Source organism: Pseudomonas anguilliseptica (assembly GCF_900105355.1).
Lineage (GTDB): Bacteria > Pseudomonadota > Gammaproteobacteria > Pseudomonadales > Pseudomonadaceae > Aquipseudomonas > Aquipseudomonas anguilliseptica.
On the sequence record NZ_FNSC01000001.1, the window covers coordinates 3,681,104 to 3,791,182 of the forward strand.

A 110,079-nucleotide genomic window follows, 5' to 3' on the forward strand; every position below is an offset into this window, starting at 1 on the left:
AATCCTGATGTTCGCCGATCCAGTACAGCAGATGGCTGTCGCGCCACAGGCTGGGCGGCGGCTCCTGATACAACTGATAGTGGCGCAGCAGGCTCTGCGCGAGAAAATGCTGGGCCATATACAGGCACCAGGCTAGGTGCGAACGTGAGGGCTGGCGGCCTTGCAGGATTTGCAGGAGCAGGCGCTTGAAACCGATGGCCAGTTCACTGCACAGGTGCACGAACAACGCCGTGGGCGGATTCTCGCCTTGATAGGCCTTGCTGTAATGCCGGTATTGGTCGCTGAAGCTTTGCAGTGCGCGCTGCCTTTCAAGTAAGGTCATGGCGCTGCGGTTCAGCCTGAATAGCAGGCCGAGCGTTTGCTGCAAGGCCAGTTCTGGCGACTCAAGGCGGGCCTGAGTCAGTTGCTCGTTGAGGTCGGCCAGCGGCGCGACCTCGGTTTCGAGGATGTCTGGCACTTCCAGGCGCAAGGCATCTAATGTCATATCAACCTTATGGAATCAGGGAGCGAATGCATGGGAATGCGTTTCCAGGCGATCATTCGTGCTGTTGCGGGCGTAGGCATAGGTCTGATTCTGGCCGGTTGCGCTGAAGACATAGGCGTCGATCAATATGGACGAAAGGTAGCGGTTGAGCGCCTGGAAGGCCAGTGGTTAGTGATTAATTACTGGGCACAGTGGTGCACACCTTGTCGTACCGAGATTCCCGAACTTAATGCCCTGGAGCAACAGCTTAAGGAGCAATCCGTGCAGGTGCTCGGGGTGAATTTCGATGCGCTGCAAGGTGAGAAACTGAACCAGGCGGCGCAAGACATGGGTATTACCTTTACCGTGCTGGCGCAGGACCCGGCCGAGCGCTATCAGTTACCGCGTGCCGAAGTGCTACCGGTGACCTATATCGTCGACGATCAGGGGCGCATGCGTGAGCGCCTGCTGGGTGAGCAGACGGCGGCGGGTTTGCTTGCTCGTCTGGCCGCGCTCAAGGCGGAGGGTTAAGCCGTGGTGCGTATATGCAAACATGGTTATGTCAGTGGCCACGTCCAGGGCGTACATTTTCGTCAGGCGACTGCAAAGCAGGCCGAGCGACTGGAACTCGACGGCTGGGTACGCAACCTGGTGGATGGCCGGGTCGAGGTGCTGTTCGAAGGTGATCAAGCTGCTGTGGCTGAGCTGGCAAGCTGGTTGGAGCGGGGGCCGCCGGCTGCCGAGGTGACTGCGTTGGAACTGCAGGATCAGGCGTTGCAGGGAATTGCCGGGTTTATCGTGCGGCGCTGAATCGGTTCAGGGTTTGACATACCAGAAGTCATGCCAGAAACCGACGACTTTGGCCGAGTAGGTGTGTTTGCCCAGGCTGCCGTTATAGCGCGCCAGCGCGCGGTTCAGGTCGCCGTTTTCCTTGCGTAAATAGAAGCTGAGGATGGTGCAGCCATAACGCAGGTTGGTGGCGTTGTCGGTGAGGTTGTCTTGCGGGCGGCCCAGTTCGGCTTTCCAGAAGGGCATCGCCTGCATCATGCCCTGGGCGCCGACTGAGGAGATGGCGAAACGGTCGAAATGGCTTTCGGCATGAATCAGTGGTAAGCGCTCCATAAACCTCATCTACAAATGATCCGCAGGCCAGCCAATGCTGAGCTCCAATTTCTTTCTGGAGCCAGCCGTCATGATGCGCCCCGACGCCAAAGTCGAAAAAGTCTATCTATACCCCAAGCCGGTGGATTTCCGAAAATCCATCGATGGCCTGGCCGCCCTGGTCGAGCTGGATATCAAGGTGGCGGTGTTCGACCCGGTGCTGTTCGTCTTCCTCAACCGCGCGCGCAGCCGGGTGAAGATTTTGTATTGGGAGCGCAACGGCTTTTGCCTGTGGCTCAAGCGATTGGAGGCTGAACGCTTCAAGTCGCATCCGGAACCTGGCGAAGATGCGATCGTGCTGACGGCCCAGGAGTTGAACTGGTTGTTGGACGGTATCGACCTGTGGCGCAACCGGCCGCACCAGGTTTTGACCCCTAGGTTCGTCACCTGAGCCGGTATAATCCACGGCATGATTTCTGTGCCCGAAACCCTTCCTGATGACCCCGCCGCGCTCAAGCAATTGCTCGCTGAGGTGTTGTCGTCGGCGCAGGAATTGGCCAAGGACAAGGATGGGCAGATCGAGCGCCTGCGCGAACAAAACGCGCTGTTGATCCAGCGCCTGTTCGGCCGTAAATCCGAGCAGAGCAGCGACCCGGATTCACCGCAGCTAGAGATGTTCAACGAAGCGGAAAGCCTGGCCGAAGCGGCGGCTGAAGCTCCGGCCGCTGAGGTCGAGGAAGAAGTCGTTGCGCCGACCAAGCGCCGCGGCAAGCGCAAGCCGTTACCGGCCGAACTACCGCGTGTCGAGGTCATCCACGAACTGCCCGAACACGAACTGACCTGCGAATGCGGTTGCCGCAAGCAGGCCATCGGCGAAGAAACCAGCGAGCAGCTGGAAATCATCCCGATGCAGGTTCAGGTGATCCGCCACATTCGCAAGACCTATGCCTGCAAGGCCTGCGAAAGCGCGCCGGTCACCGCTGACAAACCGGCCCAACTGATCGAGAAAAGGCTGGCCAGCCCGAGCGTGCTGGCGATGCTGCTGACCAGCAAATACGCCGACGGCATCCCACTGTATCGCTTCGAAAAGATGCTCAGTCGCCATGGCATCGACATCCCCCGGCAGACCCTGGCGCGCTGGGTGATCCAGTGCGGCGAACTGCTACAACCGTTGCTCAACCTGATGCGCGACAGGCTGCTGGACAGTCCGGTGATCCACTGCGATGAAACCCGCGTGCAGGTGCTCAAGGAGCCTGGGCGCGATCCGAGCAGCCACTCCTGGATGTGGGTGCAGACCGGTGGCCCGCCTGGCAAACCGGTGATCCTCTTCGACTACACAACCAGCCGCGCGCAGGAGGTGCCGCTGCGCCTGCTCGACGGTTATCGCGGCTACCTGATGACCGACGATTACGCCGGCTACAACGCCGTGGCCGCACAACAAGGTGTTGAGCGCCTGGCCTGCTGGGCGCATGCGCGGCGCAAGTTCGTCGAAGCGCAAAAGGTGCAACCGAAGGGCAAAACCGGGCGTGCCGACATCGCGTTGGGGATGATCAACAAGCTCTACGGCATCGAGCGCGAACTTAAGGATGCCAGCGATGAACAGCGCTACCGGGGCCGCCAGCAGCACAGCCTACCGCTCCTCGATCAGCTCAAGACCTGGCTGGAGAAAACCCAGCCGCAGGTCACGGCGCAGAATGCCCTGGGCAAAGCAGTGAACTACCTGGCGAGCAACTGGAGCCGACTCGAACGCTACATCGAGGCTGGCCACCTGCCGATCGATAACAACGCTGCCGAGCGCGCGATCCGGCCCTTCGTCATAGGTCGCAAGAACTGGCTGTTCAGCGACACGCCGAAAGGCGCGACCGCCAGCGCCCAACTCTACAGCCTGGTGGAAACCGCCAAGACCAATGGCCAGGAGCCCTACGCCTGGCTGCGCCATGTCCTCGAACGCCTGCCGCTGGCCAACAGCGTTGAAGCCTACGAAGCGCTGCTGCCTTGGAACTGCCAACCAACGACGCCACTGTAAAACGCAAAACCTCTCCAGAGGGAGGTGGGGTCTATGGAGCGCTTACAATCAGTGCAATTACCAGATCGGGGCGCAAGCCGGCCTTGCTGGCTTCGCGATGCACCAAGCGCAGCAGGCTCAGGCGTTCCTCGGCATCCGGGATATAGCGACGCATGCGTGCGGACATATCCAGCAGCCAGACTTCTGCATCGAAGCGATCCTGAAAGCTGTCGGCCTGGGCCACAGTCTGTTGCAGCAGTGTGCGCAGCTCCGGTTCCGGCGCCTGGCGCCTGGCGCACTTGCGCATACGCCGCGCTGCAGAGCAGCAGGCAGAGTAGAGCGCAGGTCAGGCGCTGCCGCATGAGGTGTCAGTCGTTGCCAGGGTCGGCGACCAGGCGGCCGGCGTCTTTGGTCAGGGCTTGCAGGAAGATTTTTTGCAGCTCCGGATCGTTGCGCGTCAGTTCGATTAGGCTCTGTTCCAGCTCGCTGGCTTCCTCTTCCAGGCCCAGTTCTGACAGGCGTTTGACTCGGTGCACCCATTGGGCAACGTCATCGCCCTCAAGATCGTCATAAATCAAGTCGTGGGCTTCCTGCAGCTTGCCGCGCAAGGTGCGGCTGACCAGCAGTGAGGCATCTGCGCGCGCCGAGCCCTGGTCATCTTCAACTGTCAGCAGCAGCGTGCTGATAAGGGTGACATCTTCTTCGGCAAACGGGCTGTCGAGCAGGTTCAGTCGTAGGATGCCGTTACGGTCGGTGAGCAGTTCATGGTTCTGCTCGCCGGCTTTGACCCGCACCGGGCGTTCGGCCCACGGCAGGCTGGAATACTCCATGCGCGCATCCTGGCGGCGCTCTTCGAGGCTAGCGAGGTTCTGCTGTGAGCGGCCGTTCGATTCGACGTTCATCGCCGGGTTGAGCCCGGCAAAGCCATAACTGATCCAGTCCTTGGTGACGCTATCAGGCAGGCTGCCGAGCAGTACCACGTTGAGCACGTTGGCGCCGATGCCACCGACCACTGCCAGTGCTCCCAGCGGCACTTCATAGAGTTCGCGCCAGGGCTGGTAGGGGGTGTAGCGGTCGTAACGGCGTGTCACGTCAAACGCCGTGACCTCGAAGGTCTTCTGTTCATGCACGCGTACGCGGCGTTGCGGCAACTCCAGCACGCGTGGTTCACCCACATCTATCTGCAGGCTGTGATCGAGCAGTTTGCGCTCGACGCGCTCCTCATGCTCGCTGCGTTGCGGCAACTGGTTGGCGCAACCGCTGAGTAGCAGACAGCCACCCACAAGGGTGGCGATGAGGCAGAGGGTGTTTCGCTTGAACATGACGACTCTTGCTAAAAGGGGCTGAGATCAGTGGCTGATGCGGGCCTGGATAAAGCTCAGGATATCGGCGACAGGCACCGCCTGGGCTTCAGTTTCTTTGCGGCTCTTGTATTCCAGGTTGCCTTCGGCCAGGCCGCGATCACTGACTACGATGCGATGCGGGATGCCGATCAATTCCATATCCGCGAATTTGATGCCCGGGCTGGTCTTTTTGTCACGGTCATCGAGCAGTACTTCGAAACCGGCAGCAGTAAGCTCGGCATACAGCTTGTCGGTGGTTTCGCGCACGGCATCGGTTTCGTAACGCAGCGGCACTAGGGCTATATGGAAAGGTGCCAGGGCGTCGTTCCAGAGAATGCCGCGGTCGTCATTGTTCTGCTCGATGGCAGCCGCCACCACGCGGGAAACGCCGATGCCATAGCAGCCCATGGTCAGTGTTACCGGCTTGCCGTTTTCGCCGAGCACCTGGCAGTTCAGCGCTTCGCTGTACTTGGTGCCCAGCTGGAAGATATGCCCGACTTCGATGCCGCGCTTGATTTCCAGAGTGCCTTTGCCATCCGGACTCGGGTCGCCGGCCAGCACATTGCGCAGGTCCGCTACTTCCGGCAACGGCAGATCGCGTTCCCAGTTGACGCCGAAATAGTGCTTGTCGTCGATATTGGCGCCGGAGGCGAAGTCGCTCATCAGGGCAACCGAGCGATCGATGATGCAAGGGATAGGCAGGTTGATCGGCCCCAGTGAGCCAGGGCCTGCGCCGATGGCTGCGCGAATTTCGGCTTCGCTGGCAAACACCAGCGGGCTGGCAACCTGCTCCAGGTTGGCGGCCTTGATCTCGTTGAGTTCGTGGTCGCCACGTACGATCAAGGCCACCAAAGTGCCTTTTTTCGCGCCGTGTACCATCAGGGTCTTGATGGTTTTCTCGATGGCCAGACCAAAGCCCTGAACCAGCGCGTCGATGGTCTTGGTGTCCGGGGTTTCAACCATGCGCATGCTTTCAGTGGCTGCGCCACGGCTGCTTTCGCGCGGAACGGCTTCGGCTTTCTCGATATTCGCGGCGTAGTCGGAGCTGTCGCTGAAGGCGATATCGTCTTCGCCAGAGTCGGCGAGTACGTGGAATTCGTGGGAGCCAGTACCACCGATGGAGCCGGTATCCGCCTGCACGGGGCGGAAGTTCAGACCCAGGCGGGCGAATACGTTGCAGTAGGCCTGATGCATGCGGTCATAGGTTTCCTGCAGCGAAGCCTGGTCCACGTGGAAGGAGTAGGCGTCCTTCATGATGAATTCGCGGCCACGCATCAAGCCGAAGCGCGGACGGATTTCGTCGCGGAACTTGGTCTGGATCTGATAGAGGTTGATCGGCAGCTGCTTGTAGCTATTTAGCTCATTGCGCGCCAGATCGGTGATCACTTCTTCATGGGTCGGGCCGGCGCAGAAATCGCGGCCGTGACGGTCCTTCATGCGCAGCAATTCCGGGCCGTACTGCTCCCAGCGGCCGGATTCCTGCCACAGCTCTGCTGGCTGAATGCCAGGCATCAACACTTCCAGTGCGCCAGCGGCATTCATTTCCTCGCGCACGACCTTCTCAACCTTGCGCAGCACGCGCAGGCCCATGGGCAGCCAGGTATATAGGCCGGAAGCCAGCTTGCGGATCATGCCGGCACGCAGCATTAGCTGATGGCTTATCACCACGGCATCGGATGGGGTTTCTTTCAGAGTCGAGAGCAGGAACTGGCTGGTACGCATATTTGGCTGTTCTGTCGGTTGCAAGAGATTTTGAATGGCCCGCATTGTACGGTGCCTGTACAGATGCGTACAGGATGCTGGGGTGTGCTTATAAAAGGAGGGGGGTGTGTCGAAATTGACGGCGGAACAGGTGCAGGCGCTGATTCGGGCAGGACTGCCGATGGCGGAAGACATTAACTTGTGTATTGATCGGTTGGATAAAGAGGGGGCGCTGGCGCGGGTGCCATTTCACAGCAAATTGATTCGCCCCGGTGGCACTTTGTCCGGCCCGACCATTATGGCGTTGGCGGATGCGGCGATGTATGCGGTGGTGCTGGGGAGTCTCGGCCGAGTGGAAATGGCCGTGACGTCTAATTTGAATATCAACTTTCTGGTTAAACCCAAGCCAGTTGATCTGTTGGCTCAAGCGCGGATATTGCGGCTGAGCCGTCGCCAGGCTGTTTGCGAGGTTTCGGTTTATTCGCAGGGCAATGAAGGGGAGTTGGTGGCGCATGTGACGGGGACTTATGCGTTGCCACTGTAGGTTTTCTGCAGGCAAAAAAACCCGACCTAAGTCGGGCTTTCCTTGCCAGCTAAGCAGTCTGAATTACAGAATGCTCAGTGGGTATTCAACGATCAAGCGGAAATCGTTGATGTCGCCATCTAGCGAGTTATCGGCGCGGTAGAAGGCATTACGTACACGGAAGGACAGGTCTTTAGCAGCACCTTCCTGGATTACGTACTTGGCTTCGATATCCAGCTCGCGCTCTTCAGCATTGTTATCAGTGCCAACATCGATGTTGTCGCCAATGGTGTAGCGAGTCATGAAGCTCAGGCCTGGAACGCCATACTCAGCCATGCTGACGTCGTAGCGAACCTGCCAGGAGGTTTCATCTTTTTGGTTGAAGTCGGAGTATTGAACGGAGTTGGACAGCCAGATGGTGCCGTTACCGTCAATGTCGCCGTAGCGATAGCTGGTATCACCAGTAGAGCGCTGGTGGGCCACGGTGAACGTGTGTGCGCCCATCGAGTAAGCGGCTGCCAAGCTCCAGATGGTGTTATCCATTTCGCCCTGAAGCTCTTTGCCGTCACCGCTGGTTTTATAACCATTGAAGTCAAAGTTCAGAGCTTGAGACTCTGCCAGTGGCAGGTTGTAGTTCAAGTTGACATAAGTCTTCTTGAAGTTGTCTTCCGCGTCAGAGTGGTGGATAGCGCCAGAGAAGTCGTCGGTGAAGCTGTAGCTAGCACCAACAATGTTGATTTCTTTAAGGCCAAAGGTGTCGCGATCACTGCTCTTCTGGCTGCTTATGGCAGTAAAGCGGCCGGCAGTCAGTTCTAGGCCTCCGATTTCATTGCTGGTCAGCAAGGTACCAGTTGCAACTTCAGGCAAGATGCGGCTGTCGTCTGTGGAGAATACTGGGCTGCCAACCATCATGTTGCCGTGCTTCAGTACGGTGTCGGAGATGCGGAACTTGATGGCGCCGCCGACTTCAGTCTGGGTGTCATCATTGTGGCCGTTGCTGGTGGTGTCGAACAGGCCGTTACCCTTGTGGCCACGACCGCCATCAATCTTGATGCTGCTCAAGCTGTGCGCGTCTACACCAACACCCACGGTGCCTTGGGTAAAGCCGGATTCAGCCAGTACACGAATGCCGAGGCCTGTCTCTTCGCGGTAGCTCTGGGAGCTGCGCTGGGGGGCGCTAGAGCGGAAATCACGATTCTGATAGAGAATGCGATTGAATAGGTTGAGGGTGCTGTCCTCAAGGAAACCCTTGGATTCTGACTGGCTAGAAGCCATGGCCATTTGACTGCTGCCCGCTGCTACTGCGAGGGCGATTACGCCCCACTTCATCACTTGCATCGTGATTGCTCCTTTGGTTTAGAAAAGTTGCGCCGTCCGGCTGGTTGTTATATGGACGACTCTTTCTTTTTGTGTCGGCGGTAACTTATAGCACGCTGCCAATGTTGGCGATAGTTGCAATCTATTCATTACGATTTCTTCACGCCTGTGTCGCAAAAGCTTATGAAGCATGTCGCATTTTTGTAGATGCTGCTGGCGTGCTAGAAGTCAATGCTGACGGATTTTTGTGCCTGCTCGCTGGTTGCTTTTGGCAGCTAAACGGTGCAGTGCTCTTCATCATGGATTGCTTAGCAATAGTCGTGCACAAAATCTGGAAGGCCAGATTTTTATCCTGGATTTTGCTTGTCTGTCCATGGTTTTCGGGGTTTGCATTGGTTTTTTTATGGTTTTTTAGCGGTTATTCCTGATTTTATTGTCAGCTAAAGGTTTTTTGTTGGCGTCATCTGCTCTGTTTTTAGTCGCTTGCTGTCATGTGGTGGTCGTGTGGCATTTGGCTGCTGCGTGGGGATTACCGAAGGGAACAGTTTTGGTGCGCTTGTTTGAGGTGGTTCTGTTGTGTGCTGTCTATTGGTGCGTGGGGTGGGGTGGTCGAGGGTGCCGTGTTTTCAGCTTCGGCGTATCCTGCGCTGCCGGTGTTTACTGGCTTTGGTTTGGCTGCCAGTAGGTTGGTCAGGACTTAGGGACGGCCTGAAGTAGCCATGTATTTCTGGCTGACTTCAGCCCCCGCCGATTTTGAAAGCGGCAAATCGATCAAAAACGATCAGATTACCCATTCATTTCTGTGTTTTTAGCCGCCGCGAGTAGCTCGCGGCAGCCATTTCCCGCATTACAGGCGCACCTCTCCTGCATTGGTCAGTAAATGTCGGCGTGCCATCCACAGGTTCGACAGCGCGAACAGCGTCATCAGTTGCGCCGTGTTCTTGGCCAAGCCACGGAAGCGTGTCTTTACATAACTGAACTGACGCTTGATCACCCGGAACGGGTGCTCAACCTTGGTGCGCACCTGGGCCTTGGCCTTCTCGATCTTGCGTTTGGCTTTGTACAGCGGGCTGCTCTTACCCAGCTTCTTATAGGTGCTGCGGCGGGCAGCAACCTGCCAGATCACCTCGCGCCCATCATGTTCGGGGCGCTTTTCGACGCCGGTATAACCCGCATCGGCGCACACCACGTTTTCCTCGCCGTGCAGCAACTTGTCGACCTGAGTGACATCCGCCACGTTGGCCGCCGTGCCTACCACGCTGTGTACCAGCCCCGACTCGTCATCCACGCCAATGTGCGCCTTCATGCCGAAGTAGTATTGGTTGCCCTTCTTGGCCTGGTGCATCTCTGGGTCGCGTTTGCCGTCCTTGTTCTTGGTCGAACTCGGCGCATTGTTCAGCGTGGCATCGACGATGGTGCCTTGGCGCAACGACAGGCCACGGTCGCCAAGATAGCCATTGATGACGGCCAGGATGCCGGCAGCCAACTCATGTTTCTCCAGCAGACGACGGAAGTTGAGGATGGTGGTTTCGTCGGGGATACGTTCCAGACTCAGCCCGGCGAACTGCCGCAGGATAGTGGTCTCGTACAGCGCTTCTTCCATCGCCGGGTCGCTGTAGCCGAACCAGTTCTGCATCAGGTGCACACGTAGCATCGCCATCAGCGGATAGGCCGGCCGACCGCCTTCACCCTTGGGGTAATACGGTTCGATCAGTGCGATCAAACCCTTCCACGGCACCACCCGATCCATCTCGATCAGGAACAACTCTTTGCGGGTCTGCTTGCGTTTGCCGGCGTACTCGGCATCGGCGAAGGTCATTTGCTTCATCGGAAAACTCGGCGGGTGGCGTCCGGGCATTTTGCCAAAATCAGGAAGTCTTATTCAGAGTTTCCTTAGATGTCACCGCTTGATCTGTTCGATTTCAGCTAGAATTGAGGTGGTTGGTTTTTCTTAAAGGTAGATGGTTATGTTTGCTCTGGATTCGCGATTGCAGCAGGACACTGTTTGGTTGGGTGATTACCCGTTATGCAGTTTGCTGTTGATGAATGATGCGCAGTATCCCTGGTTTATTTTGGTGCCGCGTCGTGAAGATGTCAGTGAGTTGTTTCAGTTGGATGCGGCCGATCAGCTGCAGCTTTGGCGGGAAACCACTGCACTTGCCGAGGTGCTCAAAGATTGTTTTGCGGCAGACAAAATGAATGTTGCGACCCTAGGCAATATGGTCAGTCAGCTGCATATGCATGTCATCGTGCGGCGTTGCGAGGATGCGGCTTGGCCAGCGCCCGTTTGGGGTAAGCATCCGGCGCAGGCTTATACGCCTGAGCAATTGGCTGCGTTGAAAGCCCGTTTACGCCTGGTTTTGACCGGGGGTTTTTGTTTTGCTGAGAGTTGACTGGTGGAAATAGAAGAGCGCATCAACGATTTGCAAAGCCGGCTGGCTTTTCAGGACGACACTATTCAGGCGCTCAACGATGCGTTGGTGGCACAGCAGCGACTTTTGGAGCGCTTGCAGTTGCAAGTAGCAGCATTGATTAAGCGTCAGGATGAGGTGAGTTCGCAGTTCGGTATAGCTGAGGATGAGGCGCCACCGCCCCATTATTGATTGGTTATAAAACGCAAAAGGCCCGCGGTGTGCGGGCCTTTTGCGTTTGTGCGATTAGCGTCGCACGGGGAGTGCAGCGATGACGTCTTCGGCTTGTAAGCCTTTGTCGCGTTGCATCACGGCAAACTCTACTCGCTGGCCTTCGACCAGTACGCGATGGCCTTCGCCGCGAATGGCACGAAAGTGCACGAAAATATCGTCGCCCGAATCACGGGAGATAAAGCCGAACCCCTTCGAGGTGTTGAACCACTTGACGGTGCCTGTTTCGCGGTCGCCCAGGTCTTGCGAGCTTGAGGTGTTGCGCGATTTAAGGCGCAGGTTGGTCGCCAGGTGAACGGCTACGGCGGCAGCGATGATCAGCAGGCTGAACAGGCTGGCCGGTTGGTTGGCGATTACTGGGAGCGGGGCGAGCAGAATCAAGGCTTGTAGCAGGGGGCCGAGTACCAGTAAGGCGGAAACCAGGTTCTGCGCTTGATGGCGCAGGCCAGCGTGCCAGATGGGCAGTTGTGGGGCAAGCAGCAGATTCAACAGGCCGTACAGGGCAAGGCAGAGTGCGCTGGGTTGTTCTAAGAGTGGTTGTGGTGTGTCGCCAAAGTGTGGGGCAAAAGAAAGTAGCAGGGCGAGAGCGCCCGTCAGAAGGTGGACAATTTTCAACATGTTCGATGAGCTCGCTTGATTTAAAGAATCGACAGGAAGGGCTGGCTGCGCGTATTGGGTGCTGCAGGGGATGAGTAAAAGCGCGTGGTACCAGCCTATGCGCTGAGCCATGGGTACGGATCAGCGGCACGGGGCGTATTTAACAGCAAAGAGGTGGGGTTCTCAATCAAGCACTGAGGGCTGTTTCGCTTGGGGTAGGGCTTACTTGGTTGCGGCCATCGCGCTTGGCCTGGTAAAGCGCGTCGTCGGCGCGGGTGAGCAGGGTTTCTAGCGTATCGCCTTGCTCTGCAAGGGTGAAGCCGAAAGAGGCGGTAATGCTATCGAGTACTTCGTCGGTGCGGCGGACTTTGATGCGCAGTGACTGGATCTTCAGGCGTAGCTGTTCGGCAAAAGCGTAAGCCGTAGCGTTGTCAAGGCAATCGCGCAGGATGATGCAGAACTCTTCACTGCCATAGCGTGCGGCCATGGCGCGGACGGGCAGGAGGTCGCGCAGCAACTGGCCAACGTGCTGCAGTACACGATCACCCAAAGGGTGGCCGTATTGGTCGTTGAACTGTTTGAAGTGGTCGATATCCAGCATCACCAGAGCGACGCCGTCATGCTCAGTGCTCAGTGTTTGTTCCAGCAATCTACTAAGGATGGTCTGAAAAAGACTTCCTGATTTTGGCAAAATATCCGCACTCCACCCGCCGAGTTTTCCGATGAAGCAGATGACCTTCGCCGACGCCGAGTATGCCGGCAAGCGCAAGCAGACCCGCAAAGAATTGTTCCTGATCGAGATGGATCGGGTAGTGCCATGGAAAGGGTTGATCGCTTTGATCGAGCCGCATTATCCAAAGGGTGAAGGCGGCCGACCGTCCTATCCGCTGATGGCGATGCTGCGAGTGCATCTGATGCAAAACTGGTTCGGTTACAGCGATCCGGCGATGGAAGAGGCGCTGTACGAGACCACCATCCTACGCCAGTTTGCCGGGCTGACTCTGGAGCGCATTCCTGACGAAACCACCATCCTCAACTTCCGCCGCTTGCTGGAAACACACGAACTGGCTGCCGGCATCCTGGCCGTGATCAATGGCTACCTGGGTGACCGTGGTTTGTCGCTGCGCCAAGGCACCATCGTCGATGCCACGCTGATCAACGCGCCGAGTTCAACCAAGAACAAGAACGGTAAGCGTGACCCTGAGATGCACTCAACCAAGAAAGGCAATCAGTATTACTTCGGCATGAAGGCGCACATCGGGGTGGATGACGAGTCTGGCTTGGTGCACAGCGTGGTGGGTACTGCCGCCAACGTGGCGGATGTCACCCAGGTCGATAAGCTGCTGCACGGCGAGGAAAACATGGTGGGGGCCGATGCCGGATATACCGGTGTCGAGAAGCGCCCCGAGCATGAGGGCCGTCAAGTGATCTGGCAGGTTGCAGCACGGCGTAGCACTTACAAGAAACTCGGTAAGCGCAGCGCGCTGTACAAAGCCAAGCGCAAAATCGAGAAGGCCAAGGCCCAAGTGCGAGCCAAGGTCGAGCATCCGTTTCGGGTGATCAAGCGTCAGTTCGGTTATGTGAAGACGCGCTTCCGTGGCCTGGTCAAAAACACGGCGCAACTGGTGACTTTATTCGCGCTGTCAAATCTGTGGATGGCGCGCCGACATTTACTGACGAATGCAGGAGAGGTGCGCCCGTAATGCTGGAAATGGCTGCCGCGAGGTGCTCGCGGCGGCTAAAAACACAGAAATGAGCCGGTAATCTGATCGTTTTTGATCGATTTATCACTTTCGAAATCAGCAGAGGCTGACGTCAGCCAGAAATGCATGGCTACTTCAGAGGATCCCTAAGGAAACTCTGAATAAGTCTTCCTGATTTTGGCAAAATGCTCGGACGCCACCCACCGAGTTTTCCGATGAAGCAGATGACCTTCGCCGATGCCGAGTACGCCGGCAAGCGCAAGCAGACCCGCAAAGAGTTGTTCCTGATCGAGATGGATCGGGTGGTGCCGTGGAAGGGCTTGATTGCCCTGATCGATCCACATTACCCCAAGGGTGAAGGCGGTCGCCCGGCGTACCCGTTGATGGCGATGCTGCGTGTTCATCTGATGCAAAACTGGCTCGGTTACAGCGATCCTGCGATGGAAGAGGCGCTGTACGAAACGACCATTCTGCGGCAGTTCGCCGGGTTGAGCCTGGAGCGTATCCCTGACGAAACCACCATCCTCAACTTCCGTCGCGTACTGGAAAAAAAACGAACTGGCGGCTGGCATCTTGGCTGTGATCAACGGCTACCTGGGGGGGCGCGGCCTGTCCCTGCGCCAGGGCACCATCGTCGATGCGACGTTGATCAATGCGCCCAGCTCGACCAAAAACAAAGACGGTAAACGCGACCCGGAGATGCACCAGACCAAGAAGGGCAACCAGTACTACTTCGGCATGAAGGCCCACATCGGTGTGGATGACAAGTCTGGACTGGTGCACAGCGTGGTGGGCACGGCGGCCAACGTGGCGGACGTCACCCAGGTGGATAAGCTGCTGCATGGCGACGAGAACGTGGTTTGTACCGACGCAGGTTACACCGGTGTGGAAAAGCGTCCGGAGCATGAGGGTCGGAAGGTTATCTGGCAGGTGGCGGCACGCCGCAGCACCTACAAGAAACTCGATAAGCGCAGCGCGCTATACAAAGCCAAGCGCAAGATCGAGAAGGCCAAAGCCCAGGTGCGCGCCAAGGTCGAGCACCCGTTTCGGGTGATCAAGCGGCAGTTCGGCTATGTGAAGACGCGCTTCCGCGGCCTGGCCAAGAACACGGCGCAGTTGGTCACGCTGTTTGCGCTGTCGAACCTGTGGATGGCACGCAGACATTTACTGGCAACTGCAGGAGAGGTGCGCCCGTAATATGGGCAATAGCCGCCGCGAGGTGCTCGCGGCGGCTAAAAACACAAAAATAAGCGGATGATATGATCGTTTTTGATCGATTTTCCGCTTTCAAAATCAGCGGAGGCTGAAGTCGGCCTGAAACGCATGGCTACTTCAGAGGATCCCTAAAAGCGTTGCGGTTGAAAACCTGAGTCAGGCTGTCCAGTGTTGCGGCAACATGCGCGCGCTCTAGCTGGCTGCGCAGGCTCTTTATCTCTTGCTGTGCGGCATTCAAGCGATAAAGGAATTTGTCTTGCTGATCCTGCATCAGTTGGGTGCTTTGCTGCAGCTCGTTCAGAACATTCGGCAGGTCATCGATGATGGGTTCCTGTAATGCCGCTAGGCCCTGTTCCAGGCTGACCTGGTAGTTGCGGCTGCCAGTGATGCTGCGTGACACGTTGCCTTCAATGTCATCGATTAGTTCGATGACTTGTTGCTGGCCTGCACGGGCTTCTTCGAGCTCGCCATGAATGATGTAGTCGCGAAACAGCTTGGCCGCAGTTTCCGGCGGGAAGCTGTCAAAGTCGGTGACGGTTTTGTCCAGGCGGCGATTGAGCTCGGGTTCCAGGCCTTTGCTGTAGGTGTACCAGAGGGCGTAATGCACCGGGTTGGGCGGAATGTCGTGGCGCATCATCAGCGGTACCGCCTTCTTCAGAAGCGCCGCAGCGTCGCGGGTTTCCTCGGGGTACAGTTCCAGAATGCTGGGGGCTTTAGCGGGTTTGTTCATGCACGTCACTGTGGCCGAGTTGCAATTGACCAAAGCATAGAACAGCTGCTGGGCAAGCGCCTAGCAAAAGGCCCGTGGGTACGGGCCTTTTACGTGATTTGTCTATTTGCCTATATACCTAGGCTGCCAGGAGGCTGCGCAGCATCCAGGCGGTTTTTTCATGGACTTGCATGCGCTGGGTCAGCAGGTCCGCGGTGGGCTCGTCGCTGACTTTGTCCAGCAGGGGGAAGATGCCGCGAGCGGTGCGCACGACAGCTTCCTGGCCTTGAACCAGCTGCTTGATCATGTCTTGTGCGTTCGGCACGCCTTCCTCTTCCTTAATAGAGGACAGGCGGGCGTAGGCGGCGTAGGTGCCGGGTGCCGGGAAGCCCAGGGCGCGGATGCGTTCGGCAATCTGGTCGACAGCCAGCGACAGTTCGGTGTACTGGCCTTCAAACATCAGGTGCAGGGTGTTGAACATCGGGCCGGTGACGTTCCAGTGAAAGTTGTGGGTTTTCAGGTACAGGGTGTAGGTGTCGGCAAGCAGGCGCGACAGGCCTTCGGCGATGGCGGCGCGGTCTTGTTCGGCGATTCCGATGTTGATGTCCATACCATTTCTCCTCTCAGGTGGCTCGGGGCTTGGCTGCCCGCTAATGGGCAGAGACTACCATGGGCTTTACCGAGCTTTAACGTGGTTTATATCAATGAAAGTGATGGTTGGAGACTATTGCTTGGCGTGGGTTCAATTTTTCTACGGCTCAGCGATGCGCCAACTCTGGGTGTTGTTGCAGCGTCTGGTTGAACAGCTCAACCCAGTGTGCACTGAACTGCCGTCCGGCGAGGTTGTTAATTTCCAGGATGGCGCGTAGCAGCGGACGTTTGTTCAAGGTTTGGTGAGCGCGCTCATGGGTGCGGGCGTCAAATGTGTCGACGATGTTGATAATCAGGGCGCCGGGGCTGGTTTCAATTTCCTTGAGTCCTTTGGGGTAGCCGCTGCCGTCAGCGTGCTCCTGGTGTTGCAGAGTGATTTCAGCTGCTGCGTCCCAGCGCGGCATGCGTTTGAGTAGGTCGTAGGCCAGGCGCGGGTGTGACTGCATCTGCCGGCGTTCTTCGCGATTGAAGTGTGCCTCCTTGTGCAGCATATCCAGCGGTAGAAAGGCCATGCCCAGGTCGTGCAGGCAGATGGCTGCCGCCAATTGCTCGGGTTGCTCCGGATTACCGCCTAGCTGGTTGATCGCCAGGCCTAGGTCCAGCTGGCGCAGGCCGCGTCCTTGCCAGAAATGCGAGCGGCGCTCGCTGGCTTGCATCAGGTCGACAAAGAACAGCAGGTCAGCGTCGGGTTCGATGCCGTAGCGTCTGAGCAAATCGGCAGCTGCAGGTTCGTCGGCTGTAATGGCAGCAGGCGGCTTTGAGCTGGGGTCGAGTTGTTGCAGCAGTGCGCTGCGGATGCCGGTTTGTTGCGTCGCTGGTGCCAATGCCAGGGCGCTTAGAGCCTGGCTAAGCGCTCTGCTTTGGGCTGTATTGAGCTGTGCTGGCGGGCCGCCGAGTGCGTGTTGAATGAGTTCTTTCAGGTGGTCAAGAGTTAGCAGGAGGATATCGCCCAGCAGGCTATCGAAATGCAATTGGCTCTCTCGCAGGCACGACAGCACATCTTCCATGGCTTGCGGCACGCTCATCAGCGAATCCAGGCCGATATACCCCAGGTTGCCCTTGAGGGTATGCACCAGGCGAAACAGCTCGCGCAGGCGCTCGCGGTCGTCGGGGGCGTGCTCAAGCTCGATCAGCAATTGCTCGCAACGCTGGAATTGTTCGCTGGATTCCAGGCGAAAGTCGGCCAGCAAATCGCTGGGTATTTCAGCCAGGTTCGGCGTGGCCATAAGCCTCTCCACTTATCGACAGTCAAATAGCTGCATGGCTGAGTATAGGAAGGGCTGGCAAAAGCGCGTGGGGCGGCGGCTGCAAGTGGCGGCTTAACCATATATAATCCCGCGCTTTGCCGCGTTTTGTCGGGCGAATAGTGGGCTGCGTATGCGCCACTGATCGTTTCGCGCCCCTTAAAGGCAGCACAATTGCGGAAAATGGCGCCTGCGCCAGCCGGTTGTCCGGCCAACGAGCGTCGCAGTCACTGCGGCCCAACGAATTCAAGACTCAAGAGAAGCGAGCACCACCATGATGCGCAGCCATTATTGCGGCCAACTGAACGAGAGCCTGGACGGCCAGGAAGTCACCCTTTGCGGTTGGGTACATCGCCGCCGTGACCATGGCGGGGTGATTTTCCTCGACATCCGTGACCGTGAAGGTCTGGCCCAGGTGGTATTCGACCCGGATCGTGCCGAAACTTTCGCCACTGCCGACAAGGTGCGCAGTGAATACGTGGTCAAGATCACCGGTAAGGTGCGACTGCGTCCGGCTGGCGCTGGCAACGCCAACATGGCGTCCGGCGCCATCGAAGTGCTGGGCTATGAGCTTGAAGTGCTGAACGAAGCGGAAACCCCGCCGTTCCCGCTCAATGAATACACCGACGTCGGCGAAGAAACCCGCTTGCGTTATCGCTTTATCGACCTGCGTCGCCCGGAAATGGCGGCCAAGCTGAAACTGCGTTCGAGCATCACCAGCAGCATCCGTCGTTACCTGGATGACAACGGCTTCCTCGACGTGGAAACGCCGATCCTCACCCGTGCCACCCCTGAAGGCGCGCGTGATTATCTGGTGCCGAGCCGCACCCACGCCGGCAGCTTCTTCGCTCTGCCGCAGTCGCCACAGCTGTTTAAACAGCTGCTGATGGTGGCGGGCTTCGATCGCTACTACCAGATCGCCAAGTGCTTCCGTGACGAAGATCTGCGTGCTGACCGCCAGCCGGAATTCACTCAGATCGACATCGAGACCAGCTTCCTCGATGAGAAAGACATCATGGCCATCACCGAAACCATGGTGCGCAACCTGTTCAAGGAAGTGCTGGGCGTCGAGTTCGGTGAGCTGCCGCATATGACTCTGGCCGAAGCCATGCGTCGTTTCGGCTCCGACAAGCCGGACCTGCGTAACCCGCTGGAGTTGGTGGATGTTGCCGACCAGCTCAAGGATGTTGATTTCAAGGTCTTCGCCGGCCCAGCCAACGATCCGAAATGCCGCGTCACCGCGCTGCGCGTACCGGGTGGGGCGAGCATGCCGCGCAGCAAGATCGACGAGTACACCAAGTTCGTCGGCATCTACGGTGCCAAGGGTCTGGCCTATATCAAGGTCAACGAGCGCGCCAATGGCGTCGAAGGTCTGCAGTCGCCGATCGTCAAGAACATCCCGCTGGACAATATCAATGTGATCCTCGATCGCGTCGGTGCAGTGGATGGCGATATCGTGTTCTTCGGCGCCGACAAGGCCAAGATCGTCAGCGAGGCCCTGGGCGCGCTGCGCATCAAGCTCGGTCACGACCTCAACCTGCTGACCTGTGAATGGGCGCCGCTCTGGGTCGTCGATTTCCCGATGTTCGAAGAGAACGACGATGGCAGCCTGACCGCCATGCACCACCCGTTCACCGTGCCGAAGTGCACCCCGGCTGAGCTGGAGGCCAACCCGGCCGCTGCGCTGTCGCGTGCTTACGACATGGTGCTCAACGGCACCGAGCTGGGCGGTGGTTCGATCCGTATCCACGACAAGGCCATGCAGCAGACCGTGTTCCGCGTTCTGGGCATCAGCGAAGACGAGCAGCAGGAGAAGTTCGGCTTCCTTCTCGACGCTCTGAAGTTTGGTGCGCCGCCCCATGGTGGCCTGGCCTTCGGCCTGGATCGCCTGGTGATGCTGATGGCCGGTGCGCAGTCGATCCGCGAAGTGATTGCCTTCCCGAAAACCCAGAGTGCGGCCTGCGTCATGACTCAGGCGCCGGGTGAGGTGGACAACAAGTCGCTGCGTGAACTGCACATTCGTCTGCGCGAGCAGCCGAAAGCGGAATAAAGCGTCACAAGAAGCCTGGTTTACCAGGCTTCTTCTTTATAGCGGCCTGAGAGACTCGAACTCTCACGCCTCGAAATCGAATCTGAAACAACCGGAGTGAGTTATGGCTGGTCATTCCAAGTGGGCCAACATCAAGCATCGCAAAGGGCGTCAGGACGCCAAGCGCGGCAAGATCTTCACCAAGCTGATTCGTGAGCTGACGGTCGCCTCCAAGCATGGCGGTCCGATCCCGGCGGACAACCCACGCCTGCGCCTGGCGGTGGACAAGGCGCTGACCAACAACATGTCGCGCGATGTAATCGACCGCGCCATCGCCCGTGGTGCCGGTAATAACGAAGCCGACAACGTTGCCGAGCTGAGCTACGAAGGCTACGCACCGGGTGGTGTGGCGATTATCGTCGAGGCCATGACCGATAACCGCAATCGCACGGCCGCCGAAGTGCGGCATGCGTTCAGCAAATGTGGCGGCAACCTGGGTACTGATGGTTCGGTCGCTTATATGTTCGACCGCAAAGGGCAGATCAGCTTTGCTACGGGCGTGAGCGAAGATGCCTTGATGGAGGCCGCGCTGGAGTCTGGTGCCGATGACGTGGAAATGGCCGAGGATGGCTCGGCGCTGGTGTCCACCAGTTTTGCCGATTTCCATGGAGTCAACGAGGCGCTCAGTGTGGCTGGTTTCAAGGCTGCAGAGGCAGAAATCGCCATGATCCCGTCGATCAGTGCACCGATTACCGATCTGGAAACTGCGCAGAAGGTCATCAAGCTGATCGATATGCTGGAAGACCTCGACGATGTGCAGGAGGTCTATCACAACGCCGAAATTCCTGACGAGCTCATGGAACAGCTTGGCTGATTGTTTGCGGCTGTCCGAGCCGGAGGTATTCAGGTCATTGGCCTGAGCCCTCCGGTTTTTTTATGGGTGATTGTCCATGGCGCTAGGCGGTGTGCCGGTGCGGCCCTATATGAATGATGCACGGTCATTTTTATAACCTGTGCCTGGATGACGCGGGCGCAGGCGAGCTCTATACTTGCGAGCTGGATAAATAGACAGTGTGCTGGCTAAGTGGCTGGTGCCTTGAGTGGGCGGAAGGCATGACCTTGATCCTTGGCATCGACCCCGGTTCGCGCATCACCGGTTACGGTGTGGTACGTGATACCGGGCGCAACTGCGAATATGTTGCCTCTGGTTGCATTCGGACAGGCAGCGGTTCGATGCCGGAGCGTCTGCAAGTGGTATTTCGCGGGGTGCGTGAGGTCATCGAAACCTACGGGCCAGTGACCATGGGCATCGAGCAGGTGTTTATGGCACGCAACCCGGACTCCGCGCTCAAGCTCGGTCAGGCGCGCGGCGTGGCCATCGTCGCGGGGATCGAGGCGGGGCTGGATATTGCTGAATACACCGCCACCCAGGTCAAGCAGGCGATTGCCGGCACCGGCGGGGCGGATAAGGAGCAGGTGCAGCTGATGGTCATGCACTTGCTCAAGCTGGTGCAGAAGCCACAGATCGATGCTTCTGACGCCCTGGCAATTGCCCTGTGCCATGCCCACCACCGGCAGAGTCTGATTCCCCATGGTCTGGTCGGCGCCAAGCGGCGCGCCGGTCGCCTTCGTTTGTAATGTGATTTTTAAGGAAAGCAGCGGTGATCGGACGTTTGCGTGGCACCCTGGCGGAAAAGCAGCCGCCCCATGTAATTGTGGACATAAATGGTTTGGGTTATGAGCTGGAAGTGCCCATGACCACCCTGTACCGTTTGCCCTCGGTGGGTGAGCCGCTGACCCTGCACACCCATCTGGTGGTGCGCGAGGATGCGCATCTGCTCTATGGCTTTTTCGAGAAGCGTGAGCGCGAGCTGTTTCGTGAGTTGATCCGCCTTAACGGCGTTGGCCCGAAACTGGCGTTGGCCTTGATGTCCGGGTTGGAAGTTGATGAGTTGGTGCGTTGTGTGCAGGCGCAGGACACGTCGGTGCTGGTGAAGATTCCCGGGGTCGGCAAGAAAACCGCCGAACGCCTGCTGGTTGAACTAAAAGATCGCTTCAAGGCTTGGGAAGCCGTGCCGGGCATGTCGACCCTGGTGGTGGAACCTCGCGGTACTGGTGCAGTCACAAGCGCGGAGAATGATGCAGTCAGTGCACTTATTTCGCTCGGCTACAAACCCCAGGAAGCCAGTCGCGCCGTCTCAGCTATTAAGGAGGACGGTTTGAGTAGTGAAGATATGATTCGTCGAGCCCTGAAGGGAATGGTTTAAGTGCTAGAAGCTGATCGCCTGATTACCGCCACCAGTCGTGACCGCGACGAGCAGGTTGACCGTGCCATTCGCCCGCTGAAACTGGCCGAATACATCGGTCAGCCGAGTGTGCGCGAGCAGATGGAGCTGTTTATCCAGGCTGCTCGTGGCCGCAGTGAAGCGCTCGATCACACCCTGATCTTTGGTCCGCCCGGTCTGGGCAAGACCACCCTGGCCAATATCATCGCGCAGGAAATGAATGTTTCGATCAAGAGCACCTCGGGGCCCGTATTGGAGCGGCCGGGTGATCTGGCCGCCTTGCTGACCAATCTTGAACCGGGTGATGTGCTGTTTATCGATGAGATTCATCGCCTGTCGCCGATTGTCGAAGAAGTGCTGTACCCGGCCATGGAAGACTTTCAGCTCGACATCATGATCGGCGAAGGCCCGGCCGCGCGCTCGATCAAGCTTGATCTACCACCCTTTACCCTGGTCGGTGCGACCACTCGTGCTGGCATGCTGACCAACCCGCTGCGTGATCGCTTCGGTATTGTCCAGCGTCTGGAGTTCTATAACACCGAAGACTTGGCGACCATTGTCATGCGTTCGGCGGGGATTCTAGGTTTGCCCATCGAGCCCCACGGCGCCTTCGAGATTGCCCGTCGCGCACGCGGTACGCCGCGGATTGCCAATCGCCTACTGCGCCGCGTGCGTGACTTTGCCGAAGTGCGCGGGCAGGGCGACATTACCCGGCCGATTGCCGACCTGGCGCTGAATCTGCTGGATGTCGATGAGCGTGGCTTCGACCATCAGGATCGGCGTCTACTGCTGACCATTATTGAGAAGTTCGACGGTGGCCCGGTGGGGGTCGATAACCTGGCCGCTGCCATCAGTGAAGAGCGCCACACCATCGAAGACGTGCTCGAGCCCTATCTGATTCAGCAGGGCTATATCATGCGCACCCCACGCGGTCGAGTCGTCACCCGGCATGCGTATTTGCACTTTGGCCTGAATGTGCCCAAACGCATGGGCGAATTGCCCACGGCTGACTTGTTTGGGCGTGATGATGAGTAAGAAAAAATACTTGTCGAAGACGATTGGCAAGATCAGGAGCTGGCACTAGAGTATGCGCGCGCAAAACGGAGTTACGCCGTTCACCCATCGTTGTCGGGTTTATTTTGAAGACACCGATGCAGGCGGCATCGTCTACTACGTCAATTACCTCAAATTTATGGAACGGGCTCGCACCGAGCGCCTGCGTGATCTGGGTTTTCTCCAGTCAACGTTGGCCGAGGAGGGCCTGTTGTTCGTTGTGCATTCGGCTGAAGCGCGCTACCACGCGCCAGCTAAGCTCGACGACGAGTTGCTGGTAAGCGCTGAAGTTGTTGAATTAAACCGTGCCAGCCTACGTTTTCGTCAACAGGTCAGGCGGGCAACGGATGATGTGCTGCTGTGTGAAGGGCAGTTTATGGTGGCCTGTGTGCGCGCCGACAATTTGAAACCCCGGGCCATTCCCCAAACTCTGCAAGCGGCCTTTGCCGGGCAGGGCGGCGCGGGTACATCTAAAGCAGGAGAGTAAGCGTGGAAGCCAACGCCGTTGACCACATGTCGATGTGGAGTCTGATCAGCAACGCCAGCCTGGTGGTGCAACTGGTAATGCTGACGTTGGTGGCCGCATCGGTCACTTCGTGGGTCATGATTTTTCAGCGCACCGCATTGCTGCGTGCTGCCAAGCGTGCCCTGGATAATTTCGAAGAGCGCTTCTGGTCGGGTATCGACCTGTCCAAGCTGTACCGTCAGGCGGGCAGCAACCCGGACCCTGACTCCGGCCTGGAGCAGATTTTCCGCGCTGGTTTTAAAGAATTCTCACGTCTACGCCAGCAGGCCGGTGTTGATCCGGATGCGGTGATGGACGCGGTGGCGCGTGCCATGCGTGTGGCCATCTCGCGTGAAGAAGAGAAGCTTGAGCAGAGCCTGCCGTTCCTTGCCACCGTTGGCTCGACCAGCCCGTATATCGGTCTGTTCGGTACCGTGTGGGGCATCATGAACTCCTTCCGTGGCTTGGCTCAGGTGCAGCAAGCAACCCTGGCCACCGTAGCACCGGGTATTGCGGAGGCACTGATCGCCACCGCGATCGGTCTGTTCGCCGCGATTCCAGCGGTCATAGCCTATAACCGCTTTGCCGCCCGTGGCGAAATGCTGATCGGTCGTTACTACACCTTCGCCGATGAGTTCCAGGCGATTCTGCACCGCAAAGTCCACACCAGCGACGACTAAGCCTTAGGCATTCTCATTACAGGTTTTTCAAGCCGTGGCCAGAATTCGCAACAGACGCAAGCCCGTCGCCGAGATGAACGTGGTGCCTTACATCGACGTGATGTTGGTGCTGCTGGTGATCTTTATGGTGACCGCGCCCATGCTTAATCAAGGGGTCAAGGTCGATCTGCCGCAAGTCAGCAGTGAGGTCTTGCCGCAGGACAATAACGCCCAGGTGCTGACCATCTCGATCAAGGCCGACAAGACCTATTTCTGGAATATGGGCACCGAGGTTGATGTCGACACCGTGCAGGATAAGGCGCTGACCCTGGAAGAGATGACCCGCGCGGTAACGGCGATCATCAGCCAGAGCCGGGCAACCGGTAAGCAGGTGCAAGTGTTCGTGCGCGGCGACAAGAGCGTTGATTACGGCACCATCATGGCGGCCATGGGTGGCTTGCAGCAGGCTGACGTGGGTAACGTCGGGCTGATTACCGAGGCCCCCTGATGCACGACCAGCGCGAGCGTTCGCCCTCGGAAAGTCTATTCTGGCCGGTTGTCTGGGCTGTTGGGCTGCACGTCATCATGTTTGCCATGCTGTTCGTCAGCTTTGCCTTTGCCCCGGACCTGCCGCCGGCCAAGCCGGTGGTGCAAGCGACCCTGTACAAGCTGCAATCACAAAGCCAGGCCACCACGCAGACCAATCAGAAGATCGCGGGCGAAACCAAGAAGACCACCGCACCTGTGTACGAAACCGAACAGCTTGAACAGAAAAAAGCCGAGCAGGAAAAAGTAGCGGCCAAGGCAGCGGAACAAAAGAAAGCCCAAGAGGCTCAGAAGGCGGAGGCCGCGAAAAAGGCTGACGCCGATAAAAAAGCCGCCGAGCAGAAGAAGCTCGCGGATGTCGCCAAAAAGAAAGCGGCGGATGAGGCAGCCAAGAAAAAGGCTGCCGAAGATGCCAAGAAAAAAGCTGCTGAAGAGGCGAAGAAGAAAGCCGCTGCAGAAGCTGCGAAGAAGAAAAAGGCTGATGACGCCAAAAAGAAAGCGGCAGAAGCCGCCCAGCGTAAGGCGGTAGAAGACAAGAAGGCTGCCGCACTGGCTGAGCTGCTGTCCGAGGATGTCGGTCGCCAGCAGGCAATCGCCGATACTGTCGGTGATGAAGTCGCCGGAAGCCTAGATGATCTGATTGTTATGCTGGTCAGCCAGCAATGGCGACGCCCGCCATCGGCGCGTAATGGCATGAGCGTAGAAGTACTGATCGAAATGCTGCCCGATGGCACCATTACCAATGCCAGCGTGACGCGTTCCAGTGGTGACTCGCCATTTGATAACTCGGCCGTGCAAGCGGTACGCAACGTCGGTCGTATTGCCGAAATGCGGCAGCTGGACCGCGCCACTTTTGATCGCCTTTACCGGCAGCGTCGCGCTGTCTTCAAACCGGAGGATTTAGGTCTGTGAATACCCTGATGCGTATTGTTCTGCTCGGTCTGACCATGCTGGTCTGCACCGTTCAGGCCGCTGATCCGCTGCTTATCGACAAAGGTACCAACAGTGCTACCCCCATTGCCGTAGTACCTTTTGGTTGGCAGGGCGGCACCGTGCTGCCTGAGGATATGGCCGAGATTATTGGCAATGACCTGCGTAACTCTGGAGAGTTTGCGCCTATACCTCGGCAGAACATGATCAGCCTGCCGACTCAGGCGACTGAAGTGATCTACCGCGACTGGCAAGCTCTGGGCGCACAGTACGTCCTGGTCGGCAATATTGTGCCGAATGCCGGTCGTCTGCAGGTGCAGTTCGCCTTGTTCAACGTTACTACTCAGCAGCAGGTCATGACCGGCAGTGTGGGTGGCTGTGTCGATCAGTTACGTGACATGGCGCACCATATCGCCGATCAGTCCTTCGAGAAGCTCACCGGCGTTAAGGGTGCGTTCTCGACACGTATGCTGTATGTGACTGCCGAGCGTTTTGCGGTCAATAACACCCGTTACACCCTGCAGCGTTCCGACTATGACGGCGCCCGTGCAGTAACTCTGCTCCAGTCGCGTGAGCCGATCCTCTCGCCATCGTTCGCTCCGGATGGTCGTCGTATCGCTTACGTCTCGTTCGAGCAGAAGCGTCCGCGCATTTTCGTGCAGCATATCGATACCGGTCGCCGCGAGCAGATCACCAATTTTGAAGGCCTGAATGGCGCGCCAGCCTGGTCGCCGGACGGTAACCGCCTGGCGTTTGTGCTGTCGCGTGACGGTAACCCGGAAATCTATGTGATGGACATGGGCTCTCGCCAGCTGCGCCGCGTGACTAACCAGCCGTCGATTGATACCGAACCATTCTGGGGTAAGGACGGTCAGACCCTGTACTTCACCTCGGATCGTTCCGGTAAGCCGCAGATCTATAAAACCAACATCAATGGTGGCTCGGCAGAACGTGTGACCTTTATCGGTAACTACAACGCTAACCCGAAACTTTCCGCTGATGAAAAGACCCTGGTCATGATCCACCGCCAGGATGGTTACACCGTGTTCAAGGTGGCGGCACAAGACCTGCAGCGCGGCAATTTGCGGATACTTTCAGACACCAGTCTGGATGAGTCGCCCACTGTTGCGCCCAATGGCACCATGGTAATCTACGCCACCCGCCAGCAGGGTCGGGGAGTCTTGGTATTAGCGTCCACCAATGGACGTGTGAGGCTCCCTCTTCCTACCGCTCAAGGCGAAGTTCGAGAGCCTTCTTGGTCCCCTTACCTGAACTGATGTGGCGCTACACCGTTGTTGTTTGAAATACTGCTTAACACACTGGGGTTCATTAGGAGTTACATGATGGAAATGCTGAAATTTGGTAAGTTCGCCGCACTGAGCCTGGCTCTGGCCGTAGCCGTAGGTTGTTCCTCGAAAGGCGGCGACGCTGCTGGCGAAGGCGCTACCGACCCTAACGCTGGTTACGGTGCCAACACTGGCGCTGTTGATGGCAGCCTGAGCGAAGAAGCTGCTCTGCGCGCTATCACCACCTTCTACTTCGAATACGACAGCTCCGATCTGAAGCCAGAGGCCATGCGTGCTCTGGACGTGCACGCCAAAGACCTGCAAGGCAATGGCGCTCGCGTAGTTCTGGAAGGCCACGCTGACGAGCGCGGCACTCGTGAATACAACATGGCTCTGGGCGAGCGTCGCGCCAAGGCTGTGCAGCGTTACCTGGTACTGCAGGGCGTTTCCCCGGCTCAACTGGAACTGGTTTCCTACGGCGAAGAGCGCGCTATCGCTACCGGTAACGACGAGTCCTCCTGGGCTCAAAACCGTCGCGTCGAACTGCGTAAGTAATTCGATATGCGTACGTGCCGCCGTGCTTTAACCGTTTTGGCGCTCAGCCTGCCGCTTGCGGCGTGGGCTGAGGTTCCCGTGGTGGATAACAACGCCGGTTACGGCAGCAGTTACCCGCCTGCTGGTTACGGTACGTCCGGCACCTCCGTCGCGACAGGGGCTGCGGCCCCTGTCACGGCGCAGGGCATGCTGTTCAACCAGTTGCAGCAGATGCAGGAAGAGATCGCGCAGCTGCGCGGTACGCTGGAAGAACAACAGAATGAAATTCAGCGCCTGAAGCAAGAAAGCCTGGAGCGTTATCAGGATCTTGATCGGCGTGTAAGTGGTGGTGCGGCAGGTGCTGCAGCCAGCCAGAATTCTTCAGCTGCTGGCGTAATCAATGCCAGTGGTACACCTACTCCGCCAGCGGCGGGGCAGGCACAAGCTCCGGCTAGTAATGAACCGGCCGATCCGGCAAAGGAGAAGCTGTTTTACGAGGCTGCCTTTGACCTGATCAAGGTCAAGGATTTTGACAAGGCCAGCCAGGCTTTCGCAGCCTTCCTGCGTAAATACCCGAATAGCCAGTACGCGGGCAACGCGCAGTACTGGCTAGGCGAGGTAAATCTGGCCAAGGGTGACCTGCAGGGCGCCGGCCAGGCCTTTGCACGGGTAAGTCAGACTTACCCGAGCCATTCCAAGGTGCCGGACTCGCTGTTCAAACTGGCTGATGTTGAACAGCGTCTGGGTAATAGCGACAAGGCCAGGGGCATTCTGCAGCAGGTGATTGCGCAGTACCCGGGGAGTTCAGCGGCTCAGTTGGCGCAGCGCGATCTGCAGCGTTTACCTTAAGTGCTGAATGCCTGATCAAGAAACCCGCGCCTAGCGCGGGTTTTTTATTGGTGAATGTTCACTGCGTCCCTGGCGCGTCGTCATGCGGTGTGATGAGTCTTATGATCAGTCATCTTTGAGGTCCACCCTCCGGGCTGTCGCTGCGCGACGTTAAAAAATGCTCCCGGCAGTTTCTTATGGCCAACCATTCCTTGCGTCCAGCCTTCGGGTCGTAGCTGTGTGGCGTTAGGAATTTCCCCCGGAATCTATTTCGTATACAATCCGCGGCCCTTTTCCCGCAACGGAGGCGGACAGCCTGTTTAGCTGTCACGCCCGTGGCTGATATGCAAGATACCCTGCGCATTACCGAGATTTTCTACTCGCTGCAGGGCGAGACGCGCACCGCCGGCTTGCCGACTGTGTTCGTTCGCCTGACCGGCTGTCCTCTGCGTTGCCAATACTGCGACACCGCCTATGCCTTCAGTGGTGGCGAGATCATGTCGCTGGACGCCATTTTCGAGCAGGTTGCCGGCTACAAGCCGCGTTATATCTGCGTGACCGGTGGTGAACCATTGGCGCAACCCAACTGCATTGCTTTGCTCAAACGTCTGTGTGACGCTGGCTACGAAGTGTCACTGGAAACCAGTGGCGCGTTGGATGTGTCGGCGGTCGACCCGCGGGTAAGCAAGGTCCTTGACCTGAAAACCCCAGGCTCGGTGGAAGTTGCACGCAATCGCTACGAGAATATCGAGCTGCTGACGCCGAATGATCAGGTCAAGTTCGTGATCTGCTCCCGTGAGGACTATGACTGGGCGGTGAGCAAGCTGATTCAGTACCGCCTGGCTGAGCGGGTCAGCGAGGTGCTGATGTCGCCCAGTCATCATGAGCTGGATGCGCGCTCGCTGGCCGAGTGGATCATTGCCGACAACCTGCCAGTTCGCCTGCAGATGCAGCTGCACAAGATTCTCTGGAATGATGAGCCGGGACATTGATATGAGCGATAAGAAAGCGGTAATCCTGCTGTCAGGCGGCCTGGACTCGGCCACCGTGGTGGCGCTGGCCAAGGCCGATGGCTACAGCTGTTACACCATGAGTTTTGATTACGGCCAGCGCCATCGCTCCGAGTTGCAGGCGGCCGAGCAGGTGGCGCGGCAATTGGGTGTGGTCGAGCACAAGGTGATCGGCCTGAACCTCAATGGCATGGGTGGCTCGGCGCTGACTGATTCGAGCATCGAGGTGCCGGAAAGCCCGGTCGAGGGCATTCCGGTGACCTATGTGCCGGCGCGCAATACCGTGTTCCTGTCGCTTGCGCTGGGTTGGGCCGAGGTGTTGGGCGCTCGGGATATTTTTATCGGTGTGAACGCGGTGGATTATTCCGGTTACCCCGATTGCCGTCCTGAGTTTGTTGAGGCCTTCGAGCGCATGGCTAACCTGGCCACCAAGGCCGGTGTAGAAGGGCAGGGTTTCTGTATTCAGGCTCCGCTGCAGGTCATGAGTAAGGCCGAGATCGTCCAGGTTGGGGTTCAACATGGCGTCGACTACGCGCTGACCGTTTCCTGTTATCAGGCTGATGATCAGGGCCGCGCCTGCGGAAAATGCGACAGCTGCCGCCTACGTGCGGCGGGCTTTGCTACCGCCGGGCTGGTAGATCCAACTCGTTATTTCTAAAAATTTTTCGCGAAGTGTTGAATTTCTGAATTAAATCAGTATCATGCGCCTCGCGTCGGGTCGTTAGCTCAGTTGGTAGAGCAGTTGGCTTTTAACCAATTGGTCGTAGGTTCGAATCCCACACGACCCACCATATTTCCTTCCTCGGAAGGTCAAGAAGCCTGAAAGTTCTGTTAAAGGAATTTTCGGGCTTTTTTGTACCTGTAACTTTTACCGTCTTTGCGTGGATGCAAGCTGCCTGCTCCGTCGCTATCCAGGCGGGTATACTCGCCGCACTGAAAGCATATTCAGAGCCTGATGACATGACCCAGATTTCCGAACGCCTGCTGGTACAAGCCCATCTCGATGCCAAGCAGCCCAAGCCGCTGACGTCTGAGCAAGAGGCTTTTTACCATGCCGAGATTGCTGCCGAACTGAAAAAGCAGAACGCCGTGCTGGTGGCGCACTATTACTGCGACCCGATGTTGCAGGCGCTGGCCGAGGAGACCGGCGGCTGCGTTTCCGACTCGCTGGAAATGGCCCGCTTTGGCAATCAACATCCGGCGCAGACGGTGCTGGTAGCCGGCGTTAAATTCATGGGCGAAACGGCGAAGATCCTCAATCCAGAAAAACGTGTGCTGATGCCGACGCTTGAAGCGACCTGCTCGCTTGATCTGGGTTGTCCGGTAGAGGAGTTCTCGGCGTTCTGTGATCAGCATCCGCAGCGTACGGTGGTGGTGTATGCCAATACCTCGGCGGCGGTGAAAGCGCGGGCTGACTGGGTGGTGACCTCCAGTTGTGCGGTGGAGATCGTTGAGCACCTGATGGACAACGGCGAAAGCATCATCTGGGCGCCGGATCAGCATCTGGGCCGTTACATCCAGAACAAGACAGGCGCCGACATGCTGCTGTGGGACGGTGCGTGCATCGTTCACGAAGAGTTCAAGGCCAAGCAGCTGGCAGACATGAAGGCGTTGTATCCGGATGCCGCCGTGCTGGTTCACCCGGAGTCGCCGACGGCAGTGATCGATCTGGCCGATGCTGTGGGCTCTACCAGCCAGCTGATCGCTGCTGCGCAACGTTTGCCGAACAAGACCTTTATCGTCGCCACCGACGCCGGCATCTTCTACAAGATGCAGCAGTTGTGCCCGGACAAGGAGTTTGTCGCCGCCCCGACTGCCGGCAATGGTGCCGCCTGCCGCAGTTGTGCGCATTGTCCGTGGATGGCGATGAATACCCTGCAGCGCACCTTGGAATGCCTACGTGTGGGCAGCAACGAGATATTTGTCGATCCGGCATTGATCCCCAAAGCGATCAAGCCGCTCAAGCGTATGCTCGATTTCACCCAGGCCGCGCGGCTCAAGCTGAGCGGCAACGCTTAAGCGAGCGGTATAAAAAAAGCCAGGCATTGGCCTGGCTTTTTCGTTTCTGGGGCGGGCAGTACTAGCGAAGCATCTGCTCGATGATGCGCTGTTCTTCCATCAACTCGCGCTGTCTGGCGTCGATCCGTGAAGCCAGTTGGAAGTTATTGCTGGCGCGGCGTTTGGCGAAGTCGAGCTGTTCCAGGGCCTGCTTGTAGTCGCCGACCAGGGCGAAGAACTCCCCGCGAGCTTGATGCAGGCCGATGGTGTTACCACTCAGGCCGCGTACTTCGGCTACCTGGTACCAGACGTCCGGGTCCTTGCCGCGACTTTTCAGCATGTTGTCGAGGGCGCGTTCGGCTTCCTGAATGCGACCCTGCTTCATCAGCAGGTCGATATGTGCCTGATTGACCGGGTAGTTGTTCGGGTAGAGGGTCAGTAGTCGGGTAGTCCGGCTTTGCGCCTCGCCCAGGCGATTGGCGGCCATATCCAGTTCAATCTGGGCCAGATTGTAGGTCACATCATTGGGTGAACTCGCCAGTAGCGGTTGCAGGGACTCGCGGGCCTGCTTGTGTTGGCCGCTTTTTATCTGCGCAATCGTCAGCCCGTAGCGGGCGGCTTCCAGCTGTGGGTTTTCGTCAAGCATATTGCGAAAGCGTTTGGCGGCGACTCCTGGGGTTTCTTCATAGGTCAGTTGCACGCGGGCGCGCATCAGCTGGTAACGCACGCTGTCGGTGATCCCCGAAGCTTTGTACTGCTCGGCGCGGTTGCGGGTGTCGGCGATACGCGATTCCGACACCGGGTGAGTCAGGAGGAATTCTGGCGGTTTGCGGTCGTAGCGGTACTGGCGCATCAGACGCTCGAACATGCTGGGCATGGCGCGTGGGTCGAAGCCGGCTTTTTCCAGGTTGACCAGACCAATGCGGTCGGCTTCCTGCTCGTTCTGTCGAGAGAAGCGCCGCTGCTCTTGCATGGCTGCTGCCTGGGTCGAGGCAATGGCTGCGATGCCTAGATCTCCCGCGCCGGCGGCTGCTGCCACGATGCCGGCGAGCAGGCCGGCCATCACCGGGATCTGCATGCGCTGCTGCGCTTCCAGCCCTCGAGCGAAGTGGCGTTGTGATAAATGCGCCAGTTCGTGAGCCATAACCGAGGCGTACTCGGCTTCGGTCTGCGCATAGAGAAACAGGCCGCCGTTGACCCCGACAATCCCGCCTGGCGCGGCAAAGGCGTTGATCTGCGGGCTGTTGAGCAGAACGAACTCCAGGCGACGATCCTGCAGCTGGCTGGTTTCGCTCAAGCGGTACACGCTGGTTTCGACGAAGTCCTTGAGCTGCGGATCGTCGAGCTGGCTGACCTGGCCGCGTACCAGGCTCAACCAGGCGCGGCCCAGCTGGTGTTCTTGCTGCGGTGAGACGATGGCGGAACTGGCATCGCCAAGGGAGGGCAGATCACTGGCTATGGCGGGGGCTGCCAGCAGGCAGGCCAGCGTCAACAGGGTAGGGCGCAGAAGGCTCATGCACAAAGCTCGTGTCGAACAAAGGCGCTACTGTAGCTGGCTGGCTGCTGTGCTGGCCAGGGTTGTGCGGCCTTGGGTATCCTTGGGGCCCTCCTGGAGTAGCTCAATGACTGATATGCAATGGCGTGCCGAAGACTTCGACGCGCAACTGGACGCCTGTGGGTTGAACTGCCCGCTACCTTTACTCAAGGCCAAATTGGAGCTCAACCGCCTGGCCAGTGGCGCGGTGCTCAAGGTTGAGGCTACGGACGCGGGCTCACAGCGGGATTTTCGTGCCTTCGCCAGCCTGGCCGGGCATAGTCTGCTGCGTGAAGAGGTCGACAATGGCGTATACCGCTACTGGCTGCGCAAGGCCTAAGGGCTGGGGCGGAAACGTTGCTTGTAAGGCGGCATAAACACTGTGTTTTCCGGATGAGGCGTCACGATGTTCAAGGTGTTTCAGGATTGGCTACATCGCTATTTTTCCGATGAGCAAGCGGTGGTGCTTGCGGTATTGCTGGTGCTTGGTTTTGCCGCGATCCTGAATCTGGGTGGCATGCTGGCTCCGGTGCTGACGGGGTTGGTACTGGCGTTTCTGATGCAGGGGCTGGTGAATGCCTTTGAGCGTTTGCGCATCCCGCAGGTGGTGTCGGTATGGCTGGTCTTCACCCTCTTTATGAGCATGCTGGGGGTGTTTCTGTTGGTGCTGATGCCGTTGCTCTGGCGCCAGGTGATTACCCTGTTCAACGAGTTGCCGCGGATGCTGGGCGAGTGGCAGTCACTGTTTTTGTTGCTGCCGGAGCGCTACCCCACGCTGATTACCAATGAGCAGGTGTTGCAGCTGATTGAGGTCGTGCGGGGTGAGGCTGGAAGTGTCGGCCAGTCGGCGCTGTCGTTCTCACTGTCCAGTTTGCCGATGTTGGTCAGCATCATGATCTACGTGGTGTTGGTGCCGATTCTGGTGTTCTTCTTTCTCAAGGATCGGGAGTTGATCAGTGCATGGTTTCGCGGCTATCTGCCGCGCGAGCGGGCGCTGATTACTCAGGTGGCCGAGGAAATGAACAAGCAGATCGCCAACTATATCCGTGGCAAGGTGATCGAAATCATTATCTGCGGCGTGGTTACCTATATCGCCTTTGCTGCCCTGGGGCTTAACTATGCGGCGCTGCTGGCTTTGTTTGTCGGCCTGTCGGTGGTGGTGCCGTATATCGGTGCGGTGGTGGTGACTGTGCCGGTTGCGCTGATCGGGTTGTTCCAGTGGGGCTTTGGTGATCAGTTCATCTATCTGATGGTGGTCTACGGGATCATTCAGGCGCTGGACGGCAACGTTCTGGTGCCTTTGCTGTTTTCCGAAGCGGTTAACCTGCACCCGGTGGCGATCATCTGCGCTGTACTGTTGTTTGGCGGTATGTGGGGATTCTGGGGGGTGTTCTTCGCCATCCCGCTGGCCACGTTGTTCAAGGCGGTGATTGACGCCTGGCCGCGCAGTGAGCAGGTGGCGGCGCAATAGCTGCAGGCAATAAAAAGCCGGTCAATTGACCGGCTTTTTTACGCGTGACGTTCAGGCCTTATTCAGCGCCTGGGCTGCAGCCAATACCGCATCGACATGCCCTGGAACCTTTACGCCGCGCCATTCCTGGCGCAGTACGCCGTCTTTATCGATCAGGAAGGTGCTGCGGTCGACGCCCAGGTATTCCTTGCCGTAGAGCTTCTTCAGCTTGATCACATCGAACAGCTGGCAGACTGCTTCATCCTTGTCGGAGATCAGCTCGAAGGGGAACTCCTGCTTGCACTTGAAGTTCTCGTGGGATTTCAGGCTGTCACGCGAGACGCCAAAGATCAGCGTGTTGGCCGCCTGAAACGCCGGGTATTGATCACGAAAACCCTGAGCCTCGGTGGTGCAGCCTGGGGTGCTGTCCTTCGGGTAGAAGTAGATCACCACTTGTTGGCCCTTGAGTGCGGACAGCTGAACGGTCTGGCCGCTGGTGGCCTGTGCCTGGAAGTCTGCAACCGGGGTGTCGAGTGCTACGGCCATAAAATGCTGCTCCTTATGGGTTCTGTGGACGCCAAGGCTCAATTAGCGCATCCAGGTTCAACGCATCGGCAAAGTCGAGGAACTGATCACGCAACCAGCTGATCTGCGTACCGGCTGGCAGGGTCACTGTCATGGTGGCGTTGAGCATGGTGCCGCCGGTCTGTGGTGCCTGGTAGGTATCACAGGTGAGGTTTTCCAGCTCGACGTGGTGGTCGAGAAAGAACTGGCACAGCTCATTAAGGATGTCCGGGCGGTAGGCCGAGCTGACATACGCTACATAAGGTAGCGCCTGTGGGCGGCTTTCCGAGGCAGCGCTGCGAATCACATTGACCGAGAAACTGTGCTTTTTCGCCAGCGCCGGCAGGTTCGACTCCAGGCGCGCCAGGGCATCCCAGCTACCGGACACCTGCAGCACCAGCGCGCTGTATTCGCCATGCCGGCTAAGGCGGGTACTGACCACGGCGCAACGGTTCTCATGGCTGGTGCGGCAGAGCACATTGGTCAGCTCCATAGCATTGGGGCCAAGAGCGCTGATAAGCAGGAATTGTTCGCGAACTGGGGGGGGGACATGCAGCCTTCCTAAACGATAAGCGGTCGAGCTGCTGGCGCAGCGCCGATCAAAGCCGGAAGGGTAGCGAAAAGCACCGCTGAGGGGAATGCCGGTAGGGCTTGTCGATGAGTAATGTGCCGCGTTTGCCTGATAAAGATTGTATACGCGTTGCCTCGGTACTTCGCTTGTGCAAGGCAGGTGGCCCCAGTACCATTACGGCTCTCTTTTTCCGGCAGGAGCGGTTGCATGATTGCGGGCAGTATGGTGGCACTGGTTACGCCCATGGATGCACAAGGTGGTCTTGATTGGGACAGCCTGAGCAAACTGGTGGATTTCCACCTGCAGGAGGGCACCAATGCCATCGTCGCAGTCGGCACTACCGGCGAGTCGGCGACCCTTGAGGTGCCTGAACACATCGAAGTGATCAAACGTGTCGTTGATCAGGTCGCCGGGCGCATTCCGGTCATCGCTGGCACCGGTGGTAATTCCACCCGTGAGTCAGTCGAACTGACCCGTGCTGCCAAAGACGTCGGCGCCGATGCCTGCCTGCTGGTCACCCCGTATTACAACAAGCCGACTCAGGAAGGCCTGTACCTGCACTTCCGCCACATCGCCGAATCGGTGGCCATCCCGCAGATCCTCTACAACGTGCCAGGCCGCACCGTCTGCGACATGCTGCCGGAGACGGTTGAGCGCCTGGCCAAGATCGACAACATCATCGGTATCAAGGAAGCCACCGGCGACCTACAGCGCGGCCAGGAAGTACTGGATCGTGTGAGCAAGGACTTCCTGGTTTATTCCGGTGATGACGCCACCGCCGTCGAGCTGATGCTGATGGGCGGCAAGGGCAATATCTCGGTAACTGCCAACATCGCCCCGCGCGCCATGAGCGATCTGTGCGCCGCTGCCATGCGTGGTGAAGCCGCCATCGCACGCGCCATCAATGATCGTCTGATGCCGCTGCACAAAGCGCTGTTTATCGAATCCAACCCGATTCCGGTGAAATGGGCTCTGCATGAAATGGGTTTGATGCCAGACGGTATCCGTCTGCCACTGACCTGGCTCAGCCCACGTTGTCATGACCCGCTGCGTCAGGCCATGCGCCAGTCCGGCGTATTGGTTTAATTGAGGAATTACTACGCATGAAGCGACTCACCGGACTCTCCGCTCTGGCCCTGATCATCGCTGGTACCAGCGGTTGTGGCTGGATCTATGGCGAAAACGGCTATTTCCGTGACCGTGGCAGCGACTACCTCGAAGCCCGTCAGACAGCCACGATGCAACTCCCGCCAAACGTCGACGCCAAGCGCATCGACCCGCTGCTGCCTGTGCCGCAGCAGGTAGCGACCACCACCGATACCGGCGAATTTATCGTGCCGCGCCCACAAGCCCTGGCTGTAGCCGGTGATGCCAGCGAGTTCAGCCTGCAAAAGAGCGGCGACTCGCGCTGGGTTGTGGCGCAACGTGTACCGGCTGAAGTCTGGCCTGTAGCGCGTCAGTTCTTTGCTGACAACGGTTTTCAGATTGCAGAAGAGCGTCCGCAAACGGGTGAATTCAGCACCTCCTGGCAGCGTTTTGATGCGCTGTCCGAATCCATGGCGCGTCGTCTGAGCAGCCGCGTATCTGGCGTAAATCCAGATGCTGAAACCCGCGTGCGGGTGCGTATCGAGCCAGGCGTGCAGCGCAATACCAGCGAGATTTTCGTGGTCAGCGCCGAGCGTCCAGCCGGCAGCACTGCCGATGTCGCCTTCACCAACCGCAGCAGCAACCCAAGCCTGGATGCTGCGCTGCTCGATGAAATGCTCGTGACCCTGGCGCGCAGCGCCGAGCAGGGTGGTTCGGTATCCTTGCTGGCTGCTCGTGACTACGACGCACCGAACCGCGTTAGCTTGTCCGAAGATGGCAACGGCAACCCGGTGTTGAGCCTGGGGGCGGATTTCGACCGTGCCTGGTCCGGTGTCGGTCGCTCCCTGGAAATGGCTGATGTGCGCATTGACGATATCAACCGCAGCCTGGGTGTTTACTACATCAACCTCGCCGAACGCGCGCAGAAACCTGACGACAAGCCTGGCTTCTTTGGCAGCGTATTTGGCAGCGCCCCGAGCAAGGAAGAGATCGACGCTCGCGCCGAGCGCTACCAGGTACGCCTGACCGCCGTTGGCGATAGCGTGCAGGTCACCGTGGAAAAAGACCTCAACACCATTGCCCCTGCCGACGTGGCGCGCAAGGTGCTGGACCTGATCCAGGAAAACCTTGGCTGACAGCAGGTAACTGCTGCACCGGCACTACCAATAGGCGAAACCCGGCGGGTTTCGCCTGTTTTGTTTACCAAAGGCGGAAATTCCGACATGAGCACAGCCATCACCCTGAGCCTGAAGAAAATCTATTCGGGCAAAGTCCGTGATCTTTACGAGATCGACGACAAACGCATGCTGATGGTCGCCACCGACCGCCTTTCGGCATTCGACGTGATCCTCAACGAGCCAATCCCGGAAAAGGGCAAGATCCTCACCGCCATCTCCAACTTCTGGTTCGACAAGCTCAAGGACCTGGTGCCCAGCCACTTCACTGGCGATAAGGTTGAAGACATCGTCCCAGCCGCCGAACTGCCGTTGGTGGAAGGCCGCGCAGTGGTCGCCAAGCGCCTTAAGCCGGTCGCGGTGGAAGCCATCGTACGTGGTTATATCGTCGGCTCCGGCTGGAAGGAATACCAGAAGAGCGGCACCGTCTGTGGCATTCAACTGCCTGCTGGCCTCAAAGAAGCGGCCAAGCTGCCGCAGCCGATCTTCACCCCCTCGACCAAGGCTGCCGTGGGCGATCACGACGAGAACATCAGTTTCGAGCAGTGCGAAGCGATCATCGGCGCAGAGCTGGCCGCCAAAGTGCGCGACACCTCCATTGCCCTCTACAGCGCAGCGGTGGAATACGCAGCCACACGCGGCATTATCATCGCCGACACCAAGTTCGAATTCGGCCTGGACGAAGACGGCACCCTGACCCTGATGGATGAAGCGCTGACCCCAGATTCCAGCCGCTTCTGGCCGGCGGACAGTTATGTAGAAGGCAAGAATCCACCAAGCTTCGACAAGCAGTTCGTACGTGACTGGCTGGAGTCCACCGGCTGGAGCAAGGAACCGCCAGCTCCAGCAGTGCCCGCTGACGTCGCGCAGAAAACCGCTGACAAATACCGCGAGGCTCTGACGCGCCTGACCGTCTAAATCGCTGCAATACGCGTGTAAGTGCGATACAGAGGGGCGCTACGGCGCCCCTTTTTGTGGACGACTGTTTAGCCCCCTACCAGCCAGATTTGGCCGCTGTTCAACTCCTTTGATCGCAAGCATCTGAAAGTATGTGAAAAATTTCAAAACTGGGGTTCGCCAAACGCACTTCAGCTGTTATCATGCGCGCCGCCACGGGAAGATGCCGGAGTGGCCGAACGGGACGGATTCGAAATCCGTTGTATCAGCGATGGTACCTAGGGTTCAAATCCCTATCTTCCCGCCATATAGATCGTCTAAGCCCCTGAAATTTCTAGAGTTTCGGGGGTTTTTTCGTTTCAGGATGAGCAAGTGTCGAAGAAGTGTCGAAAGCTGGGTAGGGTTAGCTTTGGAGCGGAGGCCATATTCTGGCGACGTGCACCAGGGCAAGAATCCAGACACCGTCACTCTCGGTCTGATAGATCAGGCGGTAGTTCTCGTGGGGTATCAGCTCGCGGGTGCCGACAACCGTTCCCAGTCGCCCTCTTTGCGGAAAGTCAGCAAGGGTGGACGCAGCCGCGCTGAATAGTTCGTCCATGTGCACGGCAGCGGCGGGGTTATCAGCGGCGATGTATTCCCAGATATCCAGACGATCCTGCAGAGCCTCGGGTGTCCAAGTAACCTTCATTAGTTCCCTTGAGCCTTAGCACGGCGAGCGGCGAATTCTGCTTCTACATCATCATTCGATCGACCACGGCCAGCCTCGACCGATACCCTGGCTGCAGCAACCTTACGTTGCACGAATTCATCATGCTCTTTGGCTTGTTGCTGCTGGCGGATGAAATCGCGCATGAGGTCACGCATCACTTGAGAGGCCGGCAGGTGTGCGGCTTGAGCGGCTGCCATGAATCCTTCGCGTAGCTCGGGTTCCAACTTCAAATTGAAAACGGCTTCTTTGGCCATGGTGCGTCACCTCTAAGTCAATTCGTATCTACAACGTATATACGTTGTATGCATGCTAAACAATGCACGCCGCATAGGAAAGCGCAGACCATCGGTTATGGCTGAGGTGTGATGATGCTTAGAAAACGCTGATGATCACTAGCTGGGCCGAATTTGACGGCATCTTGCAGGTGGTCGGGTGCAAGGTGTGCATAGCGCATAGTCATGGCCAAGGTTGTATGGCCCAGGATCTTCTGCAGTGTGAGGATGTTGCCGCCGCTCATTACGAAGTGACTAGCAAACGTATGTCGCAGGACGTGGGATGACTGGCCAGCCGGAACCGGTAAGCGAGATTCAGCCAGAGCCTTATCAAAGCTGTTAAGGATGGTCTGAAGTAGCCATGTATTTCTGGCTGACTTCAGCCCCGCCGATTTTGAAAGCGGCAAATCGATCAAAAACGATCAGATTACCCATTCATTTCTGTGTTTTTAGCCGCCGCGAGTAGCTCGCGGCAGCCATTTCCCGCATTACAGGCGCACCTCTCCTGCATTGGTCAGTAAATGTCGGCGTGCCATCCACAGGTTCGACAGCGCGAACAGCGTCACCAGTTGCGCCGTGTTCTTGGCCAAGCCACGGAAGCGTGTCTTTACATAACTGAACTGACGCTTGATCACCCGGAACGGGTGCTCAACCTTGGCGCGCACCTGGGCCTTGGCCTTCTCGATCTTGCGTTTGGCTTTGTACAGCGGGCTGCTCTTACCCAGCTTCTTATAGGTGCTGCGGCGGGCAGCAACCTGCCAGATCACCTCGCGCCCATCATGTTCGGGGCGCTTTTCGACGCCGGTATAACCCGCATCGGCGCACACCACGTTTTCCTCGCCGTGCAGCAACTTGTCGACCTGAGTGACATCCGCCACGTTGGCCGCCGTGCCTACCACGCTGTGTACCAGCCCCGACTCGTCATCCACGCCAATGTGCGCCTTCATGCCGAAGTAGTATTGGTTGCCCTTCTTGGCCTGGTGCATCTCTGGGTCGCGTTTGCCGTCCTTGTTCTTGGTCGAACTCGGCGCATTGATCAGCGTGGCATCGACGATGGTGCCTTGGCGCAACGACAGGCCACGGTCGCCAAGATAGCCATTGATGACGGCCAGGATGCCGGCAGCCAACTCATGTTTCTCCAGCAGACGACGGAAGTTGAGGATGGTGGTTTCGTCGGGGATACGTTCCAGACTCAGCCCGGCGAACTGCCGCAGGATAGTGGTCTCGTACAGCGCTTCTTCCATCGCCGGGTCGCTGTAGCCGAACCAGTTCTGCATCAGGTGCACACGTAGCATCGCCATCAGCGGATAGGCCGGCCGACCGCCTTCACCCTTGGGGTAATACGGTTCGATCAGTGCGATCAAACCCTTCCACGGCACCACCCGATCCATCTCGATCAGGAACAACTCTTTGCGGGTCTGCTTGCGTTTGCCGGCGTACTCGGCATCGGCGAAGGTCATTTGCTTCATCGGAAAACTCGGCGGGTGGCGTCCGGGCATTTTGCCAAAATCAGGAAGTCTTATTCAGAGTTTCCTTTGCGGGTCTGCTTGCGCTTGCCGGCGTACTCGGCGTCGGCGAAGGTCATCTGCTTCATCGGAAAACTCGGCGGGTGGAGTGCGGATATTTTGCCAAAATCAGGAAGTCTTTTTCAGACCATCCTTAAGGCAGTTGCTGAACTGGCCGTGCTGTTTGAAGTGCCGGTGTATCTGCTGTTCCAACTCCAGGGCGACTGGGATCGAGCGGACGCGCTTACCTTTGGTGTTCACGAACGTAACCAGCTGGTTGCGCACCTTTTCAGGCGTCAGTGCCTGAGCTTCACCCCAGCGAGCACCAGTAGCCAAACAGATTGCCGCGATCATGGCGACGTGAGGTGTCCTGCAATAGCTGTGGATGGTGGCAAACAGTTTTCCGATCTGTTGATCGGTCAGGTAGGCCAGTTCCTTTTCCTGCAGTCGAAGAGGGCGAACACGCGCCAGCGGGTTTGGATAATCAATGTCGCTGAGCTGAAACAGCACGTTGAATACGGAGCGCAGGTAACCAAGGCGATTGTTTAAGGTCTTGGGGTTGGCACCAGCCTTGAGCGCGTTGGTTCTGTACTCGGCGTATTCATTGCCCGTCAGTTTGATAGCTATCGGATTGCCCAAGTCTTTTGCGAGCGTATCAAGCAAACGGCGGCGAGCCTCACCATCTGAAAGGGTATGCGCATGCAGTGTTGCCCATCGGTCGATCAGGTCAGTTAGGCGGCGTCTGTCCTTGGGTTTTGGTGACCAGGCAGGGGCGTCTATGACTTTGGCACGGCACGTTGCCTCAAAGCGTTGGGCTTCAGCTTTGGTCTTGAGCGTCTTACGAAAGCGTTTGCTCTTGATGGGCTCTACATCGACTTTCCAGCGTCCGTCTGGCTGTTGCTCGATGGCCATTAAACGGCACGCCCCCACCGAACGTTACGCTCTTCCAGCAGGTTTTTGATGTGTTTGTAGATGTCGTGCTCGCTCATGTCCTTGGCGGCGTAGTGATCACGAATTACCGGCCAGCATTCCCAGGTTTGCAGCCGATCAAACGCCTTTTTTGCGCCCACCCGTTCCCTTGCCAGCAGGCTTACGAAGTTACCCAGGAACAGTTCGACGTTCTTGCCCGAGAAGCCACGGGAGGTCTTGTAGTAGCGCTTGTATTCGGTGTCTTCGAGCAGGGAATCAACAGGTAGGTCCACGCGCACGTCCTCGCGAATGAGTGTCCAAATGGGGGAGAAATAGCCGGGGCGATCCATCAACTTGAACTGGCGCAGGCCATAGCGCCACAGGCCGTCCAGATGCCCGGCAAACGCTGCAAACGAACGGGTGTCGATGGCTTCACCGGTTTTCACGTCCAGGGAGCCACTGGCGAATTGCTGGATGATCGAGTGGTGATAACGCAGCTCGACACGCCAGACGGTTTGCTTGGGGTTGTAGTTATCCGGGTCGGCCGCATCGAAGCTGTCACGGCGCTTCCAGACGCTTTCCCAGTAGTCGAGCTTGTCGCAGGCCTTGGCCTGTTCGGTCTTGTTGTAGATACAAATCTGCACACCACTGGCAGAGCCGAACATCGAGGTTTCGCCACGTCCGTAGGTGCTGGATTTGGTCGCCCAGTTGATTTCACTGATGCCCGAGATATCGCGCTGTGTGCGGGCCTTGCAGTGCATGCGGGCCACCAGATCGGCCGGAGGTGTCCAGCCCTGGAGATCTAACGCGAGGTGGACGGCGCACTGGTTAATTTCCACATGGGTCATTAACTGGGCGGCGTAGAAGTCCAAACGCGCCTGCAGGCGTTCGGGTGACAGGCTGTCGATTGCATGGGGTGACACTTCGATTTTCAGGTGTGGGCCGATGCAGTCCAGTTTGGCGTTGAAGTTCTTCACCAACAGGATGATGCCCAGGTCTGCGTTCTGCAGCTTGTACTGATACCCGGAGTCACGGCCTACACGGCCGGAGTGCCAACGCTGGCCCGCGAAGTCAACCAAGGTGCCTGGGTTGTCAAATAGCGCCATGATTTCCGGGCGGATCAGCCCCTTGTACAACTGGCGCACCGTATCGACGCCACAGCGCAGCAAGCGCACTTTTGTCAGATCGGTGATCTTGGCGTTTTTCTGGTCGAAGAAGACGCGACCCGTTGCCGACTCTTTGAACTGACGGTCTACCCGAATTTGATCTTTTACGGTCATTTTCTACTGCTCCAAATAGTGACGAATTGAGACTGTTTAAACTTATTTATCTGACGTGTTACAGGGACGTCAGCGCGAGCCGCGCGCCGGGATCGCTCTGGACCTAGCCGCTCCCCGGCGCGCGGCCGCGCTAGTTGGAAAACGGCTTTTCATCACGCGACGTGTCCTCGATGACGGTCACGCGTACAGCGTTCTTTTCAAAGCGCTGCTGGGCGGTGAGCTGTTCTGGTTGTTGTGGTTGGGTGGCGGCCTGGGCTTCCTGTTGCGCAGGTGCAGTGCCTTTGCACATGGACACACCACTCCAGCCATCGCGGCGCAGTTCGACGTAGCACGGGGTTATCACGGTGATGCGGTAGCCGAGGGCGCGCAGGTCGTTGCCGGTCTGGCCGAAGTGAGAGCCGTCTTCACTGAGGACGTGGAACAACACCACCTCTTTGCCCCGTTCGTTCTGGTAGCCGGTCATGGCGGCTTTGACGACGAGGGTTTGCTTCCAGAACGGGTGCGATCCGGGTGCGTCGGTGGCTACGTAAGCTGGCTGATCAGTTTGGCGATCAGCCAGATCATCAGTAGCCACACCAGCAGGCGCAGCAGAAGCTTGCCCAGGAGTTTGAGCGGGGGCAGCAGCAGGCTTTTGAGGCTGGTGGTGAGTGAGCCCGTCAGTGAACAGAGATGCGGAGTCGCCAGCGAAAATAGAGTAGAGAAGAGCGGCAATAAAACCCAGGAGGCCCAGAACCTTAGGCGACAGTAGTAGGTTCTTACCCGCTGCTGTATCGCGGACGGTGCCGGTGGAGGTTGAGTCGTAGAGTTTGAAGGTGGCGGCGCTGATTTTCTTGAGTTCAACGATGGAGGATCCATCGCTATGGGGGCGGTTTTCCTGTGCATCGTGCATGGCCTCTTTATAGCGACCTTTCACCCCGATCAAGGCGAGGTTGGCATGCAGGTAAGCCTTCTCGCAGGTGAGGCGGATATCGTCGCGGATGTAGCGGATGTTGGGGGTGGTAAGGACAACGTCCCAGTTCCAATGCCGGTGGCGAGTCCAGCCGTCGAGCCAGCCAGTAGGCCGGTCGGCTTCTTTGGCTTTTTCGATGCCGCCGGGGAAGTCGAATTGCTCTAGGTCTTTGTCGCGCCAGGATTTGGGGAAAAGGATCTGGGTTTCATCGAAGATCAGAAACGCGCCCTTGGGTGCCCACATAAACCAGCGGCGCAGCTTTTCGAGATCCTCGGTGGATTCCATCGAGAGGTTGATGACCTCGGTGCTCTTCGGGCAGTCGGGGAAGACTTCATAGACCCGATCCAGGGTGAAGCCCCTGATGTTGGTGATGATGGTGCGCCCCTCTTTGATCGCGGGGACCGCATCATCCTGCAGGGCGCCGGAAGTCTTGTAGCTGCCATTGGGGCCGTGATGGATCTTGATCGACATATCAGCGGCCTATGAACGGGACGAACTTCATCGCCATCTTGGTCGGGATGGCGGAGAAGATGATGGTCAGGGCTTCGGGGATGCGGAAGAACGCCAGGGTGTTGCGCATCTCTTCGGGGATGGTCGAGTAGGCGGATTGGATCTGCTGGGTGATGCCAAGGCCCTGGACAATGTCCTGCACCACTTCATAAGCAATCTCGGCGGCGAAGATCATGCTGCTGAAGTAGGCGTAGATCATGGCCTTGGTCATCACGACCATGACCTCTTTGGTGAAGTCGTACAGGCCTTGGTAGATCCAGTGCCACATGTCCTGGATAAAGCCATTCATGCCGGTGAAGAAGTCGGTGATGAAGGAGAAGTCCATAGGAGATCCTCAGTCTTTGATGAAGATGATGTAGGCGGCAAACAAGGTGGCGAGGAAGAGGATCACCACGCCGATGCCAGACAGTTCATCGGCGAACTGGCTTAGGCATAGTTCGTAGGTCTTGCCCATGACGACGAAGGATTCGCAGTAGAGCTGACCACCTGAGCCGGAGAGGTTGGGGCTAACGATGCCCTCGAAGAGGTCGCCAAACTGGTTGGTGACGGTGGCAAATTCGAGCTTGGCCTCGGCAATCTTTTCGTCCCATTCATCGGCATCCAGCGAGCCACGTTCACCGGGGTTTTCCAGGCCATTGCTGGGGCCATCGGTGGTTTCGGTCAGGGCGTCTTTGATCGCTTCAAGCTTGTCGCCGAGGCCTTCCTGCAGGTCGCTGATGGCTTTGTTAGTCGCGGCCTTGTCGGAACCCTGGGCACCACCGCCAACAACGACTTGGCCTTGTTTCTGTTCGTCGTTGTTGGTGTTGCCATCGGCATTGCCACCGTTCTTTGGGTGGTCGGGGCTGTCGTAGGCGATCTTTTCACCGGTCTTCTGGTTGATGCACTCATAGGTGCCATCGACATAGCTGCACTTGCGCGCACCGTTGGGAAAGCAGATGTGCTGACCGTTGACCTCACCGCAGCTGTCACCCTCACCGAAGCAGAATGGGTTACCACCACGGGTGCCGCAGTTGGGCTGTTTGGGGTCGATGCAGGTTTCGTAAGCGCCGGTTTTGAAGCACGCCGGGTCGGTGTCGTTCTCATCCGGAATCTCGGCACTGTTGTCTTCGGGGATATCGTCGACGCCTTCGCCTGGGTTGAGGGCTTCACCGGTGGGTGAGAAGCGCGCGATGCAGTAGGTTGTTGGCGTGATTTCGCCACTTTCAGCCGTGTTTTCGGGCTTTTTGGCGGATTGCCGCCGTGGTCATTGGCGTGAACAGGCATAAAAAAACCGGCGCTAGGCCGGCTTCTTCTGCAGCAAGGCTTGATCAGCTATTGACCAGACTAAGGAACTCGCTGCGCGTGGCGGCGTTTTCGCGGAATTCGCCGAGCATCACCGAGGTAACCATCGAGGAGTTCTGCTTCTCCACGCCGCGCATCATCATGCACATGTGCTGCGCTTCGATCACCACGGCCACACCGAGGGCGCCGGTGACTTGCTGGATAGCTTCGGCGATCTGCCGGCTAAGGTTTTCCTGGATCTGCAGGCGGCGTGTATACATGTCGACGATGCGCGCAACCTTCGACAGGCCGAGCACCTTGCCGTTGGGGATGTAGGCGACATGGGCCTTGCCGATAAAGGGCAGCAGGTGGTGTTCACACAGCGAGTACAGCTCGATGTTCTTCACCAGCACCATTTCGCTGTTATCGGAGCTGAACAGCGCGCCATTGGTAACTTCTTCGAGGGTCTGCTGGTAGCCCTTGCACAGGTACTGCATGGCTTTGGCGGCGCGCTTGGGCGTGTCGAGCAGGCCTTCGCGGGATACGTCTTCGCCAAGTTGGCCAAGGATCGCGGTGTAGTTCTGTTCCAGGGACATGGACAATCTCGTAGGTCTTTCTAAAGGGCGGAGGTTAGGCCGCGAGGGTCGGGCTGGCAAGTGCGTAACCCGCCAGCGGCATGAGCTTATTCGTCGCGGCCATCCATCATGGTGCGCTTGAGCATCACGTACACCGCGCCGGTGCCACCGTGTTTGGCCAGGCAGGAGGTGAAACCGAGTACCTGCGGATGCTGGCGCAGCCAGGTGTTGACGTGGCTTTTGATCATCGGCTTGCGGCCGTCCATGCGCACCGCCTTGCCGTGGGTGATGCGCACGCAGCGCACCTCCAGCTTGTTGGCCTCGGCAATAAATTCCCACAGGGTGTCGCGGGCTTTTTCCACGTTCATGCCGTGCAGGTCGAGGCTGCCTTCAAAACTGATCTGACCCAGCTTGAGCTTGCGCATCTGGCCTTCCTGCACGCCGTTGGCGGACCAATACAGCGGGTCTTCAGCACCGACATCGATCACAAACTGGTCGGACAGGCCGTCGACCTTGACCGACTCCACACGTGCCGTGGCGGCCTGGCGTAGGGTGGCCAGTTGGGCACGGTTGGGTTTCGGTTTGCCGGTATCCGCGCGGTCATGTTTGATCGGTTTGACGCCGCGCAACTCGGCTTTGAATAAGGAAAAATCGTCGTCTTGCATTTAGGGTCTGTTACCGTTTTGTCGTGGCCGCGCCGGAGCCTGTTTTAGCGCGAGGCAAGGCACGAGACACGAAGTTTGTTCAGCACATCCATATGCTTGACCCCTTCGGGGCTGACGCGCAAAAACGCTCCCTGCGTTTTTGTGGTTGTTCCAAATGAGTGTCGAGAGACGCAGTATCGCGCGAAAACAGGCCCGGCCCTTCGGGTTGCGCGAAAAATCTTGCCATGCGGTGTTGGAGGACTTGGCAAGGGCGCGACCATTACCTGCGTCCTCCGCCTAGCCTGGCGAGATGTTACGCGGCAACGCGGCTCGCGACAAAACGGTAACAGCCCCTAGATATCCGCGAAGGCCGCTAGTGTAACCAAGCTGCCAGATCCGTGTTGCCTGGAAGCACTCAGTCGCGCTTTTTCATCAGATGCGGGGCCATGCTCAGGTCACTGGGGCGGCGCAGGCGGCGTCGGCAGCGGCGCCAGAGCAGCACGCCAAAGGTCAGCAACAGCAGCCCGATCACGACCAATACGCTGGCGGCGGCTGGCGATTCGTTCAGTGGGCCGAGCGCGGCAGGTTGGCCGAGCAGAGTGGCGACGCCTGCCATGCTCAGCAGTACGCCGAATGTGGCAAACAATGCGGCCAAGCCAGCGCCCAGACGCAGGCGCCAGTTGCTGGCATTGCGTGGGCGCAGGCGGCGTGCATCGAAACCATCGGAGTGTTTCATTCCGATTTCCTCATGCCAATTTCCTCGGTGGTTATCGGCGGTATGACCGGTGTGGGCTGGTGTGGTTCAACTGTTGCGGTCAGCCCATATCCAGGTTGCGAACTACTGCGCGGCTGGCGGTGGCTCAGATCAAGGCACTGGCGCGCGGTACCACGGCAGCAAAATTGTCGGCCAGGGCGATCATCTCGGCGCGGTGCATCTCGGCGGCGCTGATCACCTGACCGTCGAGCGTTGGCAGGTCGCGGGTGGCGCAAGCGGCATCCACCACGGTACAGCGATAACCATAGTCCTTGGTGGCGCGTACCGTGGTGCTGATACTCGAATGGGTCATAAAGCCGCAGACGATCAGGTCCAGGTGGCCCAGGGCCTGCAAGCGATCATGCAGCTCGGTGCCGTTGAAGGCGTTGGGCATGCGTTTTTCTACGATGATTTCGCCAGGCAGCGGCGCTGCTTCCGGCAGGTGTAGGCCGCGTGGGCCGCGTGGGTCGAGCAGGCCATCGGGGATGCCCAAGTGCTTGACGTGAACGATGGAGCTGCCCAAGTGGCGGGCGGCGGCCAGCAGTTTGGCGATTTCTTCCAGCGCGGCATCCAGCCCCGGTAATTGCAGTACGCCGCTGCGGTATTCCTCTTGCGCATCAATGATCAGCAAGGTCGCATTGCTCAGGCTGGCGGGCGCATGGCTGCGGCCAGTGAGGGCGAACATCGTTTTAGGGGTGGACATGGCAGGAACTCCAGGCTGGCATGGACAGTCCACCCATTGTCCGCCTGTGCTGCGCTGCTGTGAACCTTTGTGGCCGATGATCTTGCGTGTCGCCTATATGGCGAGCAGAATCGAGTGGCTGCCGAGGAACGGCGATTTCAAGCAAAGGAGCTGCAATATGAATCTGATTGCACTGTTTTCTGAGCATTTCTGGCTGTTGTTCGCCGTGGCGATTTCCATCGCTGTGCTGCGCGAACTGCACCTTAAACGAGACTAGCGGCGGCGTGGGTCACCATCGACAAGCGCCAGGGCATGCCCTGGCGTTTGCGTTTCAGTACAGGCCAAACAGTTCGAACTGCAGGTACCAGATACCTAGCGAACCGAAGAAATTGACCAGAATGGCCGGTAGAAACTTCAGGTGCACGGCGAAGCTGTAGGTCTTGTCCAACGACATCGCCATCACCCCGGCGGCTGAGCCGACCACCGTCAGCGAGCCGCCAATCCCCACCATCAGCGCATTCAGCGCCCACTGATTGAGCCCTAGCTGCGGGTTGGACATCAGCGCAGCCGCTTCCACGGGGACGTTGTCCATTACCCCGGACGCGACGCCGAGCACCATGTTGACCGCGGTGGGGTGCAGCACTTCGAACAGCCGCGAGATATACGACAGCCAGCCGACATGGTTGAGGCAGGCCACCGAGGTGATGATGCCGATAAAGAACAGCAGGGCGTTCCACTCGACCTTTTGCAGTTGATCCTGCCAGGGCAGCTCGATGCCGCGGTGCATCAGCAGCCAGGCATACAGGGCGACAATGCCCAGGCCGATGCCGATGGCAAACTCGATGCTGACTTTCAGCATGATGTTGCACAGCACTGCGCCAAATACCGCGAAGAAACCAACGATCGCCAGGCCCGCACCGCCGGGTTTGAGTGCAGATTCGGCCTGGTCGGCCACCTGAATCAGGCTCTGCCCATCGAGTTTGCGCAGGTAGAAGAAATGCAGCGTGGCGGCGAACAACAGCCAGCCGATCAATGCCGAGGGAATCAGCAACAGCAGGCCGGCGATGCTGATCTTGCCGGCCAGCACCACCATCAGGCTGGTCGAGGTGCCGAGAAACCACACCCCGGAGTTGGAGGCGACCACGATGTTGCACAGCGAGATATGGGTGTAGCGCTGATTGGTCGAGATGTTCTTCACCGTCTTGCCGAAGATCATCGCAGTGGTGATGTTGTTGAGAAACGGCGAGAGCAGCGCTGACAGTGCGCCGGTGGCCCAGAACATGCCGCGCGCGCCGAGCCCCTTGCGCATCAGGTAGCCATTGAGCGCGGTGAAGACGTTCCGTTCATTGAGCAGCTCGACCACCATCCACATAAACGCCATAAAGGCGATCAGGCCGAACAGCTCTTCCTTGATCTCGCTCTGCGCATGCAGGAAGAACTGAAAGCCATTGGGGTCGTAAAACGCGTAGTGGGCACCGATAACGATCAGACCGGACATCATGAACATCGCCGGCTTGAACTTATCCATCTCCAGTTGTGCTTCAAAAACGATTAGCGTCATGCCAATCAAAAATATCGCCAGCACGAGCAAGCCCGTGATCGAGAAGGGATCTATGACCATTTTTAGGGAAGTCTTGAGAAAGGGAGGGAAGGGTTAGAAATTGGTAACAAAATTATACTGATGCGCATGAGGCTTGGGCAGGCCTACTTTGTGACTGTGGCGGCCTTTGTGGTCAGTAATGCGTCGTGCCGCTAAACCAGCACTGCGCCCGGCGCGGGCAAGCACGGCAGGCTGTTAGAATGGCGCACTTTTTCTGCGGAGAGCTGCCGTGACTGACGCCACACATACCTACCCAACCCGCCTGCGCAGCGTGCGCGATTACATTCGCTGGGCGGTCAGTCGGTTTCATGGCGAGGAGCTGTTCTTCGGCCACGGCACTGACAACGCCTGGGATGAAGCTCGCCAGCTGGTACTTGGCGCCCTGCATCTGCCTTACGAAATTGCCGACAGCTACCTCGATTGCCGCCTGGAAGACGATGAGCATGCGCACCTGCATGCCTTGCTCGCACGACGCATCGACGAGCGCGTACCGACTGCTTACTTGTTGGGCGAGGCCTGGTTCTGTGGCATGCCGTTTATGGTCGATGAGCGTGTGCTGATTCCGCGCTCACCGATTGCCGAGCTGATCGAGCAGCACTTCGAACCCTGGCTGGCCATGGAACCGGCGCGGATTCTCGATCTGTGCACCGGCTCGGGCTGCATTGGTATCGCCTGCGCCTACGAGTTTCCCGAGGCCGAAGTGGTGCTCGGTGATCTGTCGTTTGAGGCGCTGGAAGTGGCCAATCAGAACATCGAGCGTCATGGCCTGGATGAGCGCGTGTACACCGTGCAGGGCGATGGTTTTGCCGGGCTGCCGGGGCAGCGCTTTGACCTGATCGTTTCCAACCCACCTTATGTGGATGCTGAGGATTTTGCCGATATGCCGGCCGAATACCAGCACGAGCCTGAGCTGGGTCTGGCCTGCGGCGACGATGGCTTGGACCTGGTGCGGCGCATGCTCGCGGAGGCGGCGGATCATTTGACCGAGAAAGGCATGCTGATTATCGAAGTCGGTAATAGCCAGGTGCACGTCGAAGCGCTTTACCCGGAAGTCGACTTCACCTGGCTGGAGTTCGAACGCGGCGGTCACGGCGTATTCCTGCTCGCGGCCGCGCAATGCCGCGAGCACCAGGCATTGTTCCGTCAGCGCCTTTAAGCAGGCGGTTACAAACTACCTGCGTTGTCATCGCTGCGTTAAAAACAGGCTCAAAGTGCTCATTTACAACTCGTAAACTCCGCTTTTTCGCCTGTTTTTGCCTTGCGCTGGTTGCCTCGCCAACGTTTTAACGGCCTGCTAACGCAGGACGAGATGGCGGCTCAACAGGGCGCGCAAAGCGGCCGGCTTGACCGGCTTACTCAGGTAATCGAGGCCGGCGGCATGTACCTGAGCGATCAGCTCGGGGCGGCCGTCGGCGCTGATCACCACACCCGGTAGCGGTTCACCCAAACGCGTGCGCAGCCAGGCCATCAGCTCGGTGCCGGTTTCGCCGTCATCCAGGTGATAGTCCACCAGTGCCAGCTGCGGGCGCACGTTTTCACTTAGCAGGTGATCGCACTCCAGGCGGTTGCGCGCCGTCCACACCTGACACCCCCAGCGTGACAGCAGGCTGTGCATGCCGGCGAGGATGCTGTCCTCGTTGTCGATGCATAGCACCTGGATGCCGACCAGCGCCTCGCCATGGTGCTCGGGTTGGCTGAGCAATACGGGTGGGTCGGCGTGCAAGGCCAGGGGAATGGTGACGCTGAATACGCTGCCTTTGCCCGGCCAGGAACGCACTTCCAGCTGGTGGCCGAGGACACGGCACAAACCATCGGCAATCGCCAGGCCCAGGCCTTTTTCGGCGCGGGTCTGGTGGCTGTCCAGGCGTTTGAATTCCTCGAAAATCACCTTGCGCTTGTCGTCGGGAATGCCCGGGCCGCGATCCCAGACTTCCAAGCGCAGCTGCTGACCCTTGCGGCGCACGCCGAGCAGCACACGGCCCTTGGCGTAGCGGAAGGCGTTGGTCAGGAAATTCTGCAGAATGCGCCGCAGTAGTTTGATGTCGCTGTCGACCCGCAGACGGCTGCCGCGCAGGCGAAAATCCATGCCGTGTTCGGCGGCCAGCACTCTGAACTCCGCCCCCAGGGTGTCGAACAAATTGTTCAGCACAAAGGCATGACGGTCCGGAGTGATACGGCCGTTTTCTAGGCGTGAGATATCCAGCAGGTCGCTGATCAGGTCTTCGGCTGAGCGCAACGAGCTGTCCAGGTGGCGCACCAGTTCGCGGACGTCGGCGGGCAGGGCATCGTCCTGGTGGGACAGGGCGGCGGAGAACAGCCGCGCGGCATTTAGCGGCTGCATCAGGTCATGACTGACGGCGGTGAGAAAGCGGGTTTTCGACTGGTTGGCGGCCTCGGCCACCCCCTTGGCTTCGGTCAGCGCCAGATTCAGTTGCGACAGCTCCTGGGTGCGCTCGCTGACCCGCTGTTCCAGGCCTTCATTGGCGTCCTTGAGCGCGCGCTCGGCTTCGCGGAACTCGGTGATGTCGGTGAAGCTCATGACGAAACCGCCGCCGGGCATGGGGTTGCCGATCAGCTCGATCACCCGGCCGTTGGGGAACAGCCGTTCGGAGGTGTGCGCCGTGCCCTGACGCATCCAGTACAGGCGTTTGCTGACGTGCTCCTCGATATTGCCGGCGCCGAGCAGGCCGCGTTCGGCGTTGAAGCGGATCAGCTCAGCTACCGGGCGGCCGACATACACCTGGCCCTCGGGGTAGTTGAACAGCTCAATGTAACGGTGGTTCCAGGCCACCAGGCGCAGCGATTGGTCGACCACGCTGATGCCCTGGGTGATGTTCTCGATCGCGCCTTGCAACAGTGCGCGGTTGAGCTGCAGCACTTCCGAGGCTTCGTCGACGATGCGAACCACATCCTCGACCTGCATTTCGCGGCCTTCGATGGCCGCCTTGACCACCGCGCGGGTCGATGAGGCACCGAGTACACCGGCCAGCAGCCGTTCGGTGTGGGCGATCCATTCACTGTTGGCGGTCTGGTTAGGGTCGAAGCCCTTGCCCTGGCGGTAGGCAAACCGCATAAAGCTCTGCCGCGCGCGGTCTTCACCGACAAAACGGTTGGCCAGCAGCAACAGGTCGCCGACCTGCACTGCGAGCATGCTGCGGTTGCTGGGTTTGTTGCCCAGGTCATGGCCGATAAAACGCCCAGCCTGCCAGTGCTCGGCCACCCGGGTGCGCGAGAAGTAGGAGACCCAGGCAAACAACAGGAAGTTGCCGGCCAGCGACAGCACCACCCCACGGGTCAGCGGGTCGACCTGAAAGCCGATTGGGCCGTACAGCAGGGTTTGCACGCCCGGCAAGGCATCCGCTGGCCAGCCCAGGCCGCGCGCCACCAGCGGCATAACCAGGGTGTAGAACCAGATCAGCGCACCAAAGAACAGCCCGGCGAATACGCCCTGGCGGTTTGCCTGCTTCCACACCAGTGCGCCGAACATCGCCGGAGCCAGCTGGCCGATGGCGGCGAACGACACCTGGCCGATGGTTGCCAGGCTGGCGTTGGAGCCCAGCAGGCGGTAGCAGACATAGGCCAACAGCAGGATGACCACAATGCTCACCCGTCGTGCGGTCAGCATCCAGTAGCGGAAGGCTTCAAAAGGCCGTTCGGTATTCTGCCGGCGCAGCAGCCAAGGCAGCAGCATGTCGTTGGAAATCATCGTCGACAGCGCTACTGACGCAACAATTACCATGCCGGTGGCCGCCGACGCGCCGCCGATAAAGGCCAGCATGGCCAGCGCGGGATGGGCTTCGGCCAGCGGCAGGCTGATTACGAAGGAGTCAGGGGTAACGCCGGCCGGCAGCAGCATCTGCCCGGCCAGGGCGATGGGCACCACAAACAGCGCGGCGAGTATCAGGTAGGCAGGGAACACCCAGCGTGCCAGGCGCAAATCCTTGGGCTCGATGTTCTCCACCACCGTCACATGAAACTGCCGCGGCAGGGCGATGATGGCGATCATCGCCAGGCCCGTCTGGGTCATCATCGCTGGCCAATTGACGGTTTGTTCCCAGAATTTCTCCAGCCCGGCGTTGGCTTTGGCCTGGTCGAACAGGTCGGCAAAACCGTTGTACAGGCCGTAGGTCACAAACGCGCCGACGGCGAGGAAGGCCAGCAGTTTGACCAGCGATTCGAAGGCAATTGCCAGAACCATACCGCGGTGGTGCTCGGTGACAACCAGGTTGCGTGTGCCGAACAATATTGTGAACAGTGCCAGCACCAGCGAGACGATCAGTGCGGTGTCCTGGGCACCGGTGCCGTTGGCGCCTGCGCCGGCACCGCTGAGCAGGTTGACCCCAAGCACGATGCCTTTGAGCTGCAGGGCGATATAGGGCAATACGCCGACCAGGCAGACCAGCGCTACTACCACCGCCAGCGCCTGGGATTTGCCATAGCGGGCGGCGATAAAGTCGGCAATCGAGGTGATGTTTTCCTGTTTGCTGATCATCACCATTTTCTGCAGCACCCAAGGTGTGAAGACCAGAATGATGATCGGCCCAAGGTAGATCGGCAGATATGACCAGAGCTGTTCGGCGGCCTGGCCTACCGCGCCGAAAAACGTCCAGCTGGTGCAGTACACCGCCAGTGAAAGGCTGTATACCCAGGCTCGAATTTTCGGCGGCATGGGCGCAGCTCGGCGGTCGCCGTAGAAGGCGATGGCGAACAGAGTGGCCATGTAAATCAGCGCAACCGCGGCGATCAGCCCGCTAGACAGGGTCATGCAAACTCCGAAAACAAACTGTAGGGGGCTGCCAGGGTCTTATCTGGCAGCGCAGCGGCTGCCAAAGAACCTGTCTCGGAACGCGCGAGCTAGTGCGAGACAAGGCAAGAGTGGCCGAGGAAGCGGAGTTTACTGCTGTAAATGAGCATTCCGAGGCCAGTCTTAACGCCGTATCGCCGAAGCGCAGCAGCTCCGAGACTGGTTCTGAGCCTACTGCATATGATTTGTCTTAGTCTCGCAGCAAAGTGACGGTGCGTCAGGCACGACCAAGGTCGCACTGGCGTAGAACTTGTTGCTGTTGCTGTTGCTGTTGCTGTTGTGGATTGTGCACACTTGCCGGCCCTGTTAGCGTGTCGCGCCTGCGACTCTGTCCGAGGAGGGACCCTATGTTCAAGCCGCAACTAATTACCCTGCAACGTGGCGGATTGCGTATCGAACCCATGGTCGATGCCGATATTCCCGCCTTGATCAGTCTGGCCGAAGCCAATCGCCAGGAGCTGATCTATATGAGTGGCAGCCAGCGTCTCGACTGGTATCGCCAGGGCTTGCTCGAGCAGCGTGAAGGGCGGGCCTTGCCCTTTGTTATTCGCCTGGGCGACCAGTTGGTGGGCACCACCCGTTTCGGCGACTTTATGAACACCTTGCCGGCAACGGAGATCGGCTGGACCTGGCTGGATCGCAGCCAGCATGGCACGGGCCTCAACACCATCATCAAATACCTGATGCTCAAGCACGCTTTCGAACACTGGGGGCTGGTACGTGTACAACTAAAAACCGCTGCCAGTAATCTGCGTTCGCAGCGCGCCATCGAAAAGCTTGGGGCGCTGCGTGAAGGCGTGCTGCGCAACCACCGCCGCCTGGCTGACGGGCGCCTGGACGACAGCGTGCTCTACAGCATCACCGACCATGACTGGCCGGCGATCAAGCTGCAGCTGGAGGCGCGTTTCAGCGGTTGAGGCATGGCGCAGGCAGGTACTGAGCAAACACGCTTTTGGCAATCACGTGAGTTGGACGGTGTGGAGTTGCTCCACGCACACTATATCGAGCAGCGCTTTTCGCCTCATGTGCACGAAGGCTTTGTTTTTGCCGTAATTGAGCAGGGTGCCCACCGTTTTCAGCATCGCGGCAGTGAGCATCTGGCTCCTGCCGGCAGCATGATCCTGATAAACCCGGACGAGCTGCACTCCTGCTCAAAGGCTCATGATCAGGGCTGGCAATACCGCGCTTTCTACCCCGAGATTGAGCAGGTTTGCGAGGTATTGGCTGAGCTGGAGCTGGAGCGCGGCGGCCTACCCAGTTTTGCCGGCAGCGTGTTGCATGATGCGCCGCTGGGTCGGACGTTTGCCGACTTGCATCGTCTGCTGGAGAGTCCGGCCAGTGCCTTGCAGCAGCAGAACGCCTGGCGTGAAGCGATTTTGCTGTTATTTCAACGTCATGGCCGCGTTCCTGCGGGCCTCACCCCTGGTCATGAGCCACAGGCTGTGGCGCTGGCCAAGGAGATGCTGGCCAGTCAGTTGGCGGCGCCACCGTCATTGGAAGAACTGGCGCAGGCGGTGGGCTTGTCGCCGTTTCATTTCGCCAGAGTGTTCCGCCGCGCCACCGGCTTGCCGCCACACAGCTGGCTGATGCAGCGCCGTCTGGAGCAGGCTCGGGCGTTATTAAGGAATGGTTGTGCGCCGCTGAGTGTGGCGATGCAGTTGGGTTTTGCCGACCAGAGCCATCTTAGTCGGCAGTTCAAACAGGCCTACGGCGTGGCGCCGGGGCAGTATCGCCAGGCTCGCGCCATTCGCTAGCGCGTAGCAATCCAGATCAGTAGCCCCGCCTGAAACACGCAGAACGCCACCAGGCAGGTGATGGTAAAGCGCAGACCGCCGTCTTCGCGTTTGAACACTTCGATGCGTTCTTCCAGTTTGCGCACTTTCACGTCCTGCTCGCGCAGGCTCTGGTCGGCCTGTTGCAGCATGCTGGCGGCGTCCAGTAATTCAACGATCTGCACCTTTTCCGTGTGCCAGTCGCCATGCAGCGAGCTGACCCGTGGCGCGCCGCATTGCGCCTTGATCTTTAGTGGGTCGAGGTATTCGACCACAAAGCCCTGGGCCTGAAGGCAGTGGTCACGGCGGGCGCGCGCTTCATCACTAAAGGCATCCTTGCTCGCCAGTTGGGTGTTTTCCACCTGGTAATGAGCGAAGTGCTGGCGTGCCCAGATAATCCCCTGAGCCAGCATAAAGCGCCCCAGGCCACGGTTTTCCGGTTGTACCAGCAGGCCAGTATCGGGGCCGAAGCGCACCGTGCGCTGCTCGTGATCGGCCCAGACTTCGAGAATGTTCTGTTCCTTGCGTACACGCTGACCGGGGAGCTGCAAGGTCAGACGCAGCAGGCTCTGCTGCTTGCCCAGGCGCTCGACGCGGCCTAACTGGATAAAACGCAAGGGCCGTGCGCCAGTGTGGCGGTCGGTAGGCAGAGCGGCCAGGCGCAATAGGCGAAAGTGTTCGGGCGGCAGATCGGCCCAGGGATGGGCTTGCTCGGCGACTTCCTGGGCGGCGGTGTCGGTAGCGGTTTGTGGTTGTGGGTTGTCAGTCATACACGGCGATCCTGTGCGCGACATCTTCAGGTGTCGCCTGATGCGCTTATTGGCTGCCGCCCGGCTAACTGGAGGCTGGCTTTTTGCCGCTGCGCTGGATGAACTGGGCGATCTGCTCGCCCAGTCCTTGTGCCAACGGTAGCCGAGGATTGTTGTAACTGGCCAGTTGCGTCGGTAAATCCAGCGCGCTGATGCGCAGCATATGGTTCATGCCGGGGATGATCAGCAGCTCGGCATCTGGCTTGGCGGCCTGCAAGGCGTGGGCATCGGCGACACTGACCTGAATATCGTGGCTGCCTTGTACGATCAGCGCAGGAATCTGCAAACGGGCAAAGGCCTGGCCTGGGTTCTGCCGCAACAGCGTGATCAGATAGGGCTGTACGCTCGGACGAAACAGCACTTGCAACTGCTTGGGTATCTTGGGGCTGAATTGCCCGGCCAGCAGGCGGTCGAGCACTTGGTTGCTTTGCGCCAGCAAATGCGGTGGTAGGCGGGATGCGAGTTGTTCACGTAAGAGTTGATCAATCGGCCGTGAGCTGCCGGCAATTGCCACCAGGGCATCGGCCTGCGCCGGTTCGGCAGCCAGGCTGGCAATCAGCGCACCTTCGCTGTGGCCGATCAGAATCAGCCGGTCAAATGCCGGATCAGCCCTGAGCAGCCGTGCCCAGTTCACCGCATCGCTGACATAACCCTCGACACTCAGGTCGCGTTCATCCGGGGTGGCCGCGCGGCTGGCGGCCACCCCGCGTTTGTCGTAACGCAGGCTGGCGATGCCCTGTCTGGCCAGGCTCTGCGCCAGGCGTTTGAGACTGTCGCTCTGGCCGCCTTCAGGGTTGTTGCCGTCACGGTCGGTGGGGCCGGAGCCGGCAATCAGCAGCGCCACGGCCACAGGTTTGGTGCTGCTGGGCTTGAGCAGCGTGCCATACAGCGTGCCCTGGTCGGTCTGCAGGCGCATGGGTTGCTGCAGGCTGCTATGCGCGGTGTTGCTCTGTGCGACGTCGGGGGCGGCTTGCAGCAGGGCGCTGCAGAGAAAAAGGGGCAACAGCAGAGCTCGGGTCATGGAAAGGAACTGCCAAGGATGAGCCTATTGGACGTTTATCCGCCCTGAAGGTTCGAGGATGATCTGGGCGAACGCCACGGGTATACTCGCCGCCTTTACTCAAATGGGGTTTTGCGCCGGCTGGCGTAGCCTCGGAGCTGATTTTCGCGGAGCGTTTTGCACATGTCCGGCAATACCTACGGCAAGCTGTTCACTGTCACCACCGCTGGCGAGAGCCATGGCCCGGCGTTGGTCGCCATTGTCGATGGTTGCCCCCCAGGCCTGGAAATCAGCCTGGAAGACCTGCAACGTGATCTTGATCGGCGCAAACCCGGCACCAGCCGCCACACTACACAGCGCCAGGAAGCCGATGAGGTGGAAATCCTTGCCGGGGTGTTCGAGGGCAAGACCACCGGTTGCTCGATCGGCCTGCTGATCCGCAATACCGACCAGAAGTCCAAGGACTACTCGGCGATCAAGGATTCCTTCCGCCCGGCCCACGCCGATTACACCTATCACCATAAGTACGGCGTGCGTGACTACCGCGGTGGTGGCCGCAGTTCGGCGCGCGAGACGGCCATGCGCGTGGCCGCTGGTGCCATCGCCAAGAAGTACTTGGCCACTCAGGGCATCGTGATTCGTGGCTATATGAGCCAGCTGGGGCCAATTGAAATCCCGTTCAAGACCTGGGACAGCGTCGAGCAGAATGCCTTCTTCAGCCCCGATCCGGACAAGGTGCCGGAGCTGGAAGCCTATATGGATCAGCTGCGCCGTGATCAGGATTCGGTCGGCGCAAAAATCACCGTGGTTGCTGAAGGTGTGATGCCGGGGCTGGGCGAGCCGATTTTCGACCGTCTGGACGCCGAACTGGCCCATGCGCTGATGAGCATCAACGCGGTCAAGGGTGTGGAAATCGGTGCGGGTTTCGCCAGTGTGGCGCAGCGCGGCACCGAGCACCGCGACGAGATGACCCCGGAAGGTTTTCTCTCCAACAACGCCGGTGGCATCCTCGGTGGCCTCTCCAGCGGTCAGCCGATTGTGGCGCACCTGGCCCTCAAACCGACGTCGAGCATCACCACTCCGGGGCGCTCGATCGATATCCACGGCAACCCGGTGGATATCATCACCAAGGGCCGTCACGACCCCTGTGTGGGCATCCGCGCCACGCCGATTGCCGAGGCGATGATGGCCATCGTGTTGATGGACCACCTGCTGCGCCATCGCGCGCAGAATGCCGATGTGCGGTTCAGCACGCCGGTGCTGCCACAGCTGTGACTGCCCGCGTAGGTTGGATTGAGCGCAGCGAAGCCCAACGGCGGTCGACTCGGCAGCGCAGAAAGATGATTTATCGAGTGTTGGGCTTCGTCGCTGGCTCCTCAACCCAACCTACGTCTGGGTAAACCATGCCTTCTGTGTTGCCCTATTGGCGTCTGTCCGGTTTCTACTTCTTCTATTTCTCGCTGCTCGGCGCCACCGCGCCGTTTCTCGCGCTGTATTTCGATCACCTGGGGTTTTCTGCTGCGCGAATTGGCGAGCTGATCGCCATTCCCATGCTCATGCGCTGCATCGCACCGAATATCTGGGGTTGGCTGGGTGATTACAGCGGGCAGCGGCTGGCTATCGTGCGTTTTGGTGCACTGTGCACGCTGCTGTGTTTTGCCGGCATCTTTATCAGCCAGAGCTACGCCTGGCTGGCGCTGATCATGGCGCTGCATGCGTTCTTCTGGCATGCGGTATTGCCGCAGTTTGAGGTGATCACTTTTGCCCATCTCAAGGAGCAAGCGGCGCGCTACAGCCAGATCCGCCTGTGGGGCAGCATCGGTTTTATTGTCGCGGTGGTCGGCCTGGGCAAGTTGTTCGAGCTGCTGAGCCTGGACGCCTATCCCTGGGCGCTGATTCTGATCATGAGCGGCATCGTCCTGAGCAGCTGGTGGGTGCCCAATGCGCAGCCGCAGATACGCCCCAACACTCTGGAGCAGGGCGGCTTTCTCCAGCAACTGCGGCGGCCGGGGATACTCGCTTTCTACCTTAGCGCCGGGCTGATGCAGTTGAGCAATGGCCCGTACTACACCTTCCTCAGTTTGCATCTGGAAGCACTCGGCTATTCGCGAGGGGTGATCGGCCAGCTGTGGGCGCTGGGTGTGCTGGCCGAGATCGTGCTGTTTATGTTTATGGCCCGCTTGCTGGCGCGCTATTCCCTGCGTACCGTGCTGCTGGCGAGTTTTCTGATTACCGCCGTGCGCTGGCTATTGCTGGGCAATCTGGCCGGGCATCTGCCGGTGCTGCTGTTTGCCCAGTTGATGCATGCCGCAACCTTTGGCAGTTTCCATGCGGCGGCCATGCATTTTGTTCAGCGCAGCTTCGCCGACCGCCAGCAAGGCCAGGGCCAGGCGCTGTATGCCGCGCTGGCGGGTGTCGGCGGGGCATTGGGAGCGTTGTATTCCGGCTACAGCTGGCACAGCCTCGGCGCGGCCTGGACCTTTGCCATCGCCAGCCTGATTGCCCTGGCGGCTGCGGTGATCACCGCGTGCTATCTGCGTGATGAGCGGCCCTAGACTTGATTATCTGAATTGAAACTGTACGAGAGCCTTGAGCATGAGCAGCCTGACCGTCTACCACCAGTCTTCGCCCGAGTACCCGAACAAGCTGCTGACTCACCTCGAGGACATTGCCAGCACTCTGGCTGCTGTTGGTGTGCAGTTCAGTCAGGTGCCGGTTCAACAGGCGGTCACGGCCGGTACAGCCAGTGATGAACTGCTGGCGGCCAGTCGTGTGCAGATCGACCAACTGATGACCGCGCATGGCTACACCAGTGCCGAGGTCCTTAGCCTGTGTGATGAGCGCGGTGAAGGCAGTGAGCTGGCCCGTAGCCTGCGCGCGGAGCAACGCTGTCAGCCGGCTCACCTGCATTACTACCTGGCCGGACGTGGCCTGCTGGCGCTGCACATCGGCGAGTACGTCTACAGCCTGTTGTGCGAGAAGGGCGACCTGGTGCGGTTACCCGCCGGCACTGCGCATAGGTTCGACGGCGGCGAGCATCCGCGCTTTGCCGTTTTGCGTCTGTTTGACAGCCCCCAGGTGGCGGTTTTTACCCCACTAACCGGTGATTTTGCTGCCGCCTTTGCGGGGCTGGATGACTGCTGATAGGTAAAGCGCCTGAACTCTTTTGCCCAGCGTCTATCCTACGTAAGCGATCCCTTCGCATAGGAGCGACACCATATGGGTTCAATGTTCAACGGCTTACTGGGTTTGGTCATTCTAGCGCTGGATATCTGGGCGATTCTGAGCGTGATCAAAAGCAACGCCGAAACGGGCATCAAGGTGCTGTGGATATTGTTGATCGTCTTGCTGCCGGTGATCGGTCTGATCATCTGGGCGCTGATGGGGCCGCGTGGCACGGTCAAGTTCTAGCAGGCCGTTGAAAAACTACCTACGTTGGCGATACGGCGCGTGGCTGTTGGTGCTGCATCTGCTGGGCGGCGCGGTTCAGGCCAGCCATAAGTCCGCCTGGACCGCGTTACGTGAAGGCCGCGCCGTGCTGCTGTTGCGCCATGCCACAGCGCCCGGCACGGGTGACCCGGCGAATTTTCAGCTAAGTGATTGCCGCACTCAGCGCAATCTCAATCAGCAAGGTCGTGAGCAGGCGCAGCGCTGGGGACAGTTGTTGCGTAGTCAGTGGATTGAACCACGTCTGCTTAGCAGCCGCTGGTGCCGCGCTCAGGACACGGCCCGCGAAATGGGTTTGGGCGCAGCAGAAACACTGCCAGCCCTGGACTCCTTCTTTCAAACACCCAATACCGCCCGTGAGCAGACCGCTGCGCTGATCGAACAGATCAATGCACAACCGCGTGGTGCGTCGCTGGTGCTGGTCTCCCATCAGGTCAATATCACCGCGCTGACCGGCATTTATCCGGCGTCTGGCGAAGGGTTGATTCTGGCGTTACCGCTAGAGGCTCCGGCGCGCGTGCTGGCGCGAGTTCAGCCCTAGGCTAAATGCTCAGCAACCGCTGTTCCGGCAGCTGCGCCCCTTCCAGTTTGAGCAACAGCGCTTTGCGCGGCAGGCCGCCGGCATAGCCTGTGAGGCTGCCGTCACGGCCAATTACCCGATGACAGGGAATGATGATGGCTATCGGGTTGGCGCCATTGGCCGCACCAACGGCGCGCACGGCCTTGGGCCGCGCGATCTCGGCGGCGAGGTCGCTGTAGCAACGGGTATGGCCAAACGGAATGGCCTGCAACGCTTGCCACACCGCCTGCTGAAACGCTGTGCCTTGCGGCGCCAGGCGTACTTCGAAGCGCCGCCGCCGCCCGGCGAAATACTCATCCAGTTGCCGGCACACTTCATCCAGTTCATCGGCAGCGCGGCTCCAGTGTTCGCCGATATCCCAGGGCTTGTCATCGATATCCATCAGCAGTTGCTGTAAGCCGGTTGCGTCAGCGACCAATAACAGACGGCCAATCGGACTGTCGTGGTAGCGGTAGAACATTGGTTCAGCCCTCTGAATAGTTGTGCCACAGATGCGCGGCGGCATAGGCGCGCCACGGCCTCCAGGCTTCGGCGCGAGCCTTGAGCTGTTTGGCGTCGATGCCTTCTGGTCCCCACACCGGTGCCTTGAGTAGCCCCAGATCACTGGCGGGAAAGGCATCGACCTCGCCGAAGGCGCGCAGCGCAATATATTCCGCCGTCCACGGGCCGATGCCGGGCAGGGCGCACAGCTGCTCGACAAAGGCGGTATAGCCCGCCTGCAAACCCAGACGTAGATCGCCACTGGCCACCTGCGCAGCGAAATGCTGCAAGGTCTGCACGCGCTTGCCGGGCATGCCGATGCCTTCCAGGTTGGCTTCGGCGATTGCAACGGGCGTAGGGAACAGCCGTTGAATATCGGGGGCATCGGCAAACTGCAGCGATTCGCCCAGTCGGGCAACCAGGCGGCCAGTGATGGTTACCGCTGCCTTTACCGTAACCTGCTGACCAACAATGGCGCGCACGGCCTGCTCGAAGGGCTCGAAAGCAGTCGGCAAACGCAAGCCGGGATGACGCGCAACCAGCGGGCCGAGCTGCGCATCATCGGCAAAGTGCGCACAGATCTGCTGCGGCTGGCAGTCCAGATCAAACATCTTGCGCACCCGCGCGGCAAGCGTTGCCAAACAGGGCTGCAGCGATTCGCTGTAGTGCAGTTGCAGCGCGGGTTGATCATTCAGTGCCTGCACACGGAACCAGCCGCGCAGGCCATCGAGGTGCACGCTGCGTGTGTAGCTGTGCGGCTGCAGGCTTTCCACCCCAGTCAGGGCGCGCATGGCAAAGTGCGCGTGGAATTGTTGCCACTGCCAGGGCGGCTGATAGCTCAGTAACAGGGTATTGGGCGTGTTAGTCATGGCCAAACAATAACCGCAGCCCGCCCGGCTGTCAGCGCAGAACTGACTTTCAAACTGTGGCGATAAGCTGTCGGTTAGGACGTTTTGCCCCTCACTGATGGGAGGGGCGTGGAGTGATTACGCGCGGGCAACCCGCTGATGCAACTGATGCGACAACTGTTCCAGTTGTTGGCCAAGTTGCACCAGCGACTCCTGAGCATTCAGCAGCTCGGAACTGGCGGCGCGCTGGCGTTGGCTGGCGTCGCGTTGTGCAGAACTGTTGTCGCGTGCGTGCAGCAGTTGCTGGTGCGCCTGGGTAAGGGCCTGACTGTGCTGCAGGATCGAGTTAGAGAGGTTGTCGGTAAGCCCGGCATTGCTGCTCAGGGCGCTGCTGACATCGCTGACCTGGGCAGCGCCGGTGTTGATGATCTGCTGCGACTGGTCCAACACGTTCTGCACCGTATCGGCGGTTTCGTTGCTGCGCTGTGAGAGGTTGCGCACCTCATCGGCCACCACGGCAAAGCCGCGGCCATGATCCCCCGCGCGGGCCGCTTCGATGGCTGCGTTAAGCGCCAGCAGGTTGGTTTGCTGGGCGATGGCGCTGATCATCTGCATGGATTCGGCGATGCGCTGGTTGCTCTGCTGGATGGCCTGCATGCTGGCCTGGGCGTCTTCCATGCGCTGTGCGCAGGCATTCACTTGGCTGCTGCTGTGCTGGGTGTCCTCGCTGAGTTGCTGCATATGACCGGTGCTGGCGGCGAGGCTGTCGAGCACTTTATGCAGGGCCAGATCCAGGTGATGCATGGCGTCGGCCTGCTGTTGCACATCGGTGTCGATGCTCTGGCAGCGCTGGCGAATGCCGCCAATGGTCTGTTGCAGCTGACCGGCCATCTGCAGCAGGTCGCTGGCGGTGCTGCGTACTTCATCGACGATGCCGCCGAGCTGCTCCTGATTACGTGCGGCGCGTTGACCGAACTCGCGCGATTCGCTCAGGGCCTGTTCGGCATCGGCTAGGGCCTGGTTACGCAGTTGCGCGCTGTACCACTGTGCCAGCCACACGGTCAGCGCCGGCAGGACGTAGCCCGAGTAGGTGTTCACCGCAGCATCGCGCGGGCTCAGTTCAAATACCGGCAGGCTGGCGCCGCTGCGCTCCAGGCGAATAAGCCAGAACACGAACAGCACTTGCACCAGGCTCCAGAGCATGGCGCTGCGGGTGCCGGCCAGCAGATAGGCGAATACGATGATCACCGCCGGCCAGTAAATATGCGCCGAATGCAGGCCGCCCAGCTGATAGATCAGCAGCATCGAGTAACTGGCCATGCAGGCCAGTGCCATGTTCGCGGCTACCGCCAGTGGCAGCACGGCGCTGCGCAGTACCAGCAGCATCAGCGGCATGCCCAACACCAGCAGCAACGAGCCATACATCAGTGCATCATTGCCCAGGCGTCCCCATTTGATGCAGCTGTACAGGCCGATGACCACGCTGCACAGGGCGCTGAAGGCCAGCGTACGGGCCAACAGAACGCTGGCCTGATCAGTCAAATCATGTGGCAGGAACTGCCCAAGAAAACCCTGTCGCATGAAAACTCCAGTCAATCGCTTGTTCAGCAGTATCGGCGTAAACGCCCGCCAGCTTGAAGGTGGAAACTGCCAATTTGGCGGATGAAATAGCAAAGTGCCATCTGTTCCGATGACCTGTCAGTCGCGCCTCAGTCCAATGTTTGTCGAAATTGCCCCGGCGTGAGGCCTTTCCAGCGTTTGAACGCATGCAGGAAGTTCGAAACCTCGCTGTAGCCCAGGCGTTCGGCAATCTCCTCCTGACTCAGGCTGGCGATGGCCAGCAGTTCTTCGGCCAGGGCCTGACGCACTTCTTCCTGCAGCTGGCGAAAGCTGCTGCCTTGCTCTTCCAAACGGCGACGCAGGGTGCGGCTGCTGATGTTCAGTTCGAGGGCGATCACTTCCATATCGGGTAGCCGGCCGGGTGTGTTCAACAGGCGATCACGAATCTGCCCGGCCAGGCCGCTGCGCACTTGTCGTTTGGCCAGCAGGGCCTGGTACTGCTGCTCACAGAGTTGAGCGCTGTGCGGATTGGCGCGGGGCAACGGCTGGTCGAGCAACTGACGCGGGAAGCTGATGCGGTTCGAGGCGCTGGCGAATTCCGGTAGCAGGCCAAACTGCTCGATAAAGCGCGCCGGGTCAGCCGGTGTCGGCATACTCAGCTGTACCCGGCTCAGCGGCACTTTGGCACCGGTCAATTCGCGCTGAATCACCATCACCGCCACGGCGTCGCGCAGCAGGAGAAAGTCGCGCACCTGATCCGGCAAATGGCTGCCGTCCAGCTGCAGATGGGCTTCGCTGGCGTCTTCGATCAAGTTGATGCGGTTAAAGGCAAAGGTCAGGTCCAGATAACGCAGGCCGAGGTCGGCGGCCTGACGGAAGCTCTGGCTGCTGAGCAGGGCGTAACCCCAGATGCCGTAGGTGGTCAGCTGATAGCGCAGGCCGGCCTGCAGGCCGAGATCATCCAGATCGGGCAGTGCGTCGATCAGGTTGCGAACAAGCTGCAGTTCCTGCGTGCCTTCGATTTCACTGTGCAGCTCGGCCAGTTGCAGGGGGCTGAGGCCGGTGTCGCGCAGGCACTGCTCGACGCTCAGGCCATGGTCGAGGCCTAACTGGGTCAGCAGTTGCGCACTGGTAATGCTGCGCCTGGGGAGGGTGTAGGGGATGGCTGACATGCAGTTATCCGCTGACTTGTCCGAAAGTCACAATCGATTGGCCGACTATGCCATAACCTCTTACGCGCCGGGCAAGTAGCATCCTGGCATCCGCACTGTTTGCGGTTGGGGAAATAACAATGCACAACACTTCCCAGAACCAGGCCCGGTTACGCGTGCTGATTATCGGCAGCGGCTTTGGCGGCCTGGGCATGGCCATTCAGTTACAGAAGGCCGGTGTCGAGGACTTTCTGCTCCTTGAAAAGGCCGCAGAAGTCGGCGGCACCTGGCGCGATAACAGCTACCCGGGGGCGGCCTGCGATGTGCCGTCGCACCTGTATTCGTTTTCCTTTGAACCGAAAACCGACTGGAGCCGCAAGTTTGCGCCTCAGGCGGAAATCCACGGCTATATGCTGCACTGCGTGGCCAAGTACCAGCTGCGTTCGCGTATTCGCTGCAATGCCGAGGTGGCCTCGGCGGCCTTCGATGTGGCGGCAGCGTTGTGGCGGGTGACCCTGAGCAATGGTGAAGAGCTCTGCGCCGAGGTGCTGATCAGCGCCTGCGGCCAGCTCAATCAGCCGGCCTATCCGGCATTGCCAGGGATCGAGAAGTTCGCCGGGGAAGCTTTTCACTCGGCGCGCTGGCGACACGATCTGGATCTTTCCGGCAAGCGCGTAGCGGTGATCGGCACCGGCGCCTCGGCGATTCAGTTTGTCCCGCAGATCCAGCCGCAGGTGGCCGAACTCAAGCTGTTTCAGCGCTCGGCGGCCTATGTGTTGCCCAAGCCGGATCGCGCCTACAAGCCTTGGGAGCTGGCGCTGATGCGCCGGCTGCCCTGGCTGCAACGCCTCGACCGTGGCCTCAAGTACCTGCAATACGAGATGCGCGGTCTGGCGTTTATCAGCATGCCGTGGCTGATGAAGCTGTTTCGCTTTAGCTTCGAGCGTCACCTCAAGCAGCACATCCGTGATCCGCAACTGCGCAGCCAGCTGCAGCCAAACTACCCCATGGGCTGCAAGCGCATCCTGATCAGCAATGACTATCTGCCGGCCCTGGCGCAACCCAATGTGGCGCTAATCAGCGAGGCGATTAGCCGCGTCGGCGAGCGCGCCATCATCACCACCGATGGCCGCGAACACCCCTGCGATGTGCTGATCTACGGAACCGGCTTTGCCGCCACGGATTTTCTCGCGCCGATGCAGATTCGCGGGTTCGGCGGGCAGGAGCTGAACCAGGCCTGGCAGGACGGCGCCGAAGCCTACAAGGGCATTAGCGTCAGTGGCTTTCCCAACCTGTTTATCCTCTACGGGCCGAATACCAACCTGGGGCACAATTCGATCATTTATATGCTCGAAAGCCAGTTTCGCTATGTGCTCGGCTGCATCGATTTGCTGCGCCAGCAAGGCGTACGCTACCTGGACGTAAAAGCCGCGGTGCAACAGCGCTACAACCAGCAGGTTCAGGCCAGCTCACATCGAACGATATGGGAGCAGGGCTGCTCAAGCTGGTACAAAACCGCCTCCGGCAAAAGCACCAACAACTGGCCGGGCTATACCTTTACTTACCGCCAGCAAACCCGCGCCCCGGAGCTTGATGACTATGAATGCACCCGCTGAATTCAACGCACCTGCGGCCGATCAGGCGCTGCTGCGCAGCGTTTTGCGTACCAGCCTGCGCCTGCTGTTCCGTGGCCTGGTACGTCCACCCATGCCGATTGCCGGCCAGCGTGCGGTGTTGCGCCTTTTGACTGCCGCCAGCCCGGCGCCGCGCGGTATCACCCGCAGTACCGGTACCCTGGGTGGGCGGCCCTGTGAGTGGCATAAGCCGCAGAGTGGCCGTGGCACGGTGCTGCTGTATCTGCATGGCGGTGCATACCTGATCGGCGGAGCGAACACCCACCGCACGATCTGCTCCACCTTGGCCAAGCGCGGGCAGATGGATGTGTGCGCGCTGGATTACCGCCTGGCGCCGGAGCATCAATACCCTGCAGCTCGCGACGATGCGTTGGCAGCGTTTCAGGAGTTGATCAATCTAGGCTACAAGCCCGAGCAGATCGTGCTGGGCGGTGATTCGGCTGGCGGAAACCTGAGCCTGATCACCAGCCTGCGTCTGCGTGATTTGGGCTTGGCACAACCGGCGGCGCTGGTGTGTTTCTCCCCGGTCACCGATTTTTCCTTTACGCAGACACACGAGCCGCCAGCGGGCGACCCACTGCTTCATCCAAAATGGGCGGCGCAGGCGCTGGCGCTGTATTGCCCTGCCGGATTGGCGCATGACGATCCCGGTTTATCACCGCAGTTTGCCGATCTGCAGGGGCTGGCCCCTGTATTGATCCAGGTCGGTGAAGACGAGATTCTACGTAACGACAGCCTGCGCTTTGCCGACAAGGCCAGGGCAGCCGGTGTGGATGTGCGCCTGCAGCGCTATCCGGACCTGTGGCACGTGTTTCAGGCTCATGCTGGCATGCTCAAGGCCGCCGATTTTGCCCTGGCCGAAGTGGTGAGCTTTCTGCGTGAGCGGGGCTGCTGAGTGAACAATATTCTGATAACCGGCGCCGCCTCGGGAATCGGCGCAGCCACTGCCAGGCTGTTTCATCAACACGGCTGGCAGGTTGGCTTGCTGGATATCAACCACCAGGCGCTGGCCAAGCTGGCAGGCGAGCTGGGTAATATCTGGCATGCCGAGCTGGATGTGGCCGACCCAGCGGCAGTCAAGGTCGCCCTGGCGGACTTCTGCGCCCTGCATTGCGGTCAGTTACGCCTGCTGTTCAATAGCGCCGGGATTCTGCAGTGTGGGCACTTCGAGGATATCGAGCTGAGTGAGCATGCGCGCATCCTGCAGATCAACGTGCAGGGCCTGCTGAATATGACCCACGCGGCTTTTCCCTATCTGCAAGCCACGTCCGACGCCCAGGTGATCAATATGGGCTCGGCTTCGGGTGTTTATGGTGTGCCGCATCTGGCCAGCTATTCGGCCTCCAAATTCGCTGTACGTGGGCTGACCGAGGCGCTGGATCTGGAATGGGCCAAGCACGGCATCCGTGTAGGCGACCTGATGCCGCCGTTTGTCAGCACGCCGATGCTTAACAACCAGCGTTTCCAGGCCCCTGTGCTAAGGCGTCTGGGGGTTAACCTTGAGGCCGAAGCCGTGGCCCAGGCCGCTTGGGCGCAAACCTTGAGCCGTGCGGTACACCGGCCGATCAGCCTGCAATTCAAGCTGCTGTACTGGTCTGGTCAGCTGACGCCCACCTGGCTGACCCGGCGCATCATGGCTTGGCTAAGCCGTGAGTAATCTGGCTGAACTTGATGGCTGTCCTATAAATCCTGCTGGCCCCGACGCTCGCCGCTCAAGCGCCTCCCACAGCATGGGCAGCAGCTAATGCGTCTGACGCTAAACCGTGGGAGGGGCTTTAGCCGCGACAATTGAGACTGGCTGAGTTGGATATTTCGCTGGGCAAACCGCGCAGGATGGGACTAGTCTGCAACTAACGCTTCTGACTTGTTCGTTCTGAACAAGCCTGCGTTGACCAGCCCTGGTTTCAGGTCTGGCTTATGACATATCAAGCAGCACATCGCTTGATTCTCGGGCGGCACTGCAATCGGTGCCGCGACACCGCTGAAGCTCTGGCGGTAGCAATGGGAAAGCGTTTATCAGGTCGTAACACTGCAGTATCGACACCTAGTTGGTTCTTTAGCGTCCTGTAAATATGTCCATCGCCTGAGGAGGTCACTTCATGAGCACAGCCTTGCACGATGATGTCAGTAACGGGGTTTTACGGCGGATGAAGGAGGGTGGCTTCGACTTTGCCAGCTTCCATCCCATCGAGTTCTACGCCTTATTCCCGGATGAGGAGCGGGCCCGTCTGGCCACCCGCCAATTTCGAGGTGAATCTTTACACGCCCTGGTGACCGAGCGTGATGACGGTGTCTGGCACCTGCAAGTCAGTAAAGTAATGTTCGCGACATACCACGGCATTGACGACTTCGAGCATGACCTGGAGTCGGTCGTGGCGCCGCTTGGCGGCAAACTGGATGGGTGGGGCGTTACCCAGGAGGTAAGGCAGCCCTGAAGTCTGCACACTGGCCAGCCATAAGCTGGCCAGTGTCATTTCAACCCCCGCAAACTATCTCCAATCAATCGTCCCTCGACCCCAACCTGCGCTTTGCTTCAGACTTGGCGCATGACCGACATCCTGATTTTCACCCACATTGATTACTGCCCGCCGGCCCATCTGGGCAAAGTGCTGGAGCAGGCTGGCCACTCATTTAGCGTGCTGCGCGCGGATCTGGGCGAGCTGGACGGCATTGACCTCGACCGACCCAAGGCCGTGGCCATAATGGGCGGACCGATGAGCGTGAACGACCCGCTACCCTGGCTGACCACCGAAGTGGTCGCTTTGCAACATTTTATCCGTCGCGATATTCCGCTGATTGGCCACTGCCTGGGCGGCCAGCTGCTGGCCAAGGCGCTGGGTGCGCAAATCAGCCGCATGCCCTACACCGAAAGTGGCTGGCAGCCGCTGACCCGCCTCGACCAGGCGGCGCCCAGCCCCTGGTTGCAGCACCTGTCTGAACAGTTCCCGATCTTCCAGTGGCATGGCGACAGCTTTGCTATCCCCGAGGGCGCGCAGCCTCTGCTCAGCAGCCCCTGGTGCAGCAACCAGGCGTTTGCCTGGGGCGATAAAGTTCTGGCCCTGCAAGGCCACCCGGAGATGGATGAAGCCCTGGTGCGCCAGTGGCTCGGCGATTGGCATCACCTGCTGGATGAAAGCCAACCGAGCCAGCAGAGCAGGGCGCAGATGCTCGACCAACTGCCAACCAAAGTCGCCGAACTAAACCGCGTAGCCGAAGGCTTCTACCGCCATTGGCTGCAGCTGGCCGGACTCTGATACCCGGGTAGGGTGGATGACGCTTTACCCATCCACCGTGGTTGCCTTGTGGTGGATAAAAAGAGCGTTATCCACCCTACGGATTGGCCGCCTTAAAATGGCGCGCCCTGCGACTAGACGGTCACGATTGCGCCCTGGCTTGGTGCGTTGCTAGTCAGACAAATACTCAAGTAATTGATTTAAAACATTTTTGTTGTATGGCGCGGGCCTTGCAAAGCTGTCTCCATGTCCGGGTGACAAGGAGTACGGCATGGCCCGCACCTTTTATGACGAGATGTACGACGCGAGTGGCGCTGTCCGCCCGCACTATCAAGCCTTTGCCCGCTGGCTGGCGGAGACGCCGGATGAACTGCTGGCCCAGCGCCGCCGTGAAGCCGACCTGCTGTTCCACCGCGCCGGTATCACCTTCACCCTGTACGGCGACGACCAGGGCACCGAGCGCCTGATCCCGTTCGACATCATCCCGCGCAGCATCCCCGCCAGCGAATGGCGCATCGTCGAACGCGGCTGCATCCAGCGCGTGCAGGCGCTGAACATGTTCCTCGCCGACCTCTACCACGACCAGCGCATCATCAAGGCCGGCATCGTGCCTGCCGAGCAGGTGCTGGCCAACGAGGGTTACCAGATCGCTATGCAGGGTCTCAATCTGCACCGCGACCTCTACGCCCACATTGCCGGGGTCGACCTGGTACGCGATGGCGACGGCAGCTACTACGTGCTAGAAGACAACCTGCGCACCCCCAGCGGCGTTAGCTATATGCTCGAAGACCGCAAGATGATGATGCGCTTGTTCCCCGAGCTGTTCGCCGCCCAGCGCGTGGCACCGATCGATCACTACCCGAACCTGCTGCTTGATACGCTGAAATCCTCCAGCCCACTGGATAACCCCAACGTCGTGGTGCTGACGCCGGGGCGCTTCAACAGTGCCTACTTCGAGCACGCCTTCCTCTCCCGCGAAATGGGCGTGGAACTGGTCGAAGGTGCGGACCTGTTCGTGCGTGACGACAAGCTGTTTATGCGTACCACCGCCGGGGCCAAGCAGGTAGACGTGGTCTACCGCCGCCTCGACGACGCCTTCCTCGATCCATTGGCCTTCAACCCGGACTCCATGCTCGGCGTGCCCGGCCTGCTGGCCTGCTACCGCAGCGGCAACGTGGTGCTGGCCAATGCCATCGGCACCGGGGTGGCGGACGACAAATCGATCTACCCCTATGTCGACGACATGATTCGCTTCTACCTCAGCGAAGAGCCGATCCTGAAGAACGTACCGACCTTCCAGTGCCGCAAACCGGCCGAGCTGTCCCACGTGCTGGCCAATCTGGAACACCTGGTGGTCAAGGAAACCCAGGGCTCCGGCGGCTACGGCATGCTGGTCGGCCCGGCAGCCACCAAGGCCGAAATCGAAGACTTCCGCGCCCGCCTGATTGCCCGCCCCGAGGCCTATATTGCTCAGCCGACCCTGTGCCTATCGACTTGCCCGACCTTTGTTGAACGCGGCATCGCGCCACGCCATATCGACCTGCGGCCGTTCGTTCTATCCGGCAAGGAAACCCGCATCGTCCCCGGCGGCCTGACCCGCGTCGCGCTTCGCGAAGGCTCGCTGGTGGTCAACTCGTCCCAGGGTGGCGGCACCAAAGACACCTGGGTGGTGGAGGGCTAAGGAAACCCTGAAGAAGACTTCCTGAATTTGGCAAAATACCTGAACTCCACCCGCCGAGTTTTCCGATGAAGCAGATGACCTTCGCCGACGCCGAGTACGCCGGCAAGCGCAAGCAAACCCGCAAAGAGCTGTTCCTGATCGAGATGGATCAGGTTGTGCCGTGGAAGGGTTTGATTGCCTTGATCGAACCGCATTACCCCAAGGGTGAAGGCGGACGTCCAGCCTATCCGCTGATGGCGATGTTACGGGTTCATTTGATGCAGAACTGGTTCGGCTACAGCGACCCGGCGATGGAGGAGGCTCTGTACGAGACCACCATCCTGCGCCAGTTTGCGGGTCTGAGCCTGGAGCGCATTCCCGACGAAACCACCATCCTCAACTTCCGCCGATTGCTGGAGAAACACGAACTGGCTGCGGGCATCTTGGCCGTCATCAATGGCTATTTGGGTGACCGCGGTTTGTCATTGCGCCAAGGCACCATCGTCGATGCCACGCTGATCAATGCGCCGAGTTCGACCAAGAACAAGGACGGTAAGCGTGACCCGGAAATGCACCAGACCAAGAAGGGAAACCAGTATTACTTCGGCATGAAGGCGCACATCGGCGTCGATGACGAGTCGGGTTTAGTGCATAGCGTGGTCGGCACGGCAGCCAATGTTGCAGACGTTACTCAGGTCGACAAGCTGCTACACGGCAAAGAAAACATGGTGGGTGCCGACGCGGGTTACACCGGCGTAGAGAAGCGGCCAGAACATGAAGGCCGTGAAGTGATCTGGCAGATCGCAGCCCGCCGCAGTACGTACAACACGTTGAGTAAGCGCAGCGCGCTGTACAAAGCCAAGCGCAAGATCGAGAAGGCCAAGGCGCAAGTTCGCGCCAAGGTCGAGCACCCGTTCCGGGTGATCAAGCGTCAGTTCGGTTATGTGAAGACGCGTTTCCGTGGCCTGGCCAAAAACACCGCACAACTGGTAACGCTGTTCGCCCTGTCGAACCTGTGGATGGCCCGTCGACATTTGCTGACGAATGCAGGAGAGGTGCGCCTGTAATGTGGGAAATGACCGCTGCGAGGTGCTCGCGGCGGCCAGAAACACCGAAATGAGCGGATGACTTGATCGTTTTTGATCAGTTTTCCGCTTTCAAAATCAGCGGAGGCTGAAGTTGACCGGAAATACAGGGCTACTTCAGACCATCCCTAACCATGCTTTCAAGAACTGCCTCTGATCTGTACTGGATGTCGCGTTACCTGGAGCGCGCGGAAAACCTCGCGCGCATGCTTGAAGTCAGCTATTCGCTGTCGCTGATGCCACAGGACGGCCGTGGCGATGGCCTGGAAGAACTGGCCCTGCCTCTGCTGATTACTGGCACCCTGGACGATTACCTAGAGCGCCACGGCCCGCTGCACGCCGAGCGCATGCTGCACTTCTTCGCCCTTGATGCGACCAACCCGGCGAGCATCTACTGCTGCCTGCAGGCCGCGCGCAGCAATGCCCACGCCGTGCGTGGGCGGATCACCGCCGACATGTGGGAAAACATCAACGCCACCTGGCTGGAAATCCACGGCATCGCCCAGCAAGGCCTGAGCCGCTATGGCATCAGTCGCTTCTGCGAATGGGTCAAGGAGCGCTCGCACCTGTTCCGTGGCGCCACCTTCGGCACCATCATGCGCGGCGATCCGTACCGTTTTATCCGCCTGGGCACCTTTATCGAGCGCGCCGACAACACCTTGCGCCTGCTCGATGCACGTTATGAAATGCTTGGCGAAGACATCGACGAAGTCGACGGCCGCCCCGCACGCAGCTACTACCAGTGGACCGCACTGCTGCGCGCGCTCTCCTCATTTGAGGCGTTTGCCGAGATCTACCGTGGCTCGCCCGGCACGCGCAAAGTCTCCGAGTTGTTGCTACTACGTGCCGACGTGCCGCGCTCACTGCGTGCCTGTATGGACGAACTCAACCTGATGCTCGCCAGCCTGCCCGGCGACAACGGCCGCCCGGCCCAACGCCTGGCCGCCGAACTGGAAGCGCGGCTGCGCTACACCAGTATTGAAGAAGTGCTCGACGAGGGTCTGCACGCCTGGCTCACCGATTTCATCCTGCTGGTTCGCCAGCTGGGCCAAGCCATCCAAAGTTCCTACCTGGAGGTCGCATGAGACTGTCAATCAGCCACGACACCACCTATCACTATGAAGATCAGGTGCGCACCAGCATCCAGTACCTGCGCATGACCCCGCACGACAGCGAGCGCCAGCAGGTGCTCAGCTGGCAGTTGACCCTGCCGCGCCCGGTGCGCGCGCAGCTCGACCCTTACGGCAATATCCTGCATGTGCTGACCATGGATGAGCCGCACGAATCCATCGTCATCGGCGCCCGTGGCCAGGTGGAGATCGACGAGGCGCGCGAAGCCGAACACGAAAGCCAGTCGGCGCTGCCGTTTCTGCGTTTCACTCGCCTGACCGAAGCCGATGAAGCCTTGCGCGAATTTGCCAAGCTGCAGAGCCGCAGCCGCCCGGACCGCAGCGGCCTGATCGACCTGATGCATGCCTTCCTGGCCTGTGCGCGCAGCCTGGGCATTCCGGCGCGTTATGTCTCGGGCTATCTGTTTACCGACAGCGAAGACCACCTGGCCAGTCACGCCTGGGCCGAAGCCTGGCTGGATGACGCCTGGTACAGCTTTGACGTGACCAACTGTCTGGCCAAGCCGGAGCGGCATTTGAAGTTGGCCGTGGGCCTGGATTATCTGGATGCCTGCCCGGTGCGCGGCATGCGCCGGGGTGGTGGCATTGAGCAGATGCATGCGCAGGTGGAGGTTGTGCCGCTGGTGCGGGTGCAACAGCAATAGCAATAGCTTTTGAAGCCCCCTCTGCCCGCTTGCGGGAGAGGGTTTTAGAGAGTACGAAACAGGCCTTGAATGAAGCCTGCTTCGTAGGGTGGGTTAGTGGCGCTGATCCGAGATTGATGGTTCAGCTCGGAGCTTGATAGCCACAACAGAGCGAAGCAAGAGAAAGTGACTCGCCGTAAAGGCGAAAAGCGTCAGTCCAGTCGATCAAGATGTTTTGTGAAGTGATGCTAGAGGAAAAGAAGTGTTGCCACCCTCCGTGAAGCCTTCAAGGCTGCACCTTCCTCCCCACCATATGCCCCAAATACTCAACCAATTCCTCCAATTTCTTGTCACTCAACACCTCAACCGCAAATCCCGGCATCTTGCCCTGCGGCCAGCGCCGTAAGCTCTGTGGGTCGCGGATATAGCGGGTTAGAAAGTCGCCACTGAAATACTCGGTCGGGTTGTGCGGAATATTCAGATCCGGGCCGAATTGCGAGTCGCCTGCGCCATTCAGGCGATGGCAGGCCATGCAGTTCTTCTGGTACTGGGCAAACCCTGCCTGCACCGCTGGGCTGGCGTCGGCGGCTGGCAGTAGCTGCGGGAAGCGCTGCGCCACTGGGGCCAGTTTGCGGATGGTGGCCAGCTGGAATGGCCACTGTTCCGGGCCGATCTGGCTAGCGGCTGGGTTTTGCCAGACGAGATAGAACGGCCCGGCGCTGGGTTTGCCGTTGCCGAGGGCCGGCCAGGGCTGCGCCGGGTCTTCGATGGCCAGCCAGGCTTGGCTGCCGGTTTGGCTGAGTGCGGGGGCGGCGGAGAGTTCGGCGGCAAAGCCGTCGCTGGCCACCAGTTGCAGGTGATCACCCGGCTGCACACCCTCCAGCAGAGCGGCCAACGGCACGGCGCGGTAGCGCATGCTGCGTTTATAGCTGACGTCGTCGCTGATCTCGACGCTTTGCGCCTGTGGGTGGGCGAGCAGTTGGGCACTGCTCAGGCGCTGGCTGCCGTTGCCCAGTTCCAGGGTCAGTTCGGCGGCGTGCAGGTGGCTGAAGGGTCGGAGGGCGAGCAGGGTGATGCAGAGCGCGCGTTTGTTCAATCCTGCGACTCCAGGGCGAGTTTCAGTTCGTCATAGCCGCCGGCATTGATCAGATTGCTGTAGCCCATGGCGCGCAGGTTTTCTTCGGCGATGCCGGAACGGCGGCCGCTGCGGCAGTAGAGGATGATCGGCGTGTCCTTGTCTGGGGCGATGGCGCTGATGCGGTTGGCGATCTGTTCGTGCTCGATCTGTTCGGCACCGGGCAATGCGCCGGCGGCAAACTCATCGGCGGTGCGTACATCGATCAGCACGCTTTCCGGTGATTGCAGGGCGACAACAGCGGCGCTGAGTTCGGCTTCGCCGGCCAACAGAGGCAGGCTGACCAGCAGGCCGAGGGTGGTAAATAGGGTGCGCATGGCGTGCTCCTTGGGGTGATTGAAATCACCCTAGCACAGGCGCCAGCTTTCAAGCAGTTGCGGGGTTGTGCTGCCGCTGCCGGCTCACTCCACGGTGGCAGGCAGGGCAGGAAATCAGGGGGTTAGCTGACCAAGCGGGTCAGGTTGGGAATAATCAGAATGACGGTGGTGGCAAACACAATCATGCCTGCCTGACGCATTTTCACTGGATTGAACATGGCGGTTGGCCTTGTTGTTTTTTGCGGGTGGTCGTCGCTGTCCTGCTCAATATGCGGATGCGACGCCACGCCTCGTGTTGATCATTCAAGCCGTCCCGGCAAAACCCGGCGACGACGCCTACAGCAGCCGACCTGCACACTATTTGCCGGGGCTTGATTCAACTGTAGGGGCGTGCAGCCCCTGGCTATAGACGTCTTGATTACTAAGGTACGTGGGTTAGTTGCCTGTGGTTATGACGCGGGCTCCGCCACAGGCAAGCAGACCTTGAACTAGACGCGCTTGTTGGCCTTCACCCAGTGATTGACCGTTTGTCTGAGCTGAGCGGTCAATAGGCCTGAGCACTTCGGTCATTGAGACTCACCCCGCCCGGCGTATGGTAGGCGCACTCAACAAAAACAGGCGTGGGCCCCACCTGCGCCATCAGCCACCCTCCATTGGAAGTCTGAGGACGCCATGACCGAAGCATTTATTTTCGATGCAGTGCGCACGCCCCGCGGCAAGGGCAAGAAGGATGGGGCGCTGTACAGCGTCAAGCCTGTCGACCTGATCGCCGGCCTGCTCAAGGCCCTGCAAGCGCGCAATAACCTGGACACCAGCCAGGTCGATGACATCGTGCTCGGCTGTGTAACGCCGGTGGGTGATCAGGGCGCGGACATCGCCAAAACGGCCGCCATGGTCGCCGATTGGGATGTCAGCGTGTCCGGCGTGCAGCTCAACCGTTTCTGCGCCTCGGGCCTGGAAGCAGTGAACATGGGCGCGATGAAGGTGCGTTCCGGTTTCGAGGATCTGGTGGTTGTCGGCGGCGTCGAGTCGATGTCGCGCATTCCCATGGGCTCCGACGGCGGCGCCTGGGTGATGGATCCGGCGACCAATATGCACACCCACTTCACCCCGCAGGGTATCGGCGCCGATTTGATCGCCACCCTGGAAGGCTTTAGCCGCACGGATGTGGACAGCTTCGCCCTGCGCTCGCAGCAGAAGGCTGCCCGCGCTAGCAAGGACGGCTCGTTCAGCAAATCACTGATTCCGGTAGCCGACCAGAACGGCATCGTTCTGCTCGACCACGATGAGTTTATCCGTGGTGAATCCACCCTCGAAGGCCTGGGCAAACTCAAGCCAAGCTTCGAGATGATGGGCCAGATGGGCTTCGACAGCACCGCGCTGCGTGTCTACAGCCATGTCGAGCAGATCAACCACGTACACACCCCGGGCAACAGCTCGGGTATCGTCGACGGTTCGGCCCTGATGCTTATCGGCAGCGCTGCCAAGGGCAAAGAGCTGGGCTTGAAGCCGCGTGCACGCATCGTCGCCACCGCTGTGACCAGTACCGACCCGACCATCATGCTTACCGGCCCGGCACCGGCCACCCGTAAGGCATTGGCCAAGGCTGGGCTGAACGTCAATGACATCGACCTGTTTGAGGTCAACGAGGCCTTCGCTTCGGTGGTGATGAAGTTTATGAAGGACATGGGCGTCAGCGAGGACAAGGTCAACGTCAACGGCGGCTCCATCGCCATGGGCCATCCGCTGGGTGCGACCGGTTGCGCCATCCTCGGCACCCTGATCGACGAGCTGGAGAAGCGCCAACTGCGCTACGGCCTGGCCACCCTCTGTGTGGGCGGCGGTATGGGTATTGCCACCATCATCGAGCGAGTTTGACGTTTTGTAGGGTGGATGACGCTCGCTCATCCACCGCGCAGCCGGTGGGTGGAAACCTGTGTGGGTTTTCCACCCTACGAGGCTCTCACCGAGATTTGGGAAGTGAATAGAAATGACTGACGCCATCCGTTACGAAAAAGGTGAGGACAATATCGTCGTTCTGACCATGGACATGCCCGGCCAGAGCGCCAACACCATGAACGCGGTATACCGCGAGGCCATGGGCAAGATCGTCGAGCGCCTGGAAGCCGAGAAGGATTCCATTGCCGGGGTGATTGTCACCTCCGCGAAGAAGACCTTCTTCGCCGGCGGCGATTTGAATGAGCTGATCAAGGTGACCAAGGCCGACGCGCCGGCCTTCTACCAGATGATCCTCAATATCAAGGGCCAACTGCGCCGCCTGGAGTGTCTGGGTAAGCCAGTAGTGGCTGCGATCAATGGCGCTGCTTTGGGCGGCGGCTGGGAAATTGCCCTGGCCTGCCACCACCGTGTCGCCCTGGACAGCTCCAGCATCCAGCTCGGTCTGCCGGAAGTGACTCTCGGCCTGCTGCCGGGCGGTGGCGGGGTGGTGCGTATGGTGCGCCTGCTTGGCTTGGAAAAGGCTCTGCCGTACTTGGCCGAAGGCAAGAAGGTTCGTCCCGATGCCGCGCTCAAGGCGGGCTTGATCCATGAGCTGGCTTCCGACAAGGATGACCTGCTGGCCAAGGCCCGCGCCTGGATCGCCGCCAACCCAGCGCCCAAACAGCCTTGGGATGTAGCCGGTTACAAGATCCCCGGCGGTACGCCATCCAGCCCCAACGTGGCGCAGATGCTGGCCATCGCGCCGAGCGTATTGCGCGACAAGACCAAGGGCTGCTTCCCTGCACCAGAGAAAATCATTTGCGCCGCCGTCGAGGGTGCCCAGGTCGACTTCGACACCGCGCAGATCATCGAGGCGCGCTACTTCACCGAGCTGACCACCGGCCAGGTAGCGAAGAACATGATTGGCACCTTCTGGTTTCAGCTCAATGAAATCAATGCCGGCGGCTCGCGTCCACAGGGCTTCGCGCCTTACGTGACCAAGAAGGTCGGTGTGCTCGGTGCCGGCATGATGGGCGCCGGTATTGCCTACGTGTCGGCTGTGGCCGGTATCGAGGTGGTGCTCAAGGACATCTCCATCGAAGCCGCTGAGAAGGGCAAGAGCTACTCGGCCAAGCTGCTGGAGAAAAAGGTCGGCCGTGGCCAGATGAGCGCCGAGAAGCGTGATGGCATCCTGGCGCGGATCAAACCCACCGTCAGTGACGCTGATTTCGAAGGCTGCGACCTGATTATCGAGGCGGTATTCGAGGATCGCGACCTCAAGGCCAATGTTACCGCGGCGGCCGAACGTGCGGCGCTGGCGGATGCGGTGATTGCTTCCAATACCTCGACCCTGCCGATCACCGGCCTGGCCACGGCGGTGCAGAAGCAGGACAAGTTTATCGGCCTGCATTTCTTCAGCCCGGTGGACAAGATGCCGTTGGTGGAAATCATCAAGGGCGAGCACACCAGCGACGAGACCCTGGCGCGCGGCTTCGACTACGTCATGCAGATCAAGAAGACCCCGATCGTGGTCAACGACAGCCGCGGCTTCTTCACCTCGCGGGTGTTCGGCACCTTCACCAACGAAGGCCTGGCCATGCTCGGCGAAGGCGTAAGCGCGGCGATGATCGAGAACGAAGCGCGCAAGGCCGGCATGCCGGTCGGCCCGCTGGCGATCAGCGACGAAGTGTCGATGAGCCTGATGAACCATATCCGCCAGCAGACCATCAAGGACCTTGCTGCCGAGGGTAAGCAGATTCCCGCGCACCCGGCGTTTGCGGTGATCGACATGATGCTCAACGAGTACAAGCGTCCGGGCAAGGCCGCTGGGGCTGGCTTTTACGATTACCCGGCGGGCGGCAAGAAGCACCTGTGGCCGGAGCTGAAAGCGCGCTTCGAGAAGCGTGATGCGCAGATATCGCAGATCGACGTGCGTGATCGCATCCTGTTTATCCAGGCCATCGAAACCGTGCGCTGCGTGGAAGAGGGCGTGCTCAAGTCGGTAGCGGACGCCAATATCGGCTCGATCATGGGCATCGGTTTTGCCGCCTGGAGCGGCGGCGCGCTGCAGTTTATCAACCAGTACGGGGTAAAGGACTTCGTCGCCCGCGCCCAGTACCTGGCTGAGCAGTACGGTGAACGCTTCCTACCACCGGCGTTGCTGCTGGAGAAGGCCGCGAAGAACCAGAGCTTTTAGCGCTGTCGCGTTAAGGCTGAGGTACTGAAAACCGGCTCCCCGTGAGCCGGTTTTTTATGGATTGTAATTTATGGAAAACCAGCCTGTTTATGGCTACAGCACTAGACTGCTGCAACGACCACGGTGGTGTGGCGCAAGGGAGGTGTTATGAAAGTTGGGATAAGCAGTGCGCTGGCAATCAGCCTGGGGTTACTGGCCGCGCCGGTGTGGGCGGGTGACTGCGCCAATGCCATGGATCAGTTCACCCTCAACCAGTGCGCGGCGGCAGACTACGCCACTCAGGACAAGCGCTTGAATCAGCTGTACGGCGATTATCGCAAGCGTCTGGATGATGGGCAGAGACAGCAATTCAAGGAGGTGCAGCTGGCCTGGATCAAGTTCCGTGATCTGGCCTGTGCGTTCGAGTCGGCGTCGGTGGAGGGTGGTTCGGCTTATCCGATGGTGCTTAACGGCTGCCTGACGCAAAAGACCGCCGCGCGGGTCAAGGAACTGGAGCAGCTGGCTGTCTGTGAAGAAGGCGACCTCAGCTGCCCGATGCTTGCGCAATAGCGGTCAGCAGGCCTGGCGGCCGCAGACCAGCTGCTGAATAGCCTGACGCTCGCTCAGGTGAGTGGGCATGCGCAGGGTGGTCAGGGTGCCATCGCTGAGCTGAATGGCCAGCTCGGACTCGAAGTGGATGCCACTGCCGTCGACAGTGGCGTAGGTCACGCCATAGACGTTCTGGTTGCTCAGTGATTGGGCGATGCTCATGGCGTTCTCCTGATTACGGGGCGCAGTTATTTACCGGCGTTCTGGCCGGCCTTGAGTTGTGCTGCTTGCACTTTCTCGGCTTGGCGCTGGCTGCTCGCGCTGTGGTTGCTGTTAAAGGCCGATGCGGCAAGCAGGCTGGCGATGGCGGAAAAACTGGTCATGGTTATGTCCTCTGGTAAGTGGGGCGCAGTGCCCGATGGCCAGATCATCTGCGCGTGCCGCTATCGACAGAAGTGAATGGTGCTTATGGTGACTATCGAGGGCGCTGATGGGGGTCGGGTAATTGGTCGGGTTTGCCCCGTAGCTATTGCCTTGCAGCCTGTCAGCAGGCACGCTTGCGCGCTGGAAAAACAACCCTCCTGCGCCCTAGGGAAACTCTGAAGAAGACTTCCTGATTTTGGCAAAATACCCGGATTCCACCCGTCGAGTTTTCCGATGAAGCAGATGACCTTCGCCGACGCCGAGTACGCAGGCAAGCGCAAGCAGACCCGCAAAGAGTTGTTCCTGATCGAGATGGATCGAGTAGTGCCGTGGGAAGGATTGGTCACCCTGATCGATCCGCACTACCCGAAGGGCGAAGGTGGCAGGCCCGCCTATGCGCTGATGGCGATGCTGCGTGTGCATCTGATGCAAAACTGGTTCGGTTACAGCGATCCGGCGATGGAGGAAACGCTGTACGAGACCACCATCCTGCGCCAGTTCGCCGGCTTAAGCCTGGAGCGCATTCCCGATGAAACCACCATCCTCAACTTCCGTCGCTTGCTGGAGAAACACGAGCTGGCTGCAGGCATCTTGGCCGTGATTAACGGCTACCTGGGCGACCGTGGTCTGTCACTGCGCCAGGGCACCATCGTCGATGCCACGTTGATCAATGCGCCGAGTTCGACCAAGAACAAGGACCGTAAGCGCGATCCGGAAATGCACCAAACAAAGAAGGGCAACCAGTACTACTTCGGCATGAAGGCGCACATCGGCGTGGATGACGAGTCGGGTCTGGTGCACAGCGTAGTAGGCACGGCAGCCAACGTGGCGGATGTCACCCAGGTAGACAAACTGCTGCACGGCGACGAAAACGTGGTGTGTACTGACGCAGGTTACACCGGTGTCGAAAAGCGTCCGGAGCATGAAGGTCGGAAGGTAATCTGGCAGGTGGCGGCACGCCGCAGCACCTACAGGAAGCTCGATAAGCGCAGCGGGTTATACAAAGCCAAGCGCAAGATCGAGAAGGCCAAAGCCCAAGTGCGCGCCAAGGTCGAGCATCCGTTTCGCGTGATCAAGCGCCAGTTCGGTTATGTGAAGACGCGCTTCCGTGGCCTGGCCAAAAACACCGCACAACTGGTAACGCTGTTCGCCCTGTCGAACCTGTGGATGGCCCGTCGACATTTGCTGACGAATGCAGGAGAGGTGCGCCTGTAATGTGGGAAATGACCGCTGCGAGGTGCTCGCGGCGGCCAGAAACACCGAAATGAGCGGATGACTTGATCGTTTTTGATCAGTTTTCCGCTTTCAAAATCAGCGGAGGCTGAAGTTGACCGGAAATACAGGGCTACTTCAGACCATCCCTAGGTAACCGCCCATATGCCGCTGCAGATCTGCATCCTGGAAACCGATGTTCTTCGCCCTGAATTGGTCGACCAATACGACAGTTATGGCCGTATGTTCGAGCAGTTGTTCGCCCGTCAGCCGATCGCTGCCGAGTTCAAGGTGTACAACGTGATGGAGGGGCATTACCCGCTGGACAGCGAGCGCTACGATGCGTATCTGGTGACAGGCAGCAAGGCAGATTCCTTTGGCAGCGATGCCTGGATCCAGACATTGAAAACCTACCTGCTGGAGCGTTACAACCGCGGCGACAAACTGCTCGGTGTGTGTTTCGGTCATCAGCTGCTGGCGCTATTGTTAGGCGGCAAGGCTGAGCGCGCTGTGCAGGGCTGGGGTGTAGGTATTCATCAGTACCGTATGGCGAACAAGCCAACCTGGATGAGTCCCGATCTGGAAGACCTCACGCTGCTGATCAGTCACCAGGATCAGGTCACTCAACTGCCGGAAAACGCCACGTTGCTGGCCAGCAGTGAGTTCTGCCCGATTGCTTCCTACTGCATCGGTGATCAGGTGCTGTGCTTCCAGGGCCACCCCGAGTTTGTGCATGACTACTCGCGTGCGTTGCTCGACCTGCGTCAGAAGCATATTGGTGAGCCGGCCTACTCCAAGGGCGTCGACAGCCTGCAGCACGACCACCAGGGCCACACCGTGGCCGAATGGATGATGCGCTTTGTCGCCCAGGGCCGTGCCGGCCTGGCTGAGTAACACGCGCCTGCACGAAAAGCCCGGTCAGTGACCGGGCTTTTTTATGGCATGCGATCCATGGTCGCCACCCTGCGGGCCGCCACTACGCGACGTTAAAATTGCTCTATAGCCAGCCGGAACGCTTGAAGCTGGCATAGAGCCCGGCGCAGCCGGTGGTGATCAAACCGAGTACGCCAAAGTAGCCGTACTGCCAGGCGAGCTCTGGCATGTTCTGAAAATTCATCCCGTAGATTCCCGCCACTGCCGTGGGAAAAGCCAAGATTGCTGCCCAAGCGGCGAACTTGCGCTGGGTGACGCTCTGTCTGGATGACTCCAGCAGCAGGCCGATCTCGATGGCGTGGTCGGCCATCTCGCGCAGACCGGTGAGGTCTTCCAGCAGGCGGTTGACGTGAATCGCCACGTCGCGGAAGTAGGGGCGCATGTTCTTGTCGATAAACGGAAAGTCGAGGCGCTGTAGCTCCTTGCAGATTTCTGCCAGCGGCCCGATATAGCGACGTAACCGTAGCAGGTCGCGACGCAGGCCCTGAATGCGCTCGACATCGGCCTGGCTCAATGGGTTTTTCAGCACGTGCTGTTCCACTTCCTCAAGCTCGACGTGGTAGTTGTCCATCAACGGGCGGTAGTTCTCGATCACGAAGCTGAGCAGGGCGTAGAGCACAAAGTCTTCGCCGTGCTCAAGCAGCAGTGGGCGCGCCTCGCAGCGTTGGCGCACCTGGGAGTAGGGCGCGGATTCGCCGTAACGGGCGCTGATGATGTAACCGCTGCCGGCGAACAGTTGGGTTTCGACAAAGGTCAGCTCGTCGTCGACCAGAATGGGTGAGTAGAGCACCAGAAACAGCGCATCGCCGAAGGTTTCCAGCTTGGGCCGGGTGTGCCGCTTCAGGGCGTCTTCCAGCGCCAGCTCATGCAGGTCGAACTGCTGCTGCAGGCTGGTCAGCTCTTCGGAGCAGGGGTCATGCAGGCCGATCCAGACGAAATGTCCCGGTTTCTTTGACCAGGGCTGCCTTCGTCGAGGCTGATAGTGGTGACTTTCTTGCCCTTGCTGTAAACGGCGGCAGCAACAACGCGACCCATAGTGCTTCCTTATTATCGGTGTCCTCAGCACGCAGCTTAGCGGCTTGCTCGCTGCCGGTGTGACTGAACGGCTGCTGCACGGGCCGTATCCGCCAATAAAAAGCCCAGCGCGTGGCTGGGCTTTTTATTGGCGCACCGGTTAACTCAGGCGCTTTGGCTGAGCTGCTGATCCATGGCCTCGATACATTGCTGCATCTGCGTGCGGCAGGTTTCGACCAGCTGCGGCAGATCATCCTGGCTCAGGCCCGCTGTGGGGATGGCCGGCAGGGAGCGAATCATGATTTCGCCGCTGTTCCAGCGGTTGAGCCGGATATGGTTGACGTAGGTGCTGACGCACACCGGGATAATCGGTACACCGGCGGCAATCGCCATCTGGAACGCGCCTTTCTTGAAGGGCAGTAAACCTTTGCCGAGGTTGCGCGTGCCTTCGGGGAACACCCAGATCGAGGTGTCCTTGTGTATGAGGGTGTCTGTAGTGGTGAGCATGGACTGCTTGGCACGAATGGCGTTGCCACGGTCAAGCAACACGTTGCCGGCCAGCCAGTACAGCTGACCGAAGAACGGCACCCACTTCAGGCTCTTCTTGCCGATGCTCACAGTGCGCTTGGGTACTACGCGGCCGAGCACGTAGAGGTCATAGTTGGATTGATGGTTGGCGATGATCACACAGGAGTGCTGGTGTTCCAGGGTGTGTACGTCGGTCTGCAGCTTCCAGCGCAACAGCCACTGCGCCGGGACACTGTAGAGACGTGCGCACAAGCGGCTGTTATCCGGGTTGAACGGGCGGCAGAGGCCTAGCAACAGGCCCAGGATGCCGGCGAGGATAAAGTGCACGCCCATCGCCAGCATGCGCAGAAGAAAAAGCATTTGGTACGCCCGTCATAGGAAAAAGGCGCGCAGTGTACGGGCGTGCACTGCTTTCGGCAATTGATGCTGATCAGAGGTCGTTACCGCTTGTTGCGTCCTCGCTAGAGCCGTTGCCGGTGGTGGGTAGCGGGTCAATCGAGCTGTAGCGCTGGGCCAGGCGGGTGATGCTGCCATCTTGCTCAAGGGTTAGCAGGGCTCGATCCAGTTGCTGCATAAAGTCCTGCTTGTAGGGGTAGGCCTGTTCATTGATGCGGGTATAGCCCAGATGACCGTAAGCGCTCCATAAACCTCATCTACAAATGATCCGCAGGCCAGCCAATGCTGAGCTCCAATTTCTTTCTGGAGCCAGCCGTCATGATGCGCCCCGACGCCAAAGTCGAAAAAGTCTATCTATACCCCAAGCCGGTGGATTTCCGAAAATCCATCGATGGCCTGGCCGCCCTGGTCGAGCTGGATATCAAGGTGGCGGTGTTCGACCCGGTGCTGTTCGTCTTCCTCAACCGCGCGCGCAGCCGGGTGAAGATTTTGTATTGGGAGCGCAACGGCTTTTGCCTGTGGCTCAAGCGATTGGAGGCTGAACGCTTCAAGTCGCATCCGGAACCTGGCGAAGATGCGATCGTGCTGACGGCCCAGGAGTTGAACTGGTTGTTGGACGGTATCGACCTGTGGCGCAACCGGCCGCACCAGGTTTTGACCCCTAGGTTCGTCACCTGAGCCGGTATAATCCACGGCATGATTTCTGTGCCCGAAACCCTTCCTGATGACCCCGCCGCGCTCAAGCAATTGCTCGCTGAGGTGTTGTCGTCGGCGCAGGAATTGGCCAAGGACAAGGATGGGCAGATCGAGCGCCTGCGCGAACAAAACGCGCTGTTGATCCAGCGCCTGTTCGGCCGTAAATCCGAGCAGAGCAGCGACCCGGATTCACCGCAGCTAGAGATGTTCAACGAAGCGGAAAGCCTGGCCGAAGCGGCGGCTGAAGCTCCGGCCGCTGAGGTCGAGGAAGAAGTCGTTGCGCCGACCAAGCGCCGCGGCAAGCGCAAGCCGTTACCGGCCGAACTACCGCGTGTCGAGGTCATCCACGAACTGCCCGAACACGAACTGACCTGCGAATGCGGTTGCCGCAAGCAGGCCATCGGCGAAGAAACCAGCGAGCAGCTGGAAATCATCCCGATGCAGGTTCAGGTGATCCGCCACGTTCGCAAGACCTATGCCTGCAAGGCCTGCGAAAGCGCGCCGGTCACCGCTGACAAACCGGCCCAACTGATCGAGAAAAGGCTGGCCAGCCCGAGCGTGCTGGCGATGCTGCTGACCAGCAAATACGCCGACGGCATCCCACTGTATCGCTTCGAAAAGATGCTCAGTCGCCATGGCATCGACATCCCCCGGCAGACCCTGGCGCGCTGGGTGATCCAGTGCGGCGAACTGCTACAACCGTTGCTCAACCTGATGCGCGACAGGCTGCTGGACAGTCCGGTGATCCACTGCGATGAAACCCGCGTGCAGGTGCTCAAGGAGCCTGGGCGCGATCCGAGCAGCCACTCCTGGATGTGGGTGCAGACCGGTGGCCCGCCTGGCAAACCGGTGATCCTCTTCGACTACACAACCAGCCGCGCGCAGGAGGTGCCGCTGCGCCTGCTCGACGGTTATCGCGGCTACCTGATGACCGACGATTACGCCGGCTACAACGCCGTGGCCGCACAACAAGGTGTTGAGCGCCTGGCCTGCTGGGCGCATGCGCGGCGCAAGTTCGTCGAAGCGCAAAAGGTGCAACCGAAGGGCAAAACCGGGCGTGCCGACATCGCGTTGGGGATGATCAACAAGCTCTACGGCATCGAGCGCGAACTTAAGGATGCCAGCGATGAACAGCGCTACCGGGGCCGCCAGCAGCACAGCCTACCGCTCCTCGATCAGCTCAAGACCTGGCTGGAGAAAACCCAGCCGCAGGTCACGGCGCAGAATGCCCTGGGCAAAGCAGTGAACTACCTGGCGAGCAACTGGAGCCGACTCGAACGCTACATCGAGGCTGGCCACCTGCCGATCGATAACAACGCTGCCGAGCGCGCGATCCGGCCCTTCGTCATAGGTCGCAAGAACTGGCTGTTCAGCGACACGCCGAAAGGCGCGACCGCCAGCGCCCAACTCTACAGCCTGGTGGAAACCGCCAAGACCAATGGCCAGGAGCCCTACGCCTGGCTGCGCCATGTCCTCGAACGCCTGCCGCTGGCCAACAGCGTTGAAGCCTACGAAGCGCTGCTGCCTTGGAACTGCCAACCAACGACGCCACTGTAAAACGCAAAACCTCTCCAGAGGGAGGTGGGGTCTATGGAGCGCTTACAGATGACCGTGTTCGCTGGACAACTTTGGTCCTTCAACCAGCCAGTCCAGGCCACTACTGGCAAGCAGGCCTTCGCTGCGCATCTGCTGCAGCTCCCAGAGGATCGACAGGCGATCATTGATATACACATCAATGCGTTTGCCCCTGAGTTGTAGCAGGTTGGTGCGACTGTCTGTGGCGTAGCTCTCTGTAACCTCGCCAGCCGCGAGCATGGTCTTGTAACTAGATGCAGTGATGGTATTGAAGCCTCGGTTGAGGCCGATGCGCAGGCCGGCGTAGGCGCCTGGGAAGTCATCGATTGTACGTTGCTGCGCCAGTTCGGTACGCACGAAGGCCACCACGTTTTCTTCCAGAATCGGTCGCGAATAATCCATCCATGGGCGTTCCACAGGGCGGTGATAGGGCGGGAACAGAGCAAAGGCTTTGCCTTTCTCCAGTGCGGCCAGCCCGCGTGGCCAGGGCACCGGGCGGATGCTGACGCGGTAGCCCGGCATGCGCGCGAAGGCCGCACGCAGGATGTCGCTGTACAGGCCTTTGGCTTCACCATTTTCGGCGTAGCTGTAGGGTGGATAACTGGCGTCACACAACACCGTAACACTGACGGGCGTTTGTGCCTGAGCGATGCCGTGCATGGTCAGGCACAGTAACCACGTTACGAGTATGCGCATGCCCAATCCCCTTGGCGGTTGGCGCTGGCTGCACGAGCAGGTGCAGCCCTATGTACGGAGCTTAGACCTTGAAGCGCCCGAGCAAATGGTCCTGCTGGCCGACCTGTTCGATCATCACGGCGCACTGGCGCACCTGTTCTTCGGCGCCTGCGGCCACCTCATGGCTGATGTCGCGGATATTGGTGGTGTTGCGGTTGATCTCCTCGGTGGTGGCGCTCTGCTGCTCGGCGGCGGTGGCAATTTGCAGGTTCATATCATTGATCCGGGTGATGGCATCGCTGATGCGCCCAAGCATGTCATTGGCCGCGCCTGCTTCTTCGGCGGTCTTGCTGGCGGTGTCGCGGCTCTGCTGCATGCGCGATTCTGCCTGCTTCACTCCGGATTGCAGCTGGTCGATCATCTGGCGGATTTCCTGGGTCGACTGCTGCGTGCGTGAAGCCAGCGAGCGCACTTCATCGGCGACCACGGCAAAACCGCGACCGGACTCTCCGGCGCGCGCTGCCTCGATGGCGGCGTTGAGGGCGAGCAGGTTGGTCTGGTCGGCAATGCTGGTGATCACCGAGAGGATCGACTCGATGTTGTGGCTTAGTTTGGCCAGCTCATTGATCGCATGGCTGGTTTCGTCCATTTCCTCGGCGAGGTGCTTGATTGCCTCCGTGGAGCGCGAAACCACGCGCACGCCATTCTCGGTTTCCTGATTGGCTGCCAGTGCGGCCTGCGCTGCAGCCTGTGCGTTGCGCGCCACTTCTTCGGCGGTGGAGGCCATTTCCTGCATGGCAGTGGCGAGCTGATCAAGCTCCTGCAGCTGTTGCTGTAGGCGGTTGGCCGCCTGGTTGGCCTCGCTGGAGGTTAGGGTGGTACTTTCGCGCACCTGCCTGGAGCTGCCCATCACCTCGCTGATCAGGCTCTGCAGGCTTTGCAGAAAGCTGTTGAACTCTTTGGAGACCAGGGCAATTTCATCGTTGCCGGTGGCAGGCAGGCAGGCGGCGGGTAAGGTCGCCTTCGCCACTGTTCACCTCATGCAGGGAGTTGTGCAGGTGGTCGAGGGGCTTGAGCAGGCTGTTCATCAGCACGCCGAGTACGATCAGGCTGATGATCACTCCCAGCACGGTGCCGATCACTGCGCGCCAGCTCAGGGCATTGGCTTCGGCCATGACGATGCCCTTGTCCAGCACCACGCCGATATACCAGTCCATGCCTTTGAGATTGGGCAGTGGGGTAAAGGACACCAGCAGCTCCTTGTCGCCACCGTTGGTTTCCTGCAGCTCTTTGTTTAGCGCCGGGCTCTGGCCGCCGAACAGCTCGCTGTAGCTCTTGCCGTTCAGCTCGGTATTGGGGTGGGAAATGATGTTGCCGTTGCGCGTCAGCAAGAAGGCGTAACCGGCGCCGTTGAAGTCCAGTGTGTTGACCGCATCCGCAACGGTTTTCAGGCGAATGTCGCCCCCCCAGCACGCCGAGAAATTCGCCCGCGTTGGTAATGCGGGTCACGGCGGAAATCAGAATTTCGCCGGTGGTGGAATCCACATAGGGCTCGGTGAGCACAGCCTGGCTGCCAGCTTTGCCTGTGGCATACCAGGGGCGCTGACGGCCGTCCCATTCCGGTGCTGGCTGCCACTCGTCAGTGTTCTTAATCGGTTTGCCATCACTTTGCAGGGCGCCGAACACCAGAATGAACTCGTTCTTCAGCATGGGCGTATTGACGATGCGCTGGGTTTCTTCGGGGCTGTAGTTGCTGTCGATGCTTTGCGCCATCAGGTCCATCAGCTTGAGTTTGGCGTTGAGCCAGTTTTCGATCTGCCGCGCTAGCGCGTTACTCGACTCTGCGATGCTCGCGGCCACCTGGTTGCGCAGGGTTTCGCGAACCTGGCTGACTTGCGCCAGCGACAACAGGCTGGTGGGAGGAACAGGACGATGGCCGCGGCCAGACCAACCTTGTGGGCAATTTTCATAACACGCTCCCGACAGCAATTTCGAATAGATCCGTGAGTGCCTCTGCTCCCTGGCCTTACCTGTTAAAAGTAATACAGTCTGGGCAGATTGCTTGCAGGTTCGTCACTGTTTTGCCATTAAATGCAAAAAGCCCGGCACATGGGTCGGGCTTGATGGTGTTGCTGGGTAGGTTTACCCCATGTGCTTCTTGTCCAGCTCGACCGCCTGGTCGAGGGCTTCGAGCAGCGCCTTGCGCACTTTCAGCTTGGTGTTCTTGTGCGCAGTCATGTTGATCTTCTTCATCTGCTGGGCAACCGCCAGGGCAGTGGCGTGCAGTTGCTCGGCCGGCACCACCTTGTCGAGGAAGCCTGCATCCACCGCGCCTTGCGGGTCGAACATTTCACCGTTGATGACCGAGCGGTGGAAGGCCGATTTGCGCAGGCGGTCACGGGCCAGTTCGATGCCAGCGTGGTGCATGGTCATGCCGATCTGCACTTCGTTGAGGCCGATGCTGAATGGGCCTTCGACGCCGATGCGGTAGTCCGACGAGAGCAGAATAAAGGCACCTTTGGCCACCGCGTGGCCTGGGCAGGCGACGATAATCGGGAAGGGGTGGGCGAGCATACGCCGCGCCAGGGTGGAGCCGGAAGCCACCAGGTCGATGGCATTCTGCGGACCGGAAGTCATCACCTTGAGGTCGTAACCACCGGAGAGAATGCCCGGCTGGCCGGTGATGATAACGATGGCCTTGTCCTGCGCGGCGCGATCCAGAGCTGCGTTGAAGGCAGTGATCACGTCCGGGGAGATGGCATTCACCTTGCCATTACACAGGGTCAGGGTGGCAATGCCATCGTCGAGTTGGTAACTGATCAGGTCGCTCATGGTCGGGTTCCTTGTGCTGAAGTGCAGCAGACGTTACTCATCCGTATCGGTCAGGTAAAGCACGATGGCTGACTGGCTGGTCAGTGCGCATTGCGCTTGCTGCCGTTAGCCTGTCTGTTTCCCGAGCTTTCTTCTATTTGGTTAGCGGTGATCCGAACAAGGCCGACAAATGTCACGACTGGTCCCTGCATTTGGCATAAGCGCATGAATCTTTTGAAAAAAGCTTTTGCCTTTGCGGGACTGTTCGGCTAGATTAGCGCGCCTCGACAGACAGCAATGCCAGTCGAGCCCCGGTGAAGTGTCCGAGTGGCTTAAGGAGCACGCCTGGAAAGTGTGTATACGAGAAATCGTATCGAGAGTTCGAATCTCTCCTTCACCGCCATACAGATTGACGAAAAAGCTCGACCACGTGTCGGGCTTTTTCGTTTCTGACGTTTGCTGACCGCTCTGTCGCCTTTAAGGTGGGCTCGGCACATAACGGAGCAGCGCATGCGCGCAACCTGGGACATTTTCTGCAGCGTTGTCGATAACTACGGCGATATCGGGGTGACCTGGCGCTTGGCGCGGCAGTTGGTGGTCGAGCACGGTATGGCGGTGCGGTTGTGGGTGGATGATCTGGGCGCGTTTGTGCGCCTGTGTCCGCAGGCTGACGCGCAGGCGCTAAGGCAAACCCAGCAGGGTGTCGAGATTTGTTTATGGCAGGCCGACTGGCAGGCAACCGAACCGGCCGATGTGGTGATTGAGGCGTTTGCCTGTGAGTTGCCAGCCTTCTATATAGCCGCAATGGCACAGCGTTCGCAGAAATCGCTTTGGCTCAACCTTGAATACTTGAGTGCCGAAGACTGGGTGGAGGGTTGCCATGGCTTGCCTTCATTACAGTCTAATGGCCTATCGAAGTTCTTCTTCTTTCCCGGTTTTAGCGTAGGCAGCGGTGGCCTGTTGCGTGAGCGTGAGCTGCTGGTGCTGCGCCGGGCGTTTCAGGCCGATAGCGGCGCCCGTGAGATGTTTCTGCGCACTATTGGTGTAACGCCGTTACCGGGGGCGCGGCTTATCTCCCTGTTTGCCTATGAGAATGCTGCGCTGGCCAGCTGGCTGGACGTTTTGGCTACAGATACGCAAATCAATCAGTTACTGGTGCCGGAAGGGCGCATTCTGGCGAACCTAGAGGCTTGGCTGGGTTGCACCGCTATGCGCGCAGGGGATATGCAGCGGCGTGGTCAGCTGCATATTCAGGTGCTGCCGTTTATCCAGCAGGAGCAGTACGACCGACTGCTGTGGAGTTGCGACTTCAATGCGGTGCGCGGGGAAGACTCCTTCGTCCGTGCGCAATGGGCTGGGCGGCCATTGCTCTGGCATATCTATGAGCAAACGGACAACGCCCATCTGGAAAAGCTAGACGCTTTCCTGGCTCTCTATAAGGAGAGTTTGTCAGTGGATGGGCAGCGTGCTTTGGTCGAGTTGTGGCATGCCTGGAATACCGGTCAGTCGGTCAACGAAAGTTGGAATCAGCTGCTAAATAACTGGCCAGAGCAGCAGGCACATGCCGAACAGTGGTGTCTGCAACGGGCCTCTCAGGCCGATCTTGCCGAGGCGCTGGTGCAGTTTTACCTAAATTGGCTATGATACGCGGCCAAGAATTTTGTAATTCCATCCAAACCCGGATATTCGTATGAAAACCGCACAAGAAATGAAGCCCAACAGTGTGGCCCTGATTGATGGCCAACCTTGGCTGATCCAGAAGGCCGAATTCACCAAGTCCGGTCGTAACAGCGCCATCGTTAAAATGAAGCTGAAGAACCTGCTGAGCGGTTCCTCAACTGAAACCGTATACAAGGCCGACGACAAAATGGAGCCAGTTATTCTGGACCGCGTTGACGTGACCTACTCGTACTACAGCGAGCCGAACTACGTGTTCATGGACGCTGAATTCAACCAGTACGAACTGAACAAAGACGATCTGGAAAGCGTAATGCCGTACATCGTCGATGGCATGACCGACGTCTGCGAAGCCGTATTCTTCGAAGGAAAAGTGGTTTCGGTTGACCTGCCGACTACCATCGTTCGCCAGATTACTTACACCGAAGGTTCCGCCCGTGGCGATACTTCCGGTAAGGTGATGAAGCCAGCCAAGCTGAGCAACGGTACCGAGATCAAAGTCGCTGACTTCTGCAACATCGACGACTGGATCGAAATCGACACCCGTACCGGCGAGTACAAATCCCGCGCTAAAGCTCCGGTTTAAGATCGGCTTTAACAGCGAGAAGAAAAAGCCCGACCTTGAGTCGGGCTTTTTTATGGTCCGTCATTTATGGCGGCCAACCTTCGGGTTGTCGATCGTGACGCTAAAAGTGATGCCCGATCATTTTTATGCATGCTGTTTTAGCGTTTAGCTGCGCTGCAGGTCACTTTGCAGGGCCAGATCCCAGGGCGCTATAGGGCCGAAGCGGGCTTTGAGACACTCCAGTAACAAGCGGCTGTGTGAGTTAGTTTCGCGCTCCAGGCGCAGGGCGTAGATGCCGCTGGGCTCGGGGGCTGGCAGCCCGTCTTCGCAGAACAGCGGCAGCAGTTCGCCGCGCAGCAGGTAGTCGCTGATCAGCCAAGTTGGTAAATGAGCTATGCCCAAGCCGGCGATGGTGCTGAACAGCAGTGCTTCGGCGTTGTTGGCGGTCATGCGCAGGCGTTTGGGGCGACACAGTTGCAGTTTGCCGTCCTGCTCGAAGCGCCAGGCATAGGGCGGTGCCAAGCTGTCCCAGTCGAGTCCATCATGCTCCAGCAACTCGCTTGGGCTGCGCGGTACGCCGCGCCGCGCCAGGTATTCGGGGCTGGCGCAGACGACCCTAACCATCGGTGATAGCGCGGTGGCGACCAGGCGGGTGTCGGCCAGGGGGCCGATGCGCAACACCAGGTCGACCTCACCCAGGTGTGTGCCGTGCAAATCGACGAAGCTGTCGATCAGGCGCAGTTGCACATCCAGTCCCGGATAGGCAACCAGAAACTCGGCAATCGCCGGAGCCAGATGGCGCCGACCGAAGGGGGCGGGTGCGTCGATACGAATCAGCCCCTCCGGCGCGCTGCTCAGCGATACGGCTTCGGCGCGAGCCAGGTGCAGCTCGGCGAGGATGCGCCTGGCCCGTTCTGCAAATGCCAGGCCGGCGGATGTCGCGCGTACGGCATGGGTGCTGCGGCTGAACAGGTTGCTGCCCAGCGAGCGCTCCAAGGCATCGATGCGCCGGGCCACTGCCGAGGGCGTCAGCGGGTGACGGCGGGCAGCAGCGGAAAAGCTGCCGGTTTCCAGTACATCGAGAAACAGGCTGAGCTGGTCAGTCAGGCTATCGGGATTCATGGTCAGGCTCTGCTATGCGTTATATGCATAGCAATTTTGCGTTGCTGTGCGTTTCGCGGCTAGTGACGAATGCCTAGGCTGTGCGGCATCACTTCGGAGCCCGCTGATGACCTTGCTCGATTTTGTCTTGAACCTTCTGCTCGGATTGACTCTCGGTACTCTGGGCGGTCTGTTTGGGATTGGCGGTGGGTTGATCGCCATTCCGGCACTTGGCGTGTTGTTTGGCCTGGATCAGCAGTTGGCCCAGGGCACGGCGCTGGTGATGGTGGTGCCCAATGTGCTGTTGGCGCTGTGGCGTTACCACCAGCGCAACCGCATCGACTGGCGCCATGCCTTGGCCCTGGCGGTGCCCAGCCTGATATTTGCTGGGCAGTCACTGTGGATGCCGAGCGCATGCGTCTGGGTTTCGTGGTTTTCCTGGTGTTGCTGGCTGCCTACAACCTCTCTCGGCTGTACAGCAAGCCGGCCATGCTCTCGGTTGGCCTGCGTTATCCCTGGTCCTGGCTGACGCTGCTAGGCAGTGGCGCCGGCTTGCTCGGTGGGTTGTTTGGTGTTGGCGGCGCGGTGTTGGCGACGCCGGTACTGGCCACGCTGTTCGGCACCAGCCAGGTTATGGCGCAGGGGCTGTCGCTGGCTCTGGCGGCACCGAGTACAGCCGTGACTCTGGCGACCTACGCGGCCCATGATCACGTCGACTGGCTGCTGGGGGCGCCTTTGGCGCTAGGCGGTTTGCTGAGTATCAGTTGGGGCGTGAAGTGCGCCCACGCGCTGCCAGAGCGCGTTCTGCGCGGGCTGTTTGCCGGTTTTCTGCTGCTTTGTGCGGTATTGCTCGCGCTTAAAGTCTGAAACCTTCGACGATCTGTTCGGCCAGGGTCTCGGTGACTTGCGACTGCGTCTGACTGTTGCGCAAGAGCACGATGCTGGCGGAGGGCATCACCGGCAGGCCCTCGGCAGTACCGATGATGCGCATGTCCGGGGTGATCAGGCTCTGCAGTTGGGCGGTAATCGCCAGGCCGGCGCTGACCACCGCCATGATCGCCGAGAGGCTCGGGCTGGTGTAGGCGATACGGTATTCGCGCTCCATGGCGTCCAGCGCGTTGCAGGCCCAGGAGCGGCAGAAGCACTGGGCATTGAACATCGCCAGCGGTAGCGGCTCCTGCTCATGCGGGCTGAAGCCATGGGCTTCGGCCCAGACAATGCGTTCCTGGCGCAGCAGTTGGCCAATCTCGGTGCCTGGCTCGCGGGTGACGATGGTCAGGTCGAGGTCCTGGCGCTGCAACAGCTGAAACGACGGCTCGCAATGCAACTCCACCTGCACCAGTGGATAGGCCTGGGCGAAGCGCGAAAGGATGCCCGGCATAAAACGCATCACGTAGTCGTCTGGGGTGCCGATGCGCACGGTGCCAACCATATGTGGGGCACGCATGCTGGTCATCACTTCACTGTGCAATTTGAGAATGCGTCGGGCATAACCGAGCAGTAACTGGCCTTCGGCCGTTAGGCTGAACTGACGGCCGTCGCGCACAAACAGCGGGCGCTGTACCACATCTTCTTCCAAACGTTTCATTTGCATGCTGACGGCCGACTGGGTGCGGTTGACCATTTCCGCTGCGCGAGTAAAGCCACCGTGATCGGCAATCGCGACAAAGGTGCGCAGCAGTTCGCTATCGATGCTCGGGTAACTGGCCATACATCAATCTCCGAGATGCATTGCATAAGAAACATTCGTTGGATTGATCATAAGCCGAGCGCGAGACTGTCGCCAACCCCACAAGGAGGGCGACGAGATGAAAGGTCAAAAAGGTTATGCATTAGTCAGTGCCGGACGCTTACAGGGCCATCGGCCGTTTGAAATACTGCGTGCGCTTGGCCGCCAGTTTTCCCGCTGGTGGCAGCTGGCCGAACAACGGCGGCGTCTGGCCATGCTTGATGATGTGGCGTTGAAGGATCTGGGCTTAAGCCGTGCGGATGTTATCCAGGAAAGCGAGCGCTCATTCTGGGGTGATCCCATGGCGCGCTGAGTCGCTGGCCGTGTGCATCGAGGCTGTGATGCGCTCGTAGGGCGCAGTCAGGGCAGTGGTTATTCAGGGATTTACATAAAAAGGAGAGACATTGATGTCTAGCTATCAACTCGCGCAGTTGAATATCGCCACGATGAAGGAGCCGCTGGAGTCGCCAAGCATGGCCGACTTTGTCGCCAATCTGGAGCGCATCAATGCGCTGGCGGAAGCCTCGTCCGGCTATATCTGGCGTCTGCAGGGCGAGGCGGGCGATGCCACGGCGTTTCGCCCGTTTGGCGATGATGTGCTGGTGAATCTGTCAGTTTGGCGCGATGTGCAGGCACTCAGTGATTACGTGTACAAGTCCGCTCATACCGAGATGCTCAAGCGTCGCCAGGAGTGGTTCCGCAAGGTTAGTGAGGCGCATGTGGTGCTGTGGTGGGTACCGGCAGGGCATCTACCATCGGTGCAGGAGGCTGCCGAACGCTTGGCGTTGTTGCGTGAGCAGGGCGCCAGCGCCCAGGCGTTCAGCTTTCGCCAGGCATTTGCGGCGCCAGATTCATGCGTAGATGAGCCTGTCGAGTAGCGGTAAGTCATGGTTTGCTGCGGCTCTATTTTGAGTTGTGGGCGAGGCGGACGGATCGCCGGAGCGGCAAGCCTGCGGCGCATCCGCTACAATGCGCGCCGAATTTGTCTTGCCCGAGAGCCCGCCCATGTCCGTCTGCCAGACCCCGATCATCGTTGCCCTGGATTTCCCGACCCGTGATGCCGCGCTGGCATTGGCTGATCAGCTCGATCCCGGTTTGTGCCGGGTAAAAGTGGGCAAGGAGCTGTTCACCCGTTGCGGGCCGGAGATCGTCAACGTGTTGGCCGGCAAGGGCTTCGAGGTGTTTCTCGATCTGAAATTCCATGACATTCCCAATACCACCGCCATGGCCGTTAAGGCTGCCGCCGAAATGGGCGTGTGGATGGTCAATGTGCACTGCTCGGGCGGCCTGCGCATGATGGCGGCCTGCCGAGAAAACCTGGACAAGCTCGCTGGGGCCAAGCCGCTGCTGATTGGTGTGACTGTGCTGACCAGCATGGAGCGCGAGGACCTGGCGGGCGTTGGCCTGGATCTAGAACCGCAGGCGCAGGTGTTGCGTTTGGCAGGTCTGGCCGCACAGGCCGGTCTGGATGGCCTGGTGTGTTCGGCCCAGGAAGCGCAGGCGCTTAAGGCTACTTACCCAGCGCTGCAACTGGTAACGCCAGGGATTCGTCCGGCCGGCAGTGCTCAGGATGACCAGCGCCGCATTCTGACGCCACGTCAGGCATTGGATGTCGGTTCCGATTATCTGGTGATCGGCCGTCCGATCAGTCAGGCTGCTGATCCTGCTCAGGCGTTGGCCGCTGTAGTGGCCGAGCTGGCCTGATGCTACGCGGCAAGCTCGGCTTCGCGCTTGCCGCCTAAATCCGTTTGAGAAATTGTATACAATCGCTGCATTTCGACCAGTCAGGTTTTCTCCATGCATCCCGCCGCCGAAGATTCGCCACTGGGCAAATCCAGTGAGTACATCGCTAGCTACACCCCGTCTCTGTTGTTTCCGATTCCGCGTGCTGCCAAGTGGGCTGAGCTGGGCCTGAGTGCCGAAACCCTGCCGTATCAGGGCGTGGATTTCTGGAACTGTTTTGAGTTGTCCTGGTTGTTGCCATCCGGCAAACCGGTGGTGGCCATGGGCGAGTTCGCCATTCCGGCCGACTCGCCAAATATCATCGAGTCGAAATCCTTCAAGCTGTACCTCAATTCGCTGAATCAGTCGGTATTCAACAGTGCTGACGAGCTGGTGGCGGTATTGGTACAGGATCTCTCGGCAGCCGCCGGCAAGCCTGTTGGCGTGCGCGTGCGCAGCCTGGCTGAGGTAATGGCTGAAGGTGTGCAGGCCGCGCCAGGCGTCTGTATCGACGAGCTGGATGTAGCCATCAGCAACTATGAGCAGCCGCAGCCTGAGCTGCTGCACTGTGATGCCGCGCGAGTGGTCGAAGAGAGCCTGCACAGCCATTTGCTCAAATCCAATTGTCCGGTCACCGGCCAGCCGGACTGGGGTACGTTGGTGGTGCAGTACCGCGGTCTGGCACTGGATCACGCCAGTCTGCTGGCCTATCTGGTGAGCTTTCGCCAGCATGCGGATTTTCACGAGCAGTGTGTGGAGCGAATCTTTCTCGACCTGCAGCGCCTGCTCAAGCCTGAGCATCTGACGGTGTATGCGCGTTATGTGCGCCGTGGCGGGTTGGACATCAACCCCTACCGCAGCAGCGGGCCCATCAGCCCTGATAATCAACGTTTGGCGCGCCAGTAATGCAAAACCCCAGCTAGGCTGGGGTTTTCGTTAGCGCTGCGGTGTTTAGATGCCCATGTTGGCCAGGCTCTGCACGATATTGCGCAGGGTGCCGGCGAGGGTTGGGTGACTGGCTTCGAAGCGCTCCACCGCGAGGTTGACCCCGTCGATCAGGGTTGCGTCAGGTGCAGCGGCAGCCTGACGGGCCAGCTGCAATTCAATTTCCTGGGTCAGTACAAACAGCTCGGCGCGTTCCTCTTCACTCAACGGTGGCTGTTCAGCCAGTTGGTCGCGCAGGTCTTGCAGTTGTTGCTGCAGGCGGCTTGCAGGCATGGAGTTCTCCCTTTGGTAGTCGACAGATTGACTGACCTTACGCAGGGGCGAAAGGTTCTGCATGCCTTCAGGTTAATCCAAGCCGGCAGGCTTTGCTTGCTTTGGATCAAGCGTGAGGCATTGATTCGACCGGCATTCTGGCGCTTGCTCAGGGCTTTTCGCCCTTGTGCCGACGCAGGCTGAGATCCGCCAGGCAGGTAGGCAGGTCGCTGAGCTGGTCGATGACCGAATGCACACCCAAACGATACAGGCTGAGGGTGGCCTGGCTACGCAGTCGATCGCGTTCGCTCATCGACAGACTTTGCCAATCGGCCGGTGCCAGGCCGCAAAGCGGGCCGCTGATGGCCAGGCCGATGGTCCAGATGCCGGCATTCAGAGCTGCTTGTAGCAGGCGCGGTTCGCCACTGACCAAGACGCAGCCTTCAAGCTGATCAACCTGCAGCTCTATCAGGCTGCGCCAGATGGAGTCGGGTGCCGGCCATGGGCGAGTGCTATGACTGGGTGTGCCGGGTAGCCAGTCCGGGAGTGCGCCGGCCAGGCTGATGCTGGCGTCGCGCGGCAGTTCATCCAGCCAGGCGCAGGGCACGATCTGTTGGTGCAGCTGTTCAAGCAGGGGCAGGGCAGCAGGCGTGGCTTCGGCATGCTCGCATGCGGTTTCGCAGAGAGCCTGCTGATAGGCCTGCCACTCTTCAGCCAAGGGTTCACGGCCTAGGGCCAGCTGCAGGCTCTGCTGATTGGCTGCCTTTGGGTAGAGGCGCTGCAGGGTCAGAGGGATGGTGCGTGCGCCGAAATCAACCAGGCAGCCGGACAGGCTAAATAGAATGGCGGTGAAGGCGGGCGAGCTGGCGGGCGTTTGCATGTGCCGTCCTTGAAAATGGTCTAGTCCAGGCTAGCGCATGCAGGTTACAGACAGATGAAGGCTTGTTTGCACTGGCGACAATTACTGGGCTCTACGGCAACAGACGGTATGATTTTCAGCTATTTTTTCGTCCGCTATGCTGCCTATTTATAGAGTTGGCGCTTTATACTGCGCGGCCTGATTTGGCGCCTGTGGCAGCCTGAGCATTTTCAAGGAGCGACTGTGATGCGTATGACCGGTGCGAGCTGGATTGAACGATTGAGCCTGTTGATTGCTTGTACCGGCGTGCTGTTGCTGCCTGCACTGGCGCAAGCCAACGAAGAAGACCCGTGGCAGGGTTACAACCGCTTTATGTTTCGGGTCAACGATAACGTTGATACCTATACCCTCAAGCCGTTGGCCAAGGGTTATCAGGCGGTGACGCCACAGTTTCTTGAAGATGGCGTGCATAACGTCTTCCGCAATATCGGTGATATCGGCAACCTGGCCAACAACCTGCTGCAGGGCAAGTTGCATGATGCCGGGGTCGACGGTGGCCGCTTGATCTTCAATACCACCTTCGGCCTGCTGGGCTTCTTCGATGTGGGCAGCGCGATGGGCCTGCAGCGCAGCGATGAGGATTTCGGCCAGACCATGGGGGTGTGGGGGCTCGATAGTGGGCCTTACGTCGTGCTGCCGCTTTTGGGGCCGAGCACCGTGCGTGATGCCTTCGGCAAGGTGCCGGACAGCATGCTGACTGCGCCTGCGTTTATCGATCATGTGCCGACGCGCAATGTGGTGAGCGGCGTTCAGGCGGTTGACCTGCGGGCCAGCTTGCTCAAGGCTGAGCGCATGGTCAGCGGTGACAAATACATCTTTATCCGTAACGCCTACCTGCAGAATCGCGAATTCAAAGTGCGTGACGGTGAGGTCGAAGACGATTTTTGATGCCGTTGGGTCAATAAAAAGGCGGCCGTTACGGGCCGCCTTTTTATTGTCCGAGCATTTCAGCTCATGGAAATAATCGCCAAGCCTAATGCTTGGCGGCCGTCTTCCATCGTGCTGACGCGCATCACTTCGGCTTGGGCATCCAGGCCGCGTAATTCGTTGTGATCAGAGGCGATGTGTACACGTACCTTGTCGCCCATCTTTACTGCGCTTTCAGCTTCCAGCTGCATGCCTGTGCTGGACAGGTCGAGGCACAGTGCGGGAATTTCCTTGCCGTCATGGTGCAGGGTGACGGGGGTCTCTAGCCGCATGCGGATGTAATCGCGTTTTTCACTGTAGGCACGATCATTTTGGCTCATGGGCTTTTTCCTCTTGTTATGGGGGCTGTCCTGCAGCTCTTATAACCTTGGCCGATTTGAGGTGTAAAGTCGTGCGGCGACGACCGGCACACGCTTGAATCACGTAGCGGATGGGAGTACCGTCTGCGCCTTGAAGCAAGCCGAGTTCGCGCGTCCAGGCGGTTGCCCTGACGTATAAGCCAACCCATACCCGGCGCAGTTTGCCTGGATACCTCATGCACAAAACCAGTGCCACGCTGCTGATAATCGATGACGACGACGTAGTGCGTGCGAGCCTCGCAGCCTACCTGGAAGACAGTGGTTTTCATGTGCTGCAGGCTGTCAATGGCTTGCAGGGGCTGGAAGTCTTTCATGCCGAGTCGCCGGATCTGGTGATCTGCGATCTGCGTATGCCGCAAGTCGATGGTCTCGAGCTGATTCGCCGCATCAATGCCCTGCAAGTGGAAACCCCGGTAATCGTGGTGTCTGGTGCTGGTGTGATGAGCGATGCCGTCGAAGCCTTGCGCTTGGGTGCAGCCGATTACCTGATCAAACCCCTGGCCGATCTTGCCGTGCTTGAGCATTCAGTGCGTCGTGCGCTGGATCGCGCCAATTTGCGCCTGGAAAACCAGCGCTACCGCGACGAGTTGGAAACCGCCAACCGCGAACTGCAGGCCAGCCTGCACCTGTTGCAGGAAGATCAGAACGCCGGGCGCCAGGTGCAGATGAATATGCTGCCGGTAACGCCGTGGCAGGCTGATAGCTTGAACTTCGCCCACCAGATCATTCCTTCGCTGTACCTGTCGGGCGACTTTGTCGACTATTTCCGCGTCGATGACAGTCGTATCGCTTTTTATCTGGCTGATGTGTCCGGGCATGGCGCTTCTTCGGCATTTATCACCGTGTTGCTGAAGTTTATGACCACGCGCCTGCTGTATGAGTCGCGCCGCGGTGGCAACCTGCCGGATTTCAAACCCTCTGAAGTGCTCGGTCATATCAACCGTGGCTTGATCAACTGCAAGTTGGGTAAGCACGTGACCATGCTCGGTGGCGTGATCGACCAGGCAAACAACCGTCTGACCTATAGCATTGGCGGTCATCTGCCGCTGCCGGTGCTCTACAGCGAAGGCCAGGCGCGTTACCTGGAAGGGCGCGGCTTACCGGTTGGGTTGTTTGTCGAGGCCGAGTACAACGACCTGGAGCTGGAGCTGCCAGAGGCCTTCAGTCTGACGCTACTCTCCGATGGCATTCTCGATCTGTTGCCGGGCGATACCTTGAAAGACAAGGAAACCCTGTTGCCGCAGTTGATCAGCTCTGCGGGGGGCACCTTGGATGGCCTGCGTACGGCTTTTGGGCTGGCCAATCTGGGGGATATGCCGGATGATATTGCCTTGCTGGTGTTAAGCAGGAACCTTGCATGAACCCTGGGATAAGCCCCGGTAGAATCCAGTTTGCCGAACAAGATGGCACCTTCATCTTGAAGTTTGTCGGTGAAGTGCGCCTGACCCTCTGTTTGGCGCTGGATTCGACCATCGAGAAAATCTTCACCGCGCTGAACTTCTCAGCCATCGTGATTGATCTGACCGAGACCCGCAGTATCGATAGCACGACTCTTGGGCTACTGGCCAAACTGTCGATTCTGTCGCGGCAGAAGATCGGTCTGTTGCCGACGGTGGTGACCACCCACGCCGATATCACGCGACTGTTGCAGTCGATGGGTTTTGATCAGGTCTTCAATATCGTCGATACACCGGTGCCGTGCCCGGATTGTCTGGATGACCTGCCGTCGCAGGATCAATCGGAAGAGCTGGTACGTGCCAAGGTGCTGGAAGCGCACCGCATACTGATGGGGTTGAATGACTCCAATCGCGAAGCTTTCCACGATCTGGTTAACGCCCTCGAGCATCATTGACTTGTGGTTAAACAAACGGGGCGCTCAATGAGCGCCCCGTTTGCATTCAGGTCATTCAGGCTTGAGCAGTCAGCAGTTTTTCCAGCTTTTCCTGATCGCGGGCAAACAGGCGAATGCCTTCTGCCAGCTTTTCGGTGCCCATGGCGTCTTCATTCATGGCCCAGCGGAATTGGCTTTCGCTCAGGCGCTGCTTGGCTTCGGCAGCTTTGCCAGGGCTGAGCAGGCGCGCCAGTGGCTGCTGGTCATCGGCCAGTTGCTGCAGCAGTTCGGGGCTGATGGTCAGGCGATCACAGCCAGCCAGCTGTTCGATCTGGCCGATATTGCGGAAGCTCGCGCCCATCACCACGGTCTGGTAGGCGTTGGCCTTGTAGTAGTTGTAGATGCGCGTAACGGACTGCACGCCGGGGTCTTCTGCGCCGACATAATCACGGCCTTCGGCTTTCTTGTACCAGTCGTAGATGCGCCCGACGAAGGGCGAAATCAGAAATACGCCGGCATCGGCGCAGGCCTGCGCTTGGGCGAAAGAGAACAGCAGGGTCAGGTTGCACTGAATGCCGGCTTTTTCCAGTTGCTCGGCGGCGTGAATTCCTTCCCAGGTCGACGCGATCTTGATCAGCACGCGTTCGCGGCCAATACCGGCTTCTTCATATAGGCCAATCAAGCGTTCGGCTCTGCGCAAAGTGGCCTGAGTATCGAAGGACAGGCGTGCATCCACTTCGGTGGAGATACGTCCGGGGATGATTTTGAGAATTTCACCGCCCACCGCGACGCCAAAATGGTCGCAGGCCAGACCCAAGTCGCCTTGGCTGGTCTTGACGGCATGCTTTAGCTGCTCGCTATAGCCGGGCATTGCGGCGGCTTTGAGCAGCAGGGATGGGTTGGTGGTGGCATCGACCGGCTTCAGGCGGGCAATGGCGTCGAGGTCGCCGGTATCGGCGACTACCGTAGTGAACTGCTTGAGTTGATCCAGCTTGGAGGTCATGACACAGCCTTGTCGTTGCAGATGCACCGACCTTACCCGAGTCAGCGGCCTTGCAGCAATTGCGCCGCTTGATCGAACAGCGTTAGTGGCTCGCTGGTCTTGTGAATGTCCACCGAGAGCAGTTGGCGAAAGCGTCGCGCACCATTGAACCCCTGGCCCAGGCCGAGCATATGGCGGGTGATGTGGTGCATGCTGCCGCCTTCGGCGAGGTGCGCGGCGATATAGCCGCGCATACTCTGCATGGCCTCAAAACGGTTCATGGCCGTGCGGGAGGAACCGAACAGCTGCTGGTCAACCTGCGCCAGTAGATAGGGGTTATGGTACGCCTCGCGGCCCAGCATCACGCCATCGAAGGTCTGCAGGTGCTGTTGGCAGTCTTCAAGGGTCTTGATGCCGCCATTGAGGATGATTTCCAGCTCAGGGAAGTCCTGTTTAAGCTGCGCCGCCACCTCATAACGCAGAGGTGGGATCTCACGGTTTTCCTTGGGCGAAAGCCCTTCGAGAATGGCGATGCGCGCATGCACGGTAAAGCTGCGGCAGCCGGCATCGCGCACGGTGCCGACGAAATCGCACAGCTCGGCATAGCTGTCGCGGCCGTTGATGCCAATGCGGTGCTTTACCGTTACCGGGATATCCACCGCATCCTGCATGGCTTTCACGCAGTCGGCGACCAGTTGTGGATGGCCCATTAGGCAGGCGCCGATCATATTGTTTTGCACCCGGTCACTGGGGCAGCCGACGTTGAGGTTGACCTCGTTATAGCCCGCTTCCTGCGCCAGCTTGGCACAGGCCGCCAGATCCGCAGGCACGCTGCCGCCCAGCTGCAGCGCGAGCGGGTATTCGGCAGCGCTATGGCGCAGAAAGCGTGCCACGTCACCGTGCAATATCGCACCGGTGGTGACCATCTCGGTATACAGCAGGGCGTGCTGAGACAACTGGCGTAGGAAAAAGCGGCAGTGACGGTCCGTCCAATCCATCATTGGAGCAACGGAGAAGCGCCGAGAAAGCATGGTTGGAGGCGTGTTGGCAGGTGCACAGTTATCGGGCATTGGAATCTATCTGTTTGGTGGCGGGCGCAAGGGCGGTGGCCGTGATTCGGTGGTGGTGCCGGGTGAAGGTAGCGTTAGATGCAATGCTCGGCAGTTTATCAGCCTGGAGAGGGTTTTCGTTTGTGCGTATGACTTGGGCATTGCCTGCCGGAAATTCGGCATTTTGCGTAGATAGGTTGGGGCATCGGCACTTCGTCGTTATGCTCTGCGCCACAAACAAGCCAATGGGTGAGTGATGTTTCAGTCTGTGCGCGTAGTAAAGCTTCTGCCGTTTGCTCTGTCGTTTCTGCTCTCTGCCTGCGCCAGTGGGCCACAGCTGCTGCCTGAGACCAAGCGCCTGCCTGAGCGGGTCGAACTGGCCGATGTGCCGTTTTTCCAACTCAGTGATGCGCAGGGTGGGCCTTCGGCGTTGGCGGCGTTGCTCAATCATCATGGGGTGATCACCAGCCCTGGTTTAGTGGATGAGCGCATTCAGCAACTGACCAAAGGGCAAAGCGCGCAAGCCGGGCTTGAGGCGGTGGCGCGCTCTTATGATCTGCTGGTCTACCCCTTGCCCGGTAATCTGGATGTACTGATGCAGCAGGTGTCGGCAGGGCATCCAGTGCTGGTGATGCAAGATCGTCTGTTTGGCGGGCCGGGGGCGCATTTTGCGCTGCTGGTGGGCTATGACCAGCGCGAGCGTACGCTGGTACTGCGTTCGGGCAATACCCAGCGTTGGTACACCAGCTTTGCCAGCTTCGACGATGCCTGGGGCGAGGCGGGGCGTTGGGCGGTGTTGGTCATGCCAACCAATCAGCTGCCGGAGCAGCCGCTCAAGCAGGCGTGGTTGACGGCGGTGCAGGAGCTGCAAGAGCAAGGTCGTACGGCGGCAGCGCAGCGGGCGTTGCGTACGGCGCATCAGGTGTGGCCGGATGCGCAGCTGTAAAACCGTCGGAAGAGAGAATGAAAAACGGCACCTCTTAAGGTGCCGTTTTTGTTTGCGGGCTGGGCGTTAGACGCCCAGCTTGTCACGCAGGGTGTAGTACCAAGCACCCAGGGCACTGAATGGCACCTGGAACAGGCGGCCGCCAGGGAAGGGGTAGTGCGGCAGGTCGGCGAATGCGTCGAAGCGCTCTGCCTGACCGCGCAGAGCTTCGGCCAGGACCTTGCCGGCCAGGTGGGTGTAGGTCACGCCGTGGCCGCTGCAACCTTGTGAGTAGTAGATGTTGTCGCCCAGGCGGCCGACTTGCGGCAGGCGCGACAGGGTCAGCAGGAAGTTGCCGGTCCAGGCGTAGTCGATCTTCACATCCTTCAATTGCGGGAAGGCCTCGAGCATTTTCGGGCGAATGATCGCTTCGATGTTCGCCGGGTCGCGTGCGCCGTAGACCACGCCGCCGCCGAAGATCAGGCGCTTGTCGCTGGTCAGGCGGTAGTAGTCGAGCAGGTAGTTGCAGTCTTCAACACAATAGTCCTGTGGCAGCAGGCTTTTCGCCAGTTCAGCGGACAGCGGCTCGGTGGTGATCACCTGGGTGCCGCACGGCATCGACTTGGCCGACAGCTCCGGGATCAGGTTGCCCAGGTAAGCGTTGCCGGCGACGACCACGAACTTGGCTTTGACTCGTCCGTTTGGCGTGTGCACAACGGGATTGGCACCGCGATCAATACGGATGGCCGGGGATTGTTCATAGATCACGCCGCCCAGTGATTCGACGGCTGCCGCCTCGCCCAAGGCCAGGTTGAGCGGGTGGATATGGCCGCCGCTCATGTCCAGCATGCCGCCCACGTAAACGTCGCTGTCCACCACTTCACGGATGCGCTTGGCGTCCATCAGTTCAAGCTGGGTGTGGCCGTAGCGTTCCCAGAGCTTTTTCTGCGACTCAAGGTGCTTCATATGTTTGGGGGTATTGGCGGCGAAGACGCCACCGTTTTTGAGGTCGCATTGGATGTTGTACTTGGCGATGCGTTCGCGAATGATGCGGCCGCCTTCGAATGCCATATCGCCCAGCAGTTTTGCCTGCTTGGGGCCGACGCTACGCTCGATCACGTCAATGTCGCGGCTGTAGCTATTAACGATCTGCCCGCCGTTGCGACCCGATGCACCGAAACCGACCTTGGCGGCTTCGACAATGCTGACTTTAAAGCCATTCTCGAGCAGGGCTATGGCTGTCGACAGGCCGGTGTAGCCGGCGCCGACGATGCACACGTCAGTTTCGACTTCAGCATTCAATTCCGGGCGCGGTGGTACCGGGTTGGCGGAGGCCGCGTAATAGGATTGTGGATAAGCTGTGTGCGCCATTTTGCAACCTCTGTTCTTTATTTTTTACGAATGGGCAGATGCTACCTGAGTTAAAAATGCCCGGCTAGTGGCCTGTGTGAAATATTAAACGCGCTGTAGAACAGTAAAAAATTCAGTTATTCAGGCAGTTAGCGCAAAAAATAGGTTGACAGTTTTTTGCGTGGCCGTAGAATGCGCACCCATTGTAGGCACGTAGCTCAGTTGGTTAGAGCACCACCTTGACATGGTGGGGGTCGTTGGTTCGAGTCCAATCGTGCCTACCAGATTTGGTAGGAAAAGGGTCGCCTAGGCGGCCCTTTTTTATTGGGTTCTTGCCAGCAAGCCCGGCTTTCTGCAAGCATCCGTGCGGTTAATCGCTGTTTAAAACCTCCAGTGACCCCGGTTCGGTTTTTGGTTGGCTGAAAAGCTCCCGCCACTGTATGGCAGGTATACCGCTGAATCGCTTACTGGCTCATCCCAACCCATGTGGCCTTTGGTAGAGGTCGCCACTAGGAGAGGAGGCGCCATGCCCATCATTACTCTTCCCGACGGCAGTCAGCGTTCGTTCGATCACTCGGTATCTGTGCTCGAGGTGGCGCAATCTATTGGTGCTGGCCTGGCTAAAGCCACGGTAGCTGGCAAGGTCAATGGCAAGCTGGTTGATGCCTGTGACCTGATTGATAGCGACGCAACCCTGCAAATCATTACGCCAAAAGATCAGGAAGGCCTGGAAATCATTCGCCACTCCTGCGCGCATTTGATTGGTCATGCGGTCAAGCAGTTGTTTCCCGCTGCCAAGATGGTGATCGGTCCGGTCATTGAAGAGGGTTTCTACTACGACATCGCATCTGAGCGTCCTTTCACTCTAGATGATGTGGCGGCAATCGAGCAGCGCATGCAGCAGCTGATCGAGAAGGACTACGACGTCATCAAAAAAGTGACGCCGCGCGCCGAAGTTATTGATGTCTTCACCGCCCGTGGCGAGGAATACAAGCTACGTCTGGTTGAAGATATGCCGGATGAGCAGGCTATGGGTCTGTACTGCCACGAAGAATACGTCGACATGTGTCGTGGCCCGCACGTGCCGAATACGCGCTTCCTCAAGGCATTCAAGCTGACCAAGCTCTCCGGTGCCTACTGGCGCGGCGATGCCAAGAACGAGCAATTGCAGCGCGTTTACGGCACTGCCTGGGCTGATAAGAAGCAGTTGGCGGCCTATATCCAGCGCATTGAAGAGGCTGAGAAGCGCGATCACCGTAAGATCGGCAAGCGTCTGAATCTGTTTCACACCCAGGAAGAAGCGCCGGGCATGGTGTTCTGGCACCCCAATGGCTGGACTCTTTATCAGGTGCTGGAGCAGTACATGCGTGGCGTGCAGCGCGAGCATGGCTATCTCGAGATCAAGACCCCGCAGGTGGTCGATCGCTCGCTGTGGGAGAAGTCCGGGCACTGGGCAAACTACGCCGAGAACATGTTCACCACTGAGTCGGAAAGTCGTGATTACGCGATCAAGCCGATGAACTGCCCGTGTCACGTGCAAGTGTTCAATCAGGGGCTTAAGAGCTACCGCGAGTTGCCGATGCGTCTGGCCGAGTTCGGTGCTTGTCACCGAAATGAGCCGTCCGGTGCGCTGCACGGCATCATGCGTGTGCGTGGCTTTACTCAGGATGACGCGCATATCTTCTGTACCGAAGAGCAGATGCAGGCTGAGTCGGCAGACTTTATCAAGTTGACTCAGGCTGTTTACGC

The 110,079-nt window shown here is 59.2% G+C and carries 113 protein-coding genes, 4 tRNA genes and 11 pseudogenes (2 of these 128 only partly in view); 72 read left to right on the forward strand and 56 right to left on the reverse strand.

Features of this window, described 5'->3' with window-relative positions; all coding sequences use genetic code 11:
- Window positions 1–484 (reverse strand): annotated as a pseudogene (locus tag BLW24_RS17975) (PilZ domain-containing protein); it reaches 927 nt to the left of the window's first position.
- A gap of 30 nt (window positions 485–514) precedes the next feature.
- Here BLW24_RS17975 and BLW24_RS17980 point away from each other — a divergent pair.
- Together BLW24_RS17980 and BLW24_RS17985 are read left to right on the forward strand one after the other, a co-directional pair.
- Window positions 515–994, forward strand: coding sequence for a TlpA disulfide reductase family protein (locus BLW24_RS17980; protein WP_090385206.1), 480 nt, complete (start codon window positions 515–517; stop codon window positions 992–994).
- Between the two features lie 3 nt (window positions 995–997).
- The gene (locus BLW24_RS17985) at window positions 998–1,273 is read left to right on the forward strand and encodes an acylphosphatase (RefSeq protein ID WP_090385209.1); all 276 of its coding nucleotides are present in this window, start codon (window positions 998–1,000) and stop codon (window positions 1,271–1,273) included.
- A gap of 6 nt (window positions 1,274–1,279) precedes the next feature.
- On the opposite strand, the pseudogene BLW24_RS17990 reads toward BLW24_RS17985, so the two are convergent.
- Window positions 1,280–1,576, reverse strand: a pseudogene (locus tag BLW24_RS17990) (lytic transglycosylase domain-containing protein); the annotation flags it as partial.
- A 43-nt stretch (window positions 1,577–1,619) separates the two neighbouring features.
- Between BLW24_RS17990 and tnpB (BLW24_RS17995) the strand changes: the two are divergent.
- Both tnpB (BLW24_RS17995) and tnpC (BLW24_RS18000) read left to right on the forward strand, forming a co-directional pair.
- Window positions 1,620–2,015, forward strand: a complete 396-nt coding sequence (tnpB, locus tag BLW24_RS17995; protein WP_244161054.1) for an IS66 family insertion sequence element accessory protein TnpB — start codon at window positions 1,620–1,622, stop codon at window positions 2,013–2,015.
- 18 nt (window positions 2,016–2,033) lie between these two features.
- On the forward strand, window positions 2,034–3,590 hold the full coding sequence (gene tnpC, locus BLW24_RS18000) for an IS66 family transposase (protein ID WP_090375563.1): 1,557 nt from the start codon (window positions 2,034–2,036) through the stop codon (window positions 3,588–3,590).
- A gap of 46 nt (window positions 3,591–3,636) precedes the next feature.
- On the opposite strand, the pseudogene BLW24_RS18005 reads toward tnpC (BLW24_RS18000), so the two are convergent.
- The 3 genes and pseudogenes from BLW24_RS18005 to BLW24_RS18015 form a co-directional block, all read right to left on the reverse strand.
- Window positions 3,637–3,931, reverse strand: a pseudogene (locus BLW24_RS18005) (lytic transglycosylase domain-containing protein); the annotation flags it as partial.
- A gap of 6 nt (window positions 3,932–3,937) precedes the next feature.
- On the reverse strand, window positions 3,938–4,891 hold the full coding sequence (locus BLW24_RS18010) for a hypothetical protein (protein ID WP_090385212.1): 954 nt from the start codon (window positions 4,889–4,891) through the stop codon (window positions 3,938–3,940).
- A gap of 27 nt (window positions 4,892–4,918) precedes the next feature.
- Complete coding sequence (locus BLW24_RS18015) at window positions 4,919–6,634, reverse strand: proline--tRNA ligase (protein WP_090387790.1); 1,716 nt, start codon at window positions 6,632–6,634, stop codon at window positions 4,919–4,921.
- A 115-nt stretch (window positions 6,635–6,749) separates the two neighbouring features.
- Between BLW24_RS18015 and BLW24_RS18020 the strand changes: the two genes are divergently transcribed.
- Window positions 6,750–7,157, forward strand: a complete 408-nt coding sequence (locus BLW24_RS18020) for a PaaI family thioesterase (RefSeq protein ID WP_090387791.1) — start codon at window positions 6,750–6,752, stop codon at window positions 7,155–7,157.
- 63 nt (window positions 7,158–7,220) lie between these two features.
- On the opposite strand, the gene BLW24_RS18025 is transcribed toward BLW24_RS18020, so the two are convergent.
- Complete coding sequence (locus BLW24_RS18025) at window positions 7,221–8,474, reverse strand: OprD family porin (RefSeq protein WP_090385214.1); 1,254 nt, start codon at window positions 8,472–8,474, stop codon at window positions 7,221–7,223.
- 5 nt (window positions 8,475–8,479) lie between these two features.
- Between BLW24_RS18025 and BLW24_RS26025 the strand changes: the two genes are divergently transcribed.
- Window positions 8,480–8,881, forward strand: coding sequence for a hypothetical protein (locus BLW24_RS26025; RefSeq protein ID WP_167360398.1), 402 nt, complete (start codon window positions 8,480–8,482; stop codon window positions 8,879–8,881).
- Between the two features lie 419 nt (window positions 8,882–9,300).
- Here the strand turns inward: BLW24_RS26025 and BLW24_RS18030 are convergent, their stop codons facing one another.
- Complete coding sequence (locus BLW24_RS18030) at window positions 9,301–10,281, reverse strand: IS5 family transposase (RefSeq protein ID WP_090385217.1); 981 nt, start codon at window positions 10,279–10,281, stop codon at window positions 9,301–9,303.
- A gap of 139 nt (window positions 10,282–10,420) precedes the next feature.
- Between BLW24_RS18030 and BLW24_RS18035 the strand changes: the two genes are divergently transcribed.
- Window positions 10,421–10,846, forward strand: coding sequence for an HIT family protein (locus BLW24_RS18035; RefSeq protein ID WP_090385219.1), 426 nt, complete (start codon window positions 10,421–10,423; stop codon window positions 10,844–10,846).
- 3 nt (window positions 10,847–10,849) lie between these two features.
- Window positions 10,850–11,056, forward strand: coding sequence for a SlyX family protein (locus tag BLW24_RS18040; protein ID WP_090385221.1), 207 nt, complete (start codon window positions 10,850–10,852; stop codon window positions 11,054–11,056).
- Window positions 11,057–11,110: 54 nt separating this feature from the next.
- On the opposite strand, the gene BLW24_RS26625 is transcribed toward BLW24_RS18040, so the two are convergent.
- From BLW24_RS26625 to BLW24_RS18050, 3 genes and pseudogenes are all read right to left on the reverse strand, one after another.
- Entirely contained in the window at window positions 11,111–11,335 is a 225-nt protein-coding gene (locus tag BLW24_RS26625; RefSeq protein ID WP_244161286.1) for a cold-shock protein, read from the reverse strand.
- Window positions 11,336–11,392: 57 nt separating this feature from the next.
- A pseudogene (locus BLW24_RS27015) lies at window positions 11,393–11,824 on the reverse strand (cold shock domain-containing protein membrane protein); the annotation flags it as partial.
- Between the two features lie 55 nt (window positions 11,825–11,879).
- A pseudogene (locus BLW24_RS18050) lies at window positions 11,880–12,365 on the reverse strand (GGDEF domain-containing protein); the annotation flags it as partial.
- A 49-nt stretch (window positions 12,366–12,414) separates the two neighbouring features.
- On the opposite strand from BLW24_RS18050, the gene BLW24_RS18055 reads away from it, so the two are divergent.
- On the forward strand, window positions 12,415–13,395 hold the full coding sequence (locus tag BLW24_RS18055; RefSeq protein WP_090375347.1) for an IS5 family transposase: 981 nt from the start codon (window positions 12,415–12,417) through the stop codon (window positions 13,393–13,395).
- 215 nt (window positions 13,396–13,610) lie between these two features.
- Window positions 13,611–14,592 (forward strand): annotated as a pseudogene (locus BLW24_RS18060) (IS5 family transposase).
- Between the two features lie 148 nt (window positions 14,593–14,740).
- Here the strand turns inward: BLW24_RS18060 and BLW24_RS18065 are convergent.
- The 3 genes and pseudogenes from BLW24_RS18065 to BLW24_RS18075 form a co-directional block, all read right to left on the reverse strand.
- Window positions 14,741–15,340 (reverse strand): annotated as a pseudogene (locus tag BLW24_RS18065) (GGDEF domain-containing protein); the annotation flags it as partial.
- Window positions 15,341–15,458: 118 nt separating this feature from the next.
- The gene (locus BLW24_RS18070; protein ID WP_090385237.1) at window positions 15,459–15,929 is read right to left on the reverse strand and encodes a Dps family protein; all 471 of its coding nucleotides are present in this window, start codon (window positions 15,927–15,929) and stop codon (window positions 15,459–15,461) included.
- 148 nt (window positions 15,930–16,077) lie between these two features.
- A complete protein-coding gene (locus BLW24_RS18075) occupies window positions 16,078–17,196 on the reverse strand; it encodes an HD domain-containing phosphohydrolase (protein ID WP_090385242.1) in 1,119 nt (372 codons plus the stop codon).
- Window positions 17,197–17,488: 292 nt separating this feature from the next.
- Here BLW24_RS18075 and aspS point away from each other — a divergent pair, with 292 nt between their 5' ends.
- The 16 genes from aspS to nadA all read left to right on the forward strand — a co-directional run bounded on the left by aspS (window position 17,489) and on the right by nadA (window position 30,898).
- Window positions 17,489–19,264, forward strand: coding sequence for an aspartate--tRNA ligase (aspS, locus tag BLW24_RS18080; RefSeq protein WP_090385246.1), 1,776 nt, complete (start codon window positions 17,489–17,491; stop codon window positions 19,262–19,264).
- 103 nt (window positions 19,265–19,367) lie between these two features.
- Window positions 19,368–20,117, forward strand: a complete 750-nt coding sequence (locus BLW24_RS18085; protein ID WP_090385251.1) for a YebC/PmpR family DNA-binding transcriptional regulator — start codon at window positions 19,368–19,370, stop codon at window positions 20,115–20,117.
- A 239-nt stretch (window positions 20,118–20,356) separates the two neighbouring features.
- Complete coding sequence (gene ruvC / locus BLW24_RS18090) at window positions 20,357–20,881, forward strand: crossover junction endodeoxyribonuclease RuvC (RefSeq protein ID WP_090385256.1); 525 nt, start codon at window positions 20,357–20,359, stop codon at window positions 20,879–20,881.
- Between the two features lie 23 nt (window positions 20,882–20,904).
- Window positions 20,905–21,510 (forward strand): Holliday junction branch migration protein RuvA, encoded by a 606-nt coding sequence (gene ruvA, locus BLW24_RS18095; RefSeq protein WP_090385262.1) that lies wholly within the window; start codon window positions 20,905–20,907, stop codon window positions 21,508–21,510.
- Window positions 21,511–22,563, forward strand: a complete 1,053-nt coding sequence (gene ruvB / locus BLW24_RS18100) for a Holliday junction branch migration DNA helicase RuvB (RefSeq protein WP_090385267.1) — start codon at window positions 21,511–21,513, stop codon at window positions 22,561–22,563.
- Window positions 22,564–22,615: 52 nt separating this feature from the next.
- Entirely contained in the window at window positions 22,616–23,068 is a 453-nt protein-coding gene (gene ybgC, locus BLW24_RS18105) for a tol-pal system-associated acyl-CoA thioesterase (RefSeq protein ID WP_090385272.1), read from the forward strand.
- A 2-nt stretch (window positions 23,069–23,070) separates the two neighbouring features.
- The gene (gene tolQ / locus BLW24_RS18110) at window positions 23,071–23,766 is read left to right on the forward strand and encodes a protein TolQ (RefSeq protein ID WP_090385277.1); all 696 of its coding nucleotides are present in this window, start codon (window positions 23,071–23,073) and stop codon (window positions 23,764–23,766) included.
- A 73-nt stretch (window positions 23,767–23,839) separates the two neighbouring features.
- A complete protein-coding gene (gene tolR / locus BLW24_RS18115; RefSeq protein WP_244161193.1) occupies window positions 23,840–24,253 on the forward strand; it encodes a protein TolR in 414 nt (137 codons plus the stop codon).
- Window positions 24,253–25,203, forward strand: coding sequence for a cell envelope integrity protein TolA (tolA, locus tag BLW24_RS18120; RefSeq protein WP_090385286.1), 951 nt, complete (start codon window positions 24,253–24,255; stop codon window positions 25,201–25,203). The genes tolR and tolA overlap by 1 nt, the downstream gene beginning before the upstream one ends.
- The gene (gene tolB / locus BLW24_RS18125) at window positions 25,200–26,498 is read left to right on the forward strand and encodes a Tol-Pal system beta propeller repeat protein TolB (RefSeq protein WP_090385291.1); all 1,299 of its coding nucleotides are present in this window, start codon (window positions 25,200–25,202) and stop codon (window positions 26,496–26,498) included. The genes tolA and tolB overlap by 4 nt, the downstream gene beginning before the upstream one ends.
- Window positions 26,499–26,564: 66 nt before the next feature.
- Entirely contained in the window at window positions 26,565–27,062 is a 498-nt protein-coding gene (gene pal / locus BLW24_RS18130) for a peptidoglycan-associated lipoprotein Pal (RefSeq protein WP_090252626.1), read from the forward strand.
- A gap of 6 nt (window positions 27,063–27,068) precedes the next feature.
- Window positions 27,069–27,890, forward strand: coding sequence for a tol-pal system protein YbgF (gene ybgF, locus BLW24_RS18135; protein WP_090385294.1), 822 nt, complete (start codon window positions 27,069–27,071; stop codon window positions 27,888–27,890).
- 323 nt (window positions 27,891–28,213) lie between these two features.
- The gene (gene queE, locus BLW24_RS18140) at window positions 28,214–28,861 is read left to right on the forward strand and encodes a 7-carboxy-7-deazaguanine synthase QueE (RefSeq protein WP_090385298.1); all 648 of its coding nucleotides are present in this window, start codon (window positions 28,214–28,216) and stop codon (window positions 28,859–28,861) included.
- Between the two features lies 1 nt (window position 28,862).
- Entirely contained in the window at window positions 28,863–29,537 is a 675-nt protein-coding gene (queC, locus tag BLW24_RS18145) for a 7-cyano-7-deazaguanine synthase QueC (RefSeq protein WP_090385302.1), read from the forward strand.
- Between the two features lie 57 nt (window positions 29,538–29,594).
- A tRNA-Lys gene (locus BLW24_RS18150) sits at window positions 29,595–29,670 on the forward strand.
- Window positions 29,671–29,839: 169 nt separating this feature from the next.
- On the forward strand, window positions 29,840–30,898 hold the full coding sequence (gene nadA / locus BLW24_RS18155) for a quinolinate synthase NadA (RefSeq protein ID WP_090385308.1): 1,059 nt from the start codon (window positions 29,840–29,842) through the stop codon (window positions 30,896–30,898).
- A 61-nt stretch (window positions 30,899–30,959) separates the two neighbouring features.
- On the opposite strand, the gene BLW24_RS18160 is transcribed toward nadA, so the two are convergent.
- Window positions 30,960–32,393 (reverse strand): M48 family metalloprotease, encoded by a 1,434-nt coding sequence (locus tag BLW24_RS18160; protein WP_090385313.1) that lies wholly within the window; start codon window positions 32,391–32,393, stop codon window positions 30,960–30,962.
- Between the two features lie 106 nt (window positions 32,394–32,499).
- Here BLW24_RS18160 and BLW24_RS18165 point away from each other — a divergent pair, with 106 nt between their 5' ends.
- Together BLW24_RS18165 and BLW24_RS18170 are read left to right on the forward strand one after the other, a co-directional pair.
- A complete protein-coding gene (locus BLW24_RS18165; RefSeq protein ID WP_090385318.1) occupies window positions 32,500–32,751 on the forward strand; it encodes a sulfurtransferase TusA family protein in 252 nt (83 codons plus the stop codon).
- Window positions 32,752–32,817: 66 nt separating this feature from the next.
- Window positions 32,818–33,882 carry an AI-2E family transporter gene (locus BLW24_RS18170; protein ID WP_090385325.1) on the forward strand — a complete coding sequence of 355 codons (1,065 nt, stop codon included), beginning with the start codon at window positions 32,818–32,820 and terminating at the stop codon, window positions 33,880–33,882.
- 51 nt (window positions 33,883–33,933) lie between these two features.
- On the opposite strand, the gene BLW24_RS18175 is transcribed toward BLW24_RS18170, so the two are convergent.
- Together BLW24_RS18175 and BLW24_RS18180 are read right to left on the reverse strand one after the other, a co-directional pair.
- Window positions 33,934–34,407, reverse strand: a complete 474-nt coding sequence (locus BLW24_RS18175; protein WP_090385331.1) for a peroxiredoxin — start codon at window positions 34,405–34,407, stop codon at window positions 33,934–33,936.
- Window positions 34,408–34,420: 13 nt separating this feature from the next.
- Entirely contained in the window at window positions 34,421–34,981 is a 561-nt protein-coding gene (locus BLW24_RS18180) for a glycine cleavage system transcriptional repressor (RefSeq protein ID WP_090385337.1), read from the reverse strand.
- Window positions 34,982–35,203: 222 nt separating this feature from the next.
- On the opposite strand from BLW24_RS18180, the gene dapA reads away from it, so the two are divergent.
- From dapA to BLW24_RS18200, 4 genes are all read left to right on the forward strand, one after another.
- Window positions 35,204–36,082, forward strand: coding sequence for a 4-hydroxy-tetrahydrodipicolinate synthase (dapA, locus tag BLW24_RS18185; RefSeq protein ID WP_090385344.1), 879 nt, complete (start codon window positions 35,204–35,206; stop codon window positions 36,080–36,082).
- A 17-nt stretch (window positions 36,083–36,099) separates the two neighbouring features.
- Window positions 36,100–37,218 (forward strand): outer membrane protein assembly factor BamC, encoded by a 1,119-nt coding sequence (bamC, locus tag BLW24_RS18190; protein WP_090385350.1) that lies wholly within the window; start codon window positions 36,100–36,102, stop codon window positions 37,216–37,218.
- A gap of 87 nt (window positions 37,219–37,305) precedes the next feature.
- The gene (locus BLW24_RS18195; protein WP_090385353.1) at window positions 37,306–38,175 is read left to right on the forward strand and encodes a phosphoribosylaminoimidazolesuccinocarboxamide synthase; all 870 of its coding nucleotides are present in this window, start codon (window positions 37,306–37,308) and stop codon (window positions 38,173–38,175) included.
- Between the two features lie 196 nt (window positions 38,176–38,371).
- A tRNA-Ser gene (locus BLW24_RS18200) sits at window positions 38,372–38,461 on the forward strand.
- A 96-nt stretch (window positions 38,462–38,557) separates the two neighbouring features.
- Here the strand turns inward: BLW24_RS18200 and BLW24_RS18205 are convergent.
- The 8 genes and pseudogenes from BLW24_RS18205 to BLW24_RS18240 all read right to left on the reverse strand — a co-directional run bounded on the left by BLW24_RS18205 (window position 38,558) and on the right by BLW24_RS18240 (window position 44,613).
- A complete protein-coding gene (locus BLW24_RS18205) occupies window positions 38,558–38,842 on the reverse strand; it encodes a type II toxin-antitoxin system RelE/ParE family toxin (RefSeq protein ID WP_090385357.1) in 285 nt (94 codons plus the stop codon).
- The gene (locus BLW24_RS18210; RefSeq protein WP_090385362.1) at window positions 38,842–39,117 is read right to left on the reverse strand and encodes an antitoxin of toxin-antitoxin stability system; all 276 of its coding nucleotides are present in this window, start codon (window positions 39,115–39,117) and stop codon (window positions 38,842–38,844) included. Before BLW24_RS18210 ends, BLW24_RS18205 begins: the two co-directional genes overlap by 1 nt.
- Window positions 39,118–39,212: 95 nt before the next feature.
- Window positions 39,213–39,437: pseudogene (locus BLW24_RS18215) on the reverse strand (tyrosine-type recombinase/integrase); the annotation flags it as partial.
- 186 nt (window positions 39,438–39,623) lie between these two features.
- Entirely contained in the window at window positions 39,624–40,604 is a 981-nt protein-coding gene (locus BLW24_RS18220) for an IS5 family transposase (RefSeq protein ID WP_090375425.1), read from the reverse strand.
- 192 nt (window positions 40,605–40,796) lie between these two features.
- A pseudogene (locus tag BLW24_RS18225) lies at window positions 40,797–41,552 on the reverse strand (phage integrase); the annotation flags it as partial.
- Window positions 41,552–42,829 carry a hypothetical protein gene (locus BLW24_RS18230; protein ID WP_090385365.1) on the reverse strand — a complete coding sequence of 426 codons (1,278 nt, stop codon included), beginning with the start codon at window positions 42,827–42,829 and terminating at the stop codon, window positions 41,552–41,554. The gene BLW24_RS18230 and the pseudogene BLW24_RS18225, both read right to left, overlap by 1 nt.
- Window positions 42,830–42,959: 130 nt before the next feature.
- A complete protein-coding gene (locus BLW24_RS18235) occupies window positions 42,960–44,249 on the reverse strand; it encodes a zonular occludens toxin domain-containing protein (protein ID WP_090385368.1) in 1,290 nt (429 codons plus the stop codon).
- A gap of 1 nt (window position 44,250) precedes the next feature.
- Window positions 44,251–44,613 carry a DUF2523 family protein gene (locus BLW24_RS18240; protein ID WP_090385372.1) on the reverse strand — a complete coding sequence of 121 codons (363 nt, stop codon included), beginning with the start codon at window positions 44,611–44,613 and terminating at the stop codon, window positions 44,251–44,253.
- Between the two features lie 453 nt (window positions 44,614–45,066).
- On the opposite strand from BLW24_RS18240, the gene BLW24_RS18245 reads away from it, so the two are divergent.
- Window positions 45,067–45,447, forward strand: a complete 381-nt coding sequence (locus BLW24_RS18245; RefSeq protein WP_090385379.1) for a hypothetical protein — start codon at window positions 45,067–45,069, stop codon at window positions 45,445–45,447.
- 148 nt (window positions 45,448–45,595) lie between these two features.
- Here the strand turns inward: BLW24_RS18245 and folE are convergent, their stop codons facing one another.
- The 5 genes from folE to nhaD form a co-directional block, all read right to left on the reverse strand.
- Window positions 45,596–46,144: a GTP cyclohydrolase I FolE gene (gene folE / locus BLW24_RS18250; RefSeq protein ID WP_090385382.1), complete on the reverse strand. Its 549-nt coding sequence runs from the start codon at window positions 46,142–46,144 to the stop codon at window positions 45,596–45,598.
- 86 nt (window positions 46,145–46,230) lie between these two features.
- Entirely contained in the window at window positions 46,231–46,788 is a 558-nt protein-coding gene (locus BLW24_RS18255) for a Smr/MutS family protein (protein ID WP_090385386.1), read from the reverse strand.
- A gap of 394 nt (window positions 46,789–47,182) precedes the next feature.
- On the reverse strand, window positions 47,183–47,503 hold the full coding sequence (locus BLW24_RS18260) for a hypothetical protein (protein WP_090385393.1): 321 nt from the start codon (window positions 47,501–47,503) through the stop codon (window positions 47,183–47,185).
- A 124-nt stretch (window positions 47,504–47,627) separates the two neighbouring features.
- Entirely contained in the window at window positions 47,628–48,224 is a 597-nt protein-coding gene (locus BLW24_RS18265) for a cysteine hydrolase family protein (RefSeq protein ID WP_090385397.1), read from the reverse strand.
- A 310-nt stretch (window positions 48,225–48,534) separates the two neighbouring features.
- A complete protein-coding gene (gene nhaD, locus BLW24_RS18270; protein WP_208600197.1) occupies window positions 48,535–49,764 on the reverse strand; it encodes a sodium:proton antiporter NhaD in 1,230 nt (409 codons plus the stop codon).
- Window positions 49,765–50,032: 268 nt separating this feature from the next.
- On the opposite strand from nhaD, the gene prmB reads away from it, so the two are divergent.
- Window positions 50,033–50,959, forward strand: coding sequence for a 50S ribosomal protein L3 N(5)-glutamine methyltransferase (gene prmB / locus BLW24_RS18275; RefSeq protein ID WP_090385405.1), 927 nt, complete (start codon window positions 50,033–50,035; stop codon window positions 50,957–50,959).
- Window positions 50,960–51,097: 138 nt separating this feature from the next.
- Here the strand turns inward: prmB and BLW24_RS18280 are convergent, their stop codons facing one another.
- Window positions 51,098–54,568 (reverse strand): hybrid sensor histidine kinase/response regulator, encoded by a 3,471-nt coding sequence (locus BLW24_RS18280; RefSeq protein WP_090385411.1) that lies wholly within the window; start codon window positions 54,566–54,568, stop codon window positions 51,098–51,100.
- A 386-nt stretch (window positions 54,569–54,954) separates the two neighbouring features.
- On the opposite strand from BLW24_RS18280, the gene BLW24_RS18285 reads away from it, so the two are divergent.
- Window positions 54,955–55,524: a GNAT family N-acetyltransferase gene (locus BLW24_RS18285; RefSeq protein WP_090385415.1), complete on the forward strand. Its 570-nt coding sequence runs from the start codon at window positions 54,955–54,957 to the stop codon at window positions 55,522–55,524.
- Window positions 55,525–55,527: 3 nt separating this feature from the next.
- Complete coding sequence (locus BLW24_RS18290) at window positions 55,528–56,361, forward strand: helix-turn-helix transcriptional regulator (protein WP_090385419.1); 834 nt, start codon at window positions 55,528–55,530, stop codon at window positions 56,359–56,361.
- Here BLW24_RS18290 and BLW24_RS18295 read toward each other — a convergent pair.
- Window positions 56,358–57,149 (reverse strand): hypothetical protein, encoded by a 792-nt coding sequence (locus BLW24_RS18295; RefSeq protein WP_090385424.1) that lies wholly within the window; start codon window positions 57,147–57,149, stop codon window positions 56,358–56,360. The genes BLW24_RS18290 and BLW24_RS18295 overlap by 4 nt on opposite strands.
- A gap of 64 nt (window positions 57,150–57,213) precedes the next feature.
- Window positions 57,214–58,209, reverse strand: coding sequence for an alpha/beta hydrolase (locus BLW24_RS18300; RefSeq protein WP_090385425.1), 996 nt, complete (start codon window positions 58,207–58,209; stop codon window positions 57,214–57,216).
- A 162-nt stretch (window positions 58,210–58,371) separates the two neighbouring features.
- On the opposite strand from BLW24_RS18300, the gene aroC reads away from it, so the two are divergent.
- From aroC to BLW24_RS18325, 5 genes are all read left to right on the forward strand, one after another.
- Window positions 58,372–59,463 carry a chorismate synthase gene (gene aroC, locus BLW24_RS18305; protein WP_090385431.1) on the forward strand — a complete coding sequence of 364 codons (1,092 nt, stop codon included), beginning with the start codon at window positions 58,372–58,374 and terminating at the stop codon, window positions 59,461–59,463.
- Between the two features lie 128 nt (window positions 59,464–59,591).
- Window positions 59,592–60,743 (forward strand): MFS transporter, encoded by a 1,152-nt coding sequence (locus BLW24_RS18310; RefSeq protein WP_090385437.1) that lies wholly within the window; start codon window positions 59,592–59,594, stop codon window positions 60,741–60,743.
- A 40-nt stretch (window positions 60,744–60,783) separates the two neighbouring features.
- Entirely contained in the window at window positions 60,784–61,332 is a 549-nt protein-coding gene (locus BLW24_RS18315; protein WP_090385444.1) for a 1,2-dihydroxy-3-keto-5-methylthiopentene dioxygenase, read from the forward strand.
- Between the two features lie 75 nt (window positions 61,333–61,407).
- Window positions 61,408–61,599, forward strand: coding sequence for a PLDc N-terminal domain-containing protein (locus BLW24_RS18320; protein ID WP_090385447.1), 192 nt, complete (start codon window positions 61,408–61,410; stop codon window positions 61,597–61,599).
- A 49-nt stretch (window positions 61,600–61,648) separates the two neighbouring features.
- Complete coding sequence (locus tag BLW24_RS18325; protein ID WP_244161195.1) at window positions 61,649–62,176, forward strand: histidine phosphatase family protein; 528 nt, start codon at window positions 61,649–61,651, stop codon at window positions 62,174–62,176.
- Between the two features lies 1 nt (window position 62,177).
- On the opposite strand, the gene BLW24_RS18330 is transcribed toward BLW24_RS18325, so the two are convergent.
- From BLW24_RS18330 to BLW24_RS18345, 4 genes are all read right to left on the reverse strand, one after another.
- Complete coding sequence (locus BLW24_RS18330; RefSeq protein ID WP_090385452.1) at window positions 62,178–62,675, reverse strand: methylated-DNA--[protein]-cysteine S-methyltransferase; 498 nt, start codon at window positions 62,673–62,675, stop codon at window positions 62,178–62,180.
- A gap of 4 nt (window positions 62,676–62,679) precedes the next feature.
- Entirely contained in the window at window positions 62,680–63,570 is an 891-nt protein-coding gene (locus tag BLW24_RS18335; RefSeq protein ID WP_244161196.1) for a DNA-3-methyladenine glycosylase family protein, read from the reverse strand.
- A 111-nt stretch (window positions 63,571–63,681) separates the two neighbouring features.
- Complete coding sequence (locus BLW24_RS18340; RefSeq protein WP_090385465.1) at window positions 63,682–65,124, reverse strand: methyl-accepting chemotaxis protein; 1,443 nt, start codon at window positions 65,122–65,124, stop codon at window positions 63,682–63,684.
- Window positions 65,125–65,252: 128 nt separating this feature from the next.
- Window positions 65,253–66,239, reverse strand: a complete 987-nt coding sequence (locus tag BLW24_RS18345) for an AraC family transcriptional regulator (protein WP_420875039.1) — start codon at window positions 66,237–66,239, stop codon at window positions 65,253–65,255.
- Window positions 66,240–66,394: 155 nt separating this feature from the next.
- Between BLW24_RS18345 and BLW24_RS18350 the strand changes: the two genes are divergently transcribed.
- The 9 genes from BLW24_RS18350 to BLW24_RS18390 all read left to right on the forward strand — a co-directional run bounded on the left by BLW24_RS18350 (window position 66,395) and on the right by BLW24_RS18390 (window position 75,640).
- On the forward strand, window positions 66,395–67,870 hold the full coding sequence (locus tag BLW24_RS18350; RefSeq protein WP_090385473.1) for a flavin-containing monooxygenase: 1,476 nt from the start codon (window positions 66,395–66,397) through the stop codon (window positions 67,868–67,870).
- A complete protein-coding gene (locus BLW24_RS18355) occupies window positions 67,854–68,783 on the forward strand; it encodes an alpha/beta hydrolase (protein ID WP_090385478.1) in 930 nt (309 codons plus the stop codon). The genes BLW24_RS18350 and BLW24_RS18355 overlap by 17 nt, the downstream gene beginning before the upstream one ends.
- Window positions 68,784–69,545: an SDR family oxidoreductase gene (locus BLW24_RS18360; RefSeq protein WP_090385484.1), complete on the forward strand. Its 762-nt coding sequence runs from the start codon at window positions 68,784–68,786 to the stop codon at window positions 69,543–69,545. It abuts the gene before it with no gap.
- A 442-nt stretch (window positions 69,546–69,987) separates the two neighbouring features.
- Window positions 69,988–70,323 (forward strand): ribonuclease E inhibitor RraB, encoded by a 336-nt coding sequence (locus BLW24_RS18365; RefSeq protein WP_090385491.1) that lies wholly within the window; start codon window positions 69,988–69,990, stop codon window positions 70,321–70,323.
- A gap of 111 nt (window positions 70,324–70,434) precedes the next feature.
- Window positions 70,435–71,142 (forward strand): type 1 glutamine amidotransferase, encoded by a 708-nt coding sequence (locus BLW24_RS18370; protein WP_090385496.1) that lies wholly within the window; start codon window positions 70,435–70,437, stop codon window positions 71,140–71,142.
- A gap of 250 nt (window positions 71,143–71,392) precedes the next feature.
- Window positions 71,393–72,802: a circularly permuted type 2 ATP-grasp protein gene (locus BLW24_RS18375; RefSeq protein ID WP_090385501.1), complete on the forward strand. Its 1,410-nt coding sequence runs from the start codon at window positions 71,393–71,395 to the stop codon at window positions 72,800–72,802.
- A gap of 65 nt (window positions 72,803–72,867) precedes the next feature.
- Window positions 72,868–73,848 (forward strand): IS5 family transposase, encoded by a 981-nt coding sequence (locus tag BLW24_RS18380; RefSeq protein ID WP_090375775.1) that lies wholly within the window; start codon window positions 72,868–72,870, stop codon window positions 73,846–73,848.
- A gap of 152 nt (window positions 73,849–74,000) precedes the next feature.
- Window positions 74,001–74,951: an alpha-E domain-containing protein gene (locus tag BLW24_RS18385; protein WP_090385506.1), complete on the forward strand. Its 951-nt coding sequence runs from the start codon at window positions 74,001–74,003 to the stop codon at window positions 74,949–74,951.
- Window positions 74,948–75,640, forward strand: a complete 693-nt coding sequence (locus tag BLW24_RS18390) for a transglutaminase family protein (RefSeq protein WP_090385511.1) — start codon at window positions 74,948–74,950, stop codon at window positions 75,638–75,640. The genes BLW24_RS18385 and BLW24_RS18390 overlap by 4 nt, the downstream gene beginning before the upstream one ends.
- A gap of 265 nt (window positions 75,641–75,905) precedes the next feature.
- Here the strand turns inward: BLW24_RS18390 and BLW24_RS18395 are convergent, their stop codons facing one another.
- The 3 genes from BLW24_RS18395 to BLW24_RS26030 form a co-directional block, all read right to left on the reverse strand.
- Window positions 75,906–76,715: a c-type cytochrome gene (locus tag BLW24_RS18395; protein WP_244161197.1), complete on the reverse strand. Its 810-nt coding sequence runs from the start codon at window positions 76,713–76,715 to the stop codon at window positions 75,906–75,908.
- Entirely contained in the window at window positions 76,712–77,071 is a 360-nt protein-coding gene (locus tag BLW24_RS18400; RefSeq protein ID WP_090385517.1) for a rhodanese-like domain-containing protein, read from the reverse strand. The genes BLW24_RS18395 and BLW24_RS18400 overlap by 4 nt, the downstream gene beginning before the upstream one ends.
- Before the next feature lie 122 nt (window positions 77,072–77,193).
- Window positions 77,194–77,358, reverse strand: a complete 165-nt coding sequence (locus BLW24_RS26030; protein WP_167360304.1) for a hypothetical protein — start codon at window positions 77,356–77,358, stop codon at window positions 77,194–77,196.
- 385 nt (window positions 77,359–77,743) lie between these two features.
- On the opposite strand from BLW24_RS26030, the gene BLW24_RS18405 reads away from it, so the two are divergent.
- The 3 genes from BLW24_RS18405 (at window position 77,744) to BLW24_RS18415 (ending at window position 81,755) form a co-directional block, all read left to right on the forward strand.
- Window positions 77,744–78,949, forward strand: a complete 1,206-nt coding sequence (locus BLW24_RS18405) for an acetyl-CoA C-acetyltransferase (RefSeq protein WP_090385522.1) — start codon at window positions 77,744–77,746, stop codon at window positions 78,947–78,949.
- Between the two features lie 112 nt (window positions 78,950–79,061).
- Window positions 79,062–81,206 carry a 3-hydroxyacyl-CoA dehydrogenase NAD-binding domain-containing protein gene (locus BLW24_RS18410; protein ID WP_090385526.1) on the forward strand — a complete coding sequence of 715 codons (2,145 nt, stop codon included), beginning with the start codon at window positions 79,062–79,064 and terminating at the stop codon, window positions 81,204–81,206.
- A 147-nt stretch (window positions 81,207–81,353) separates the two neighbouring features.
- Window positions 81,354–81,755, forward strand: a complete 402-nt coding sequence (locus BLW24_RS18415) for a lysozyme inhibitor LprI family protein (protein WP_090385531.1) — start codon at window positions 81,354–81,356, stop codon at window positions 81,753–81,755.
- A gap of 3 nt (window positions 81,756–81,758) precedes the next feature.
- Here BLW24_RS18415 and ptrC read toward each other — a convergent pair whose 3' ends face one another.
- Window positions 81,759–81,956 (reverse strand): type III secretion system co-regulatory protein PtrC, encoded by a 198-nt coding sequence (gene ptrC / locus BLW24_RS18420; RefSeq protein WP_090385536.1) that lies wholly within the window; start codon window positions 81,954–81,956, stop codon window positions 81,759–81,761.
- Between the two features lie 26 nt (window positions 81,957–81,982).
- The gene (locus BLW24_RS26875; RefSeq protein ID WP_276326445.1) at window positions 81,983–82,117 is read right to left on the reverse strand and encodes a hypothetical protein; all 135 of its coding nucleotides are present in this window, start codon (window positions 82,115–82,117) and stop codon (window positions 81,983–81,985) included.
- A gap of 274 nt (window positions 82,118–82,391) precedes the next feature.
- Between BLW24_RS26875 and BLW24_RS18425 the strand changes: the two genes are divergently transcribed.
- A complete protein-coding gene (locus tag BLW24_RS18425) occupies window positions 82,392–83,372 on the forward strand; it encodes an IS5 family transposase (protein ID WP_090375570.1) in 981 nt (326 codons plus the stop codon).
- 162 nt (window positions 83,373–83,534) lie between these two features.
- Window positions 83,535–84,263 (forward strand): amidotransferase, encoded by a 729-nt coding sequence (locus BLW24_RS18430; protein WP_090385541.1) that lies wholly within the window; start codon window positions 83,535–83,537, stop codon window positions 84,261–84,263.
- Window positions 84,264–84,366: 103 nt separating this feature from the next.
- On the opposite strand, the pseudogene BLW24_RS18435 reads toward BLW24_RS18430, so the two are convergent.
- The 3 genes and pseudogenes from BLW24_RS18435 to BLW24_RS26035 all read right to left on the reverse strand — a co-directional run bounded on the left by BLW24_RS18435 (window position 84,367) and on the right by BLW24_RS26035 (window position 86,418).
- Window positions 84,367–85,337 (reverse strand): annotated as a pseudogene (locus BLW24_RS18435) (magnesium and cobalt transport protein CorA).
- A 144-nt stretch (window positions 85,338–85,481) separates the two neighbouring features.
- Window positions 85,482–86,204 (reverse strand): 1-acylglycerol-3-phosphate O-acyltransferase, encoded by a 723-nt coding sequence (locus tag BLW24_RS18440; protein ID WP_090385544.1) that lies wholly within the window; start codon window positions 86,202–86,204, stop codon window positions 85,482–85,484.
- 70 nt (window positions 86,205–86,274) lie between these two features.
- Window positions 86,275–86,418 carry a hypothetical protein gene (locus BLW24_RS26035; protein ID WP_167360399.1) on the reverse strand — a complete coding sequence of 48 codons (144 nt, stop codon included), beginning with the start codon at window positions 86,416–86,418 and terminating at the stop codon, window positions 86,275–86,277.
- Window positions 86,419–86,522: 104 nt separating this feature from the next.
- Between BLW24_RS26035 and tnpB (BLW24_RS18445) the strand changes: the two genes are divergently transcribed.
- Window positions 86,523–86,918 (forward strand): IS66 family insertion sequence element accessory protein TnpB, encoded by a 396-nt coding sequence (gene tnpB / locus BLW24_RS18445; RefSeq protein ID WP_244161054.1) that lies wholly within the window; start codon window positions 86,523–86,525, stop codon window positions 86,916–86,918.
- Window positions 86,919–86,936: 18 nt separating this feature from the next.
- On the forward strand, window positions 86,937–88,493 hold the full coding sequence (gene tnpC / locus BLW24_RS18450) for an IS66 family transposase (protein ID WP_090385547.1): 1,557 nt from the start codon (window positions 86,937–86,939) through the stop codon (window positions 88,491–88,493).
- A 42-nt stretch (window positions 88,494–88,535) separates the two neighbouring features.
- On the opposite strand, the gene BLW24_RS18455 is transcribed toward tnpC (BLW24_RS18450), so the two are convergent.
- The 3 genes from BLW24_RS18455 to BLW24_RS26635 all read right to left on the reverse strand — a co-directional run bounded on the left by BLW24_RS18455 (window position 88,536) and on the right by BLW24_RS26635 (window position 90,577).
- Window positions 88,536–89,207: a substrate-binding periplasmic protein gene (locus tag BLW24_RS18455; protein WP_090385551.1), complete on the reverse strand. Its 672-nt coding sequence runs from the start codon at window positions 89,205–89,207 to the stop codon at window positions 88,536–88,538.
- A 61-nt stretch (window positions 89,208–89,268) separates the two neighbouring features.
- The gene (locus tag BLW24_RS26630) at window positions 89,269–90,096 is read right to left on the reverse strand and encodes a methyl-accepting chemotaxis protein (protein ID WP_420875040.1); all 828 of its coding nucleotides are present in this window, start codon (window positions 90,094–90,096) and stop codon (window positions 89,269–89,271) included.
- A gap of 67 nt (window positions 90,097–90,163) precedes the next feature.
- A complete protein-coding gene (locus BLW24_RS26635) occupies window positions 90,164–90,577 on the reverse strand; it encodes a PDC sensor domain-containing protein (protein WP_244161199.1) in 414 nt (137 codons plus the stop codon).
- A 34-nt stretch (window positions 90,578–90,611) separates the two neighbouring features.
- Here BLW24_RS26635 and BLW24_RS26640 point away from each other — a divergent pair, with 34 nt between their 5' ends.
- On the forward strand, window positions 90,612–91,013 hold the full coding sequence (locus BLW24_RS26640; RefSeq protein WP_244161200.1) for a hypothetical protein: 402 nt from the start codon (window positions 90,612–90,614) through the stop codon (window positions 91,011–91,013).
- A 315-nt stretch (window positions 91,014–91,328) separates the two neighbouring features.
- On the opposite strand, the gene BLW24_RS18465 is transcribed toward BLW24_RS26640, so the two are convergent.
- On the reverse strand, window positions 91,329–92,018 hold the full coding sequence (locus BLW24_RS18465; RefSeq protein ID WP_090385554.1) for a crotonase/enoyl-CoA hydratase family protein: 690 nt from the start codon (window positions 92,016–92,018) through the stop codon (window positions 91,329–91,331).
- A gap of 292 nt (window positions 92,019–92,310) precedes the next feature.
- Between BLW24_RS18465 and BLW24_RS18470 the strand changes: the two genes are divergently transcribed.
- The 3 genes from BLW24_RS18470 (at window position 92,311) to efp (ending at window position 94,260) form a co-directional block, all read left to right on the forward strand.
- Window positions 92,311–92,400: transfer RNA gene (locus BLW24_RS18470), tRNA-Ser, on the forward strand.
- Between the two features lie 107 nt (window positions 92,401–92,507).
- Window positions 92,508–93,641, forward strand: coding sequence for an elongation factor P maturation arginine rhamnosyltransferase EarP (earP, locus tag BLW24_RS18475; RefSeq protein WP_090385557.1), 1,134 nt, complete (start codon window positions 92,508–92,510; stop codon window positions 93,639–93,641).
- Between the two features lie 46 nt (window positions 93,642–93,687).
- Window positions 93,688–94,260 (forward strand): elongation factor P, encoded by a 573-nt coding sequence (gene efp, locus BLW24_RS18480; protein WP_090385560.1) that lies wholly within the window; start codon window positions 93,688–93,690, stop codon window positions 94,258–94,260.
- A gap of 144 nt (window positions 94,261–94,404) precedes the next feature.
- Here efp and BLW24_RS18485 read toward each other — a convergent pair whose 3' ends face one another.
- A complete protein-coding gene (locus BLW24_RS18485) occupies window positions 94,405–95,361 on the reverse strand; it encodes a LysR family transcriptional regulator (RefSeq protein ID WP_090385563.1) in 957 nt (318 codons plus the stop codon).
- Window positions 95,362–95,467: 106 nt separating this feature from the next.
- Between BLW24_RS18485 and BLW24_RS18490 the strand changes: the two are divergent.
- Window positions 95,468–96,207 (forward strand): annotated as a pseudogene (locus BLW24_RS18490) (sulfite exporter TauE/SafE family protein).
- Here BLW24_RS18490 and BLW24_RS18495 read toward each other — a convergent pair.
- Window positions 96,197–97,051 (reverse strand): LysR substrate-binding domain-containing protein, encoded by an 855-nt coding sequence (locus tag BLW24_RS18495; RefSeq protein WP_090385566.1) that lies wholly within the window; start codon window positions 97,049–97,051, stop codon window positions 96,197–96,199. The pseudogene BLW24_RS18490 and the gene BLW24_RS18495 sit on opposite strands and share 11 nt — an antisense overlap.
- Window positions 97,052–97,148: 97 nt before the next feature.
- Between BLW24_RS18495 and BLW24_RS18500 the strand changes: the two genes are divergently transcribed.
- The 4 genes from BLW24_RS18500 to queF all read left to right on the forward strand — a co-directional run bounded on the left by BLW24_RS18500 (window position 97,149) and on the right by queF (window position 99,697).
- The gene (locus tag BLW24_RS18500; RefSeq protein ID WP_090385568.1) at window positions 97,149–97,382 is read left to right on the forward strand and encodes a DUF1127 domain-containing protein; all 234 of its coding nucleotides are present in this window, start codon (window positions 97,149–97,151) and stop codon (window positions 97,380–97,382) included.
- A 94-nt stretch (window positions 97,383–97,476) separates the two neighbouring features.
- Window positions 97,477–97,947 (forward strand): DUF3291 domain-containing protein, encoded by a 471-nt coding sequence (locus tag BLW24_RS18505; RefSeq protein WP_090385571.1) that lies wholly within the window; start codon window positions 97,477–97,479, stop codon window positions 97,945–97,947.
- A 127-nt stretch (window positions 97,948–98,074) separates the two neighbouring features.
- Window positions 98,075–98,773: an orotidine-5'-phosphate decarboxylase gene (pyrF, locus tag BLW24_RS18510; RefSeq protein ID WP_167360400.1), complete on the forward strand. Its 699-nt coding sequence runs from the start codon at window positions 98,075–98,077 to the stop codon at window positions 98,771–98,773.
- A 93-nt stretch (window positions 98,774–98,866) separates the two neighbouring features.
- Window positions 98,867–99,697 carry an NADPH-dependent 7-cyano-7-deazaguanine reductase QueF gene (queF, locus tag BLW24_RS18515; protein ID WP_090385582.1) on the forward strand — a complete coding sequence of 277 codons (831 nt, stop codon included), beginning with the start codon at window positions 98,867–98,869 and terminating at the stop codon, window positions 99,695–99,697.
- 45 nt (window positions 99,698–99,742) lie between these two features.
- Here queF and BLW24_RS18520 read toward each other — a convergent pair whose 3' ends face one another.
- A complete protein-coding gene (locus BLW24_RS18520) occupies window positions 99,743–100,009 on the reverse strand; it encodes a DUF4404 family protein (RefSeq protein ID WP_090385588.1) in 267 nt (88 codons plus the stop codon).
- A gap of 148 nt (window positions 100,010–100,157) precedes the next feature.
- Complete coding sequence (locus BLW24_RS18525; protein ID WP_090385597.1) at window positions 100,158–100,868, reverse strand: HAD superfamily inactivated hydrolase PcrP; 711 nt, start codon at window positions 100,866–100,868, stop codon at window positions 100,158–100,160.
- 225 nt (window positions 100,869–101,093) lie between these two features.
- Between BLW24_RS18525 and BLW24_RS18530 the strand changes: the two genes are divergently transcribed.
- Window positions 101,094–101,795 (forward strand): MlaA family lipoprotein, encoded by a 702-nt coding sequence (locus BLW24_RS18530; RefSeq protein ID WP_090385603.1) that lies wholly within the window; start codon window positions 101,094–101,096, stop codon window positions 101,793–101,795.
- A gap of 59 nt (window positions 101,796–101,854) precedes the next feature.
- Here the strand turns inward: BLW24_RS18530 and BLW24_RS18535 are convergent, their stop codons facing one another.
- The gene (locus tag BLW24_RS18535) at window positions 101,855–102,154 is read right to left on the reverse strand and encodes a PilZ domain-containing protein (protein ID WP_090385608.1); all 300 of its coding nucleotides are present in this window, start codon (window positions 102,152–102,154) and stop codon (window positions 101,855–101,857) included.
- A gap of 215 nt (window positions 102,155–102,369) precedes the next feature.
- On the opposite strand from BLW24_RS18535, the gene rssB reads away from it, so the two are divergent.
- Together rssB and rssC are read left to right on the forward strand one after the other, a co-directional pair.
- A complete protein-coding gene (rssB, locus tag BLW24_RS18540; RefSeq protein WP_090385613.1) occupies window positions 102,370–103,554 on the forward strand; it encodes a two-component system response regulator RssB in 1,185 nt (394 codons plus the stop codon).
- 8 nt (window positions 103,555–103,562) lie between these two features.
- Window positions 103,563–104,045, forward strand: a complete 483-nt coding sequence (gene rssC, locus BLW24_RS18545) for an anti-sigma factor antagonist RssC (protein ID WP_090387794.1) — start codon at window positions 103,563–103,565, stop codon at window positions 104,043–104,045.
- 55 nt (window positions 104,046–104,100) lie between these two features.
- On the opposite strand, the gene tal is transcribed toward rssC, so the two are convergent.
- Both tal and dusA read right to left on the reverse strand, forming a co-directional pair.
- A complete protein-coding gene (tal, locus tag BLW24_RS18550; RefSeq protein ID WP_090385618.1) occupies window positions 104,101–105,027 on the reverse strand; it encodes a transaldolase in 927 nt (308 codons plus the stop codon).
- Between the two features lie 41 nt (window positions 105,028–105,068).
- The gene (gene dusA / locus BLW24_RS18555) at window positions 105,069–106,076 is read right to left on the reverse strand and encodes a tRNA dihydrouridine(20/20a) synthase DusA (RefSeq protein ID WP_090385623.1); all 1,008 of its coding nucleotides are present in this window, start codon (window positions 106,074–106,076) and stop codon (window positions 105,069–105,071) included.
- A 247-nt stretch (window positions 106,077–106,323) separates the two neighbouring features.
- Between dusA and BLW24_RS26040 the strand changes: the two genes are divergently transcribed.
- Window positions 106,324–107,001 (forward strand): PA2778 family cysteine peptidase, encoded by a 678-nt coding sequence (locus tag BLW24_RS26040; protein ID WP_167360402.1) that lies wholly within the window; start codon window positions 106,324–106,326, stop codon window positions 106,999–107,001.
- 66 nt (window positions 107,002–107,067) lie between these two features.
- Here BLW24_RS26040 and BLW24_RS18565 read toward each other — a convergent pair whose 3' ends face one another.
- Window positions 107,068–108,351, reverse strand: a complete 1,284-nt coding sequence (locus BLW24_RS18565; RefSeq protein WP_090385628.1) for an NAD(P)/FAD-dependent oxidoreductase — start codon at window positions 108,349–108,351, stop codon at window positions 107,068–107,070.
- A gap of 186 nt (window positions 108,352–108,537) precedes the next feature.
- Here BLW24_RS18565 and BLW24_RS18570 point away from each other — a divergent pair.
- A tRNA-Val gene (locus BLW24_RS18570) sits at window positions 108,538–108,614 on the forward strand.
- Window positions 108,615–108,856: 242 nt separating this feature from the next.
- Window positions 108,857–110,079, forward strand: partial view of a threonine--tRNA ligase gene (gene thrS / locus BLW24_RS18575; protein ID WP_090385630.1) — the 5' portion only. It continues 700 nt past the right edge of the window; 1,223 of the gene's 1,923 nt are visible here — the first part of the coding sequence; the start codon lies at window positions 108,857–108,859; the stop codon falls past the right edge of the window.

Excerpts from the sequence above, each read along its gene's own strand:
- BLW24_RS17980 (WP_090385206.1), top strand. The coding sequence starts at position 515 with ATGGGAATGCGTTTCCAGGCGATCATTCGTGCTGTTGCGGGCGTAGGC.
- tnpB (WP_244161054.1), top strand. The coding sequence starts at position 1,620 with ATGCTGAGCTCCAATTTCTTTCTGGAGCCAGCCGTCATGATGCGCCCC.
- tnpC (WP_090375563.1), top strand. The coding sequence starts at position 2,034 with ATGATTTCTGTGCCCGAAACCCTTCCTGATGACCCCGCCGCGCTCAAG.
- BLW24_RS18010 (WP_090385212.1), bottom strand. The coding sequence starts at position 4,891 with ATGTTCAAGCGAAACACCCTCTGCCTCATCGCCACCCTTGTGGGTGGC.
- BLW24_RS18015 (WP_090387790.1), bottom strand. The coding sequence starts at position 6,634 with ATGCGTACCAGCCAGTTCCTGCTCTCGACTCTGAAAGAAACCCCATCC.
- BLW24_RS18025 (WP_090385214.1), bottom strand. The coding sequence starts at position 8,474 with ATGCAAGTGATGAAGTGGGGCGTAATCGCCCTCGCAGTAGCAGCGGGC.
- BLW24_RS18030 (WP_090385217.1), bottom strand. The coding sequence starts at position 10,281 with ATGAAGCAAATGACCTTCGCCGATGCCGAGTACGCCGGCAAACGCAAG.
- BLW24_RS18035 (WP_090385219.1), top strand. The coding sequence starts at position 10,421 with ATGTTTGCTCTGGATTCGCGATTGCAGCAGGACACTGTTTGGTTGGGT.
- BLW24_RS18055 (WP_090375347.1), top strand. The coding sequence starts at position 12,415 with ATGAAGCAGATGACCTTCGCCGACGCCGAGTATGCCGGCAAGCGCAAG.
- BLW24_RS18070 (WP_090385237.1), bottom strand. The coding sequence starts at position 15,929 with ATGGACATCAACATCGGAATCGCCGAACAAGACCGCGCCGCCATCGCC.
- BLW24_RS18075 (WP_090385242.1), bottom strand. The coding sequence starts at position 17,196 with ATGGCCACGCCGAACCTGGCTGAAATACCCAGCGATTTGCTGGCCGAC.
- aspS (WP_090385246.1), top strand. The coding sequence starts at position 17,489 with ATGATGCGCAGCCATTATTGCGGCCAACTGAACGAGAGCCTGGACGGC.
- BLW24_RS18085 (WP_090385251.1), top strand. The coding sequence starts at position 19,368 with ATGGCTGGTCATTCCAAGTGGGCCAACATCAAGCATCGCAAAGGGCGT.
- ruvC (WP_090385256.1), top strand. The coding sequence starts at position 20,357 with ATGACCTTGATCCTTGGCATCGACCCCGGTTCGCGCATCACCGGTTAC.
- ybgC (WP_090385272.1), top strand. The coding sequence starts at position 22,616 with ATGCGCGCGCAAAACGGAGTTACGCCGTTCACCCATCGTTGTCGGGTT.
- tolR (WP_244161193.1), top strand. The coding sequence starts at position 23,840 with ATGAACGTGGTGCCTTACATCGACGTGATGTTGGTGCTGCTGGTGATC.
- tolA (WP_090385286.1), top strand. The coding sequence starts at position 24,253 with ATGCACGACCAGCGCGAGCGTTCGCCCTCGGAAAGTCTATTCTGGCCG.
- pal (WP_090252626.1), top strand. The coding sequence starts at position 26,565 with ATGGAAATGCTGAAATTTGGTAAGTTCGCCGCACTGAGCCTGGCTCTG.
- ybgF (WP_090385294.1), top strand. The coding sequence starts at position 27,069 with ATGCGTACGTGCCGCCGTGCTTTAACCGTTTTGGCGCTCAGCCTGCCG.
- queE (WP_090385298.1), top strand. The coding sequence starts at position 28,214 with ATGCAAGATACCCTGCGCATTACCGAGATTTTCTACTCGCTGCAGGGC.
- queC (WP_090385302.1), top strand. The coding sequence starts at position 28,863 with ATGAGCGATAAGAAAGCGGTAATCCTGCTGTCAGGCGGCCTGGACTCG.
- nadA (WP_090385308.1), top strand. The coding sequence starts at position 29,840 with ATGACCCAGATTTCCGAACGCCTGCTGGTACAAGCCCATCTCGATGCC.
- BLW24_RS18160 (WP_090385313.1), bottom strand. The coding sequence starts at position 32,393 with ATGAGCCTTCTGCGCCCTACCCTGTTGACGCTGGCCTGCCTGCTGGCA.
- BLW24_RS18165 (WP_090385318.1), top strand. The coding sequence starts at position 32,500 with ATGACTGATATGCAATGGCGTGCCGAAGACTTCGACGCGCAACTGGAC.
- BLW24_RS18170 (WP_090385325.1), top strand. The coding sequence starts at position 32,818 with ATGTTCAAGGTGTTTCAGGATTGGCTACATCGCTATTTTTCCGATGAG.
- BLW24_RS18175 (WP_090385331.1), bottom strand. The coding sequence starts at position 34,407 with ATGGCCGTAGCACTCGACACCCCGGTTGCAGACTTCCAGGCACAGGCC.
- dapA (WP_090385344.1), top strand. The coding sequence starts at position 35,204 with ATGATTGCGGGCAGTATGGTGGCACTGGTTACGCCCATGGATGCACAA.
- bamC (WP_090385350.1), top strand. The coding sequence starts at position 36,100 with ATGAAGCGACTCACCGGACTCTCCGCTCTGGCCCTGATCATCGCTGGT.
- BLW24_RS18195 (WP_090385353.1), top strand. The coding sequence starts at position 37,306 with ATGAGCACAGCCATCACCCTGAGCCTGAAGAAAATCTATTCGGGCAAA.
- BLW24_RS18205 (WP_090385357.1), bottom strand. The coding sequence starts at position 38,842 with ATGAAGGTTACTTGGACACCCGAGGCTCTGCAGGATCGTCTGGATATC.
- BLW24_RS18210 (WP_090385362.1), bottom strand. The coding sequence starts at position 39,117 with ATGGCCAAAGAAGCCGTTTTCAATTTGAAGTTGGAACCCGAGCTACGC.
- BLW24_RS18220 (WP_090375425.1), bottom strand. The coding sequence starts at position 40,604 with ATGAAGCAAATGACCTTCGCCGATGCCGAGTACGCCGGCAAACGCAAG.
- BLW24_RS18230 (WP_090385365.1), bottom strand. The coding sequence starts at position 42,829 with ATGACCGTAAAAGATCAAATTCGGGTAGACCGTCAGTTCAAAGAGTCG.
- BLW24_RS18235 (WP_090385368.1), bottom strand. The coding sequence starts at position 44,249 with ATGTCGATCAAGATCCATCACGGCCCCAATGGCAGCTACAAGACTTCC.
- BLW24_RS18240 (WP_090385372.1), bottom strand. The coding sequence starts at position 44,613 with ATGGACTTCTCCTTCATCACCGACTTCTTCACCGGCATGAATGGCTTT.
- folE (WP_090385382.1), bottom strand. The coding sequence starts at position 46,144 with ATGTCCCTGGAACAGAACTACACCGCGATCCTTGGCCAACTTGGCGAA.
- BLW24_RS18255 (WP_090385386.1), bottom strand. The coding sequence starts at position 46,788 with ATGCAAGACGACGATTTTTCCTTATTCAAAGCCGAGTTGCGCGGCGTC.
- BLW24_RS18260 (WP_090385393.1), bottom strand. The coding sequence starts at position 47,503 with ATGAAACACTCCGATGGTTTCGATGCACGCCGCCTGCGCCCACGCAAT.
- BLW24_RS18265 (WP_090385397.1), bottom strand. The coding sequence starts at position 48,224 with ATGTCCACCCCTAAAACGATGTTCGCCCTCACTGGCCGCAGCCATGCG.
- nhaD (WP_208600197.1), bottom strand. The coding sequence starts at position 49,764 with ATGACGCTAATCGTTTTTGAAGCACAACTGGAGATGGATAAGTTCAAG.
- BLW24_RS18280 (WP_090385411.1), bottom strand. The coding sequence starts at position 54,568 with ATGACCCTGTCTAGCGGGCTGATCGCCGCGGTTGCGCTGATTTACATG.
- BLW24_RS18285 (WP_090385415.1), top strand. The coding sequence starts at position 54,955 with ATGTTCAAGCCGCAACTAATTACCCTGCAACGTGGCGGATTGCGTATC.
- BLW24_RS18290 (WP_090385419.1), top strand. The coding sequence starts at position 55,528 with ATGGCGCAGGCAGGTACTGAGCAAACACGCTTTTGGCAATCACGTGAG.
- BLW24_RS18295 (WP_090385424.1), bottom strand. The coding sequence starts at position 57,149 with ATGACTGACAACCCACAACCACAAACCGCTACCGACACCGCCGCCCAG.
- BLW24_RS18300 (WP_090385425.1), bottom strand. The coding sequence starts at position 58,209 with ATGACCCGAGCTCTGCTGTTGCCCCTTTTTCTCTGCAGCGCCCTGCTG.
- aroC (WP_090385431.1), top strand. The coding sequence starts at position 58,372 with ATGTCCGGCAATACCTACGGCAAGCTGTTCACTGTCACCACCGCTGGC.
- BLW24_RS18310 (WP_090385437.1), top strand. The coding sequence starts at position 59,592 with ATGCCTTCTGTGTTGCCCTATTGGCGTCTGTCCGGTTTCTACTTCTTC.
- BLW24_RS18315 (WP_090385444.1), top strand. The coding sequence starts at position 60,784 with ATGAGCAGCCTGACCGTCTACCACCAGTCTTCGCCCGAGTACCCGAAC.
- BLW24_RS18320 (WP_090385447.1), top strand. The coding sequence starts at position 61,408 with ATGGGTTCAATGTTCAACGGCTTACTGGGTTTGGTCATTCTAGCGCTG.
- BLW24_RS18330 (WP_090385452.1), bottom strand. The coding sequence starts at position 62,675 with ATGTTCTACCGCTACCACGACAGTCCGATTGGCCGTCTGTTATTGGTC.
- BLW24_RS18340 (WP_090385465.1), bottom strand. The coding sequence starts at position 65,124 with ATGCGACAGGGTTTTCTTGGGCAGTTCCTGCCACATGATTTGACTGAT.
- BLW24_RS18350 (WP_090385473.1), top strand. The coding sequence starts at position 66,395 with ATGCACAACACTTCCCAGAACCAGGCCCGGTTACGCGTGCTGATTATC.
- BLW24_RS18355 (WP_090385478.1), top strand. The coding sequence starts at position 67,854 with ATGAATGCACCCGCTGAATTCAACGCACCTGCGGCCGATCAGGCGCTG.
- BLW24_RS18365 (WP_090385491.1), top strand. The coding sequence starts at position 69,988 with ATGAGCACAGCCTTGCACGATGATGTCAGTAACGGGGTTTTACGGCGG.
- BLW24_RS18370 (WP_090385496.1), top strand. The coding sequence starts at position 70,435 with ATGACCGACATCCTGATTTTCACCCACATTGATTACTGCCCGCCGGCC.
- BLW24_RS18375 (WP_090385501.1), top strand. The coding sequence starts at position 71,393 with ATGGCCCGCACCTTTTATGACGAGATGTACGACGCGAGTGGCGCTGTC.
- BLW24_RS18380 (WP_090375775.1), top strand. The coding sequence starts at position 72,868 with ATGAAGCAGATGACCTTCGCCGACGCCGAGTACGCCGGCAAGCGCAAG.
- BLW24_RS18385 (WP_090385506.1), top strand. The coding sequence starts at position 74,001 with ATGCTTTCAAGAACTGCCTCTGATCTGTACTGGATGTCGCGTTACCTG.
- BLW24_RS18390 (WP_090385511.1), top strand. The coding sequence starts at position 74,948 with ATGAGACTGTCAATCAGCCACGACACCACCTATCACTATGAAGATCAG.
- BLW24_RS18400 (WP_090385517.1), bottom strand. The coding sequence starts at position 77,071 with ATGCGCACCCTATTTACCACCCTCGGCCTGCTGGTCAGCCTGCCTCTG.
- BLW24_RS18405 (WP_090385522.1), top strand. The coding sequence starts at position 77,744 with ATGACCGAAGCATTTATTTTCGATGCAGTGCGCACGCCCCGCGGCAAG.
- BLW24_RS18410 (WP_090385526.1), top strand. The coding sequence starts at position 79,062 with ATGACTGACGCCATCCGTTACGAAAAAGGTGAGGACAATATCGTCGTT.
- BLW24_RS18415 (WP_090385531.1), top strand. The coding sequence starts at position 81,354 with ATGAAAGTTGGGATAAGCAGTGCGCTGGCAATCAGCCTGGGGTTACTG.
- ptrC (WP_090385536.1), bottom strand. The coding sequence starts at position 81,956 with ATGAGCATCGCCCAATCACTGAGCAACCAGAACGTCTATGGCGTGACC.
- BLW24_RS26875 (WP_276326445.1), bottom strand. The coding sequence starts at position 82,117 with ATGACCAGTTTTTCCGCCATCGCCAGCCTGCTTGCCGCATCGGCCTTT.
- BLW24_RS18425 (WP_090375570.1), top strand. The coding sequence starts at position 82,392 with ATGAAGCAGATGACCTTCGCCGACGCCGAGTACGCAGGCAAGCGCAAG.
- BLW24_RS18430 (WP_090385541.1), top strand. The coding sequence starts at position 83,535 with ATGCCGCTGCAGATCTGCATCCTGGAAACCGATGTTCTTCGCCCTGAA.
- BLW24_RS18440 (WP_090385544.1), bottom strand. The coding sequence starts at position 86,204 with ATGCTTTTTCTTCTGCGCATGCTGGCGATGGGCGTGCACTTTATCCTC.
- BLW24_RS26035 (WP_167360399.1), bottom strand. The coding sequence starts at position 86,418 with ATGCAGCAACTGGATCGAGCCCTGCTAACCCTTGAGCAAGATGGCAGC.
- tnpB (WP_244161054.1), top strand. The coding sequence starts at position 86,523 with ATGCTGAGCTCCAATTTCTTTCTGGAGCCAGCCGTCATGATGCGCCCC.
- tnpC (WP_090385547.1), top strand. The coding sequence starts at position 86,937 with ATGATTTCTGTGCCCGAAACCCTTCCTGATGACCCCGCCGCGCTCAAG.
- BLW24_RS18455 (WP_090385551.1), bottom strand. The coding sequence starts at position 89,207 with ATGCGCATACTCGTAACGTGGTTACTGTGCCTGACCATGCACGGCATC.
- BLW24_RS26630 (WP_420875040.1), bottom strand. The coding sequence starts at position 90,096 with ATGGGCAGCTCCAGGCAGGTGCGCGAAAGTACCACCCTAACCTCCAGC.
- BLW24_RS18465 (WP_090385554.1), bottom strand. The coding sequence starts at position 92,018 with ATGAGCGACCTGATCAGTTACCAACTCGACGATGGCATTGCCACCCTG.
- earP (WP_090385557.1), top strand. The coding sequence starts at position 92,508 with ATGCGCGCAACCTGGGACATTTTCTGCAGCGTTGTCGATAACTACGGC.
- efp (WP_090385560.1), top strand. The coding sequence starts at position 93,688 with ATGAAAACCGCACAAGAAATGAAGCCCAACAGTGTGGCCCTGATTGAT.
- BLW24_RS18485 (WP_090385563.1), bottom strand. The coding sequence starts at position 95,361 with ATGAATCCCGATAGCCTGACTGACCAGCTCAGCCTGTTTCTCGATGTA.
- BLW24_RS18495 (WP_090385566.1), bottom strand. The coding sequence starts at position 97,051 with ATGGCCAGTTACCCGAGCATCGATAGCGAACTGCTGCGCACCTTTGTC.
- BLW24_RS18500 (WP_090385568.1), top strand. The coding sequence starts at position 97,149 with ATGAAAGGTCAAAAAGGTTATGCATTAGTCAGTGCCGGACGCTTACAG.
- BLW24_RS18505 (WP_090385571.1), top strand. The coding sequence starts at position 97,477 with ATGTCTAGCTATCAACTCGCGCAGTTGAATATCGCCACGATGAAGGAG.
- pyrF (WP_167360400.1), top strand. The coding sequence starts at position 98,075 with ATGTCCGTCTGCCAGACCCCGATCATCGTTGCCCTGGATTTCCCGACC.
- queF (WP_090385582.1), top strand. The coding sequence starts at position 98,867 with ATGCATCCCGCCGCCGAAGATTCGCCACTGGGCAAATCCAGTGAGTAC.
- BLW24_RS18520 (WP_090385588.1), bottom strand. The coding sequence starts at position 100,009 with ATGCCTGCAAGCCGCCTGCAGCAACAACTGCAAGACCTGCGCGACCAA.
- BLW24_RS18525 (WP_090385597.1), bottom strand. The coding sequence starts at position 100,868 with ATGCAAACGCCCGCCAGCTCGCCCGCCTTCACCGCCATTCTATTTAGC.
- BLW24_RS18530 (WP_090385603.1), top strand. The coding sequence starts at position 101,094 with ATGCGTATGACCGGTGCGAGCTGGATTGAACGATTGAGCCTGTTGATT.
- BLW24_RS18535 (WP_090385608.1), bottom strand. The coding sequence starts at position 102,154 with ATGAGCCAAAATGATCGTGCCTACAGTGAAAAACGCGATTACATCCGC.
- rssB (WP_090385613.1), top strand. The coding sequence starts at position 102,370 with ATGCACAAAACCAGTGCCACGCTGCTGATAATCGATGACGACGACGTA.
- tal (WP_090385618.1), bottom strand. The coding sequence starts at position 105,027 with ATGACCTCCAAGCTGGATCAACTCAAGCAGTTCACTACGGTAGTCGCC.
- dusA (WP_090385623.1), bottom strand. The coding sequence starts at position 106,076 with ATGCCCGATAACTGTGCACCTGCCAACACGCCTCCAACCATGCTTTCT.
- BLW24_RS18565 (WP_090385628.1), bottom strand. The coding sequence starts at position 108,351 with ATGGCGCACACAGCTTATCCACAATCCTATTACGCGGCCTCCGCCAAC.